The sequence below is a fragment of the Halalkalibacter alkaliphilus genome, assembly GCF_023555415.1.
Lineage (GTDB): Bacteria > Bacillota > Bacilli > Bacillales > Bacillaceae_D > Halalkalibacter > Halalkalibacter alkaliphilus.
The window spans coordinates 1-115,343 of record NZ_JAKRYL010000012.1; the positions used below are offsets into that span (position 1 = coordinate 1).

107 protein-coding genes and 1 pseudogene (1 of these 108 running past the window's edge) are annotated in these 115,343 nt (G+C 40.6%); 86 read left to right on the plus strand and 22 right to left on the minus strand.

What is annotated here, in order from left to right; genetic code table 11:
• Window positions 1-94: 94 nt before the first annotated feature.
• Entirely contained in the window at window positions 95-1,408 is a 1,314-nt protein-coding gene (locus MF646_RS12315) for an FAD-dependent oxidoreductase (protein ID WP_250096804.1), read from the minus strand.
• A 346-nt stretch (window positions 1,409-1,754) separates the two neighbouring features.
• Between MF646_RS12315 and prfA the strand changes: the two genes are divergently transcribed.
• From prfA to MF646_RS12525, 42 genes are all read left to right on the plus strand, one after another.
• A complete protein-coding gene (prfA, locus tag MF646_RS12320; protein ID WP_250096805.1) occupies window positions 1,755-2,825 on the plus strand; it encodes a peptide chain release factor 1 in 1,071 nt (356 codons plus the stop codon).
• A 10-nt stretch (window positions 2,826-2,835) separates the two neighbouring features.
• Window positions 2,836-3,699 (plus strand): peptide chain release factor N(5)-glutamine methyltransferase, encoded by an 864-nt coding sequence (gene prmC, locus MF646_RS12325; RefSeq protein ID WP_250096943.1) that lies wholly within the window; start codon window positions 2,836-2,838, stop codon window positions 3,697-3,699.
• Window positions 3,700-3,827: 128 nt separating this feature from the next.
• The gene (locus tag MF646_RS12330) at window positions 3,828-4,103 is read left to right on the plus strand and encodes a hypothetical protein (protein ID WP_250096806.1); all 276 of its coding nucleotides are present in this window, start codon (window positions 3,828-3,830) and stop codon (window positions 4,101-4,103) included.
• A gap of 428 nt (window positions 4,104-4,531) precedes the next feature.
• Window positions 4,532-4,831, plus strand: coding sequence for a TIGR04104 family putative zinc finger protein (locus MF646_RS12335; RefSeq protein WP_250096807.1), 300 nt, complete (start codon window positions 4,532-4,534; stop codon window positions 4,829-4,831).
• 95 nt (window positions 4,832-4,926) lie between these two features.
• On the plus strand, window positions 4,927-5,559 hold the full coding sequence (gene spoIIR, locus MF646_RS12340) for a stage II sporulation protein R (RefSeq protein WP_250096808.1): 633 nt from the start codon (window positions 4,927-4,929) through the stop codon (window positions 5,557-5,559).
• 147 nt (window positions 5,560-5,706) lie between these two features.
• Window positions 5,707-6,156: a GNAT family N-acetyltransferase gene (locus MF646_RS12345; RefSeq protein WP_250096809.1), complete on the plus strand. Its 450-nt coding sequence runs from the start codon at window positions 5,707-5,709 to the stop codon at window positions 6,154-6,156.
• A gap of 223 nt (window positions 6,157-6,379) precedes the next feature.
• Window positions 6,380-7,426: an L-threonylcarbamoyladenylate synthase gene (locus MF646_RS12350; protein WP_250096810.1), complete on the plus strand. Its 1,047-nt coding sequence runs from the start codon at window positions 6,380-6,382 to the stop codon at window positions 7,424-7,426.
• A gap of 190 nt (window positions 7,427-7,616) precedes the next feature.
• Window positions 7,617-8,156 carry a manganese efflux pump MntP gene (locus MF646_RS12355; protein WP_250096811.1) on the plus strand — a complete coding sequence of 180 codons (540 nt, stop codon included), beginning with the start codon at window positions 7,617-7,619 and terminating at the stop codon, window positions 8,154-8,156.
• Window positions 8,157-8,326: 170 nt separating this feature from the next.
• Window positions 8,327-8,770 (plus strand): low molecular weight protein arginine phosphatase, encoded by a 444-nt coding sequence (locus MF646_RS12360; protein ID WP_250096812.1) that lies wholly within the window; start codon window positions 8,327-8,329, stop codon window positions 8,768-8,770.
• A 21-nt stretch (window positions 8,771-8,791) separates the two neighbouring features.
• Complete coding sequence (locus MF646_RS12365; RefSeq protein WP_250096813.1) at window positions 8,792-10,090, plus strand: methyl-accepting chemotaxis protein; 1,299 nt, start codon at window positions 8,792-8,794, stop codon at window positions 10,088-10,090.
• A gap of 22 nt (window positions 10,091-10,112) precedes the next feature.
• The gene (gene rpiB, locus MF646_RS12370; protein WP_250096814.1) at window positions 10,113-10,550 is read left to right on the plus strand and encodes a ribose 5-phosphate isomerase B; all 438 of its coding nucleotides are present in this window, start codon (window positions 10,113-10,115) and stop codon (window positions 10,548-10,550) included.
• A 13-nt stretch (window positions 10,551-10,563) separates the two neighbouring features.
• Window positions 10,564-11,127, plus strand: coding sequence for a TIGR01440 family protein (locus tag MF646_RS12375; RefSeq protein WP_250096815.1), 564 nt, complete (start codon window positions 10,564-10,566; stop codon window positions 11,125-11,127).
• A gap of 118 nt (window positions 11,128-11,245) precedes the next feature.
• Window positions 11,246-12,496: a serine hydroxymethyltransferase gene (gene glyA / locus MF646_RS12380; protein ID WP_250096816.1), complete on the plus strand. Its 1,251-nt coding sequence runs from the start codon at window positions 11,246-11,248 to the stop codon at window positions 12,494-12,496.
• A 491-nt stretch (window positions 12,497-12,987) separates the two neighbouring features.
• On the plus strand, window positions 12,988-13,617 hold the full coding sequence (gene upp, locus MF646_RS12385; RefSeq protein WP_250096817.1) for a uracil phosphoribosyltransferase: 630 nt from the start codon (window positions 12,988-12,990) through the stop codon (window positions 13,615-13,617).
• A gap of 195 nt (window positions 13,618-13,812) precedes the next feature.
• Complete coding sequence (locus MF646_RS12390; RefSeq protein ID WP_250096818.1) at window positions 13,813-16,080, plus strand: S8 family serine peptidase; 2,268 nt, start codon at window positions 13,813-13,815, stop codon at window positions 16,078-16,080.
• Between the two features lie 246 nt (window positions 16,081-16,326).
• Window positions 16,327-16,554 (plus strand): AtpZ/AtpI family protein, encoded by a 228-nt coding sequence (locus MF646_RS12395; RefSeq protein WP_250096819.1) that lies wholly within the window; start codon window positions 16,327-16,329, stop codon window positions 16,552-16,554.
• A complete protein-coding gene (locus tag MF646_RS12400; protein WP_250096820.1) occupies window positions 16,554-16,946 on the plus strand; it encodes an ATP synthase subunit I in 393 nt (130 codons plus the stop codon). Before MF646_RS12395 ends, MF646_RS12400 begins: the two co-directional genes overlap by 1 nt.
• 7 nt (window positions 16,947-16,953) lie before the next feature.
• Window positions 16,954-17,667, plus strand: coding sequence for a F0F1 ATP synthase subunit A (gene atpB, locus MF646_RS12405; RefSeq protein WP_250096821.1), 714 nt, complete (start codon window positions 16,954-16,956; stop codon window positions 17,665-17,667).
• A gap of 68 nt (window positions 17,668-17,735) precedes the next feature.
• Window positions 17,736-17,948 carry a F0F1 ATP synthase subunit C gene (gene atpE / locus MF646_RS12410; protein ID WP_034632875.1) on the plus strand — a complete coding sequence of 71 codons (213 nt, stop codon included), beginning with the start codon at window positions 17,736-17,738 and terminating at the stop codon, window positions 17,946-17,948.
• A gap of 187 nt (window positions 17,949-18,135) precedes the next feature.
• The gene (gene atpF / locus MF646_RS12415) at window positions 18,136-18,627 is read left to right on the plus strand and encodes a F0F1 ATP synthase subunit B (RefSeq protein WP_250096822.1); all 492 of its coding nucleotides are present in this window, start codon (window positions 18,136-18,138) and stop codon (window positions 18,625-18,627) included.
• Window positions 18,624-19,169 carry a F0F1 ATP synthase subunit delta gene (locus tag MF646_RS12420; protein ID WP_250096823.1) on the plus strand — a complete coding sequence of 182 codons (546 nt, stop codon included), beginning with the start codon at window positions 18,624-18,626 and terminating at the stop codon, window positions 19,167-19,169. Before atpF ends, MF646_RS12420 begins: the two co-directional genes overlap by 4 nt.
• An 18-nt stretch (window positions 19,170-19,187) precedes the next feature.
• Window positions 19,188-20,696, plus strand: a complete 1,509-nt coding sequence (atpA, locus tag MF646_RS12425) for a F0F1 ATP synthase subunit alpha (RefSeq protein WP_250096824.1) — start codon at window positions 19,188-19,190, stop codon at window positions 20,694-20,696.
• Window positions 20,697-20,771: 75 nt separating this feature from the next.
• Window positions 20,772-21,629 carry a F0F1 ATP synthase subunit gamma gene (locus MF646_RS12430; protein WP_250096825.1) on the plus strand — a complete coding sequence of 286 codons (858 nt, stop codon included), beginning with the start codon at window positions 20,772-20,774 and terminating at the stop codon, window positions 21,627-21,629.
• 125 nt (window positions 21,630-21,754) lie between these two features.
• On the plus strand, window positions 21,755-23,164 hold the full coding sequence (gene atpD, locus MF646_RS12435) for a F0F1 ATP synthase subunit beta (protein ID WP_250096826.1): 1,410 nt from the start codon (window positions 21,755-21,757) through the stop codon (window positions 23,162-23,164).
• Between the two features lie 55 nt (window positions 23,165-23,219).
• A complete protein-coding gene (locus MF646_RS12440) occupies window positions 23,220-23,621 on the plus strand; it encodes a F0F1 ATP synthase subunit epsilon (RefSeq protein WP_250096827.1) in 402 nt (133 codons plus the stop codon).
• Between the two features lie 705 nt (window positions 23,622-24,326).
• On the plus strand, window positions 24,327-24,563 hold the full coding sequence (locus tag MF646_RS12445) for a DUF1146 family protein (protein WP_250096828.1): 237 nt from the start codon (window positions 24,327-24,329) through the stop codon (window positions 24,561-24,563).
• 106 nt (window positions 24,564-24,669) lie between these two features.
• A complete protein-coding gene (locus MF646_RS12450) occupies window positions 24,670-24,897 on the plus strand; it encodes a hypothetical protein (RefSeq protein WP_250096829.1) in 228 nt (75 codons plus the stop codon).
• 503 nt (window positions 24,898-25,400) lie between these two features.
• Window positions 25,401-26,720 carry a UDP-N-acetylglucosamine 1-carboxyvinyltransferase gene (gene murA / locus MF646_RS12455; protein WP_250096830.1) on the plus strand — a complete coding sequence of 440 codons (1,320 nt, stop codon included), beginning with the start codon at window positions 25,401-25,403 and terminating at the stop codon, window positions 26,718-26,720.
• 217 nt (window positions 26,721-26,937) lie between these two features.
• Window positions 26,938-27,963 carry a stage II sporulation protein D gene (spoIID, locus tag MF646_RS12460; protein ID WP_250096831.1) on the plus strand — a complete coding sequence of 342 codons (1,026 nt, stop codon included), beginning with the start codon at window positions 26,938-26,940 and terminating at the stop codon, window positions 27,961-27,963.
• Window positions 27,964-28,438: 475 nt separating this feature from the next.
• Window positions 28,439-29,296 (plus strand): stage II sporulation protein SpoIIQ, encoded by an 858-nt coding sequence (locus MF646_RS12465; protein ID WP_250096832.1) that lies wholly within the window; start codon window positions 28,439-28,441, stop codon window positions 29,294-29,296.
• A gap of 199 nt (window positions 29,297-29,495) precedes the next feature.
• The gene (locus MF646_RS12470) at window positions 29,496-29,672 is read left to right on the plus strand and encodes a hypothetical protein (RefSeq protein ID WP_250096833.1); all 177 of its coding nucleotides are present in this window, start codon (window positions 29,496-29,498) and stop codon (window positions 29,670-29,672) included.
• Between the two features lie 380 nt (window positions 29,673-30,052).
• Window positions 30,053-30,355 (plus strand): DUF4212 domain-containing protein, encoded by a 303-nt coding sequence (locus tag MF646_RS12475; RefSeq protein ID WP_250096834.1) that lies wholly within the window; start codon window positions 30,053-30,055, stop codon window positions 30,353-30,355.
• Between the two features lie 42 nt (window positions 30,356-30,397).
• Window positions 30,398-32,059, plus strand: a complete 1,662-nt coding sequence (locus tag MF646_RS12480; RefSeq protein WP_250096835.1) for a sodium:solute symporter family protein — start codon at window positions 30,398-30,400, stop codon at window positions 32,057-32,059.
• 220 nt (window positions 32,060-32,279) lie between these two features.
• Entirely contained in the window at window positions 32,280-33,944 is a 1,665-nt protein-coding gene (locus MF646_RS12485; protein WP_250096836.1) for a DUF294 nucleotidyltransferase-like domain-containing protein, read from the plus strand.
• A 39-nt stretch (window positions 33,945-33,983) separates the two neighbouring features.
• The gene (locus MF646_RS12490) at window positions 33,984-34,667 is read left to right on the plus strand and encodes a 3'-5' exonuclease (RefSeq protein WP_420842501.1); all 684 of its coding nucleotides are present in this window, start codon (window positions 33,984-33,986) and stop codon (window positions 34,665-34,667) included.
• A gap of 95 nt (window positions 34,668-34,762) precedes the next feature.
• Window positions 34,763-35,047, plus strand: a complete 285-nt coding sequence (spoIIID, locus tag MF646_RS12495) for a sporulation transcriptional regulator SpoIIID (RefSeq protein WP_250096837.1) — start codon at window positions 34,763-34,765, stop codon at window positions 35,045-35,047.
• A gap of 119 nt (window positions 35,048-35,166) precedes the next feature.
• Window positions 35,167-36,171, plus strand: a complete 1,005-nt coding sequence (mreB, locus tag MF646_RS12500) for a rod shape-determining protein (protein ID WP_250096838.1) — start codon at window positions 35,167-35,169, stop codon at window positions 36,169-36,171.
• A gap of 39 nt (window positions 36,172-36,210) precedes the next feature.
• Complete coding sequence (locus MF646_RS12505; RefSeq protein WP_250096839.1) at window positions 36,211-37,029, plus strand: flagellar hook-basal body protein; 819 nt, start codon at window positions 36,211-36,213, stop codon at window positions 37,027-37,029.
• Window positions 37,030-37,120: 91 nt separating this feature from the next.
• Window positions 37,121-37,963, plus strand: coding sequence for a flagellar hook-basal body protein (locus tag MF646_RS12510; protein ID WP_250096840.1), 843 nt, complete (start codon window positions 37,121-37,123; stop codon window positions 37,961-37,963).
• A gap of 57 nt (window positions 37,964-38,020) precedes the next feature.
• Window positions 38,021-38,662 (plus strand): DNA-directed RNA polymerase subunit beta, encoded by a 642-nt coding sequence (locus MF646_RS12515; protein WP_250096841.1) that lies wholly within the window; start codon window positions 38,021-38,023, stop codon window positions 38,660-38,662.
• A gap of 116 nt (window positions 38,663-38,778) precedes the next feature.
• On the plus strand, window positions 38,779-39,201 hold the full coding sequence (gene fabZ, locus MF646_RS12520) for a 3-hydroxyacyl-ACP dehydratase FabZ (protein WP_250096842.1): 423 nt from the start codon (window positions 38,779-38,781) through the stop codon (window positions 39,199-39,201).
• Window positions 39,202-39,548: 347 nt separating this feature from the next.
• Window positions 39,549-39,821: a hypothetical protein gene (locus tag MF646_RS12525; protein ID WP_250096843.1), complete on the plus strand. Its 273-nt coding sequence runs from the start codon at window positions 39,549-39,551 to the stop codon at window positions 39,819-39,821.
• 116 nt (window positions 39,822-39,937) lie between these two features.
• On the opposite strand, the gene MF646_RS12530 is transcribed toward MF646_RS12525, so the two are convergent.
• Window positions 39,938-40,501 carry a transposase gene (locus tag MF646_RS12530; RefSeq protein ID WP_250096844.1) on the minus strand — a complete coding sequence of 188 codons (564 nt, stop codon included), beginning with the start codon at window positions 40,499-40,501 and terminating at the stop codon, window positions 39,938-39,940.
• Between the two features lie 353 nt (window positions 40,502-40,854).
• Here MF646_RS12530 and MF646_RS12535 point away from each other — a divergent pair, with 353 nt between their 5' ends.
• Window positions 40,855-43,905 (plus strand): efflux RND transporter permease subunit, encoded by a 3,051-nt coding sequence (locus MF646_RS12535; protein WP_250096845.1) that lies wholly within the window; start codon window positions 40,855-40,857, stop codon window positions 43,903-43,905.
• A gap of 100 nt (window positions 43,906-44,005) precedes the next feature.
• On the opposite strand, the gene MF646_RS12540 is transcribed toward MF646_RS12535, so the two are convergent.
• Window positions 44,006-44,602 carry a hypothetical protein gene (locus MF646_RS12540; protein ID WP_250096846.1) on the minus strand — a complete coding sequence of 199 codons (597 nt, stop codon included), beginning with the start codon at window positions 44,600-44,602 and terminating at the stop codon, window positions 44,006-44,008.
• Window positions 44,603-44,857: 255 nt separating this feature from the next.
• Between MF646_RS12540 and MF646_RS12545 the strand changes: the two genes are divergently transcribed.
• Window positions 44,858-45,991, plus strand: coding sequence for a CapA family protein (locus MF646_RS12545; RefSeq protein ID WP_250096847.1), 1,134 nt, complete (start codon window positions 44,858-44,860; stop codon window positions 45,989-45,991).
• Between the two features lie 27 nt (window positions 45,992-46,018).
• Here the strand turns inward: MF646_RS12545 and MF646_RS12550 are convergent, their stop codons facing one another.
• A complete protein-coding gene (locus MF646_RS12550; RefSeq protein WP_250096848.1) occupies window positions 46,019-46,477 on the minus strand; it encodes an NUDIX hydrolase in 459 nt (152 codons plus the stop codon).
• A 98-nt stretch (window positions 46,478-46,575) separates the two neighbouring features.
• Here MF646_RS12550 and MF646_RS12555 point away from each other — a divergent pair, with 98 nt between their 5' ends.
• Window positions 46,576-46,773, plus strand: coding sequence for a PLDc N-terminal domain-containing protein (locus MF646_RS12555; RefSeq protein ID WP_250096849.1), 198 nt, complete (start codon window positions 46,576-46,578; stop codon window positions 46,771-46,773).
• 595 nt (window positions 46,774-47,368) lie between these two features.
• On the opposite strand, the gene MF646_RS12560 is transcribed toward MF646_RS12555, so the two are convergent.
• The gene (locus tag MF646_RS12560) at window positions 47,369-47,779 is read right to left on the minus strand and encodes a VanZ family protein (protein WP_250096850.1); all 411 of its coding nucleotides are present in this window, start codon (window positions 47,777-47,779) and stop codon (window positions 47,369-47,371) included.
• Window positions 47,780-47,900: 121 nt separating this feature from the next.
• Between MF646_RS12560 and MF646_RS12565 the strand changes: the two genes are divergently transcribed.
• Entirely contained in the window at window positions 47,901-48,143 is a 243-nt protein-coding gene (locus MF646_RS12565) for a hypothetical protein (protein WP_250096851.1), read from the plus strand.
• A 48-nt stretch (window positions 48,144-48,191) separates the two neighbouring features.
• Entirely contained in the window at window positions 48,192-48,353 is a 162-nt protein-coding gene (locus MF646_RS12570; protein WP_250096852.1) for a hypothetical protein, read from the plus strand.
• 174 nt (window positions 48,354-48,527) lie between these two features.
• Here the strand turns inward: MF646_RS12570 and MF646_RS12575 are convergent, their stop codons facing one another.
• The gene (locus tag MF646_RS12575) at window positions 48,528-49,265 is read right to left on the minus strand and encodes a hypothetical protein (RefSeq protein ID WP_250096853.1); all 738 of its coding nucleotides are present in this window, start codon (window positions 49,263-49,265) and stop codon (window positions 48,528-48,530) included.
• Between the two features lie 261 nt (window positions 49,266-49,526).
• Here MF646_RS12575 and MF646_RS12580 point away from each other — a divergent pair, with 261 nt between their 5' ends.
• The gene (locus tag MF646_RS12580) at window positions 49,527-50,423 is read left to right on the plus strand and encodes an LCP family glycopolymer transferase (RefSeq protein ID WP_250096854.1); all 897 of its coding nucleotides are present in this window, start codon (window positions 49,527-49,529) and stop codon (window positions 50,421-50,423) included.
• A gap of 732 nt (window positions 50,424-51,155) precedes the next feature.
• Here MF646_RS12580 and MF646_RS12585 read toward each other — a convergent pair.
• Window positions 51,156-52,700: a gluconokinase gene (locus MF646_RS12585; protein WP_250096855.1), complete on the minus strand. Its 1,545-nt coding sequence runs from the start codon at window positions 52,698-52,700 to the stop codon at window positions 51,156-51,158.
• Between the two features lie 144 nt (window positions 52,701-52,844).
• Between MF646_RS12585 and MF646_RS12590 the strand changes: the two genes are divergently transcribed.
• From MF646_RS12590 to MF646_RS12615, 6 genes are all read left to right on the plus strand, one after another.
• The gene (locus tag MF646_RS12590; RefSeq protein ID WP_250096856.1) at window positions 52,845-54,104 is read left to right on the plus strand and encodes an ATP-binding protein; all 1,260 of its coding nucleotides are present in this window, start codon (window positions 52,845-52,847) and stop codon (window positions 54,102-54,104) included.
• Window positions 54,105-54,207: 103 nt separating this feature from the next.
• The gene (locus tag MF646_RS12595) at window positions 54,208-54,906 is read left to right on the plus strand and encodes a peptidylprolyl isomerase (protein WP_250096857.1); all 699 of its coding nucleotides are present in this window, start codon (window positions 54,208-54,210) and stop codon (window positions 54,904-54,906) included.
• A gap of 41 nt (window positions 54,907-54,947) precedes the next feature.
• Window positions 54,948-56,099, plus strand: coding sequence for a sugar diacid recognition domain-containing protein (locus MF646_RS12600; protein WP_250096858.1), 1,152 nt, complete (start codon window positions 54,948-54,950; stop codon window positions 56,097-56,099).
• A 124-nt stretch (window positions 56,100-56,223) separates the two neighbouring features.
• The gene (locus MF646_RS12605) at window positions 56,224-57,492 is read left to right on the plus strand and encodes a GntP family permease (protein ID WP_250096859.1); all 1,269 of its coding nucleotides are present in this window, start codon (window positions 56,224-56,226) and stop codon (window positions 57,490-57,492) included.
• Window positions 57,493-57,509: 17 nt separating this feature from the next.
• Window positions 57,510-58,667, plus strand: a complete 1,158-nt coding sequence (locus MF646_RS12610) for a glycerate kinase (RefSeq protein ID WP_250096860.1) — start codon at window positions 57,510-57,512, stop codon at window positions 58,665-58,667.
• A gap of 289 nt (window positions 58,668-58,956) precedes the next feature.
• A complete protein-coding gene (locus tag MF646_RS12615) occupies window positions 58,957-60,576 on the plus strand; it encodes a gamma-glutamyltransferase family protein (protein ID WP_250096861.1) in 1,620 nt (539 codons plus the stop codon).
• A gap of 35 nt (window positions 60,577-60,611) precedes the next feature.
• On the opposite strand, the gene MF646_RS12620 is transcribed toward MF646_RS12615, so the two are convergent.
• The 4 genes from MF646_RS12620 to MF646_RS12635 all read right to left on the minus strand — a co-directional run bounded on the left by MF646_RS12620 (window position 60,612) and on the right by MF646_RS12635 (window position 65,180).
• A complete protein-coding gene (locus MF646_RS12620) occupies window positions 60,612-61,892 on the minus strand; it encodes a SulP family inorganic anion transporter (RefSeq protein WP_250096862.1) in 1,281 nt (426 codons plus the stop codon).
• Window positions 61,893-62,097: 205 nt separating this feature from the next.
• Complete coding sequence (locus MF646_RS12625; RefSeq protein WP_250096863.1) at window positions 62,098-63,618, minus strand: tripartite tricarboxylate transporter permease; 1,521 nt, start codon at window positions 63,616-63,618, stop codon at window positions 62,098-62,100.
• Between the two features lie 24 nt (window positions 63,619-63,642).
• Window positions 63,643-64,125, minus strand: coding sequence for a tripartite tricarboxylate transporter TctB family protein (locus MF646_RS12630; protein WP_250096864.1), 483 nt, complete (start codon window positions 64,123-64,125; stop codon window positions 63,643-63,645).
• An 80-nt stretch (window positions 64,126-64,205) separates the two neighbouring features.
• On the minus strand, window positions 64,206-65,180 hold the full coding sequence (locus tag MF646_RS12635) for a tripartite tricarboxylate transporter substrate binding protein (RefSeq protein ID WP_250096865.1): 975 nt from the start codon (window positions 65,178-65,180) through the stop codon (window positions 64,206-64,208).
• 641 nt (window positions 65,181-65,821) lie between these two features.
• On the opposite strand from MF646_RS12635, the gene MF646_RS12640 reads away from it, so the two are divergent.
• Complete coding sequence (locus MF646_RS12640) at window positions 65,822-67,657, plus strand: bifunctional diguanylate cyclase/phosphohydrolase (protein ID WP_250096866.1); 1,836 nt, start codon at window positions 65,822-65,824, stop codon at window positions 67,655-67,657.
• Window positions 67,658-68,208: 551 nt separating this feature from the next.
• Here MF646_RS12640 and MF646_RS12645 read toward each other — a convergent pair.
• Window positions 68,209-69,207: a LacI family DNA-binding transcriptional regulator gene (locus MF646_RS12645; protein WP_250096867.1), complete on the minus strand. Its 999-nt coding sequence runs from the start codon at window positions 69,205-69,207 to the stop codon at window positions 68,209-68,211.
• A gap of 496 nt (window positions 69,208-69,703) precedes the next feature.
• Between MF646_RS12645 and MF646_RS12650 the strand changes: the two genes are divergently transcribed.
• The 9 genes from MF646_RS12650 (at window position 69,704) to MF646_RS12690 (ending at window position 79,928) form a co-directional block, all read left to right on the plus strand.
• A complete protein-coding gene (locus MF646_RS12650; RefSeq protein ID WP_250096868.1) occupies window positions 69,704-71,011 on the plus strand; it encodes a sugar ABC transporter substrate-binding protein in 1,308 nt (435 codons plus the stop codon).
• Between the two features lie 84 nt (window positions 71,012-71,095).
• Window positions 71,096-72,031, plus strand: coding sequence for a carbohydrate ABC transporter permease (locus MF646_RS12655; RefSeq protein ID WP_250096869.1), 936 nt, complete (start codon window positions 71,096-71,098; stop codon window positions 72,029-72,031).
• 5 nt (window positions 72,032-72,036) lie between these two features.
• Window positions 72,037-72,885, plus strand: coding sequence for a carbohydrate ABC transporter permease (locus MF646_RS12660; RefSeq protein WP_250096870.1), 849 nt, complete (start codon window positions 72,037-72,039; stop codon window positions 72,883-72,885).
• Window positions 72,886-72,915: 30 nt separating this feature from the next.
• Window positions 72,916-73,881, plus strand: a complete 966-nt coding sequence (locus MF646_RS12665; protein WP_250096871.1) for a PfkB family carbohydrate kinase — start codon at window positions 72,916-72,918, stop codon at window positions 73,879-73,881.
• Between the two features lie 15 nt (window positions 73,882-73,896).
• A complete protein-coding gene (locus MF646_RS12670; RefSeq protein WP_250096872.1) occupies window positions 73,897-74,553 on the plus strand; it encodes a YesL family protein in 657 nt (218 codons plus the stop codon).
• Window positions 74,554-74,574: 21 nt separating this feature from the next.
• The gene (locus tag MF646_RS12675) at window positions 74,575-76,092 is read left to right on the plus strand and encodes a glycoside hydrolase family 32 protein (RefSeq protein ID WP_250096873.1); all 1,518 of its coding nucleotides are present in this window, start codon (window positions 74,575-74,577) and stop codon (window positions 76,090-76,092) included.
• Window positions 76,093-76,719: 627 nt separating this feature from the next.
• Complete coding sequence (locus tag MF646_RS12680; protein WP_250096874.1) at window positions 76,720-77,904, plus strand: ParM/StbA family protein; 1,185 nt, start codon at window positions 76,720-76,722, stop codon at window positions 77,902-77,904.
• A gap of 12 nt (window positions 77,905-77,916) precedes the next feature.
• A complete protein-coding gene (locus MF646_RS12685; protein ID WP_250096875.1) occupies window positions 77,917-78,534 on the plus strand; it encodes a hypothetical protein in 618 nt (205 codons plus the stop codon).
• A 386-nt stretch (window positions 78,535-78,920) separates the two neighbouring features.
• Window positions 78,921-79,928, plus strand: coding sequence for a DUF3231 family protein (locus MF646_RS12690; protein WP_250096876.1), 1,008 nt, complete (start codon window positions 78,921-78,923; stop codon window positions 79,926-79,928).
• Between the two features lie 166 nt (window positions 79,929-80,094).
• Here the strand turns inward: MF646_RS12690 and MF646_RS12695 are convergent, their stop codons facing one another.
• Window positions 80,095-80,718: a cell wall hydrolase gene (locus MF646_RS12695; RefSeq protein ID WP_250096877.1), complete on the minus strand. Its 624-nt coding sequence runs from the start codon at window positions 80,716-80,718 to the stop codon at window positions 80,095-80,097.
• A gap of 148 nt (window positions 80,719-80,866) precedes the next feature.
• Here MF646_RS12695 and MF646_RS12700 point away from each other — a divergent pair, with 148 nt between their 5' ends.
• Window positions 80,867-81,718 carry an oxidoreductase gene (locus MF646_RS12700; RefSeq protein ID WP_250096878.1) on the plus strand — a complete coding sequence of 284 codons (852 nt, stop codon included), beginning with the start codon at window positions 80,867-80,869 and terminating at the stop codon, window positions 81,716-81,718.
• A gap of 204 nt (window positions 81,719-81,922) precedes the next feature.
• Here MF646_RS12700 and MF646_RS12705 read toward each other — a convergent pair whose 3' ends face one another.
• Together MF646_RS12705 and MF646_RS12710 are read right to left on the minus strand one after the other, a co-directional pair.
• On the minus strand, window positions 81,923-82,645 hold the full coding sequence (locus MF646_RS12705; RefSeq protein WP_250096879.1) for an N-acetylmuramoyl-L-alanine amidase family protein: 723 nt from the start codon (window positions 82,643-82,645) through the stop codon (window positions 81,923-81,925).
• A gap of 898 nt (window positions 82,646-83,543) precedes the next feature.
• Window positions 83,544-85,100, minus strand: coding sequence for a hypothetical protein (locus MF646_RS12710; protein ID WP_250096880.1), 1,557 nt, complete (start codon window positions 85,098-85,100; stop codon window positions 83,544-83,546).
• A gap of 415 nt (window positions 85,101-85,515) precedes the next feature.
• Here MF646_RS12710 and MF646_RS12715 point away from each other — a divergent pair, with 415 nt between their 5' ends.
• The 3 genes from MF646_RS12715 to MF646_RS12725 all read left to right on the plus strand — a co-directional run bounded on the left by MF646_RS12715 (window position 85,516) and on the right by MF646_RS12725 (window position 89,269).
• Window positions 85,516-86,526, plus strand: coding sequence for a LacI family DNA-binding transcriptional regulator (locus tag MF646_RS12715; RefSeq protein ID WP_250096881.1), 1,011 nt, complete (start codon window positions 85,516-85,518; stop codon window positions 86,524-86,526).
• A 283-nt stretch (window positions 86,527-86,809) separates the two neighbouring features.
• Window positions 86,810-88,804, plus strand: coding sequence for a beta-galactosidase (locus tag MF646_RS12720; RefSeq protein WP_250096882.1), 1,995 nt, complete (start codon window positions 86,810-86,812; stop codon window positions 88,802-88,804).
• A 222-nt stretch (window positions 88,805-89,026) separates the two neighbouring features.
• The gene (locus MF646_RS12725) at window positions 89,027-89,269 is read left to right on the plus strand and encodes a hypothetical protein (RefSeq protein WP_250096883.1); all 243 of its coding nucleotides are present in this window, start codon (window positions 89,027-89,029) and stop codon (window positions 89,267-89,269) included.
• A gap of 118 nt (window positions 89,270-89,387) precedes the next feature.
• Here the strand turns inward: MF646_RS12725 and MF646_RS12730 are convergent, their stop codons facing one another.
• Both MF646_RS12730 and MF646_RS23440 read right to left on the minus strand, forming a co-directional pair.
• Window positions 89,388-89,771, minus strand: a complete 384-nt coding sequence (locus MF646_RS12730) for a hypothetical protein (RefSeq protein ID WP_250096884.1) — start codon at window positions 89,769-89,771, stop codon at window positions 89,388-89,390.
• A 221-nt stretch (window positions 89,772-89,992) separates the two neighbouring features.
• Window positions 89,993-92,320: an EAL domain-containing protein gene (locus MF646_RS23440; RefSeq protein WP_250096885.1), complete on the minus strand. Its 2,328-nt coding sequence runs from the start codon at window positions 92,318-92,320 to the stop codon at window positions 89,993-89,995.
• A 259-nt stretch (window positions 92,321-92,579) separates the two neighbouring features.
• On the opposite strand from MF646_RS23440, the gene MF646_RS12740 reads away from it, so the two are divergent.
• From MF646_RS12740 to MF646_RS12770, 7 genes are all read left to right on the plus strand, one after another.
• On the plus strand, window positions 92,580-93,059 hold the full coding sequence (locus tag MF646_RS12740) for a hypothetical protein (RefSeq protein ID WP_250096886.1): 480 nt from the start codon (window positions 92,580-92,582) through the stop codon (window positions 93,057-93,059).
• Window positions 93,052-94,302, plus strand: coding sequence for a glutathionylspermidine synthase family protein (locus MF646_RS12745; RefSeq protein WP_250096887.1), 1,251 nt, complete (start codon window positions 93,052-93,054; stop codon window positions 94,300-94,302). The genes MF646_RS12740 and MF646_RS12745 overlap by 8 nt, the downstream gene beginning before the upstream one ends.
• Window positions 94,293-94,709 (plus strand): DUF350 domain-containing protein, encoded by a 417-nt coding sequence (locus MF646_RS12750; RefSeq protein ID WP_250096888.1) that lies wholly within the window; start codon window positions 94,293-94,295, stop codon window positions 94,707-94,709. Before MF646_RS12745 ends, MF646_RS12750 begins: the two co-directional genes overlap by 10 nt.
• A 688-nt stretch (window positions 94,710-95,397) precedes the next feature.
• On the plus strand, window positions 95,398-96,639 hold the full coding sequence (locus MF646_RS12755; protein ID WP_250096889.1) for a glutathionylspermidine synthase family protein: 1,242 nt from the start codon (window positions 95,398-95,400) through the stop codon (window positions 96,637-96,639).
• Window positions 96,640-96,755: 116 nt separating this feature from the next.
• Window positions 96,756-97,784, plus strand: coding sequence for a potassium channel family protein (locus tag MF646_RS12760; RefSeq protein ID WP_250096890.1), 1,029 nt, complete (start codon window positions 96,756-96,758; stop codon window positions 97,782-97,784).
• Between the two features lie 205 nt (window positions 97,785-97,989).
• Entirely contained in the window at window positions 97,990-99,705 is a 1,716-nt protein-coding gene (locus MF646_RS12765; protein ID WP_250096891.1) for an S-layer homology domain-containing protein, read from the plus strand.
• 14 nt (window positions 99,706-99,719) lie between these two features.
• Window positions 99,720-99,965 carry a DUF3006 domain-containing protein gene (locus MF646_RS12770; protein WP_250096892.1) on the plus strand — a complete coding sequence of 82 codons (246 nt, stop codon included), beginning with the start codon at window positions 99,720-99,722 and terminating at the stop codon, window positions 99,963-99,965.
• Between the two features lie 39 nt (window positions 99,966-100,004).
• Here the strand turns inward: MF646_RS12770 and MF646_RS12775 are convergent, their stop codons facing one another.
• On the minus strand, window positions 100,005-100,730 hold the full coding sequence (locus MF646_RS12775; RefSeq protein ID WP_250096893.1) for a DUF421 domain-containing protein: 726 nt from the start codon (window positions 100,728-100,730) through the stop codon (window positions 100,005-100,007).
• Window positions 100,731-100,994: 264 nt separating this feature from the next.
• On the opposite strand from MF646_RS12775, the pseudogene MF646_RS12780 reads away from it, so the two are divergent.
• Window positions 100,995-101,797, plus strand: a pseudogene (locus MF646_RS12780) (SDR family oxidoreductase).
• A gap of 234 nt (window positions 101,798-102,031) precedes the next feature.
• Here MF646_RS12780 and MF646_RS12785 read toward each other — a convergent pair.
• From MF646_RS12785 to MF646_RS12800, 4 genes are all read right to left on the minus strand, one after another.
• Entirely contained in the window at window positions 102,032-102,694 is a 663-nt protein-coding gene (locus MF646_RS12785) for a DUF5667 domain-containing protein (protein WP_250096894.1), read from the minus strand.
• Window positions 102,695-102,716: 22 nt separating this feature from the next.
• Complete coding sequence (locus tag MF646_RS12790; RefSeq protein ID WP_250096895.1) at window positions 102,717-103,256, minus strand: hypothetical protein; 540 nt, start codon at window positions 103,254-103,256, stop codon at window positions 102,717-102,719.
• Between the two features lie 355 nt (window positions 103,257-103,611).
• Window positions 103,612-104,244 carry a class D sortase gene (locus MF646_RS12795; RefSeq protein WP_250096896.1) on the minus strand — a complete coding sequence of 211 codons (633 nt, stop codon included), beginning with the start codon at window positions 104,242-104,244 and terminating at the stop codon, window positions 103,612-103,614.
• Between the two features lie 5 nt (window positions 104,245-104,249).
• Window positions 104,250-105,446, minus strand: a complete 1,197-nt coding sequence (locus MF646_RS12800; RefSeq protein ID WP_250096897.1) for a processed acidic surface protein — start codon at window positions 105,444-105,446, stop codon at window positions 104,250-104,252.
• A 395-nt stretch (window positions 105,447-105,841) separates the two neighbouring features.
• Between MF646_RS12800 and MF646_RS12805 the strand changes: the two genes are divergently transcribed.
• The 10 genes from MF646_RS12805 to MF646_RS12850 all read left to right on the plus strand — a co-directional run.
• Entirely contained in the window at window positions 105,842-106,216 is a 375-nt protein-coding gene (locus MF646_RS12805; protein WP_250096898.1) for an LptM family lipoprotein, read from the plus strand.
• Between the two features lie 147 nt (window positions 106,217-106,363).
• Window positions 106,364-107,263, plus strand: a complete 900-nt coding sequence (locus MF646_RS12810) for a hypothetical protein (RefSeq protein ID WP_250096899.1) — start codon at window positions 106,364-106,366, stop codon at window positions 107,261-107,263.
• 159 nt (window positions 107,264-107,422) lie between these two features.
• Window positions 107,423-109,876: a tetratricopeptide repeat protein gene (locus tag MF646_RS12815; protein WP_250096900.1), complete on the plus strand. Its 2,454-nt coding sequence runs from the start codon at window positions 107,423-107,425 to the stop codon at window positions 109,874-109,876.
• 378 nt (window positions 109,877-110,254) lie between these two features.
• On the plus strand, window positions 110,255-111,373 hold the full coding sequence (locus MF646_RS12820) for an AAA family ATPase (RefSeq protein ID WP_250096901.1): 1,119 nt from the start codon (window positions 110,255-110,257) through the stop codon (window positions 111,371-111,373).
• The gene (locus MF646_RS12825; protein WP_250096902.1) at window positions 111,366-112,589 is read left to right on the plus strand and encodes a TadA family conjugal transfer-associated ATPase; all 1,224 of its coding nucleotides are present in this window, start codon (window positions 111,366-111,368) and stop codon (window positions 112,587-112,589) included. The genes MF646_RS12820 and MF646_RS12825 overlap by 8 nt, the downstream gene beginning before the upstream one ends.
• An 18-nt stretch (window positions 112,590-112,607) precedes the next feature.
• A complete protein-coding gene (locus tag MF646_RS12830; RefSeq protein ID WP_250096903.1) occupies window positions 112,608-113,510 on the plus strand; it encodes a type II secretion system F family protein in 903 nt (300 codons plus the stop codon).
• 5 nt (window positions 113,511-113,515) lie between these two features.
• Complete coding sequence (locus MF646_RS12835) at window positions 113,516-114,385, plus strand: type II secretion system F family protein (protein ID WP_250096904.1); 870 nt, start codon at window positions 113,516-113,518, stop codon at window positions 114,383-114,385.
• Window positions 114,386-114,412: 27 nt separating this feature from the next.
• Complete coding sequence (locus MF646_RS12840; protein WP_250096905.1) at window positions 114,413-114,607, plus strand: Flp1 family type IVb pilin; 195 nt, start codon at window positions 114,413-114,415, stop codon at window positions 114,605-114,607.
• A 24-nt stretch (window positions 114,608-114,631) separates the two neighbouring features.
• Entirely contained in the window at window positions 114,632-115,252 is a 621-nt protein-coding gene (locus MF646_RS12845) for a TadE/TadG family type IV pilus assembly protein (protein WP_250096906.1), read from the plus strand.
• 54 nt (window positions 115,253-115,306) lie between these two features.
• Window positions 115,307-115,343 carry the start of a hypothetical protein gene (locus MF646_RS12850; RefSeq protein ID WP_250096907.1) on the plus strand. The gene runs 2,408 nt beyond the window's last position, so 37 of the gene's 2,445 nt are visible here — the first part of the coding sequence; it begins with the start codon at window positions 115,307-115,309; the stop codon falls past the right edge of the window.

Below are 115,343 nucleotides of genomic sequence, written 5' to 3' on the forward strand. Positions count from 1 at the left end.
GTGGTATATGCAAAAGGGGGTCCAAAAGGGGGTCAGACCCCTCTTTGCCACTTCACCGCAACAGCGAGGGGTCTGACCCCGGTTATCAAAAAACTCACAGTCTCCTGGCCGTTCTTTGTATTGGATCCCATACGCCGTTATATGGTGGGGCATATGCCAGGTCCAGATCTTCGAGCTCAGATACGCGCATGTTATGAAAGAGTGCGGTTGCTAGTACATCGATTCGCTTATCGACACCTGCTTCGCCGATTACTTGAGCACCGAGCAATCGTTCTGTTTCTGTGTGGTAGCTCAACCGAATATCAAGTTTTTTCGGTTCTGGATAATAGCCAGCAATATGTGGAAGTTGAGCGCTGATTGTCTCATATGGGTAACCTTGTGCTTTGATCTCCTTTTCAGACAAGCCAGTCCGTCCTAGAGTCAAATTGAAAAACTTAATAATAGATGTACCGACTATTCCTTGGAATGGTCGCGGAGCACCGACCATGGCACGCCCGGCGAGTCGTCCTTGTTTATTTGCGTGTGTGCCAAGTGGAATGTAATCATCTCGTTCCTTCACTCGATGGTATTGAGTCGCGCAATCACCGGCGGCATAGACATCCTCAATATTTGTCTCCATAAACGAATTCACTTTAATTGCACCATTAGCAAATAAATGAATTCCTGTTCCATCAAGAAAGCTTGTATTTGGTTTGACACCGATTGCAATCACAACAAGATCTGCATCTACACGACCTTTATCTGTCACAACTTGAGTAACTCGACCATCATCACCTCCTTCAAATGCTTCGACCGATTCATTAAACCTTAGCTTAATGCCATGCTTCACGGCTTCCTCGCCAATTTTTTCGCTAAACTCTTCATCAAAAATCCCTGCTAACCGTGGATTGCGTTCAATCATTGTTACGTCTTTTCCTATCACTACAAAGTTCTCGGCCATTTCTAAACCAATATACCCTCCGCCAATAACAACAATCTTTGAAACCCCATCTAAGTCCTTCATTAGTGCTTCAGTATCAGGAATGGTCTTAACTGAGTGTATGCCTTTTAAATTGACTCCGTCCCAAGGGGGAACAACAGGGCTTGCACCGGTTGCAACTAACAACTTGTCATAAGGAATCTCGAATCCATCTCCAGAGACAACCTTTTTCTCGACATCAACAGCCTTTACTTCATGATTCACACGCGCGTCAATTCCGTATTTCTCACGAAAAGTCTCTACGGAGCGTGCAATTAACGAATCAAATGAATCAATGACTCCGCCGACAACATAGGGGAGACCGCATTGAGCATAAGAGTAAACCTCTCCCATTTCAAGTGTTGTTACATCAGCTTTTTCGTCATGACGAACAATTTGCATCGCCGCACTCATTCCGGCGGCATCGCCACCGATAATAACATATTTCATCGAAACATCACTCCTTTTATATAATTTACTTTCCCCAAATTACTTCTAGTTAAGCAAGAATTGGGAAGGCTATATGAATGTGGTAGAGTCTGAAACCAAAAGGGAAGGGCGGCCTTTTGTTGTAAAGAGAGCAAACCCTGTTTGCAGTGGCTGCGCTCGGCGTGCGCCTTTTTGAGAAGAGCGCTCAAAAAGGCTTAAAAGATAACGCCGGCTCCGCTCACTGCATCGAGACATATCCCAAAAGGCAAGAGCAGCCTTTTGGGATATGTCTCTCATTGACCCGCTTGTTTCTGTATACTATAATTATAATGTTATACACTGGAAAATCTTAATGAGGTGAAGAGCCGTGTTAGATCGTTTACAATCAGTTGAGGATCGTTATGATCGTCTCAACGAGTTACTTAGTGATCCTGATGTCATAAATGATTCAAAAAAATTGCGTGAATATTCAAAGGAACAATCGGATTTAGAAGAAACTGTTCAAGTGTACCGTGAATATAAAGAAGTGAATGAGCAGCATAAAGATGCGAAAGCGATGCTCGAAGAAAACCTAGATGATGAAATGTATGCAATGGTGAAGGAAGAAATCAGTGAGCTTGCTGACCGCAAAGAAGAGCTCGAAGCTCGTCTGAAAATTCTTCTTCTGCCAAAAGACCCGAATGATGATAAGAACGTAATCATGGAAATTCGTGGGGCGGCTGGTGGAGATGAGGCGCAGTTGTTTGCGGGTGATCTTTACAAAATGTACAGTCGTTTTGCAGAAGCGCAAGGTTGGAAGACGGATGTAATTGAGTCAACAACAACGGAGCTTGGCGGGTATAAGGAAATTATTTTCACAATTAACGGCCAAGGTGCGTACTCGAAATTAAAATACGAAAATGGAGCACACCGTGTACAGCGTGTTCCAACAACAGAATCAGGCGGACGAATTCATACATCAACAGCAACGGTAGCTGTTTTACCTGAAGCGGAAGAAGTTGAAGTTGATATCCATGAAAAAGATATTCGTGTCGATACATTTGCTTCAAGTGGACCGGGTGGGCAAAGTGTAAATACGACGATGTCTGCTGTTCGTCTAACGCACTTACCGACTAATACAGTGGTATCTTGTCAGGACGAAAAGTCACAAATTAAGAACAAAGAAAAAGCGATGAAAGTTCTTCGTGCGCGGGTCTACGATAAAATTAATCGTGAAATTCAAGCGGAGTACGACCAAAACCGTAAGCTTGCTGTTGGTACAGGGGACCGTTCTGAACGTATTCGTACGTATAACTTCCCGCAAAGCCGTGTAACAGATCACCGTATTGGGCTGACAATTCAAAAACTTGAGCAAATCCTTCAAGGGAAGCTTGATGAAATCATTGATGCGTTGATCTTGGAAGAGCAAGCTGAAGCGATGCAAAATGCAGAGCAGTAAGATGAAAGAAATGACGATTCGTGAGGCCCTTCGTTGGGCTTCTTCTTTTTTAGAGGAAAGAGGGTTAGAGCCACCTGTAGGGGAATGGTTGTTACGTCACTATTATCAAGTGAACAGAGCGAAACTGCTCATGATACTAGATGATAAAATTGAACCGGAACTCTTTATGCGCCTCCAACAAGACATCAAACGCCACGCCGAAGGTTCACCCGTACAACATATTATCGGCTATGAGGAGTTTTACGGAAGACGTTTTATTGTAAACGAACATGTGCTGATCCCGCGTCCGGAAACAGAGGAATTGATCGTTGCTGTGACAGAGCTCAAGCAGAAGCTTTTTCAACAAGAAAAAATAAGCTTGATCGATGTTGGGGCAGGGAGCGGTGCTATTTCTGTTACCCTTGCGCTAGAAGAGGATGAGACGCTTGATGTTTTAGCGATTGACATTTCTGAAGAAGCACTTAAAGTAGCGAAAAAAAATGCGGAAGAGCTCGGTGCGAAGGTTCGCTTCAAAAATGGGGACTTGCTGAAGCCGATCATTGAAGAAGGACTTCAAGTAGAGGTGATCGTTTCCAATCCGCCATATATTCCTCTCTCGGATGCACCGAGTTTGGCTGTTCACGTCAGGGAGCACGAACCGCATTTGGCGTTATTTGGCGGCGAGGACGGGCTTGATTTATACCGTCGTTTTATGGAAGAGCTTCCAGAAGTGCTGAAAGAGAAAGGGATCGTTGGATTTGAAGTCGGTGTTGGTCAAGCTCAGATCGTGAAAGAAATGCTTCAAACGACATTCCCTTATGCAACGACGGAAATCAAAGTTGATATAAATGGCAAGGAGCGCATGGTCTTTGCTTATGGGAATATGACAAACTAAAATTACTTGCCTGCTAGGATCCTTTCTTAGTGGGTTTTTTATATTCCGTAGCATTCATCTGTAGATTGCTAGTTTGTATGGGAGGTGTTAACATAAATTACCATAATGGTTTGGTGGAGGGGAACGTTTTGTTGGATTGGATCATGATTGTGATCACAATTGTTGTTATTAGTTTTTCAACATTGATGTTTATGAAAAGAAGAAGAAATACGAAAAACATCCATGGTGCAAAAGGGTGGGTCACACCTGTGTGCATGTTACTGATGCCTGTTTTTGCTCTCGTTGTTCATTTGCTTGATTTGGTCGGGATCATTAGCTGGGCAGGTTTGTTAGGATTGCTATTTGTCGCTGCCTACTATACAAAATATCTGCCTGTTACTAAGGATCGTGCGGGATCGAGATAAAAGGGATGTAAGCTCATCATAGAGCTGATGAAGGATAAAAATAGACAGAACTGTATGGGAAAAGTCCTTAATAAAGCGAATGAGAGACAAAAGAGAACAGAAAAGCTAGAGAAAAATACATCATAAAGCGGATGAGGGACAAAAGAGAATAGAAAAGCTAGGGAAAAGTCCCTCATATAGCGGATGAAGGACAAAACAAGATAGAAACTCAGAGGAAAAGTCTTTCATATAGTCAATATAAATGATATTGGTGGGTATAGGCGCATATTCAACTATCCTATTAAACTATTTTATCAAATTGATAGGAATACTAACGTCGTTGCAGTGGCCGTTGATTGTTTGGGGGGATGCAATTCAGGTTGCTGGGAACCTTTTCAACTGCCACTCGTACTAATAGAAGGAATGATTTTTACAGTTAGGGGGATTTCATGGAGCTGCCTGTCTGCTGGTCATGCGGTGAGACATTTCGCTGGCGAGAGCTTTTATTTGTGGTAGAAGGAAAAAAGACGTGCCAAAAGTGCGGAGCGAAACAATATACGACGACACATTCGAAGTGGAGGACAGGGGTTGTTGTTTTGCCAGCTATTTATATTCCTGCTATCTGTCGTTTGCTTTTTGACCTGTCCTTATCGTCTGACCTTTTCCTCACAGTGCTAGTTTTCGTTATTTGTTTTGCGATTGCCCCATATTATTGTCAATTTACGGAGAAGCGGCAACCTTTGTTTTAAATAGTAGAAAAATCAATCACATTTTTTCTAGATTCTAAGTTTAAAAAAGTACCGTCCTGGCCACAATGTTTTTATGAAGGGACGGTGCTTTTGAAATGAAACCAAATGTTGTTATTTATCTATTATTCTCTTTATTTGTTCTAATTATGAATTGGGAATCTCAAAACGCAGTAGCAGTTGCGTCTTTACATAATGAAGTAAGCCAAGAAGAAGCAGTTAGACTTAGAATTCTAGCAAATAGTGATTCAGTTCGAGATCAAGCGTTAAAGCGTGAGATCCGTGATGAAGTGAATGCAGCGATTACAGAAATGGTTCTTGGTGTAGGTGACTTAGAAGAAGGAAAAGCAATGATTGAAGACAATCTAGCAAAAATCGAAGACATCGTAGAGCGAGAGTTAGCGAAAATGGGAATGGATCAATCGTTTGAAGTCAGTTTTTCAAAAGTTGAGTTTCCGACAAAGTTATACGGCGACATTGTCTATCCAGCTGGTTTGTACGATGCGGTGTTAATCACACTAGGAGAAGGAAAAGGTGAAAACTGGTGGTGTGTGTTGTTCCCGCCGTTATGCTTTCTTGATATGGCAAATGGTGATGCGGTAGCAGCTGATGCTGAGGGAGAAGTAGAGCAAACAGATGAGAACGACATGGAAGAGGTTGAGGTGAAGTTTTTCGTAGTAGAAATCTTCTCTAAAATTAAAGATCGTATTTTTTCTTCAGAAAATGTGTAAGTTGCATTAGTAGAGGCTACTGAAAAGGGAAACTTTTCTCGGTAGCCTCTTCTTCTAGTAACTTTTTTATGCGAAAATAAGAAAGCTAGCATAAAATATACAGGCTCCTCATACAATCTAGTAATAGAGTAAGAGAGGGTGGAGCTTATGGGTATTGTCGTGCGTAAGGCGAAGAATAAGGACATGCTTCCGATTCAAAGGTTGGTCGCAAAAGCGGGATTGCGTGATGAAGGAATTGAACAATATATTGAAAGTTTTCTTGTTGTGGAGGATGAGGAAGAAAGTTTAATCGGCACAGTTGGTGTGGAAAAGTATGAAGAGAATGGATTGCTTCGTTCGCTCGTTTTGGACTCGCCGATTTGGAATGCGAAGCTTAGCTTAGAATTTCTGCAGTTAACGTTGAAGTATGCAGAGGAGCAACACATTGAAACTGTGTATTTGTGTGCAAAAGGGACCAATGCTCTGTTTCACCAGTTAGGGTTCCGGGAAGTAGATAAGAAAGATGTTCCGGAATCTCTGAAGCATTCGGAGCATTTTAAACGGAATGCGACAGAGAAAGCAGAAGCGAAAGTGTGGGCATGTGAATTAACAGAGTAAGTTGTGGAAAAGTGAATAAATATTGGGAGTTATCTACAGGTTATCCACGGTTGTGGATAACCTGTTTTTGTATGTGGATGAAAACATTGTCGAAATAGGGAGAGTAATCATGCGATTCTGCTTGTGAGATCATTGGTTTTCTAGGGTTTATGTCGAATTTTATCCGTTTTATTGACATCGATAGACAACACTTGCAAAATGGAAGGGATAGGAGAGATGAACAGTGAGTTATGAACAGACAAAATATTGGAGTGTGGATAACTTTTCCGGAAGTGAAGAAAATCTCCAATTAATTAAGGAAGCTGCCTTGTGGATAACGAAAGGGGAGGTTGTGGCCTTTCCTACGGAGACCGTGTACGGACTTGGAGCGAATGCGTTAGATGAGAGAGCGGTGAAACGAATTTTCGAAGCAAAAGGTCGACCAAGTGATAATCCACTTATTGTCCACATTGCTGACATAGATCAATTAAGTGAGCTAGTATCGGAAATTCCAGAAATCGCTCAGCTATTAATGAAGCAGTTTTGGCCTGGGCCGTTAACATTAATTTTTAAGAAAAAAGAAGCGGTTGCTCCAAGTGTAACTGCAGGACTTGATACGGTAGCTGTAAGAATGCCGGATCATCCAGTTGCTAGAGAGTTGTTGCGAGCAGCAGGCGTTCCTGTTGCTGCGCCAAGTGCGAATTTGTCCGGGAAGCCAAGCCCGACAACAGCGGGACATGTGTTTCACGATTTAAAAGGGAGAATTAAAGGGATTGTAGATGGAGGTAAAACGGGAGTGGGCCTTGAGTCAACGGTACTTGATTGCTCGAAGGACGTTCCTGTTTTGTATCGACCTGGTGGCGTAACCAAGGAGGAGCTTGAGGCAGTAGTTGGTAAGGTTAACGTTGACCCGTCCCTATTGTCGGACGATCAAACGCCGTTATCCCCAGGAATGAAGTATACACATTATTCGCCAGCAGGTACGTTGTATTTGGTACAGGAGAAAGAGAGGATATTGGAGCTAGTGGCACAGGCGAAAGTGGACGGAAAGCGTGTAGGAGTGTTAACAACGGAAGAAGGAGCATGTCGGTATAAAGAAGCAGATGTTGTTGTTCCGTGTGGATCAAGAACGGATTTAGCGTCTGTTGCAACCGCGCTCTATGAAAGCTTGCGCAAGTTCGATGAGTACGGGGCAGAAGTGATATTTTCAGAAGTATTTCCATACGAAGGACTAGGCATCGCCATTATGAATCGTCTTGAAAAAGCAGCAGGGGGTCAGACCCCTCTGTAAGATGGTACTGCGGTGAAGAGATGCAATGGAGCTGCAATGGGGTCAGACCCCTCGGTATATCATTAACGCGGTGAAGGACAGCCGAGGGGTCAGACCCCTCACTCAAATAGACAGCCAACTTTAAAGTTGGCTGTCTATTTTCTTTTGGACGTGCATACATTGGAATAGCATGTACAAGGAGTGGTTGTTGATGGGCGAGTTTGTGACACTTTTTATCATGGCAAGTGCACTTGGGATGGATGCGTTTTCGATAGCACTTGGAATGGGTATGCTTGGTTTGCGACTAAAGCAAATTTTTAATATTGGCGTTACGATCGGATTGTTTCATATTATTATGCCGCTTTTAGGAATTGCTGCAGGCAAGTTGTTATCAAACTATTTTGGAATGATTGCGACATTAATTGGTGGGGGACTTTTATTAATCATTGGCCTACAAATGGTGCTTTCTTCATTTAAATCTGATGATGACGACAAGTTGATGCAACCAGTAGGTCTAGGGCTTGTTCTGTTTGCTCTAAGTGTAAGCCTAGATAGTTTTTCGGCTGGATTGAGCTTTGGGATGTTAGGAGCGAAGACGGCGGTAACGGTACTGATGATTGGAATTGTCAGCATGGTCCTTTCATGGATTGGTCTATTAATGGGCTCGAGGTTTCAACATTACGTAGGTTCTTATGGAGAGTTGCTTGGAGGCTTCATCTTAATAGGATTTGGAATTAAGCTCATTTTTTAACGTAAAAAAGTTCCCGCATAACATAGAATGATAGGAAAGAAATGCCTCGGTTGCATATACCGTTTTCAAATTCGTTATGATAATATGGAACGTAATAGTAAGGGGAACGCTTCGTAAAGAGAGACTAAAAGCCCCAATCGTATTGAAACAGAAAGGACGTTGGACATTACATGAAAAAAGTGTTGTTTGTTTGCACAGGAAATACGTGCAGAAGTCCGATGGCAGAGGCACTTCTTCGTTCGCGAATGGACGAGAGGATTGAAGTGAAATCTGCTGGAGTGCAAGCTTTTCCAAACAGCCCGGCATCAGAAGGGACAAAAGCCGTTTTAGCTGAAAAAGGAATATCAGCCGAACATGCTTCGCAACTAGTGACTGAAGAATTATTAGACTGGGCTGATGTGATTTTGACGATGACAACTTCTCATAAAGAGATGATCAAAGTCTTCTATCCACATGTGAATGAGAAACTTTTTACATTGAAGGAATTCGTCGACCCGCATTCGTATGATCTAGATATTGCTGATCCAATCGGTGGGCCAATTGACTCTTACCGACAAACAGCTGAACAAATTGAACAATGCTTAGATATAGTCACAAAGAAATTAACAGAATAATCTTAATGAGGTGGAGTCAGCGTGGAGGGGGAACGAAAGTCTTACAAGGCTAGTATTCGAAAAAAGTTAGTTATTGGTATTAGTGGACTAGCTGTTGTTACATTCGGTTTTAGTGCTATTTTTATTTTCTTTTTAGCAGATATTCTAGAAGGACTCCTAGGATTAAGTGGCAATGCTCTTATTGCTTTTACTCTAGTGAAGGGAGTCTTTTGGAGTGGAGTTCTCGGGTTTATTGCAGCACCACTTATTACGAAGCCGTTAAAAGAAGTAGAAGAAGCGGCCAGGCGTGCAGCTGCTGGGGATATCCAACATGATATTGTCGTATCAAAATCTGATGATGAAATCCGTGCGCTTGGACTTGCTTACAATGGAATGCTTCAAAGCTTGCGTAATATGGTACATGATATTGAGGATAACTTTAATGGAACGAATACAAAGGTGAGTGAGATTTCTTCTGCGTCTGAGCTTGCTGCGGCAAAAGCAACGCAGATTGATTCAACGATGGATGAAATTGCAAAGGGTGCAGAAAATACTGCCAATGCCATTCAAAATACAGCTGAGTCAATGGAAGAAGTGACACAAATTGCTGAAAAAGTACAAATGCGTGCGCGTGATTCGAAAAGATCATCTGATAGTATGGTCGAGCGCTTAACAGAAAGTAGAACAGTTGTTGACTCGCTCGTTAAAGGCATTCAACAGCTTGCTACCGATAATGAAAAATCATTAATAGCTGTAAGACGTTTGGAGGAGCAGGCAAAGGAAGTCGGTGACATTATTTCATTAGTAGGCGATATTGCGGGACAGACAAACTTGCTTGCCCTAAATGCATCCATTGAAGCAGCTCGTGCCGGGGAGCAAGGAAGAGGGTTTGCTGTTGTTGCGGATGAAGTGCGAAATTTGGCGGATGAGAGCGCTAAAGCCGTTCAAGGTATTACAAACTTGATTCACAACATGCAGTCAGAAGTGAAAAATGTTGCTGGCCAAATTGGAAATCAAGTCACTGTAGCTTTGAATCAGTCCGAACAAGGGACTGCTACGAATCAATCGATTTGTGAGATGGAAAAATCAGTGAAGGAAGTCGACGCGTGTATTGCTGACATTTCGCATATGATTGATCGACAAATGGAATCAATAAAGAAAACGACACTGGAATCTCAAGAAGTGGCAGCAATTGGAGAAGAAACGTCAGCTGGATCCCTTGAGATATCAGCGATGACTGAGCAGCAAGGGGCCGTTATTAACGAAATGGAAAGTATTGCACACGAGCTTTCTGATCAAGCAAAAAAGTTAAAAATAACGATTGAGCGTTTTACAATATAAACAAGGAATGGGGTACATTAAGATGAAAGTAGCTATTGCTTCTGACCATGGTGGGTTACATATTCGTGAAGAGATTAAAATGTTAATGGATGAGCTTGGGATTTCTTATGAGGATTTTGGGTGTGAATGCAGTACGTCCGTTGATTACCCGGATTATGCATTACCGGTTGCTGAAAAAGTAGCGAATGGCGAGTTTGACCGCGGGATTCTTATTTGTGGTACAGGTATTGGGATGTCAATTGCGGCCAACAAAGTAAAAGGGATTCGTTGTGCACTTGTTCATGATATGTTTACAGCCAAAGTGACGAGGGAACATAATGACAGCAATATTTTGGCGATGGGTGAGAGAGTTATTGGTGCAGGACTTGCAAGAGAAATTGCTCGCATTTGGCTTGGGGCCGATTTTGAGGGCGGAAGACATGCAGATAGAGTAAAGAAGATTACTGATTACGAAGCATAATAGGAGGCGTGTTATGACTCCAATTGAACAATTGAAAGAACAGTTGACCTTAGCGCTGCAAGATTTACATGCGGCGTTTCCTTTATCCGAAGAAGTCCTCCTTGTTGTTGGGACAAGCACAAGTGAAGTGATTGGCTCACATATTGGTTCAAATGGATCACATGAAGTCGCTGAAGTCATTTACAGTGTCCTAAAAAAACAGCAACAAGAAACAGGGGTTAAACTTGCCTTTCAATGCTGTGAGCATTTAAATCGGGCTCTTGTCATTGAAGAGGAAACAGCGAAGCAACGTGGCTATGAGCTCGTATCGGCCGTTCCTGTTCGAAAAGCGGGCGGTGCGATGGCGACTTACGCGTTTAAAAAGATGAAAAATCCTGCGTTAGTTGAGGAAGTTCAAGCAGAAGCGGGTATTGATATTGGCGATACCCTTATAGGAATGCACTTGCGCAAAGTGGCTGTTCCGGTTAGAAGCCGGGTCAAAACGATAGGGGAAGCGCATTTGACAATGGCCAAAACCCGACCGAAACTAATCGGCGGCATTCGCGCTGTCTATGAAAAAACAGATGAACATGAATAAAAAATAAATTTTTATTAATTTCATACGGAAATAGATGATTGTTTGTGGTAAGATAAAAGCGAATCAGATGTCGAGTGGTTATAAAACCGAAATATAAGCAATTGGAAGGGGAATAGAGATGTTGAATCAAAAGTCATTACAAGAGCAAGATCCAAAGGTGTTTGCAGCTGTTGGGCAAGAGTTAGGACGTCAGCGCGACAAAATTGAATTAATTGCGTCAGAAAATTTCGTAAGTGCTGCTGTTATGGAAGCTCAAGGTTCTGTATTAACAAACAAATACGCTGAGGGTTATCCTGGCCGCCGTTACTATGGCGGTTGTGAATATGTTGATGTTGTCGAAGATTTAGCTCGTGATCGTGCGAAAGAAATCTTCGGTGCTGAGTATGTGAACGTGCAGCCTCACTCTGGTGCACAAGCGAACATGGCTGTATACTTCACTATTTTGGAGCAAGGCGATACAGTACTTGGGATGAACCTTTCTCACGGTGGACACTTAACACACGGAAGCCCAGTTAACTTCAGTGGTGTTCAATATAACTTCGTTGAGTATGGCGTTGATAAAGAAACGCAATACATTGATTATGATGTTGTTCGTGAATTAGCAAAAGAACATAAGCCTAAGCTAATCGTTGCTGGAGCAAGTGCGTACCCACGTGAAATCGATTTTGCGAAATTCCGCGAAATTGCTGATGAGGTAGGAGCATACCTAATGGTTGATATGGCACACATTGCAGGTCTTGTAGCAGCTGGCTTACATCCAAACCCTGTTCCGCATTCTCATTTCGTAACAACGACGACTCACAAGACTCTTCGTGGCCCTCGTGGCGGAATGATCCTATGTAAAGAAGAGTTCGGTAAGAAGATTGATAAATCGATCTTCCCTGGAATTCAAGGTGGTCCGTTAATGCACGTAATCGCTGCGAAAGCTGTTTCATTTGGTGAAGTATTAACACCAGAATTCAAAACTTACGGACAAGCAATTATTGAGAATGCAAAACGCCTTTCTGAGAAATTAATGAGTGAAGGGATCAACATCGTTTCAGGTGGAACCGATAATCACCTTCTTCTTTTAGATTTACGCTCACTTGACCTAACAGGTAAAGTAGCAGAGCATGCTCTTGATGAAGTTGGGATTACAACGAACAAAAACACGATTCCATTCGATCCGCAAAGCCCATTTGTGACAAGTGGTATCCGTATTGGTACAGCTGCTGTTACATCTCGCGGTCTTGATCTTGAAGCGATGGATGAGATCGGTTCAATCATCGCTCTTACTCTTAAAAATGTTGATAATGAAGAAAAACTTGAAGAAGCACGCACTCGTGTAGCTGCATTAACAGCGAAATTCCCGATGTATACGCATCTTTAATATGAAAAAGCTAGACCTTAAGGGGTCTGGCTTTTTTTGTGGTGTACGGAGGGGGCAAGACAGTACGCTCTTGAACCTGCGTGTCAAATGCTTGTTGAAATTTAGTTGATTTCGTAAAGATTGTTGCTGTGAAAAAACGTTTTTTCTCAAGTGAAATGGAGCGGTCTCACTCGACACCTCCTTGCGGGTGCGAGTGGCTGGAGTGAAATGGAACGAACATGTGGAGAACACATCCCTCATAAAACCAACAAAGCATGCGAAACAGCCTAATATTTAGAAGTAGCAGGGTATTTGTGAAAAATAGCAGCAATATACAAAAGCCGTTTGTGGCCAGAAGATCAGCCAAGCTGAAAATTCGTAATATTACTTTAACTTTTGTTTCGGAGAATTTCTCACAGTAAACCTTGAAGGGGAGTAGCTTTTTATGTAGAATCTTGTAGAAGCGAAGTCATCTTGAATGGATGAAGAAAGAATAAAGGAGCTAATAACGTATGAGCAAAGTTTTCGTGTTTGATCACCCTTTAATTCAGCATAAACTAACGTATATCCGTGATAAGGAAACTGGGACAAAGGAATTTCGTGAACTTGTTGACGAAGTTGCCGGTTTAATGGCATTTGAAATTACGCGTAATCTACCATTACAAGATGTAACGGTCGAAACACCTGTTGGAACGGCAAAATCAAAAACAATTGCAGGGAAAAAGCTTGGTCTTGTGCCTATCCTTCGTGCGGGTCTTGGTATGACAGATGGGATTCTGCGCATGATTCCAGCAGCAAAAGTGGGACATGTTGGCTTGTATCGTGATCCAGAAACGTTGCAGCCGGTTGAATATTATGTAAAGCTTCCGACAGATGTAGAAGAACGTGAATTTATCGTCATTGATCCAATGCTTGCAACAGGCGGTTCGGCAATTGAGGCAATTAACAGCTTGAAAAAGCGAGGCGCAAAAACGATTAAGTTAATGTGTCTTGTTGCAGCACCTGAAGGCGTAAAGCTAACACAAGAAGCGCACCCGGATGTGGATATCTACTTAGCTGCATTAGATGAAAAGCTTAATGAAAAAGGCTACATAGTTCCAGGACTAGGTGATGCTGGAGATCGTCTATTCGGAACAAAATAACAACGTCAAAAAAGAGGCAGGGCCAATAATGGACCCGCCTCTTTTTTGCTGTGCAGGGGTAAAGAGGGGTCAGACCCCTCTTTACCCCACTAAAGCAAAAAGGCCGCTCTTAACTGCAATAAAGCACACCTCCTGCATGTTTTTTCGTTTGCTGTTCATACTATCTACATATGCAAAATGGTGGGGGAGATGGATATGAAAAGAGTCATTGCGTGGTTATTAATATTGACGATAGCATGTAGCATCAGTCTTAGTTCTGCTCAGGCTGCGATATACCCTGAAATCCCAACCGTTGGAAAGGTGGATCAATCAGATGAGAAGGTCGTTGTCATTGTTACAGCGGCAGGCGAGGTTGATGATGTATTAAAGCAGGTTGCCACTACTTTTCCTTCGAGCAAAATAAGGAAAACGTTCAAACGAGCTCTAAACGGCTTTTCAATCGAACTTCTAGAAAGTGAAGTAAAGATGCTGCAAGAGCTTAATGAGGTGGAACGAGTAGATAAGGTTGTTGAATATAAAGCGAATTTAGACGGAAGTGTGCCATTTATCGGTACGGATAATATTAGGGGACATCTTGACCCGAACGGAGAACACTTAACTGGAAAGGGCATCAAAGTTGCTGTTATTGATACAGGAATCGATTACACACACCCTGATTTAAAAAACAATTACAAAGGCGGGTACGACGTCGTTGATTACGACCGAGATCCAATGGAAACTGTTGCATCACAAGGGCCGCCGACTCTTCATGGGACGCATGTAGCTGGAATTATTGCTGCGAATGGCCAAGTAAAAGGTGTAGCGCCAGAAGCTGATATCTACGCATATCGTGCGCTAGGTCCGGGTGGGCAAGGGACGACAGAGCAAGTCATTGAAGCGATTGAAAAGGCAATTGAAGATGGCGTGGATGTTCTGAATCTATCCCTGGGAAATACGGTGAACGGACCTGATTGGCCTACGAGTGTGGCACTTGATAAAGCGGTGGAAGAAGGCATTGTTGCTGTCACCTCAAATGGCAATAGCGGTCCTAATATGTGGACAGTTGGCTCGCCGGGAACGTCAACGAAAGCAATATCAGTTGGGGCCTCTGCACCACCAATCAAAACCCCCTTTGTTACAATTCCTGGATTAGATAAAGAAGTCACGCTCTATCCAATCGGTGGTACGTTGCCATGGAATTTAAAAAGAGACTTTGAACTAGTTGAAGTAGGACATGGATTAAAGGAAGAATGGGAAGACGTTGATGTAAGCGGCAAAATGGTTTTAATCAAGAGAGGGATGATCCCTTTTTCTGAAAAAGCAAGGTATGCACAGGAGAAAGGAGCAAAAGCAGTACTCATTTATAACAACTTGCCTGGATCTTTTGTTGGTGCTGTTGAGCAAGGGGTGAAGCTGCCTGTTGTCAGCATCTCTAAGGAAGATGGGGAGTGGCTGTTAGAACAGCTTGAAGATAGCAAAGATCGTCAGTTTGCACGAACGATTTACCGTAATGAGGAGGATTTTATCGCTCCATTTAGCTCAAGAGGACCAGTTACGCAAACGTGGGAAGTAAAACCTGACTTGGTTGCACCAGGCGTGTCTATTGATAGCACCGTGCCAAAAGGATATTTGGGACTAAATGGAACAAGTATGTCAGCACCTCATGTGGCAGGGGCGGCAGCATTAGTGAAACAAGCACATCCTGATTGGAATCCAGATCAAGTGAAAGCAGCATTAATGAATACGGCAAAAAAGCTTATGAACGAGGATGGAGAACCGTATTATCCATATGAACAAGGAGCAGGAAGACTTCAAGTCGATAAAGCGATTGATGCGACGACTTTAGCGTATCCAGGAGCCATTACGTTTGGTAAATGGACAAAAGATGATCCTCGAGAAAAACGAGAAGTGACGTTTACGATTGAAAACCACGATAAGAAGACGCGTACGTTTCATGTGAAGCCGCCATTTGAACTGCCTGATGGGTTGCAATGGGATGTTCCGTTTGCAACGACAATTAAACCAGGAGAGAAGAAAGAGGTTAAGGTTAAGCTAGATCTCTTTCCGGCGGTACTTGCAGAAGGTATCCATCACGGGGACATTGTCATTGACGGTGGCAAAGATCCAATCTCGATTCCATATGTCTTTTTCATCGAAGAACCGGATTACCCAAGGGCAATGGCCTTTAACTTTGGACACGGTGATCGTCCTGGCGAATACCGTTATGAATTGTACTTACCAGGTGGAGCGGAAGAAATGGGTATTGCCTTGTATGACCCGGACACCTTCCAGTTTGTCAAGTTTTTAGACTTCAAGGAAGATGTCGGACGCGGCATGGTCGGAAAAGAATGGGATAATCTCGATTTGCCAGATGGGAATTACAAAGCATTAATTTTTGCAAAAAAAGATGGAAAAGAAGACACGATTGAATCGACGATTACCATCGGAGCCTCGCTGCCAGAAGAGAAACAGAGTGAAAATTAAGGGTCAGACCCCTCTTTATCACTACGAAGCGTGAAAGAGGGGTCTGACCCCCATTTGTGAGCTTTTTTGACAATCGTGTGAACGCGGGAAATATCCTATTTATTTAGTGCGAAATCGCATTGACACAGGGTTTTCACTATTGTACGATTAAAAAGGTTGTGGTGAGAAGGTTTACATATGTGAAATTGTGTGAAGGTTTAGAATGATAAATTTCGACCAAAACATAATGCGAAGAGGAGGCTGTTCATGACGAATGGCAGACGAAGTCCGTTACGTGCTATCGTACTCGTTTCGATCATTTCTTCTTACGTTGTAGGAGGAACTGTTGGTGGGGTCTTTCTCGGGTTATGGCTCGGCAATCAGTTCGGAGCAAAACCATTCTTTCTTATCACGTGCTTATTTTTAGGACTTTCAACAGGGTTATACGGTGTATACAACGCTGTCAAACCTTTTCTAGGAGACGGTAAAGAGTAATGTTAACAGTTGATGGAAAGATGAAACGTTATACCATTGTAGTAAGTGTGATTCTGTTGCTCTTTACAGTAGGTTTTTTTCTTACAGTACATAAACCTCAATTCCTCGGTCTCATAGTTGGACTAGCTTTTAGCTATCTTAGTCTTTGGACAACCTTCAGAAAAACGAAAGTAATTGGAGATGTTGCTTCTGGACTTAAGAAGTATTCGATGTTTTCCTATGTAATTGCTAGTTTTGGCGTCTTAATTCGGATAGGGTTGGCTATATTATGTGTGTGGCTAGCTTTGATGTACCCCGAGACGCTCCATTTAATTTCGGTCATTACAGGGTTTTCCCTGATCTATATTATCATTATGGCAGATATGCTTATTGAATTTGGTAGAAAGAGGTGAAAACATTATGGATCATATAACACCTATGAGGGAGATTGGCGGCTTATGGTTTAATATGTCAACGGTTTTAATGACGACTGTGGCATGTCTAATCGTATTCTTAATCTGTTTTATTGGTACTCGTAAGTTGGCAATGCGCCCAAGTGGTTTACAGAACTTCCTGGAGTGGCTAATTGATTTCGTACGCGGAATCATTAAAGCGAACATGGGATGGAAAGTGGGTGGACAATTTATTGCCCTCGCCTTCACATTAATATTCTATGTCTTCGTAGCAAATATGCTGGGACTTCCTTTTGAAATCTACAATAAGGAATCTCACGAAGTATGGTGGAAATCACCTACATCAGACCCTGCCTTAACATTAACAATGGCAGCACTCGTTATTATCTTAACTCACTATTATGGAATTAAGATTAGAGGGTTTGGAGAGTACTTGAAGGATTATGTTCGTCCGGTACCATTCCTATTACCTTTTAAGATCATTGAGGAGTTCGCGAATACGTTAACGCTTGGTATGCGTCTATTCGGTAACGTATATGCAAAAGAAATTCTCATGGTATTACTCGTCGGCCTAGGTACATCAGGCTTGGTGGGGATGTTCGGAGGATTCCTTCCGACAATGATATGGCAAGCCTTTGGTATGTTCATTGGAACCCTGCAAGCATACATTTTCGCGATGCTAGCAATGGTTTACATGGCACACAAAGTAGAACATCATTAAACACAGCTCAATCCTGAGCGTTTAAAAATAATAAAAAATTATATTATCCTTAAGGAGGACTTATTCTCATGGAAGCATTAGCAGTAGCAATTGTAGCAGGTTTAGCAGCAATCGGTGGTTCGATTGCAGTAGCAATTATCGTAAGAGCAACACTTGAAGGTGTAACGCGTCAACCAGAACTTAAAGGTACGTTACAAACACTTATGTTCATCGGTGTACCTCTTGCAGAGGCTGTTCCGATCATCGCGATCGTTATCTCTTTCCTATTACTATTTGGATAATTGCGCTCATCGCTTATTTGGCGAGGAGTTCACACATAACAATGGCGACAGGGTCGGGCTATGGGACCTTTCGCCATTCCTTATGTATCGTTAGGAACATTTGAATGAAACTTTAATTACTGTCCGAGCAGTCTGTGAATAAATAGATTTACGAAAATCTTCACATCCAAGAAAGGAGTGAATCGAAATGGGTTTTGTAATTCCATGGGGATCAATACTTTATCAACTAGCAGCATTTTTAGTATTACTTTTCTTCCTCAATAAATTTGCTCTTAAGCCGTTACTAGGCGTAATGGAAAAGCGTGAGCAAATGGTTAATGAAAATATGGACTCAGCTGAAAAAAGCCGTAAAGATGCAGAGGGATATATTGAACAACAACGCAAAGAGTTAGAAAAAGCAAAGCTTGAAGCTCAAGAAATCATTCAACAAGCGAAAAAGCTAAGCGAGCAACAAGGTCAAGATATTTTAGATCAAGCACGTGAAAATGCTGAACGCCTGAAAGATTCGGCTTTAGCTGAAATTCAACGTGAGAAAGAACAAGCTGTATCTGCTCTTCGTGAACAAGTTGCTGGTCTTTCCGTTTTAATTGCCAAGAAGGTAATTGAAAAAGAGTTAGATGAAAAGGCACAAGAGAAACTTGTTGAAGAGTATCTTAAAGAGGTAGGCGATAAGCTATGAGCAATCAAGCAGTAGCGAATCGTTATGCATCAGCCCTATTTCAGCTTGCGAAAGAAAAGCATGACCTAAAGAAAGTAAATGAAGAGTTACAAGTTGTCAAAAATGTTGTTGAATCAACACCTGAACTTGTACAATTCTTAACTCATCCGAAAGTGACCGTTGCACAGAAGCAAGCTTTTATCAAAGAAAGCTTTAAAGGCTTAAGCGACGTGAGCTTAAATGCACTTCTTATGTTAATTGACCGTAAACGAACAGATATCCTTGTTCCAATGGTAAATAAATATAAAGAATTAGCTTACGAGGCTCAAGATATGGCTGAAGCGATCGTGTATTCGACTAAGCCATTAACTGAGAAAGAGCAAGATCATATCGCAAAGGTATTTGCGAAAAAGGCAAAGAAGTCAAAGCTTGAATTAAAAAACATCGTTGATTCAGAGTTAATCGGCGGAATTAAGATCCGTATTGGGGATCGCATATATGACGGCACTGTAAAAGCGCAGCTTGATAAGCTCGAGCGTAATATCGTAGCCGGAACACGCTAGAAGATAGGGGTGAAAGCAATGAGCATTAAAGCAGAGGAAATTAGTTCTCTTATTAAACAGCAGATTGATCAGTTTCAGTCTGATGTTCAAGTACAGGATGTAGGTACAGTTATCCGTGTTGGTGACGGTATCGCGCTTGCTCATGGCCTTGAAAACGTTATGGCTGGTGAGCTTCTTGAGTTCTCAAACGGGGTAATGGGAATGGCTCAGAACCTTGAGGAGAATAACATCGGTATTATTATCTTGGGTCCTTACTCAGATATCCGCGAAGGTGACGAAGTAAAACGTACTGGTCGTATCATGGAAGTACCAGTAGGTGATGAGTTACTAGGTCGTGTTGTAAATGCTCTTGGACAACCTATCGATGGATTAGGTCCAATTGCTTCTTCAAAATCTCGTCCAGTTGAAAACAAAGCACCGGGCGTTATGGCTCGTAAATCAGTTCATGAGCCGCTTCAAACTGGTATTAAATCGATTGATACAATGGTTCCAATTGGCCGTGGCCAACGTGAGTTAATCATCGGAGACCGTCAAACAGGGAAAACAGCAATTGCGATTGATACAATCTTAAACCAAAAAGACCAAGATATGATTTGTATCTATGTTGCAATTGGTCAAAAGAAAACAACAGTTGCAGGTGTAGTAGAAACACTACGTTCACGTGGTGCTCTAGACTATACAATCGTTGTTTCTGCAAGTGCGTCTGACCCAGCACCGATGCAATTCTTAGCTCCATATGCAGGGGTATCAATGGGTGAGGAGTTCATGTATAACGGCAAGCATGTTTTAATCATCTATGATGATTTATCAAAACAAGCAGCTGCTTACCGTGAGCTTTCATTATTGTTACGTCGTCCTCCAGGTCGTGAGGCATTCCCAGGGGATGTATTCTACTTACACTCTCGTTTATTAGAACGTGCAGCGAAATTAAGCGATGAACTAGGCGGAGGTTCAATTACAGCTCTTCCATTCATCGAAACGCAAGCTGGTGACGTATCTGCGTACATTCCAACAAACGTAATTTCGATCACAGATGGACAAATCTTCTTACAATCAGATTTATTCTATTCTGGTGTTCGTCCAGCCGTTAACGCAGGTCTTTCTGTATCACGTGTTGGTGGTTCTGCACAAATTAAGGCAATGAAAAAAGTAGCTGGTACACTTCGTCTTGACCTAGCTGCTTACCGTGAGTTAGAAGCATTCGCTCAGTTCGGATCTGATTTAGATAAAGCAACTCAAGCGAAATTAAATCGTGGACAACGTACGGTTGAGGTTCTGAAACAAGACCTTCACAAACCACAACCAGTTGAGTACCAAGTAACGATTATTTATGCTCTAACAAAAGGTTTCTTAGATGATATCCCAGTTGAAGACGTTCTTCGTTTTGAATCAGAGCTATTCACTTACTTTGATCATAACAAGAAAGAAATTCTTGATCACATTCGCACAACTGGTGGTCTTCCAAACGAAGATGAGTTCAAAGCTGCGATCAGTGAGTTCAAAAAAGGATTCGTTCCTAGTAACTAATTAGTATTTGTTCAACTGACATTTGAACATCTTAGGTAGATCGGATTAGTTTTTGCGAAAAGGTGGTGAAAAGAAATGGCTTCAATGCGAGATATAAAAGGACGAATTACTTCGACAAAGAAGACAAAGCAAATTACAAAGGCGATGCAAATGGTATCAGCTGCTAAGTTGAACCGGGCTCAAGCGAATGCACAGTCATTCCAACCATACACGGAAAAAATTCGTGAGGTGGTTGCAAGTATTGCATCTTCTTCAACAGAAGTTTCTCACCCGATGCTAGAAGAGCGTCCGGTAAAGAAAACAGGCTATGTTGTGATCACTTCTGACCGTGGGTTAGCTGGAGGTTACAATGCAAGTTTAATTCGTTCCCTTCTCAAAACGATTAGTGAGCGTCATAAATCACCTGATGAGTACGGAATTATTGTCATCGGTCGAATCGGACGTGACTTATTCAAAAAACGTAATCTTCCAATCATTCAAGAAATCACTGGGCTAGCGGATCAACCAGATTTTAACGATATTAAAAATTTGGCGAAGACAACAGTTGAGATGTTTTCTGATGGGGTGTTTGATGAGCTATACGTGTGGTACAACCACTTCGTAAGTGCACTTACACAGGAAGTAACGGAGTCAAAGCTCTTGCCGCTTACAAACATTGCGGAAGGTGTGACGACGACAGCGTATGAGTATGAGCCGTCTGAGCAAGCCATTTTAGAACGTTTATTGCCACAATATGCAGAGAGCCTTATTTTCGGTGCATTGCTTGATGCAAAAGCAAGTGAATTTGGTGCACGTATGACGGCAATGAGCGCTGCAACAGACAATGCAACTGCTCTCATTGATGATTTAACATTAGTATACAACCGAGCACGTCAAGCAGCGATTACGCAAGAAATTACGGAAATCGTTGGCGGGGCAGCAGCTCTCGAATAGAACCATTTAGAGGAGGTCTCCCTGCGAAAGGGAGGCTCTCATTAGATAAGTGAAATGAAGAGGAAGAAGGAAGCTAAGAAGAATCCTTCACCCGGTGAGTAGTAGTGAATAGGAGGGACTAAAAAATGAATAAAGGTCGCATTACTCAGGTAATGGGTCCAGTTGTTGACGTAAAATTCGACAGTGGAAACCTTCCTGAAATCAACAATGCATTAACTGTTTCGCAAAAGAGCGATAACAATGCTGTTGATGTAAACGTTACTCTTGAAGTTGCCTTGCACCTTGGCGATAACTCAGTTCGTACAGTTGCAATGGATTCAACGGATGGTCTAGTACGTGGAACAGAAGCAGTAGATACAGGTGCGCCAATTTCTGTACCTGTTGGTGAAGCTACACTTGGACGTGTATTCAACGTGCTTGGAGAAGCAATCGATCTAAAAGATCAAGTTCCAGCAGATGTGAAGCGTGATCCAATTCACCGTGAAGCTCCGAAATTTGAAGAGCTTTCAACTACGACGGAAATCCTTGAAACAGGGATCAAAGTCGTTGACCTTCTTGCACCATACGTTAAAGGTGGTAAGATCGGTCTATTTGGAGGTGCCGGTGTAGGTAAGACGGTACTTATCCAAGAATTAATTAACAACATCGCTCAAGAGCACGGCGGTATCTCGGTATTTGCTGGTGTAGGTGAGCGTACTCGTGAAGGAAATGACCTTTTCCACGAGATGACAGACTCTGGCGTTATTAAGAAAACGGCAATGGTATTCGGTCAAATGAACGAGCCGCCTGGAGCACGTATGCGTGTTGCACTTTCTGGCTTAACAATGGCAGAGCATTTCCGTGATCGCGATGGACAAGACGTACTTCTTTTCATCGATAACATCTTCCGTTTCACGCAAGCAGGTTCAGAGGTTTCGGCCCTATTAGGTCGTATGCCATCTGCCGTTGGTTACCAACCAACACTTGCTACAGAAATGGGTCAATTACAAGAGCGTATCACATCAACAAAAGTTGGTTCAGTAACATCGATCCAAGCGATCTATGTACCAGCCGATGACTATACGGATCCAGCTCCAGCAACGACGTTTGCTCACTTAGATGCAACGACAAACCTTGAGCGTAAACTTTCTGAGATGGGTATTTACCCAGCGGTTGATCCACTTGCGTCAACATCACGCGCCCTTTCTCCTGAAATCGTTGGAGAAGAGCATTATGGTATTGCACGTGAAGTACAATCGACACTTCAAAAGTATAAAGAATTACAAGATATCATTGCGATCCTTGGTATGGACGAGCTTTCTGAGGAAGATAAGTTGATCGTTGCGCGTGCGCGTCGTATCCAATTCTTCTTATCTCAAAACTTCCACGTTGCTGAGCAGTTCACTGGCCAGCCGGGATCTTATGTACCAGTTAAAGAAACGATCAAAGGTTTCAAAGAAATTCTTTCAGGTAAGTACGACGATCTTCCTGAAGATGCATTCCGTCTAGTTGGTCGTATTGAAGAAGTAGTTGAAAAAGCAAAAGAAATGGCGTAAATAGCGTCTTATCAAATATTAAAACCCGGTTTTGCTACTTTAGGAGGGTTTTCAAATGCCGACAATTCAAGTAAGTGTTGTTACTCCTGATGGCAAGGTGTATGACGGTGCTGTTGATATGGTCGTTGTTCGCACAGTAGAAGGCGAGCTCGGTATTTTACCAAATCACATCCCGTTAGTTGCTCCATTAACTGTTGGAGCTGTACGCTTAAATAAAGGCACCACTGTGGAAAAAGTAGCTGTGACTGGTGGATTTGTTGAAGTCCGTCCAGACCAGGTAACGATTTTAGCAGAGGCAGCTGAGTTGCCTTCAGATATTGATGTAGACCGTGCAAAAGAAGCTGAAAAACGTGCGAGACAACGCATTGATTCAGCTAGATCAGACGAAATTGACTTCAAACGTGCTGAATTAGCACTTAGAAGAGCTGTAAACCGTCTTGATGTTGCAGGTAAATAATCTTTACAAAAATAAGACGCCTTTTGGTGTCTTATTTTTTTGTTTTGCTAATACTATAGATGTGGAACTGCCACTTCCTATTTATTCCATTTTAATTGTGCTTTTTTGTTCTACTTTTATTGAAATATTTAGATTGTGTCGGATTTGTTAACGGGAATTGTGTGTTTTTTGTGGGAAATGGTGCAAAATGAGCGGTTTAGCTAGTACTTTTTTCAGTGTTGGTTTATTGTATTTTTAGTGCATTACGAAGTGCTATAAAGAGGGTGAAACGTCCTTTAGAAGGTGTGCTACAAAGAGTGGCAATGGCTCCGCGCGCCGTACGCTTATTTTAGACCCACTCAAAAGGCTTAAGAGACAACGGCGGTTGGTACATTGCTTAGTCCCAATGAAAAAAGGGAAGATCGTCCTTTTAGGAGTGTATGCTACGGCGAGTGGCAATTGCTCCGCACGCTGCGCGCCTTAAGGAGAAACCCGCTCCTTAAGGCTTAAAAGACAGCAGCGGCTGCGCTCATTGCTTAGTCCCAATAAAAAAGGGTAAAACGTCCTTTTTTATTGGGACTAAAATAGGTCCGAACAACTAGAAAAATCATGTGGATTTTTTACAATGAATCAGTTATGATGGAAAATGGGCTGAAATTTGTAGAGATGCTGATACAAAGGTAGGTTCGCCGTTTTTTGATCATGAGTAAGGGAGTAATGATGACGATGTTTGATGGATTGGGACAGCAAGCGGTCATACATATTGTGGTCAATGTGTTTTTCATTGGCGTTACATGGTGGGCATTACAATCTTTTCGATTTGATCTTTTTGTAAGAGAACCAAAGGGTCCGAAGGCAAAAGTCCTTATGATAATCGTGACGATTGCCATTGCTCAATTGGTTAGTCAGTTCTTTCTTGATTATCTATATTCTTCACAAATGCTTAAGTATTTGTGGGAGTAAGCACTTTCAAGTTTGACTACAACTTCCATGTATGCAGAGTCCACTTCAGGAAAAAATGATAGTAATAAACGTTTTCTTGGGGAGGAGAACACAACGTGGGTAAGGTTTGATTGTTCTTGTAATTGGTTTGAATCTTTCTGTTAAAGGGTATGAAGATGTTCAGCGGGCAAAAATAGACGTTTTTTCATATCAGCAACCATTCACTGGGTTTCAAAAAAATGAAACTTTAGGGCACATTCGATCGTTTAAAGAATTGAGCATTCCGCACGCAGCTGCGTTGAAAACATTCGATGGATTGATGAGCTCTAGATCGAACAGCATGATGGATTGGTGATATAGATGGGACTGAATAGACATGCTCACTTTACATAAAAATCCAAGCGATTAGGTTCCGGATCAATTTCATTTAACGCTTTATCCAACACCAATGAACAACGTACCTAGGCATCTGTACGGTACATGGAACGAATGGATCTGTTCTTGAATCTAATATAGTATGCAATATTAATGTAAGAATTGGGTTGCGGCTATATGTCCTATAGAGGTTTCAAGCAGATTCTCCCAACAAAGATACGAGAGAGAGAGTGGGATCTTAGAATTTTAAGCTGAAACGGTTAGCTCACTGACTTACTCAGTTTGTTCTCCTTTTCCGCGTATAATTCAAAATGGACACCATAATTAGAAAAAAAGTAAAAAAATATGAATGTCCAAGTTGCAATTTGAGACTTCAATGAAGGATTGGGCGCAGGGACAACGTTGACAATAGGAACGCCTATTATTACGACTGAATATTGATGATAGAGAAGAGACTATAATTTAGACGCGGAGGGGAATACGTTGGAAAAAATTATTGTCCGGGGTGGCAATCAGCTACGCGGCACTGTTAAGGTAGAAGGCGCGAAAAACGCAGTCTTACCTGTAATTGCTGCATCAATCCTAGCAGGCCGCGGCACAAGCCACATATATGATGTGCCACAATTGGCAGATGTATACACGATGAAAGAAGTATTAAGCAATTTAAATATCGATGTGAAATATGTAGATGGGAAATTTACTGTAAATGCAGAAAAACCATTAAAGACAGAAGCACCATTTGAATATGTACGTAAGATGAGAGCTTCTTTCCTTGTAATGGGACCTCTTCTTGCGCGTGTAGGAAAAGCAAGAATTGCTCTTCCTGGCGGTTGTGCAATTGGTTCACGACCAATTGATCAACACTTAAAAGGGTTCGAAGCAATGGGTGCAACTGTAGAGATCGGAAATGGATTTATTGAAGCACGCATTGACGGACGCTTGCAAGGTGCAAAAATTTATCTAGACTTCCCAAGTGTAGGTGCAACTGAAAACATCATGATGGCAGCTGCAATGGCAGAGGGAACGACGATTATTGAAAATGCTGCAGAAGAGCCTGAAATTGTTTGTGTTGCTAATTACTTGAACGCGATGGGCGCGAAAGTCCGCGGTGCTGGTACTGGTGAAATCCGTATCGAGGGTGTTGACGAATTAGTAGGTGCAGAGCACACGGTTATCCCTGATCGTATCGAAGCTGGAACATTCATGGTAGCAGCTGCGATCACAAAAGGTGATGTATTAGTCGAAGGTGCTGTTTCTGAACACTTACGTCCACTTATTGCAAAAATGGGCGAAATGGGCGTCAAGATCATTGAAGAAGAGAACGGGTTACGCGTTGTGGGACCTGAGAAGTTAAAACCAGTTGACTTTAAGACAATGCCTCATCCAGGGTTCCCAACTGATATGCAAGCACAAATGATGGCATTACTGCTAGCTGCACACGGAACAGGTGTCATTACAGAAACAGTATTCGAAAATCGTTTCATGCATGTAGAAGAATTTCGTCGTATGAACTCGAACATTAAGATCGAAGGCCGTTCAGCTATTATCACAGGACCAAACAATCTTCAAGGCGCAGAAGTTTCTGCAACTGACTTACGTGCAGGGGCTGCCTTAATCATTGCAGGTCTGATCGCGGATGGCGTTACTCGAGTAATGGAGTTAAAACATATCGACCGCGGATACGTTAACTTAGCTGGAAAGCTTCAAGCACTAGGTGCAGATGTAGAACGAATTGAGGAAGAACTAGAAGAAGAAATTGAAAATCTAGAAGCTCCAGCTCCGCTACAAATCAAATCAATCTAATTATGGATAGCAAGAAGGTACAAATCGTATAGTGGTTTGTATCTTCTTTTTTGTTTGGCAGTTTTTGTATAATTCGCTTAACAGTCCGCTCCATAACTCCTCTTTACACCCACACTTCCCTGCAAAATCTCTTATTTTTACATATCGCAAGTGAGTTCTATTTCCTGCCAAGCTTTCATATACTTTTTTAGACAGATTAGTAAATGGAGGATCAGACATGAAACGACTTCTCGTTGTAGCCACTATTTTATGCACAGTTGTGCTCATTATTCCAGCAGTATTAGTAGTATTTCTTTCAGATCCTGCAGAGAGTACGACGACCGTCACTCGGACAATCACGTTAGAAGAGGCAGAAGAGCAATTTTCATATGTCCCTGAGGACGATGTCGCCGTGACCGTTTTTCGAACGGCAACCGAACAATTGGAGGAAACTCCTTTAGAAAGGTATGTTATGGGGGTGGTGGCGTCTGAAATGCACGCCAATTTTGAAATGGAAGCTTTAAAGGCACAAGCGTTAACGGCACGTACTTATATGGTGAAGCATATTTTACAACCGCGTTCTGAACAGCTGCCAGAAGGGGCGATGGTGACGGATACGACAAATCATCAAGTCTATAAAAATGAAGAAGAGTTAAGAGAGCTTTGGGGTGATGATTACGAGCGTAACATGGCGCGAATTCAGGAGGCTGTGTTGTCGACTCAAGGCCAAGTGTTAACGTATGAAGGGGAGCCGATTGATGCGTTGTTCTTCTCAACGAGCAACGGCTATACTGAGAACTCAGAAGACTATTGGGGAGATGAAATCCCTTATTTACGTAGTGTAGAAAGCCCATGGGATCAAGTGTCCCCTCGATTTAACTCAGAAACAAGTGTGACAGTTAGTGAGTTTCAAGAAAAGCTTGGAGTCACACTGCCTGAAGACGGCTCAGTAGGGGCCATTTTAGAGCGTACAGAGGGTGGACGCGTGGCCAAGGTAGTTATCAATGGAAAAGAGTTTTCTGGACGTGATGTGAGAGATAAATTAGCGCTAGACTCATCTGACTTTCAGTGGCAGCGTCAAGGAGAGCAGATTACGATTCAAACAAGAGGATGGGGTCATGGTGTTGGAATGAGCCAATTTGGAGCTGATGGCATGGCGAAGGAAGGCAGCAACTATACCGACATCATCCACCACTATTATAAAGGGGTAGAAATCCAGCCAGTCGATCCATTTGTATCTGAAATGTTAGCAAAAGCGGAATAATGAATGAGAGAAAGATCCTTGTTCAAGGGTCTTTTTTTATTTAATTAGACCTACGATAATATTAAGAGTATTGTTTTTTCCTAAAAGGCTGTTTTCGTAAAGATGGTTGCTAGTAAATTTTTTTCCTCGTAGTGAAATGGAGCGGAAGTCACTCGACTCCTGCGGGATGCAGAGGTAAGGGCGAGACCCCGCAGGCGCAGCCGAGGAGGCTCGGCACCTCCCCGTGGAAAGCGAGTGGCTGGAGCGCAATGGAACGAACATGTGAAGGACGCGTAACCCATAAAAACAACAAAGTATGCGAAACCAGTTTTCTAAAAAAACCTCTCACCAACCCGCAACACTAAGCCAATTCATAACTTTTTTTAATAAAATGCATAAAAGAAACCCATTTGTCGAAAACTAATTTAAAAAAAGTTTTTGCAAGATGTATACATTTCTAGCAATCTGATCAGAATGATTGCTGAGGTGATGGAAAATGAGAGAAGAAGAAAACAATCGCTCTTCTAAATCTGAAGAAAAATTAAATGTAAAAAGTTTATTACGTAAGCGCTGGGTATTACCTGCAGTATACTTAGTAGCAGCAGCTGGTGTGTTAAGTGCCGTTTTCGTTATGCAAGGTGGAGACGAGTCAGCAGCACCAGAAGATAGTGTTGAAGTAACAGATCCAAACTATACTGGAGATATGAATCCATATGGTGAAGATGCTGTAGCTGTTACGGCTTCATCTGAAGTTGTAAAAATGCCTGTCGTTGATGAAGAAGAAGTTACTGTTGTTGGTTATTTCTATGATGTGAATGGTTCACCTGAAGAACAGCAAGAAGCTCTTGTATACTACAATAATACGTATTTCCCAAATAAAGGAATGGACTTCGCTCATGTAGATGGTGAAAGCTTTGAAGTAGCTGCTGCCCTAAGTGGAACAGTAGTAAGAGCAGAGAAAGATTCATTGCTAGGGTATGTCGTTGAAATTTCCCATGAAGACGGTGTCGTTACACACTACCACAGTTTAGAAAATGTGGAAGTGGAAGAAGGTGCAACACTTGAGCAAGGTGAGATTCTTGGCCGCGCAGGACGCAACAGCTACAATGCTGATGCTGGAATCCACGTACACTTTGAAATTCGTTATGATGGCGTTGCTGTCAATCCAAATGATGTGTTCCAACAACCAATTGACTCTGTAAGAGACGTTGCGGATGAACAAGAAAAAGAAGAAGAAAAGCCAGCTGAAGAAGAAGATGGCAAAGAAGATGGCACGACAGATGAAGAAGAAGTCACACCTGAAGAAAACAATGACGAAGGTGAAGACGAAGAAGAACAAAGTGAAATCGGCTAAACGAAGCCAAACACAAACTGACTTACAATTGAAAGTCAGTTTGTGTTTTTTTGTCGTACAGAAATGTTTGACAACAATCTGAAATTTTGAAATAATGTGATATAGAACAGATGGTTGGTCCGAGATTTCCACTGTAACAGTCACCTTTTTTTTGGATAATAATGATAACGCTTACAAAGTAACGTTGGAGGGATCTAAAATGATGTATGTCTTTCTAGTAATTTTGCTGTTATCGATTATTTTTACATTTCGCTTGAAAAAACCATTATTGTTGTCCGTCCCCTTTATCTCCATTTTCATCTATATGATTGTCCAAATTGCAATGGTACCACTCGGCTTCTTTGAAACAGTAAGATTTATTATGGGGTTGAGATAAAATGGCAAAGAAAAATAGGAGTCACCTACGTCTAATTCAGACCGACCATTCAGTATGCTCGCAGTGTAAACGTGGAGAACTCGAAGATATGCCGAATTCGAGGTATGTCATTTTTCTCAGTGTGCTGCCATGGGTATTAGCAATGCTGTTAGTTTTCACCGTTCACCCGATTTTCTTTATTTTTGTACCGATTGTGACGATCATCAACATGTACATTTCAAAAAAGCAAAAACCTCTCAAACGCTGCAAGTCCTGTCACAAAATCCAACGACACCTAAGAGCCATTTAAAAGATAAGTTTACTCTGTAAAGGAGGCGATGAAGTAGCTTAGCCAGCTGCACATAAAAACGAGATTGATAAAAAACGAGGAGGAATGAGTTGTGAAGAAAATTGATAAAAAAGTGGCGGATGCATACTTTCGTGCTCGTACTTGGCTAGTCGTCATTTGCTTATTCATCGGTGGTCTTGTTTCGTTTGGTGTTGTAGCCTTTGCTGAACGCTTTGCAGAATTTACGATTATGGGAATGCCGGCCCATTATTATATGGGGGCACAAGGAGCTGTTGTTACATTCGTTATCCTGTTATTCGGAAACGCTATCATAAGTGATCAGATCGATAAAAAGTTTGGAATTGATGAGGAACATAATACGAGAGTTAGTTCTGGCAAGGTGTTAGATCACTAGGTTTGAAACGGAAAATAGAGACCTGCAGGGGGGAATAAATCAATGGATCAGCAAACAATTGTGTCGTTACTTCTCATTTTGGCTACATTTGGACTTTATATTGGTATTTCTGTCTACAACAGGGCAAAAGCAACCTCTGACTTTTACGTAGCAAGCCGCGGTGTACCGCCTTTCTGGAACGGAATGGCAATTGGTGGAGACTGGATGAGTGCAGCCTCATTCATTGGGATGGCTGGAACAGTTATGATTCTTGGGTATGATGGTTTAGCCTACATAATGGGTTGGACTGGTGGGTACTTATTCCTTACTTTCTTACTAGCACCACAGCTTAGAAAATATGGACGTTACACGGTTCCTGAATTTATCGGTGACCGTTTTGATAGTAACGCCGCGCGACTAATCGCTGCGATTGCGACGATTATCATCAGTTTTACCTACATTATCGGTCAGCTTGCAGGTTCCGGGGTTGTTATCGGGCGTATCCTCAGCATCCCTGCAATGTACGGGACGATGATCGGGGTTGTTGTTATCGCGATCTACGCGACACTAGGCGGGATGAAAGGAATCACGTGGACACAAGTAGCACAATACATGATCTTAATTATTGCCTACATTATTCCAATTGTCTTCATGTCTTTGCAAGTGACAAACAATCCGCTGCCATGGTTAACATATGGAAACATCGTCACACAGCTTGGAGAGCTTGACCGAGAACTCGGGATATCGGAGTATTTTGCTCCATTTGCTGAAAGCGACAAATCACAATTTATTGCTCTTATGTTTACATTAATGGTTGGTACAGCTGCGCTTCCGCACGTTATCGTTCGTTTCTACACAGTAACAACGATGAAAGCAGCACGTTGGAGCGGCGCTTGGGCACTTGTTTTTATCGCCCTTCTATACTTATCAGCTCCTGCTTATGCAGCATTCTCTCGTTTCATCTTAATGACGCGTGTAGCAGGTCAGCCGCTTGATCAATTACCAGCATGGACAGAAACATGGGTGAACACAGGGTTGTTACAGCTTGCTGATACGAATGGGGACGGAATTCTTCAATGGTCTGAGATTGTCATTTCAAATGATATCGTCGTCATGGCGACACCGGAAATTGCGAACCTTGGTGTGTTTGTTATCGGTTTAGTTGCAGCCGGTGCGATGGCAGCCGCCCTTTCAACAGCCGGTGGTCTATTGATTACGATCTCGTCTTCGTTTGCACATGATATTTACTACCGTTTATTAAAACCAGATGCAAGTGATAAAAAGCGCTTAGCGGCAGGACGTTGGGCAATTGTGTTAGCAACGGTTGTCGCAGGAGTTGTGGCGCTTAATCCACCAGGGGTTATTACTCAAATTGTTGCTTGGGCGTTTGGTCTTGCAGGTGGAACATTCTTCCCAGTCTTGCTTCTAGGTGTATGGTGGAAACGTTGTAACAAACAAGGTGCGATTGCAGGGATGTTAACAGGATTAACGGTTACACTCACATATATTTTCTTAGCACGTTCAGGCATAACACTATTTGGTATTCAAGATACAGGTGCTGGTTTAATTGGGGTTCCAATTAACCTGCTTGTTACGATCCTTGTTTCAAAAATGACAGCAGCACCATCGCAAAAACTTCAAGATGAAGTCGTTGACCTCCGTTATCCAGAACAAATGACGTATCGCGACGGCGAGGTATGGATGGATGAGGGAGCAGGAAAATAAGTTCGACACGCAAATCCGTGAGCACCCAATCTTCAAAGGGCTCAGTGACTCTGAGTTTACCGAATGCTTGGGTGCCTGCGCTCTCAAATCCTATCAAAAAGGCGACAAGGTGCTTTACAAGAAGGCACCAAGAGAAGGACTTCTGCTTATCCTAAAGGGGGTAGCAGAAGTTTTTGTTGCAACAGAGCTTGGGCAGTACCAACAGAAGGAGGTCCTGGAGGTGCTTGAGCAAAACGATATGATTGGTTTTTCAAGCTTAGCCGATTTTTTAGGAGGAAAAACAGAGGACCCCAAGCGCTACGAGGTAGAAGTCGGTGCTGTGGAGGAGTCGGTATGTCTTCATATTCCATACACTGTTGTCAAAATGCGCTGGGAAGACCCGGCTGTACGAGATTTTGCGTTGCAGCAAGCGACGATTCGCCTGCGTGACATATATGGTTCATTTGCTGAGCAAGTACAGCTAGCAAGCAAATGGGGAGAGAGCGAACCTTTTATTCGTAGAGTTCAAGATATTATGAATGAACCTGTTGTTGTTGCGGATATGGACGATGATGTGCAGGACATTGCAGGAAAGATGGTGGAACATTCCACAAGTTCAGTTGTCGTATTAAATGATAGCGACCAATTGATTGGGATTGTAACGGAAAAGGATCTCGTGCAACGTGTGGTCGCGCGCGGATTAGGTGCTGGGACTGTCGCTCGTGAAATCATGACTCCACACCCTTTCATTATTGCCCGGGACGCGTACTACTACGAAGCAATGTCGAGTTTTCTGATGAATGGCATTAAGCATTTGCCGGTGATGGATCGCGGCCGTGTCATTGGGATGGTGACATTATCTGATTTACTGCGGAAGAAAAATCGAGGGACGATGGAGCTTTTGCAAAACGTTGAGGAGTCAACAGTTGAGACGATTCATGAGCTGAAGCCTGCTTTTTATGATGTGTTAGGAAATTTGATTCAAGACGGGATCCCAACAGTCCATACGCTTGATGTGATGACAAAACTGTATGATCGATTCGTTCGGCATGCGATTGAGCTTGCTGTTAGTGAGGTCGGTGAGCCGCCTGTTGCATTTGCTTGGTATATGATGGGGAGCGGCGGTCGGAAGGAACAATTTATGTTAACCGATCAGGATCATTTTCTCGTTTATGAGGATGGTGGCGATCAGGTGGTGGTTGATGATTATTTTGAAAAGTTAGGTGGTGAGATCGTTCGTTGTTTAGAGGCAGCTGGCTATAAGCGGTGTAAAGGTTTGATGATGGCGAGTGAGGAGCAGTGGCGCGGGACACTTACCGTTTGGAAGGAGCGATTGCGCAGCTGGGGTGTGCGGGCAACGAATGACAACATTTTGCTTGCGCATAACTTCTTGGCGTTCCGTTACGTTTATGGCGATGAAGCGTTGCACGATCAATTTGTCGCAGGTGTGAAAGAACAACTTGAGCGGTCACGTATCTTCTTATATAGAATGGCTGAACTTGAGAAAGAAAAGCCTGTGCCGACGTTTGATCATCCAATTCGTGCGCTGTTTCGGATGAAGCGGGAATCGGTGGACTTAAAAAAACAGGCACTATTTCCGTTTCATCATTGCTTGCAACTGCTTTGTGCGAGAAAAGGGCTCGTTGGAGGGGGGAGCCCGTTAGAACAAATAGAATGGCTCGTGAATGAAAATGTGCTCTCAGAGGAAACTGCTGATGAACTGTGCTTTGCCTATGAGGTGGTGCTCCGAATTCGTGTGGAGCGTGGATGGGAAGCTTATCAGACGGGTAGAGAGAATGATAGTTTAATAGATTTCAACTACTTACGAACAAAGGACAAAGAAGAACTGCTGTTAGCACTAAAAACCATTCGAGCACTGCAGAACCAAGTTGTCGGAATGTATTGAGGGGTCTGACCCCTCTTCACTCTGCTAAAGCGAAAGGAGGTGCTCCACTCCGTGTTTTGGAAGAAACCCATTTTACCAGCGAGCCAGTCGATCACCAACACTGAAACGCCACTTAACACCCCGATTTCTGATATCACCTTTACAGTATTCGACACGGAGACGACAGGGTTTGCGGTAGGGAGGCACGATCGGCTCATTGAAATTGGAGCGGTTCATGTGAAGGGAAACCGCGTCCTAGAAGAGGAAACGTTTCATATGCATGTAAATCCAGAGAGACATATTCCAGAAGAGATTACCGAGCTCACCGGTATTTCCTTGGAAACAATTCGACATTCGCCTAGCTCTCTTGAAGCGATCGAAGCATATCTACAATTTAATGAGCGAGCAAACAGCACGATTTGGATCGGTCACTACGTGAGCTTCGACTTGCTAGTCATAAAAAAAGAGTTACAGCGTCATCAGTATCGCATTGATATGCCTACAACCATCGATACGCTTGATCTGATTGGCTATATAAGCCCTTCTAAGCACATGCTTGATTTAGAAGTTTACGCTAGTCAATTTGGCACAAGAATCTATAATCGCCACGAAGCTTTAGGAGATGCATTAACAACGGCGCACCTTTTTTGTGAGCTGTTATATCACCTTGAAACACGCAACAAACGTACATTTGCCGACCTTTTGGCTATAAGTGATATGTCTAAAAGGAACATACAATTCTGAAAAGTCAAGCATGTCCTTGCAAGAATGTGGTATATCTGTGAACTCCCCCTAATAAACTGTACCAATCACCAACACAGAATTAGGAGGCGAGTCGTGTGCACGATTACATCAAAGAGCGAACTATCAAGATAGGTAGGTATGTTGTTGAGACAAAGAAAACGGTGAGAACGATAGCCAAAGAGTTCGGCGTCTCAAAAAGTACCGTACACAAAGACCTCACAGAAAGATTGCCAGAAATTAACCCCGAGCTAGCAAATGAAGTGAAGGAAATTCTGGAATATCACAAGTCCATCCGTCACCTGCGCGGAGGAGAAGCTACAAAGGTGAAATATAGGAAATCTGAAGACTCAACAGAAACAATCGTTAAAGCACCAAATTAATGTCAAACATTTTTTCAAAAAAGTGGACCCTGTCAGAACATTATGTGATAAAATAAAAAATTAGGTAAATCGTAATACTAAATGCGATTATGTTCGGATAACAGGGAGGAAAAAGAATCATGTTTGGTCGCGATATTGGAATTGATCTAGGTACTGCAAATGTCCTCATTTATGTAAAAGGTAGTGGAATTGTCCTAAATGAACCGTCTGTGGTTGCGGTTGAAACAACAACCAATCGAGTACTTGCAGTAGGGGAGGAAGCGTTCCGTATGGTCGGACGTACACCAGGAAATATTGTTGCCCTACGCCCAATGAAAGACGGTGTCATTGCAAACTTCGAAATGACTGAATCAATGCTCAAACATTTCTTAAGCAAGATCAACGTCAAAAGTCTTTTCTCAAAGCCTAGAATTCTCATCTGCTGCCCAACTAATATTACATCAGTTGAGCAAAAAGCAATTCGAGAAGCAGCAGAGAAAAGCGGTGGGAAAAATGTTTATTTGGAAGAAGAACCAAAAGTTGCTGCAATTGGAGCAGGGATGGATATATTCCAGCCAAGCGGAAACATGGTTGTAGATATAGGCGGTGGAACAACAGATGTTGCTGTTCTTTCGATGGGTGATATCGTCACCGCCTCTTCCATAAAAGTAGCTGGTGATCGCTTTGACTCAGACATCTTGGCATACATAAAGAAGAAGTATAAGCTCTTAATTGGTGAGAGAACGGCTGAGAATATCAAAGTCCAAGTTGCAACAGTATTTCCGGGTGGGCGACAAGAAGAAATTGACATTCGCGGACGTGATATGGTAAGTGGACTTCCAAGAACAATTACGGTACACTCAAAAGAGATTGAAGAAGCATTATTGGAATCTGTTTCATACATAGTCCAAGCTTCACGACAAGTGTTAGAACAAACCCCTCCAGAGCTTTCAGCGGACATTATTGATCGCGGCGTTATACTAACAGGCGGAGGAGCCTTATTGCACGGTATCGACCAACTGCTAGCTGAGGAGCTTAAAGTTCCTGTACTAGTTGCAGAAGAGCCGATGCATTGTGTTGCAAAAGGAACGGGGATTATTTTAGAAAATCTAGATCGTATGTCTAGTAAAAAAGTGCGTATTTAAGCGGACAAGCTTTATATAAAAGTTGCAGGAGGAACGAGCATGCTTCGTGGAATGTACGGGGCTGCGGCAGGGATGATTGCCCAACAGCAGCGCCAAGAAATGTTGACAAATAACTTAGCCAATGCCAATACACCAGGATTCAAAGCCGATCAAGCATCACTTAGGGCGTTCCCAAACATGCTGATCAAAGCAATGAACACACAAGGAACACCAGGACCAGCTCAGACAATTGGTGAGTTAACAACAGGTGTGTACTTACAAGAACGCATGCCAAACTTCCGCCAAGGTGACTTGATGGAAACAGGAAACAACACCGATATTGCTTTATTACAAGGAATTATGCCTGTGACAGAGTCAGGACGACCAGGCGCTCTTTTTTATACGATTCAAAATGAAAATGGAGACGTTCGCTATTCACGAAATGGCAATCTTACCGTTGATGGAGCAGGTTTCCTAACGACTCCAGCTGGACATTACGTATTAGGTGCGAATGGTCAGCCGATTCAAGTTGGGAACGAGGAATTCCGTGTGAATGAGCAAGGACTTGTTTTTAATCAAGCTGGAGTACAGGTTGCACAGCTAAATGTTGTCTATGCGGAAGATCCAATGCAGCTTGTAAAAGAGGGAAATGGCCTCCTGCGCTTTGAAGGCGAGGGCGACCTGCCAACAGCTATTGGTAACGGAGCGATTAGTTTTCAGCTGCAGCAAGGCTTCATTGAGCGTTCGAATGTCGATGCTCAGCAGACGATGACAGAAATGATGAGTGCATACCGGTCGTTTGAAGCAAACCAACGAGTGCTTCAAGCGTATGATCAAAGCATGGAAAAAGCAGTGAATGAAATAGGACGAATAGGGTAAATCTAGCAAATTGGCGCATGTTTGTTTGCAGAGCATGCGTCTTGCTTGAGCTCTTGTTTGAGCACGTATTTTAATAAGAAGAGGGATGAAGATGAACACATCGATGATCGCTGCGTCGAATACAATGGGGCAGATTCAACGAAAGCTTGATACGATATCACACAACATTGCAAACACAAACACAACAGGATATAAGCGCCGTGAATCAACATTTACTGATTTGCTTCATCAGCAAGTAAACAATCAATCGAGAGCAGCTCTAGAAGTGGGCCGTCTTACCCCGAATGGCATACGTGTTGGAACAGGAGCTAAAATTGCTCAAACGGCTGTTCGAACAGAAATTGGATCTCTTATGCAAACCGACCGTGAACTTGATTTTGCTTTAACGGAAAAAAATCATTTCTTTCGTATTCAAACAGTTGAAAATGGTGTACCAGTTGAGCGGTTAACAAGAGATGGGGCGTTTTATTTAACGGAAAACCCGGATAACGCCCAAACTTTAGCACTAGTAACTGGAAATGGTGATTTTGTTTTAAATCAAGCAGGTAACCGTATTAATTTACCAAGAAACTTTCAATCTATTAACTTTTCTGGAGAAGGGCAATTGCTTGTTACATTAAATGACGGAACGGTGCAAAACGTCGGACAGCTTGGTTTAACGAATGTATTAAAACCACAGCTGCTTGATGCTGTTGGAGACAATATGTATCGTTTTCCTGATCTGCAAGCATTAGGATTGGCACTTTTAGATGTACAGGAAAATTTTGCGTCCAATGGACAAACAGTAAGCCAAGGGTTTCTTGAAGGATCCAATGTAGACTTGAGCAAAGAGATGACTGAGTTAATTGAAGCGCAGCGTCATTATCAATTCAACGCGCGTTCTATTTCTATGGCGGATGAAATGTCTGGATTAGTAAATGGTCTCCGCAGATAATAAAAATAGACGCAAGAAATTCAGCATGAACGGCTGAACAGATTTGAGGAGAAAACGATGACTGATAATCGATCAAACGAGAAAAGCCGAAAAATAGAATCAGAGCTAGCAGAAGAGAAGGATTTGAATACCGAAGAAACGGAGCTTGAGGAATCTTCAAAAAAAGATGATGCAGCTAACGCTGAAGAAACTTTGGATGACGCGCATAATGAGAGTGTTTCCAACGATCCTAAGCCTTCAAATGACGACGAACAGCTGCTTGATCAAGAACTGACAAGCTCTGAGCATATGACCGAGACAGAGCTCTTAGATGAAGTGGAAGAACTTAACAAGCTTGATGACAAAAACTCGCTCACATTAGGGGAAGAGGATCTTTCCGCAGAGGATATTTTAGATGAGGAAGCTCTTGATGACAAAGACGAGCAACTTGTTGATTCAGAAGCACTGGCTCTTCAAACGCAGGAAAAAAAACAAGATGAAGAAGACACAAGAGAGGCACGTAGAAAAAAACGTCCAAAAAAGGAGCGTCTGCGTCTTATCCCAATTTGGCTTCGTCTTGTCATTTCGATTCTCTTGGTTGGAGGAAGCTTAATTTTAGGCGTGATCGTTGGCTATAGTGTCATCGGCGGTGGTGAAGCTGGTGAAGCAACAAGGCCGGAAACGTGGTACCATATTATAGATATGATTCGAGGACGCTAGCAGTCCTCGTTTTTTTTTGCTTTCGGCATTGGAAGCATGTACCTGGGCTGTTATTCATTAGCAAGAAAGTTATGCTATAATTGAAGAAATATACATATTGAAGGGATGAATGTTTCATGCTTACTATTGAAGAAATCAAGGAAATTATACCGCATCGTTATCCGTTTTTATTAGTTGATCGCATTTTGGAAATTGAAGAAGGAAAAAAAGCAGTTGGAATTAAAAATGTTAGTGCGAATGAAGAATTTTTTAACGGACATTTTCCTGACTATCCGGTTATGCCAGGTGTTTTGATTGTGGAAGCGCTAGCTCAAGTAGGAGCGGTTGCGATTTTAAAGCCTGAGGCAAACCGCGGCAAGCTTGCTTTCTTCGCTGGAATTGATAATTGTCGTTTTAAAAAACAAGTGAAGCCTGGTGACCAATTACGTCTAGAGGTGGAAATTGTCCGCTTGAAAGGACCGATCGGAAAAGGACATGCCATTGCAACGGTCGATGGCGAGATTGCATGTGAAACAGATATTACATTTGCGGTTAAATAATCAAAGCAACAATGATGAATGAAATCATACAAATGTGAGAAACTATGCAGAGCCTATCCCACTACAACGGATAGGCTCTGCTTTTGTCTATGTCTAGCCCGCTTTAGTGCTTCGAGGGCACTGAAAAGGTACGAACAAACCTTTTTCAGTGCCCTCGTAAAGAAGCGTTGAGGGGTCTGACCCCTTTATGGGAAAATATGTGACAAGGTGAGAAACTTGTTAGACATTTCCAAAAAAGTGCGCAATTTGTAGACGAGCATGAATAATCTTGCTAAGATACACAAAGACTAACAGCAAGCCAAAGATATATCTGCTTAGTCATATAAAAAATTTTGGGGGTAATTATTATGAAGAAAATTTTAATGACCACAGCGGCAGCTGCATTAACAGTAGGTTTACTTGGAGCTTGTGGAGCACCTGCAGAAGAAGAGCCAATGTTAGATGATCCAGCTGTTGAAGAACCTGCAGTAGAAGATCCAGCAATGGATGAGCCTGTAGAAGAAGATCCTGCGTTAGACGATGAAGAGTTTGACACTGAAGAAGAAATCGACATCGAGTTAGATGAAGAAGAAGGCGACGAATTCGCTGACGAGGAAGAAGACGAAGAAGAAGCTAACTAATTACTGATATAGGAACCTATCGCTTACGGGCGGTAGGTTTTTTCTTTGGGGTCAGACCCCAGGGCGGTGCTGTAACGCGGTGAAGAAGTTCCGAGGGGTCTGACCCCGACTCATGATTAACTATCCTTTGCTTGCAGCCAGCGGATGTGTTCGAGCATAACATAGTTACGGTAATTTTCTCTTGGGGACTCTTGGAAGTATTGAAGAATTGTTTTGGTCGTGACATTTTTTCTCGGTTTGTTTGATACAAATGAAAGGTAGGAACTCCAAGGATATTCTTCGGGGAGAGAAACCATATATGCTCTTACAGGGTTTAAGTGGATATAGCGGCTCATATTTAGAAGCGGGATGGCACCAAGGACAGGTACTGCATTATAGCGACCTTCAAAAAGATGGCCAGTTAGATTGTATTTTCGATTGAAGTACATGGCGTAGCGAGAATTAATATGTTTCATGAAAACTTTGGGAGGCGTTTCAATCGTTTCTAATAACAGATGGACATGATTGGTCATAAGACAGTAAGAGTGGAGAAAAAAGGGGTGTTTCTGTTGTGTTTCCTCTAGCATGGCAAGGTACATTTGATAATCGCCAATGTCTAAGAAGATATTAGACTTTCGGTTCCCTCGGGAAGTGATATGGAAACAATCACCGGGGTTCCAAGAACGAGTTTTCCGAGGCACGTAAATCACCTCCTTTGCAAAAAGATTGAGTATATATTCGACGTTTGTTGACAAATTCCTGCTTGTTGGGGTCAGACCCCTCTGTATAAATGTAAGAGGGCACTGAAAAAGTCCTTTTTAGCGGATTCGAGGAAGCAGCAATGGTTCTACACGTTGCGCGCCTGCTATGAGAAAACCACTCATAGCAGGCTTTAAGACAAAGCAACGGTTCCGCTCATTGCTTAAAGGCCATTGAAAAAGGTCAAAACCGTACCTTTTTCAGTGGCCTCTCTGACCCCTCACATAAGTTACACAAATGAGTTTAACTGTTGTATAATGTTTGTATAATGTATTTGAGCAGACTGGGGGAACAGATGATGATTTCGTGGCTCATTCGTAAGAGGAAAATTACGATTCTCTTTTTTGTCATGTTTATGTTAGTGGGGGTGCTAAGCTTTTTACAGCTGCCGCAGCGCGAAATACCGGAAATTAGTCCGGCGGTCGCACAAATAACGACAGTATACCCTGGTGCGTCAGCTGAACTAGTTGAGCAGAATGTCACCAACCTGATCGAGGAAGCCCTTGAGCCAATACAGGAGATTTCCTCGCTCACTTCCACCTCTCACCCAAACATCTCACTTATCACTATTGAGCTTGACGGTGGGGCCGATGCGGATCGCATGTGGAATGAAGTGAGACAGCAAGTAACGAATGCAGCAAGCGAATTCCCGGATGACGTTCATACACCGAATCTGAACAGTAATCTTAGTATTCAAGGTCTTGCCACATATCAGCTGACGTTTAACGAAGAAACAAATCTGACTGCAGTGAACGAGCTAATTAATCGGTGGAGCAAACGCTTGGTTCAGCTTGAGGACATCGTTTCCATTAGTGCTCAAGGGGCACTCGAGAAGGAAGTTTTAGTAGAAATTGATTATGAAGCGATGCAGGACACAGGCATAACTACGAACCAACTCATTGGTGCTATTAACGGTGAACTAAGTACACTGCCTCCTGGTGAATGGAGAACGGATGAGTACAACTACCGAGTCGAGCTCGCTACATATGACTCCTTGACTGACCTTGAAACACTGGCGATTGGATATTCTCAAGAAGACGGAGTCATTAGACTTGGTGACGTTGCTTCCATTAATGAAGGATTTCAAGCACCAACAGAAAAAGTTTATTTTAATGGCGAAGAAGCTATTTCGCTTACGTTTTACTTAAAAGAAGGTGCAAGTGTAACGAAAGCCCAGTCCGAGCTCAATCAATTTGTAAAAGAAATGGAGCAGGACCTGCCAAGCGGAGTCGAGATGAATCTTCTCTATTCTCAAGCTGACTTAGTGGAAGAATTATTTAAGGACTTGGCAATCTCCTTTGCGATTGCTGTTGTTTCGGTTCTCCTTGTTTGTTCTCTCGGGTTAAATGTATCAACAGCGCTCAGTGTGGCCCTGGCAATCCCTGTTTCGCTCAGCCTTGGAGCGATTGTTTACCCGTTTGTGGGAATAGATTTGAACCTCATTTCACTAATTGCGATTATTATTGCTCTTGGGATATTGGTAGATGACGGGATTGTCGTAAACGAAAATATCGAACGCCGCTTGCAGGTAGGAGATAAGCCGATCGATGCAGCAATTAACGGGACAAAAGAGGTCGCTGTATCTGTTATTACATCAACATTGACAGTTGTTTTTACCTTTTTGCCCTTGCTTTTACTCCCAGGCGAAGCAGGAGCCTTTATTAGGCCGCTTCCTGTTGTTCTCATTGCAACGATGATCGCTTCAACATTTGTCGCTCTCTTTTTAATTCCGACGTTTCGGTCTATAAAAGAAAGCAAAAAAGAGCACCAGCAAGAGCGGAAATCAGCTGGATTTCTCGGTAAGACATTTGATCGTTCTTCACAATTTTATAGTGAAAAAATTGTCAGCCGAATTACAAGACGTCCGCTTTTAACGGTGATCACAGGCTTCTTAATCGGAACAGCTGCGTATGGATTAATTCCTTTTATTCCATTGGAGTTTTTCCCAGACACAGATCGTGAAGAAGTTTTCGTTGAGATGAAGCTGCCAGAGGGTACGTCACTCCAAGAAACAGATCGGCAAGCTGCTGACGTCGAAGAGTGGCTTGAAAATATAGACTATGTTGAGTCAGTAACATCCTATATTGGAACGAATGTCCCGCGTTTATTCGGTCCTGGCGGGGGAGGAGTCGCAGGTGATCACACCGCAAATTTCTTTGTTTTTATAAACAAGGAGAAAATAACAACACGTGATACTGTAGACATTTGGAATGAAAAGCTACCTGAGATGTTTCCTAATAAAACATTTACTGCCTCCATGATTGAATCAGGACCGCCGGTTGGTGCACCTATTGCCATTCAAATAAGAGGGGAATCGATGGAGCGCTTAGGCGAAATGGCGACAGAGGTAAAAGAAATCTTAGCGTCAACAGAAGGAGTAACAACTGTTAACGATGACGTAGGCATTCCTCTTACAGCCATTCAATTTGTCCCAGAGCGTGACGAATTGGAGTCTCACGGATTATCAAGCAACGATCTTGCTCAAACACTGCGTTTAGTAGGCGAAGGAATCCCGATCGGGCAGCTGCAAACGCCTGACGAGCTGCTTGATATGCGGATGATCTTTGATACAGGTGTTCTTGGCTCAGAAGAGGTGCTTGAGGAGCTTGCACTTCCTTCGGTACGTGGAGGTACGGTAGCTGTTGCTGAGTTAGTATCCGCTCGTGAGACAACAACAGCACCAAGCATTCCTCATCAAAACACGGTTCGAACAATTACAGTACGTGCTTACCCAGGAGGAGAGCGCAGCACCGATGAGATTATAGCTGATACGCGTACGTCATTGGAAGAAGTGGTAGCAGAGGAGGCTGGGTACTCGCTCGTCATTGGCGGTGAAACCTCAGCAAGAACAGACGTCTTTATCGATATCGGCAAAATCTTCATCGTTGTCGTATTCTTGATCTTAATCGTCATTGCGATTCAGTTTTATTCATTGACGATTCCTGTTCTAATCATGAGTACTGTATACTTGGCCGTTGCGGGTGCGTTGCTAGGGCTATTTATCACCCAAACCGGACTCGGCTTCATGTCAATGATGGGAGCAGTTAGTCTTGCCGGCATTGTCGTCCGAAACGGCATTGTCCTCATCGAATTTATCGAGCAAAGAAGGCGAGAGGGGTCAGACCCCAAAGAGGCAGTTATCCTAGCTGCTCGGCAACGTTTCCGTCCAATCGTCCTAACAACGATGACATCGATCGCTGGTCTCATGCCTATTGCACTTGGCAATAGCACGCTATTTAAGCCGCTCGGTATCGCCATCGTCTCAGGACTCATCTTCTCAACACTGCTCACACTAGTCATTGTACCAGCGTTGTACCTGCTAGGGGTCAGACCCCGAAGCAGGTAGTCACAGCCACTGAAAAAGGTACCGTTTTGACCTTTTTCAGTGGCCTCTTAAAGGGGTAAAGAGGGGTCAGACCCCTCTTTACCCCTTTCCTGCTTTAAAGTTATGCAGAAGGACCTAGCCCGTCCATTTCTCTACTAGCCTCACGGAAATAAGCTTCAGCACTTTCAATAAAAGGAATCGCCTCTTCGATTGCAATGCGTGCACGGCTCTGGTCGCCTGCTTCCATGAAATCCAACGCCTCAGCTACCATCGCATGAAACTGCTCGACATCTCGAGCACCTCGTACATACACCGCATGAACACGTTCGTATTGTCTTGGTACATTTTCCATTTCTCCAAATTGACCTATCATTTGGAAGACTTCATCATTCGCTTCACGAATACTAGCAATTTGGCCCGCGTTACTCTTAAGTGTCGTTAACCGTTCACGTATACTAGGTAAAGTCATATTCGTAAAGTGAATATTTCTCGTAAATTCAAACACATACTGCTCTGACAACTCATTTTGTCCTTGTACTTCAAGCTTATGAACAGGTGAATCGTTTGCAACTTGAGCAGTAGGTTGATTAAGATCCATCGCTTCTTGAGTAAAAGGATCCATCACAAACAAGATAACCACGATCAAAAGAATCCCGTATACTAATGTTGCAAGTCGTTTCTTCCAACCTGTTCCACTTCTATAACCAGGTAACTTCATCATAACCTCCTAAGAAAATTAATAACTGCAAAGGTGAACTTTACAAAAATTAGACGGTAATAGTATCCACATGAACAGTCATCAATATACTTTAGGGTCAGACCCCTCTTTACCACAGTAGTGCATTAAACTGCACATCCTATTAACATTTATTAGAATTCTCAACCAATTACAAATCCGCCTATGTTACACTAGAAAAAATGCCTACATTCAGGCCGGTAATCTATGAAACTATTATTCTACTGGAGTGTAACGATGAAACTAAAAACAATCTACGCAGCACTAATTTTCCTAATCATCACAGCCTGCTCACAGCCAGAAGAACTTACTGTCGAGCAAACCGAAACAGAAATCGATGCAGAAATCATTCGTCAAGAAGCTCCACCTGAGCCAAAAGAAGAGGAAACGACGATCACGATCGGTGCAGTAGGGGATGTCCTCCTGCATGAGCGAGTGTACGTCCCGGCAGAAACCGAAGATGGCTATGACTTTATGCCAATGCTTGAAAAAGTGGGGCCGCTTCTACAGGAACCAGACTTCTTAATGGCAAACTTTGAATCTATCCCTGGTGGCGTTGAGATTGGCTTATCAACCTATCCATCGTTCAATAGCCCACATGAAATTGTCACAGATCTGCAGTCATTGGGTGTTGATATGGCAATAGGGGCCAATAACCACACGATTGACCGCGGTGTAAGGGCGGTTGAAAGTGCCTTAGACTTCTTTGATGAAGTAGGCATGGATTATGTGGGGGTCTACCGTGATACAGCAGATCGTGAAACCGAACGTATCGTCACAATTGAAGACATCACCCTTGGGGTACTAGCCTACACATACGGCACAAATGGCATTCCGATTCCAGAAGGACACGAAGACATCGTCGCCCTCATTGACCCAGACCGTATCGAAAAAGATGTAAAAGCTCTGCGCGAAAAAGTGGATATCCTCATCGTACATATGCACTGGGGAGACGAGTACATTCACGAGCCGAACCAAAAGCAAAGAGAGCTAGCTCAGCTCTTATCAGAGGCAGGAGTCGATATCGTTTTCGGCCATCACCCGCATGTTCTGCAGCCAATTGATCTGCTCGAACAAGAAGACGGACATGAAACGTATGTATTCTATTCCTTAGGAAATTTCTTTTCCGGACAAAATTTCGAGTACACAGACATAGGCGGCCTAGCTACGATCGAAGTCACAAAAACAACAAAAGGGGAGGACTCAACGATTAACATCCATACCCCTGACATCGAACCAACACTCGTTGTACTAGAAGATGACGTCTACAGCGTCATGCCAATGGCTGATTCAGAAGGCTCCCTCATCAACGGCGTAACGACGGAAGAAACACGCGAACACATCTGGAAATACCTGAATGAATCTGAATGATATACAAAAAGACCCATCCTTACGCACTTAACGTGGTAAAGATGGGTCTTTCCTCAACTGCTCTAACATCCGCCGACTTGTCGGAATCATCTCCTCAGGCAGGGCATCCAAAGGAAAATAGCGCAGGTCCTTTCCTTCATGATCCGCCTGCAGCTTACCAGACACATCCTTAGACATAAACGTAACTATGACATTGTACACTTCATCCCCGTTAGGGTACTTAAAATAAAATTCTTCACCTGAAAACACCGTATATAGACTCATCTTACCAACGGTTAACCCAGTTTCCTCAAGAATTTCCCGACGAGCAGCCTCCTCAACCGATTCACCCATCTCCATAAACCCACCAGGGACACCCCAATTATCCGTATCCGTACGATGTTGTAACAATACACGCCCTTGTTCATCAAGAATAAAAACCGCGCACGCTGTTAAAATTAATGGTCTACTCCCAGCAATAGACCGTATCATATCAATATAGTTCATCATTTCCTCCTTCAGGGGTCAGACCCTGCGTTACTTATGCACCACGTCACAGAACTAAAGAGGGGTCTGACCCCTCATAGCAGAAAGGAGCACGCAAAATGGAAATTTCCATCGTCCTTTTGGTCTTATTCTTACTCGTATCTGGTGGTCTTATCTTAAACATTATCACAAGTATTTGGTGTTATCGAGACTCATTAAGGCAAGGTAACAGCAAGGAATATAGCCTGCTTTGGCTAGTTGCGACCCTCTTCTTTCCTGTTGTCGGCGTGATCATCTACTTAATCATCCGAAAGTAGGAAAGCAGGTATTTTTACTTTATCATAGTAAAGAGGGGCCTGACCCCAACTACTTGACCCCAACTACTTGCAACTACTTAAATCAAAAAAGACGCTGTATATTTAAACAGCGTCTCAAACGAGATGAAGTTATCTAACTTCCAATTTTCTTTAGTTCACCATTAAATATCTTTATATACTTATTATTCTCATCATCTTTTAAAAATTTTATCCCCAATAAGGCTAAGGGTGTCCAAATTGTCTTCAATCTGATTAAAGGCATATGATCATCCACTCCTTAATTCTGAAAATTCAGTAAAAAGAAAATAAACTTTCAACTAAATTAATTTTCTCTTTCTAATTATGAAAAAAACAAATAAAACCATTTAACCCAGCCGATGAACGACAACCATAAAGGTATACTTAAAGATGTTCCCCAAACTAATCCAGTAATAAAGGTATTCTGTTTTTCCATAAACATAACCTCTTTTTATATGATTAGCAGTCTCTCGCTTACCTATATTATAAAGGAAAATGCATTTCAGATGGTGGAAATCGTTCAGCAAAATCTATCTCTATAAAATCATCAAAAAGTGACTCTATCATTACGATAGAATCACTTATTTTTTTGCATATGAATTTTCCTTTGAGAAAAGAAATAAACAACCAACAACACCAAAAACGCCCCTACCGAATCAATCACGACATCTGAAACCAATCCTGATCTTTCCGGGATAAAAGACTGATGCCACTCATCAATTGCACCGTACAACGTGGCAAGTGCCCAAGCCCATACATAACGATAACGCACACCACGTAAAGCTAACCAAAAAAACAATGCCAACAACCCAAATGCAGCTAAATGGACTCCTTTTCTAGCAATATAATTGACAATAGCTGAATCAAAAAATGGATTCTTTAGCATTTCCTCCGTTGAATCCCCAGTAAACACGGGCATGCGTGTGGCAATTGCAATTCCAATACACCACAAGATCGCAACCGTCCACCATAACTTTTTACTATTCATAATATCACCCGAATCAATTATACACGAAATCCCCATAACCAAAATCCTAATTAATAAAATGGGACACCTACGAATACGATGAACTAATACACCATCACCCGAAAAAAAGGAGGGATCGCCGTTGTATAAAAGAGGACCAAATAAAATGATCCTCATCATCCCGGCAGCATTACTCATAGCACTGATCTTCTTCTTCCTCATACCATCAGAGCCACAAAAAGCAAAGAAAGTCGTCGACGCATTTTATACATATGAGCAAGAAGCCCAATTTTCGGCAGCATACGATCTGTTCCATTCAAAGATGCTAGAAAGAAATTCAAGAGGTCGCTACATTGAAAATAGATGGAAGTTTGTCGGAGTATAGGGCTTTCCGTATTCTCTTAGCAAACCAAAAAAAGTAAAAGACTGGAGCATGTCTGAAAGCTCAGAACCGTTCGAAACAGCCTACAAAGTTACCGTAACAAAAGAAATCAGAGACCAAGACAATGGAAACTACCGCCTCGAACAAGATGTCTATGTTACCCAAGACCTAGAAACGAATGAGTGGAAAATCCTCTGGGACTTTAATGAATAAGTTTTCAAAAAAAGAAATCCTGTTAGCTAGTACAACATCCGCTAACAGGTTTTTACATTTTGATGGCGATAGCCTTTTTATTTACAAAAAGTTCCATTTGTTAATCGACCCAAAAAGCAGTTAGCTAGCGCAACACCCACTAACAGTATTTTACAGTTTAATGTCTATAGACCTCTAATTCACAAAAAAATCCATTAAATAATCAGTCCAAATACTATGCCATTTTTCCTTTGGCAATTCATTTGCTTTTGCAGGCCATGCTTCCCAGTGATCTGCATATAAATACTTTTGTTCGATAGCGAAGGCTTTCATTTTATCTGTGAATCTCAAGTATTTATCGTCTTCAAGTGGGTGTGGGGGAGATAAGACTATTAATGTGTCAGATAGCTCCTCCGTCAATTCACTCATTACCGTTTCTAGATTTTCAAGGGAATCCTCAATTGACAATTGATCGTAATCATTTAATAGGAATGGTTCTATGACTAAAAGGTCAGGGTTATTTTTTATTACTTTCTCTATGTAATTATTAGCTAGCACTTCACTTGAAGTAGCCTCTTGTACATCTATAACAGTTAGAGCTACATTCTGAGTAGGCAAGAGCGTCTTGAATTGTGGGAGTAATAATTGTGGCATGGAAGAATCTTCTTCTGTACTAGAAACAGCGGAAGAGCCGATAACCATCAGAAGAAATTCCTCTTCCTCTTCATTTTGCTTTGCCACTTCTTCAAGCAGACCACCTAGCTCATACTGTGATTCCACCTCTTCTTCTTGAAAAGGCTCAGAAGGAAGCTCAAGTTCAATATCCTCGGCATCAGCAGCAATGGTTGCTAGCTTATCTTCATAATGAAAATAACCAAGAAAGATAATAATGATGCTTGTTAGGATGATAGCGTAGTACATAATTTTTCTCATAGTAAATTGACTCCACCTTTCTACTAGTCAAAAAGCGCTAGTTTTTATCTATAGTAAGACTATAGCAATCATCATTTGGGAAGTAAGACGAACGATGTCACAGGGAGGGCAGTTTTTACCGACAGATTCAGCAAGAGAAAGTCGAATGAATGGGGATAAGGAAGAAAATAGTTATTGCTAGCTTAGGTCGGATTCACTATAATATCTAAGAATCTATATTAATTTCAACAGGTTCAAGAATTTATAGAGATGAGGCAAGAAATGAAAAAGAAAAAGGTTTTCATATCACTTGGGTTAATTGTTGGTGTTGTATTTTTGTCGGTTGTTGCTTATTTCTTTTATTTATACAAATCTGTAACGGACACTGTTCAGGAAATGCACGAACCATTTTCGCCCTCTCGAGTTGTTGATCTAGAGAGCCGAGAACCACTTTCATTTCTAATAGCTGGTGTCGACTCAAGAGGCGATACCCATGCTGGACGTTCCGATACGATTATCGTGATGACGGTCAATCCGAATGATCAATCAATTAAAATGTTAAGCATTCCGCGTGATACACGTACGGAAATTATCGGACGCGGACAACTCGATAAAATTAATCATGCATATGCATTTGGCGGTGTCCAAATGACAGCTGATACAGTAGCGAATTTTTTAGATATTCCAATCGATCATTATATAAGTATTAATATGGAAGGCTTCAAGGGTGTTGTTGATGCTCTAGGCGGGGTGGAAGTCGATAACCCATTTGCGTTTAATTATGGGGGGCACACATTCGCAGAGGGTCAATTATTCTTAAACGGTGAAGAAGCACTTGCGTATTCGCGTATGAGAAAAGAGGATCCACGTGGTGATTTCGGTCGAAACGATCGCCAACGTGAAATTGTTGATGCTGTAATCCAAGAAGCTGCTAACATTGGCACAGTTACAAAAGCTGGCGGTATTTTAGGAGCAGTCGGTGAGTCGGTACGTACTGATATGACACTAGACGAAATGTGGAAACTTCAAGCCAATTACCGCGATGCTCGTCACAACATCGAGCAAATGGAGATCAAAGGGAATAACGCAACGATTAATGGAATTTATTATTTGCAAGTACCAGATGATGAGCTGGCTCGTGTAAGAAGTGAGATAAGAGGGCATTTGGGGTTAGAATAGTTTTTTAGAGAGAGCTCTGCTTAGGCGCAGAGTTCTTTTTTTGTGAGGCCACTGAAAAAGGTACGGTTTTGACCTTTTTCAATGGCCTTTATGCAATGAGCGGAACCGTTGCAACGTGTGGAGCCATTGCTGCTTCCTCAATCTGCTAAAAAGGACTTTTTTACTCTTTTTTGTGGGGAGGAGTTTGTTATAAGAGAGGGGAATTAGATATAAATAAGCGGAGGAATTTCTCTTAATTAGGAAATAGCACTGAAAATTGTTTGAATAGACGGAAAGATTCCGACTATTTACTCGAAAAACGTAAAAATGGATAATTTTTCTTTGCTTAATCGGAAAACCTCCGCTTATATACCCACGAACGTCTCTAGTCTGCAGTTTAACAGAAAAATTTCCGCTTATTGGCTCTCTCCATACCTCATATTAAAGTTGATATACCCCTATTTTAAAATTGAACAATCCTCCATCGTTAGTTGGAGAATTGAACTTTCACACATAAACATATAAATCCTTAATTTTTACTCGAAACAGATTAAATCACATATCAAAAAACTAGTAAAATAGCCCCCTCTTTTACACGATGATAATAGCCATTGTCAAGATGTCAATCGAGGTGCTATTTTCTATGTTATTATGATTCAAATTTCTATAAAACGTTGATATATCAACAATATAAGGTGTGCAAATTCGGATGCTATTTGCAGTGTTTCTCCACGAAAACGGAACTACTTAAACTCACCTACCCAACCCTCTCTGCAACGCAGAAAGCGAATGGAAATGCGGCTTTAGCGAAAAATATAACTCACTATATGTTTTGTACAACTGTAAATAGAGCTCATGATTTACGTTGTTTGGAATGTAGCTCTCCTTCATCGGAATATCTTCCTTAATTGCAGCGAGTGAAGGAACGTCCCCGAGTGCATAGAGGCCAAACCAAGCAGCGCCCCAAGCCGAACTTTGGTGGCTGACGGGAACGTGGACCTCGCGTCCGAATATATCTGCAACAATTTGCAGCCATAATGAAGACCTAGCGAACCCGCCGCTTGCAAATAGATTAGAAGGCTTTCCAGCTAGGCGCTCCAGTGCTTCGCCAATGCTATACATACTAAAAATAACCCCCTCTAATCCGGCACGAATCATGTGTTGTTTTCGGTGGGCAAGGGTTAATCCGATAAAACTTCCACGAGCATCGGCATCCCAGTAAGGAGCACGTTCACCGTTTAGAAATGGCAAAAACAATAAACCGTCTGCTCCAGGCTGAACGTCTGCTGCTAAATTAGTCAACAGGTCATACGCACTCCCGCTTCCAGAGGCCAGTGAACGCTCAACCTCTGTTTCGCCTAACACGTCTTTCATCCACTGAAAGACGATACCCCCATTATTCGTTGGGCCTCCCATAATCCATAAATCTTCTGTGACTCCATAACAAAAAATTTCTTGTAATTCATCGGTCTCAGGCTTTGCAGACATTTGTCTGATTGCTCCGCTTGTTCCAATTGTAATCGCGACATCGCCAGGGTTAATCGCGCCGATCCCAAGGTTGGCGAGGGGACCATCACTTGATCCGATCACAAATGGGATGTCTTGTGGGAGAGAAAGCCGTTCGGCCAACTGTGAGGAGAGTCCTTGGCATACTGTTGTAGACGGGACAGGTTCTGACAACTGGTCACGTGTAATGCCCGCTGCTGATAAAGCAGAAGTCTCCCAGTCAAACGTATGAATGTTAAAAAGTCCGCTTGCTGAGGCAACCGCATAATCAACTTTGTATGTACCAAACCATCTCACTAATAAATATTCCTTAATTGATACGAATTTTGCAGCTTGTAAGTAAGGTTGATAGCCAGTCTCCTTCATCCAGATTAATTTAGGTAAAGGAGACATAGGGTGAATCGGTGTACCGGTTTTTAAATAAATGTCTTTGCCTGCAAACTCTTTCAAGTGGTTTGCTTGGTCGACACTGCGCCCGTCTGCCCATGTAATCGATGGGGAAATGGCTTCGTGTTGCTCATTCATACATATTAAAGAATGCATGGCGCTAGAGATGCCGACACAGCTTATGTCATGTTGATCAATCCCACTTTTCAAAATAGCAGTAGAAATGGCTGCAATCGCCGCTTGTTCAATTTCATGAGGATCTTGTTCTACCCAAGCTGGGTGTGGATGTTGCACTGGGTATGCGTTTTCATGTTCAGCTACAACAATTCCGCTTTTTTGAAATAAAACAGCTTTTGCGCTCGTTGTTCCTATGTCTAAGGCTAATACGTAGTTTTTTGTAGGCATAAATACGATCACCACCATAACTGATTCTATTGTTCTCTTTCTTATCTTCATCTAATTTTACATAAATGTAAAGATTGGAAAGGGTTTCGTAACATTTAGGAGAATATGAAAGTAGCAAGAATTTGTTAAAAGGGTGGCGATCACTTGTATGGTCTAGAACAGTTGTTATTAAACGTTCTTTTTTTGTTAGTGTTTTTGCTGTTTGTACCAATTTTATTGGAGATTAATACATATAAGTTTTTTAATGAACACAAGAGGAAAATTCATATCGTTTCAACTACGTTTGCAATTATAGCCTGTATGTCTTTTCCAATTCCTGTGATAGAGGGGTATATTTTTGATTTGAGATTAGTTGCCCTAACCATTGGTGGCTTATATGGAGGGATCTCAGCGTCCATTCTGTTAGCTGCGGTTACGGTTTTCTTCCGCTTTTTAATCGGTGGAGTCGGTGCTATCGGGACGGCTATGGTCGTGTCGATTCTCCTTATCACTTTAATTTATATCAATCCTTCTTTCCAAAAGGCTTCACGGAAAAGAAAGGTTGTGCTCGCGAGTTCTCTGTCTACATTTGCAACGTTAGTAGCTATGTTAAATGCTACGTTACTATTTGGTGCTACGTTATCTATTGTATTCTTATTCCTCCATGGACTTGTTACGATATGTGCGACAGCTTCTATCGTGTATTTATACGAAGTGTTTCATGATCATATTTTGGTGCACAAACGAGTCATGAAAGCGGAAAAAATGGAGGTCGTCAGCCATCTAGCGTCATCGATTTCACATGAGGTGCGCAACCCGTTAACAACGGTTAGAGGATTTATGCAAATGATGCTTCAAAGTGAGATTCCTGAAGAAAAGCGCAAGGAATTTCTAAAAATATCAATTGGTGAAATTGATCGGGCCAATGATATTATTCGTGACTATTTGACGTTTGCCAAGCCCTCCCCCGAAAATGTGAAGACGCTTAATATTAAAGAGGAGCTGAATCGAACATTTCAAATTGTAACTCCTTTTGCGAACATGAATGGGGTAGAAATTAGAAAAAAGATTGATGATTACTTATTCAAAGGTGAGGAGCAGCTTTTTCAACAATGCTTAATTAACCTTACAAAAAACTGCATTGAGGCTATGCCGAACAAAGGACTGCTTACGATCGAGACGCAGGAGGAGAATGGGAATCTTCTCCTTATCATATCTGATAATGGGCAAGGGATGACTAAGGAACAGCTCGCTCGAATTGGGGAGCCGTATTTTACGACGAAGGGGAGAGAAGGTACCGGCCTTGGGATGCTTGTTTCGATTCGCATTATTGAATCGATGAGTGGGAAATTGAGCGTAGAAAGTCAAGTGAATGAAGGAACAAGCTTTTATATTCGGTTGCCGCGTGTTGAAGAAGGAGCATAGTTTAGAGCCTCGTTTCGTATCAGTTATAAAGTTTTCACAATCAATGCATGCTATAATAAATACGCATTTTGCACATACATACATACAGGAGGTAGGTTCATACATGAAAATTAACGCAATACTACTTGCTAGCTTTGTGGCGTTCACCCTGCTACTAACAGGCTGTGGAACGGGACAGGAAGAAGAACAAGCAGGTGAGGTTCAAAGTGATAATGAAATCAAGCAAGAAGAGGAAGCAAACGAAGCAAACGAAGGGCCATATCCATATACGCTTGACGTTGAGGAAAATCCAATTGTGACAATTACAATGGAAAATGGAGAAGAGATCGTAGTTGAATTGTACCCGGATATTGCACCAAATACGGTTGTAAACTTTGTTTCTTTGGTGGAAGAGGGATTTTATGATGGATTGACGTTTCATCGAGTGATTCCCGGCTTTATGATTCAAGGCGGTGATCCTGCTGGAGATGGATCAGGCGGTCCTGATTACACCATTCCGGGCGAATTTTTGGACAATGGATTTGAGAATCCGCTGCAGCATGAGCGTGGAGTGATTTCAATGGCAAGAACGAGTGATCCTAATTCAGCTGGTTCTCAATTTTTTATTATGGTTGATGACTCAGCACAATTAGACGGACAGTATGCTTCTTTTGGAAAGGTGCTTGAAGGAATGGATACAGTCGATGCAATCGTTCTCACAGAACGTGACTTTAGAGATAATCCATTTGAGGAGCAACGTATGGAAACTGTAACGATTGATACAAAAGGGTATGAGTATCCTGAACCTGCTGTGTTGAATTAAGAGCGTACAAAAAAATAACTAGAAGAGGAGGGGTGCCAACGATGACAATCTATTTAACAGAACAACTTGCCCAGGAAATTGTTGATCGAACGATGGCTATCCTTCCATACAATATTAATGTGATGGACCAAGATGGAAGAATTATCGGTTCAGGCGATAAGCAGCGCATTTCGACGAAACATGAAGTGGCTAGTGAAGTTTTAAGAAAGAAAGAGACCGTGGAAATTGGAAAAGGAGACACGGAATATTGGAAAGGAGTCAAAGAGGGGATTAATTTGCCGATCCTGTTTCAAGGTGAGGTGCTAGGTGTTGTTGGAATAACGGGCGACCTTGAGATAATTAGAGGGTACGGCGAATTAGTTAAAATGACAACTGAAATGATTATTGAACAGGCTTTTCTTCAGAAGCAGTTGCAACTCGATGAACGAATTAAAGAAGAGCTTGTTCACCAATGGCTTAACGGTAATCATCTTGATGAGAGTTTATTTTATGAAAAGGCTAAGTCTTTGCAGGTAGATTTACTGATTTCAAGAGTGGTCATCGTTGTGAAAAGTGATGATCAGAAATTGGAGCGGAAACGAAAAGTTGAACTTATGTTTAATGAACTTATTGAACAGGATGATCTCATTGTTACTACGTATACAGGAGAGATCGTGATTGTAAAAAAGGTGGATGTGAAAGATGACAGGTGGGAAAAGGAACGGACACTAAATACCATTCGAATATGGATGACACAGCTAACGAAAATTGATTCGACGATAAAAGTAGCAATTGGCAGTTATCATCCAACCTTTAAAAAGCTGTATCAATCGTTTATAGAAGCAAAAGAGACAATGGTCGTTGGCGAAAAATTAGCTCCTGAAAAAAAGGTGTTATTGTATGATGATCTTTCTATTTATGTGTTTATGAGTAATTTAGCAAATGAAATCGAAAACAACCCTTTTTTCGATTTGATCAATAGATTAAAAGAAGAAGATGAGTTGGGGGAACTCCAAAAGACGCTCCAAGTGTATATCAATCAAAGTGGAAAAGCGATCAACACGTCAAATGAGTTATTTATCCATCGAAACTCTCTTCAATATCGATTAGAAAAAATAAAAGAAGTTACAGGCAAAGATCCTAGAAACTACAAGGATTTATTTGAATTATATCTCTCGCTTATCATCGATACATTTGCTGATCACAAAAAATGAATTGTTCAAATGAACAGAAAAAGAGTAAATGAATCCGATTTATTCTGTTCATCTGAACAATGAATTGAAAATATAAAACGCTTACAATGAATACTAGATTGTGATTCAACTAGGAGGGACAACAATGGATATTCAAGTAAGCGCTTTAGGCGCAATAGTCGGTTTAGTATTAGCAATTGTTCTTATATTTAGAAAAGTACCGCCAGTCTACGCATTAGTAGGAGGAGCGATGGTCGGTGGTTTAGTCGGTGGAGCATCAGTAACGGAAACGGTTGACTTAATGATGGGTGGAGCGCAAGGAATCATCCCTGCTGTTTTACGAATTTTAGCAGCTGGTGTGCTCGCAGGTGTGTTAATTGAGTCGGGTGCAGCTGCTTCCATCGCAGAAAGCATTGTTAAGAAAATTGGGGAAAGAAAAGCGTTATTTGCCCTAGCCATTGCGACAATGATTTTAACAGCTGTCGGTGTGTTTGTAGACGTAGCTGTCATTACTGTGGCACCAATTGCTTTAGCGATTGCTAGTCGAGCAAATCTATCGAAAACGGCGATATTACTAGCGATGATTGGTGGAGGTAAGGCAGGGAATATCATGTCACCAAACCCAAATACGATCGCGGTTGCAGAGGCGTTTGAAGTGCCGCTTACATCTGTAATGGCTGCAGGTATTATACCTGGGTTATGTGGATTATTTGTTACGTATGTCATTGCGAAAAGGTTAGTGAACAAAGGGACAATGGTTTCGCTTGATGAAATCACGCAAACAAATGACCAAAAGCTTCCAACATTTGGTCTTGCTATTATAGCGCCACTAGTAACGATTGTATTACTAGCCCTGCGTCCATTATTTGACATTGTAATCGACCCAATGCTGGCGCTTCCAGCTGGTGGACTTGTTGGTGCATTAGTAATGGGGAAGATTACGTCGGTTAATAAGTATATTGTTTCTGGATTAAATAAGATGTCAGGTGTGGCTGTTTTGCTTCTTGGAACAGGTACGTTAGCTGGAATTATTTCAAACTCTGGTCTTCGAACGGTTTTAATTGACGGTATTGATGTGCTTGGACTGCCGTCTTACGTTTTAGCACCTGTATCAGGTATTTTCATGTCAGCAGCAACAGCGTCAACGACTGCCGGTGCGGCTGTTGCAAGTAGTGTGTTTAGTACAACATTAATTGAGTTAGGTGTAGCGGGCCTTGCCGGTGCGGCAATGATTCATGCTGGTTCCACTGTTTTAGACCACCTCCCGCACGGAAGCTTCTTCCACGCAACAGCAGGAAGTGTGCTGATGAACTTCCAAGAACGATTAAAGCTGATTCCGTATGAGTCACTCGTTGGTTTGACGATTGCGATCATTTCAACATTAATCTTTGGCGTATTTAAACTATTTTTATAAATTAGGAGGAACCGATCATGAAGAAAATTGTCATTGCACCAGATTCGTTTAAAGAGAGTTTAACGGCATTAGAAGCAGCGAATGCCATTGAAGAGGGCTTAAAAGAAGTTTTGCCAGACTGTGAATTTGTCAAAGTTCCGATGGCCGATGGCGGAGAAGGCACGGTTCAATCGTTAGTAGATGCAACAGGAGGACAGATTGAGCATGCAACCGTTACAGGTCCATTAGGAGACAAAGTAAAAGGATTTTATGGTTTGCTTGGTGATGGAAAGACAGCTGTTATTGAAATGGCTGCAGCATCAGGACTTGAGTTAATACCAAGAAAGAAACGTGATCCAATGATTGCCACAACGTTTGGGACGGGTGAATTAATTTCCATTGCTCTAGATAAAGGGGTAGAGCGAATTATTATTGGAATTGGTGGAAGCGCAACAAATGATGGAGGCGCTGGAATGGTTCAAGCATTGGGAGGAAAATTAGTAGATCAAGACGGTGTAGACATTCCATTTGGTGGAGCTGGTCTAGCAAAACTTGAACGAATTGACCTTTCGACGCTCGATATACGCCTTGCTAATGTGAAAGTAGATGTGGCGTGTGATGTTGATAATCCGTTAATAGGTCCTAAAGGGGCGTCTGCCATATACGGTCCTCAAAAAGGAGCAACTCCAGAACAAATTGAGCTATTGGACGCGAATCTAGCTCATTATGCAAGTGTGATTAAGCGCGACGTTGGCAAGGACATTCAAGATGTCCCAGGAGCTGGGGCTGCTGGTGGCTTAGGTGCTGGACTGCTTGCGTTTCTACCTGCAAAACTGAAACGAGGCGGAGATCTAGTTATTGAAGCAACGAAGCTAGAAGAAGCGGTACGAGATGCCGATTTAGTGATTACGGGGGAAGGCGGGATCAACCACCAAACGATTCATGGAAAAACACCCATTTGCGTGGCGAATACAGCCAAAAAGTATGATGTCCCTGTCATTGCTCTTGCTGGCAGTTTAACAAATGATTACACAAATGTATATGATCACGGCATTGATGCTATCTTTAGTATTGTTCCAGGAGCGGTAACGCTAGAGGAAGCTCTAGAAGCGGGTTATGAAAATATGAAAAATACGTCTCGGAATCTCGCAACAGTGATCCATATAATGAAAAAACGAAGCGATGTTGTTTCATAAGCCAAGTAAATTTTATTTGTTTTTCTTAAAAAGCTAAAAATAATAAATTCAAAGCCTAAGATAGAACCCCAGTCCACGTTGTCTGGGGTTCTTCTTTAGGATTGAACCTTGTTGCTAGAAGAGCGATTGGTAAATAATTATTATTCAGAAATATCAATACTTTATAGACTATCATATGAGAATGATCTATAATTAAAAATATACAAACTGATCAAAAAATTCTCTCTTGTCATACATAAAGGGAAGCGAAAGGGAATTTTTGTTTACAAAAGTAAGGGAGAGAGTAGAGATGACAAATACATATGATTCGTTATATTACCCGTATACCTCTCAACGTAATGTGGTGTATGGAAACAGAGGAATGGTTGCAACATCACAACCGCTAGCTGCCCAAGCAGGACTGCAAATTTTAAGAGAGGGTGGAAATGCGATTGATGCAGCTATTGCGACTGCAGCTTGTTTAACAGTCGTTGAGCCAACGTCTAATGGAATTGGTTCAGACGCATTTGCACTTGTGTGGGTAAAAGGGGAACTTCATGGATTGAATGCAAGCGGACAAGCTCCTATGGCATTGACTCCTGAAGCAATGAGGGAAGCTGGTCATGAAAAAGAACTACCGAAGTTCGGTTTAACACCAGTAACGGTACCAGGAGCACCAGGAGCTTGGGCAGAGTTATCAAAAAAGTTTGGTAAATTGCCGTTAACGCAAGTGTTAGCACCTGCCATTGACTATGCTGAAAATGGCTTCCCTCTTTCACCAACACTCGCTAAGTACTGGAAAAAAGGGTATGAAACATTTGCTAAAGTAGGAAAAGGAGAAGAGTTTACATCTTGGTTTGAAACATTTGCCCCAAATGGGAAAGTTCCTGAAGCAGGCGAAATTTGGTCGTCAAAAGGACATGCTGAAACATTGCGTAAAATTGCTGAAACGAATGGAGAATCTTTCTATAAAGGAGAATTAGCTGATCAAATTGATGCTTTCTCGCAAAAGTATGGAGGATATATTCGCAAAAGTGATTTAGAAGCCTACGCACCTGAGTGGGTGAAGCCTATTAGTGTAAACTACCGAGGCTATGATGTGTGGGAAATTCCTCCGAATGGCCAAGGGCTAATTGCCTTACATGCATTAAACATTCTAAAAGGCTTTGAGTTCAAAGCAAAAGACGAAGTAGAAACGTATCATAAACAAATTGAAGCGATGAAATTAGCTTTCACTGATGGATTAAAATACATCACTGAAGAAAAATCAATGTCCGTGTCAGTTGATGAAATTTTATCCGAGGAATATGCGGCTAGTCGTCGTGCCTTAATCGGCGATGAGGCGTTAACTCCTGAGCCAGGCGAACCGCAAAAGGGTGGTACGGTTTACCTTGCCACAGCTGATGGTGATGGAAATATGGTTTCCTTTATTCAAAGTAACTATATGGGATTCGGTTCAGGAATGGTTGTTCCAAACACGGGAATTTCACTACAAAACCGCGGGAATAACTTCTCACTTGATCCAAAGCATGATAATTACCTTGTCCCAGGAAAGAAAACGTATCATACGATCATTCCAGGTTTCCTGACAAAAGATGGAGAAGCCGTAGGTCCATTTGGAGTGATGGGAGGCTTTATGCAGCCACAAGGGCATGCACAAGTCGTTATGAACACAGTCGATTTCCATTTGAATCCGCAAGCTGCGCTAGATGCGCCACGTTGGTTATGGACAAAAGATAAGACGGTGGAAGTGGAGCCAAGCTTCCCTGATCATATTGCGCGTGCATTGCAGCGTAAAGGCCATAACATCGTGAGAGCTCTTGATGAAGGAGGCTTTGGACGCGGTCAGATTATTTGGAGAAACAATGAGACTGGTGTCTTAAGCGGAGGAACAGAGCCGCGTACGGACGGAGAAGTGGCATCTTGGTAATCAATTAGAACCCCTTATAGATAGCGTTACGCTATCTATAAGGGGTTTCTTTTTTTATAAGGAAACAGAAGTTTCTTTACAAGAGCAACGAACATGGAAAGACCGATTCCAATAAGCAAACCTAAAAAGATATCGATCATCAGGGTTGCTAGAAACGTAGAAAGCAGGATGAGAGCATCTAAAGGAGACGATCTCATAAGTTTTGGTACATGTGATAAGTGAACAAGTTTCGATACGGCTAAAATAATAACGGCAGCAAGTGTCGCTTTAGGTAAGTAATAAAATAGAGGAGTTAAAAATAAGAGTGTTATGATGATGAAAAGAGCCGTAATAAGCAAAGCAAGATTCGTTCTTGCCCCAGACTGATAATTGACAGCCGTACGGGAGAGCGCCCCTGCAACAGGAATAGAACCGATGAAAGAACTTGATAGATTTGCTAGCCCTAGTCCAATTAACTCTTGGTTTGTCTGGATGACTTCTTTTTCCTTTTTGGCTACTGTTTTTGCGACAGCATATGATTCAAGAAAGGAAATGAAAGCAATGGTTGTCGCTATAGGCAAGAGCATTAGAACCGTCTCCATGGTTGGGAACGTAATTATTAACTTAGGTAATCCACTTGGAATTGCCCCGACAACATCAACCCCTCTTTGATCCAAGGCAAGTTGACTGACAAGAAGAATGGAAGAACTAATAACAAGCAAAGGGCCAATTGCAGGAGCGACTTTTTTCAAGAGGAGTAAAAAACATAGGCTGCTAAGACCGATTACCAACGTATCCAGATTTGCTTGAGAAAGATGAGAAGCTAGTAAGACTAAGTAGCTTACGGCATCTTCATAAGGAGGAAGAGAGATTCCTACTAATGATTTCACTTGATTTAAAGCAATGATTATAGCCGCTGCGGAGGTAAACCCAGTAATAACAGCTTGTGAGATAAAGTCAAAAAGAAACCCTGTCCTCAGAATGCCTAGTAACAGATGGATTGCTCCGACCAGTAATCCTAGTAGCAAAATGAGTTCAATAAAGGACGGCGAATGGGGGGAGGCGATACTAGATACCCCAGAATACGCAAGTAACGACACAATCGAAACAGGTCCAACAGATAAATACTTACAGCTTCCGAATAACGCATAGATAATGAGAGGCACTGTGGCTGCATACAAACCAACTACTAGCGGCACCCCTGCAATGGTGGCATAAGCCATACTTTGAGGGATGAATAAAATAGCAACTATTAACCCTGCTACAATATCCTTATGTAAATAAGAACGGTCATAATGAGATAGGCGATACAAGCCAGGCATGAGTTTAAAAAGCATAAGTCGTTCCTCCAAGGACATCTATCAACATTCATTAGAAAAAACTGAGTTTCTCAATATGCTTGTCTAGTATATGTCTGTACGAAGGAAAAATGACTATGATGTAAGAGTATAATTTGGGGCCTTTAGAGATTGTAAATATGTTCCAAAAACAAAGAAAAACGCCCAACTGAGCGTTTTTCTCCGATTATATGAAAACAATCTGCTATGCATTCGCATTATTACGTGCATTTGTCTTTTTCGTCTGCCAAACCGTAAAGGCAATAGACAATACAGTAAGGATTAAGAATGTTAAAGAAATCGGCCGTGTGAAAAACAATGTCCAATCTGGGTCAGACATGAACGCTCTTCGCAAGTTTACTTCAGCGATTGGTCCAAGGATGACTCCAATGATGGCAGGTGCTAGAGCAAATTTATATTTTGTGAATAGGTAACCGATGATTCCCATCACTAAAAGAATATATAAATCTGTTAAACGGTTATTCAGGACGAATGTACCAATTACACATAGTACCAAAATGACAGGGACCAATAGGTGAGTAGGGACTTGCGTCACCTTCATAAAGTATTTAATCCCCAAAAATTGAGTAATAAGCATCCAAAATGAGGCGACAAAGAAGGCAAAGAAGATTCCGCCGACAACATTTGGTTCATTTACGATTAATAACGGTCCTGGAGAAATTCCGTGTACCATTAATGCTGAAAGCAAAACGGCTGTTACTGCAGAACCGGGAATACCTAAGGCGACGGTTGGAATTAGGTCTCCACCTACAGTTGAGTTATTTCCCGCCTCAGAAGCAATAACCCCTTCTTCACAACCTTTACCAAATTTCTCAGGTTTCTTTGACCATTTTTTGGCTTGGTCGTAAGCCACGATGTTTGCAATACTTCCACCTGCTCCAGGGATCGCTCCGATTATGGAACCAATAGTAGAAGACCCAATTAACGTACCAGGCTTAGATAAGACAGTCTTTAATGTTTTAATTGGTTGAAGGACAAAGCTAACATTTTGAAGCTTTTCTTTTTGACGGTCTTCTTGATCTTTCATCATTTCCTTGCGTTCTAAAGAGATAAGAAGACGAGAAATGGCAAACATACCAATTAAGACGACTAGAAAAGGGATACCTGCACGTAAAGCCCGTAGGTCAAAAGAGAAACGAGCAATTCCTGCAATGGGATCGGCACCTACCGTGGCAATGAGAATTCCAAATAATCCAGCAATCAATCCTTTAATTACAGATGCACCTGTCACACTAGCAATAATCGTTAAAGAAACAACAATTAAGGAAAACATTTCCCACGGACCAAATAACAATGCGAATCTAGCTATTTGTGGTGCAATTGAAACTAATAATAATAAACTAATGATCGAACTTAAAAATGATGCCCAAATCCCGATAGAAAGAGCTTTCCCGGGGTTTCCGTTTTTGGCCATTGGATACGCATCAAATGTTGTTGCAATCGATGATGGCGTACCAGGTATGCCTAAGAGCGCAGCACTTATGAGTCCACCTGACATCCCGCCGACGAATACACCAATCATCGCTGCCACCCCAGCAACAGGGTCCATCCCGAAAGTAAGGGGTAAGGTAAGGACAATGGCCATAGCTACTGTAAATCCAGGAATTAACCCTGCTAGAATACCAACAACAACACCAGCCAAAATAATAAGCAATATTCTAATCTGAAAGATCTCAGCAATCCCTAATAGTAATAGATCAAACAATGTGATAACCTCCTTTCACTAATTCTAGAAGAATAACCCTGATGGAAATCGTACATGTAATACATTTTCAAAGAAGACATAAGTCGTTACGGTAATAACAACAGACACAATCGTTGCTACGATAATATCTTTCTTCTTTTTCGGTCCAATAATTAAAGAAGTTACAATGATAAAGATAATAGTAGTGACAATAAAACCGATAAATTGCATTAAAAAGATATAAAGAAATAGACTTATAAGAGTAATAAAGACTAGTTTATATTCTACAAGGACCTCTTTTAAATATTCTCTGACGTTCATCTTACTCAACTCGGCTTTTTGACTTATAAGATCTTTTATTTTTGAGATGACTAAGATAAGAGAAAGAAGACCTAATAAAATAGCAATTAATTGTGGGAAAGACCCAGGATTTAACGTCGTTTCATTAAATTGAGGAAAGTCCCCAGATTGAGAATAAATGATTATACATAACACGATAAGTGCAATTCCGATAAGAAGTTCACCCATTGTTCTCCTCCTTTCAGTAGTTAATGATGAACGTAAAAAAGGGGCCGGCCCGACCCCTTTTTCATTGAATACGTGCGAAATTATTCTGAAGCTTCTATATCTTCAATAATCGCTTTGATAATAGCGTCCTGACTTTCTAAATGCGCTTTATATTCTTCAGGTCCCATAAAGTTTACGCCTGCCCCTGCGTTTGTTACGGCTTCAATATAAGCCGGGTCATTCGCGGTTTCTTCAAAAATTTGACCTAAATAATCAATGATTTCTTGAGGTGTTCCAATTGGTGCGACATAACCACGGTTAATGCTTAAAACAATATCGTAGCCACTCTCAATGAAAGTAGGGACGTCTGAAGCATGGTCTAAACGTTCTTGTGTACCAACAGCTAAAAAGTTCATGTGTCCTGCTTCTACAAAGTCTTTAGCGGAAGGATAGTCAACGATAGCAGCATCGATGTGTCCACCTGCAAGTGCTTGAATCGCTTCACCTAAACCTTCATAACCAACTAGATTGTACTGAATGTCTAACTCTTGTCCCATTTGTTCAAGCCAAACACGTGGAATTCCGCTTACTGTACCACCGAAGCGGATTTCTTCGCTTTGTCCCAATTCAACAAATTCTTCTAATGTTGTCACGTCTAAGTGGCTAGCTACAGCTAGAATTTGATCTGCAGTAGACATTGCCGCAATCGGGATGAAGTTATCAAAGTTAATAGGAGTAATCCCTGAATGATGAGCGACAAGCAGTCCCTCGTGAATTTGTCCCAAATGATAGCCGTTAGCTTCTTTTTCCTCTAGTTCTTCTAAACCAACCGTACCACCAACTCCAGGAAGGTTTACGTTTACAAATGTTGTATCAATTTGGTTTTGAGCATGTTCTGTTACGAGTCTTCCTTCGATATCACTTCCGCCACCTGGCGCCCAAGGGATAATCATTTCAATTTCTCTTTCTGGGTAACTGTCAACGGATGCTTCTTTTCCTCCACAACCAACTAATAGAATAGCTGATAGAGAAACGATAAATATCGTAATGGCTAATTTAAACGTTTTCTTTTTCATTGTGTGTGTTCTCTCCTTTACCTCACAGTTGTATATAGGAAATTACCGACTAGTAATTAATCCATATGGTCTTTTCTCTAGCTTTGAAATGGTTATTGCAATTTTCAGATATTAACCTCTTTAAGATACAATAAAGTTTTCGAAAAAAAGTAATTGTCTGAATCGTCTTTAAAATTATAAAACAATACTAATTTACAGTCAATAATATAAATGAATAAAAATATTCCTTAAAGTTTGATTTATTGAGGGTATACCTCCTTTTTGGATGTAATTATTAACAATTTATGATCAAAAGTTAATATGTGGTTTTGATTTTTATTATTTCACTGTCTGTTTTTATTGTTTTTGTAATATATGGTAATGGGTTGTATTGTTAATAGAATCTTAATTATTTATTTCTAGTTTATTTATCCATCAGTATGTTGATAGAATAAGAGTCTAAATTAGATTATTGATTAAAGCATTGGATTGCAGTCTAGTAAGAATGTTGCTAAACTAATATAGATCAATTGTTTAAGTTTTGAAGAAGCTTGGACTTATTTCATCTCAGTTGTTGCATCAGGCTTCCAATTAGTCATAATTTTTTAGGGAGAGGCGTACGAGCCTTCTCCTTTTACTATGTATTAGAGAGTTGAAGACGAATGAATAATAAAGGTTTATTTAAGCAAAAAGCGAATATGTACGTTATCTTTCTCTCTATTCTTGGGATTGCACTCTTTGCTTTGTTTGGGGATATGACGTTTGATGAATATTCGCCTATATTATGGGCCTTGATGGCTTGTTTAGTAGCCGTATTAGTTCTATGCAGACATTTTACGATTCTACTCCCTCCAAAGGGAAATGCACTTTCAATGGATTCAGCTATTTATTTAGCATGTATTTTTGCCTTTGGTCTTGAATTTACGTTACTGATTCTTTTTGTAAGCAGTATCATCGGCGCGCTTTATCAGGTGAAAATTCTTTGGTGGAAGCATATTTTTAACTTTGCGACTTTTTCAATAATGATCGTTTCTGCCTATTCGGTTTTTGTCTTAACGGGTGGCCAAGCTGGGGTCATTAGTCCTGAATTAATCCATAGTTATATTTTCGCTTTAGTTGTTTACATGTTATTAAATGTTTTTTGTATTGGGATGTATTTCTATTTGCTCGATGCCGATAGTTTATTAGCAATCGTTCTTGGAGCAATCAAAGAATCACTTTCAAGCTATATTAGTATTCTCATTTTGTCTCTGTTACTTGGAATTTTGCTTTTACACCAGCCATTTTATGGACTGTTTCTTTTTTCTTGTTTGCTATTAGTCCTATCATATGCATTTAAAATGCACTTCAAATTATATGAAGAAGCATCACTGAGGGCTAACGTGGACCAGCTTACTGGCCTTTATAATCATGGTTATTTTAAAGAGCTGTTAGAAGGGCTTGTGAAAGAGCAAAAGGATGAGAAAATGAGTTTGGCAATGATCGATATTGACGACTTTAACAAATACAATGGTTATTTCGGCCATCTACAAGGCGATGAATTGCTTAAGTGCGTTGGCCTTGTATTAAAAGAGGGCTGTGGTGGCTCTAATTACACCCTTGCACGGTATGGTGGAGAAGAGTTTACGATTTTAATGCCTAATACAACAGAAAATGATGCTTTTAAATTTGTAGATGGACTGCGTAAGAAGATGAATGATACGTATTTCAAAGGAGTCGAAATCTTGCCGCATGGGTGCTTGTCGTTTTCTGCGGGAATTATTTATCAGGAAGGAATGATCGATAGTTCTTCTGAGTTATTAGGTCAAGCAGATCGGGCGCTGTACTATGCTAAAGCGCAAGGAAAGAATAAAATCCATTTATATGATGAAAAAGATGTCGTTCAAAAAAATCTCGATGAAGAAAAAGAGATCGAGTTGCTTGAGCAGCAAGTTCGGATTTTTCTCTCAAAGGATATTAATACGTACAAGCATAGTAAACGTGTATTTACCTATGCGATTCATTTTGCTAATAAATTACAGTTGAGTGATTATGAGAAGAAAACATTGATCATGGGTGCCTTAATTCATGATATTGGGAAGCTGGAAATTCCAAGGGATATTATGAATAAAGAAGGAAAATTAGATCCGCATGAATGGGAAATGATCAAGAAGCACGTTACTTGGGGCAAGGAGATTATTTCTATAAATAAAGATTTATTACATTTGGTGCCGTTGGTAGAACTTCACCATGAACGTTATGATGGAAAAGGGTATCCACATGGGTTAAAAGGGGATAGCATCCCGAAATTAGCGAGAATTCTCTGTATCATTGATGCGTTTGATGCGATGACAACCGAGCGTCCGTACCAGAAAACCAAAACATTCGAAGAGGCAATTGTTGAGCTAGAGCAATGTTCCGGCAAACAATTTGACCCGAAATATGTACCGTTGTTTATTGAGATGATACGAGAGGGCGAGATGAGGGTTGATGGGGAGATAGAGGCTGTGAACGCGTAATAATTAAAGGCTGTTTTCTTCCCATGTTCGTTACATTACGCTCCAGCCACTCGCACCCGCAAGGAGGTGGCGAGCCTCCTCGGCTGCGAGGCCACTGAAAAAAGTGCTCGTTTATTTCGGACTTGAAAAGGAGCTTCGACCTCGCTCCCGGGATGGGGGGCACGCTTTCCGCAGGCGGGCGTTGAACTAACCGGCTGCGCCGGTGGATTTCAACCTGCCCTTCCCTCCTGTAGGAGTCGGCCCTCCCATCCCGTCCGCTTTGTTGAGCGGAAAGATAGAAATTCCCTACTCTTCAACGATCAAAAGAAATAGGAGAAATAGTGTAAAAAGGCCTTTGAGAAATGAAACTCAAAGGCCTTTTGTCTACAGTCTGAAGTTTAATTTTCATCAAACATTTCACTGTCATTTTATTTTATAATTTAGGTATTACATAGATGTAGGTGAATCTAATGATATCAAATCCCCAAAAAACAACAATGTATGCGAATTAAAAGATAAGAAGCCTAACAGTTGAATTCAATATTGTTAGGCTTCTTTTCGTAACGCTTGTTCTAAGTCGTTTCTCCTCTTATTAGCTCAATATCAACAATGGTGTTGTTTCGTTTTTCTCCATCTTTGTCTTCAATCATGTTTATTAACGTAGAGCATAACTCACGACCGATACGGTCAACGGGTTGCTTAACTGTTGTGAGCTTTGGTTTTTGCAGCATTCGGGTAAAAGAGTTAAAGTCATATCCGACAATCTTTAGTTGTTCTGGTACGTTAATGCCTCTTTTTTGTGCATGGATATATAAAGCGTAAGCCAATATATCATTACTGCAAAAAACACCATCATAGGTGAGAAGTTCTTTGGATACTTTCTCTTCGATAAATTTTTCATGATGTTCGAAAAATGAAAATGTGTCTCTGCTATATTCTTCTTCAATAATTTTATATGGTATGTCATGCTCCATGCATACAAGTTTAAAAGCATCGGAACGCCTATTTGGTAACATATCTAAATCGAGAGGGCCTGACAAGTGCAATAGCTTTTGGCAACCACTATCTACTAAGTGTTTCGTTGCGACACGGCCTCCATTAAAGTTATCTGATCCCACATATGGAATATCGTTAGACATGATTCGGTCAAATGAAACAATTGGCAGATCTACCTTTTTATATTCTTCTACATCTAATGTTTGGCTGCACATGATAATGCCATCTACTCGATTTTCACGGAGCATTCCGATATAATTTGTTTCTTTTTCCGCCTCGTCTAGTGAGTTGCATAATAAGAGTTTGTAATTATTCTTATATGCGTATAATTCAATGTTCTTAATAAGTTCAGCGAAAAAAGGGTGTTCGGAGTCAGGGACAATCACACCTAAGAGATAGGATTGACTTTTCTGAAGTGCTCTAGCGATTTGATTAGGAGAATAATTAATGTCAGCCATCGCTTTTTCGACTTTTTTACGGGTTTCTTTGCCGATATATCCTCTGTTATTAATTACCCTTGAAACCGTTGTCACGGAAACTCCAGCTTTTTTTGCAACATCTTTAATATTAACCATTGATTTCTCCTTGTTTAGAATTCATAAGAAATATGAAAACGTTCTACTTAAAACATACCAGAAACGAACAGAATGAGAAAGTGAGTTCATCTGGGAAAATTTGAAATTTGAGTGTACAAAGAGTGTACCATAAATGTGGTAACGTATGTCATAAATTTTTTTTCAGCAATTTTAGTAGATTTAGTATGAATAAATCATAGTTTTCTATTTGTTCATCTCATAAAATAGAGATATCAGTCACAAAAACATGTTATCGTTACCTTAAAATTAGGTTTTCCTAAGAGGTGTTTAGTCATTTTTGTATATTTATTGTTAAAAACTTTAGAGGAAATCGTGATTTTTTAAAGGTTTTTATGAAAATATCTAATAAATAAATGTGGTTTATTTTATGAAAACGTTTGACATATTTTTAAACCTTGGCTATGATGTGTGTAAGCTCTTACAAAAGAGTGCTAGTTTACTAAATTTCAAAAAATAAGAGTTTGGGGGAATGATGATGAGTCGAGCTAAGTTGCTATTTGTTTTCATGCTCATGGTATTGTTGTTAGCGGCATGCGGCAATAACAATCAAGAAACATCTACTGATGAAGGATCGAGTGTTGATGAGAGTCAAGAGGGTGCGGGAGTCACTGAACTAAGCATGTGGATTCACCAATCAGGCGAAGAAGAGACTGAATTTTACAAAAAGAGAATTGAAGAGTTCAATGAAGCTCATGATGGCGAAATTAAAATCAATGTCGAGGTAGTTATGGATGATGGCGGCAGCTCCTATAATGACAGCTTAAATGCTGCATTAGTTGCTGGCAATCTACCAGATGTGTTAGCGCTTGATGGACCTTTCGTTGCTAGTTATGCAGATGCAGAAATTATTGCTCCTATTGATGAGTATATCTCGGATGAAGACAAAGAGGATTTTGTAGACTCCATTCTTCAACAAGGTACGTATAATGATCAATTGTATTCTTTAGGTGCAATGGAGTCTTCAGTCGTTCTTTACTACAATAAAGAAATTTTTGAAGAAGAAGGGATAGAAGCACCAACAACAATTGAAGATGCATGGACTTGGGATGAGTTTATGGCTGTTGCTAAACAACTAACAACGGATGATCGTTATGGACTCAACTTATTTATGGATTATGGTGTTGGTGAGTGGTATACCTACATGGGCGCACCGTTTATTTGGTCAAACGGAGGAGAGTTAATTTCTGAAGATGGCACAACGGTTGATGGGTATTTAAACGGCCCAGAAAGTGTTGAAGCGTTTGAGTACGTGAAGAGTTTATTTGAAGAAGGTGTCGTTAGTTTAACTCCTTCTGAAACGCAATTTGAGTCAGGGAATGCGGCAATGGCTCTTGGAGGACCTTGGATTGCCGTATCTGCAGAGAATGCTGGAATGGACTATGGAATGATGCCTTATCCATATAGCGAAGTTCCAAAATCACCGTCTGGAAGTATGGCTTACGCAATTTCTACACAGGCTGAGCATCCAGAAGCTGCTTACAAAGTGATGCAATGGATGACAAATGAAGAATCAGTAATTGGCTTATCTGAAGTTACTGGCATGCCTCCTGCTCGTAAGTCAGCGTTTGAAAGTATGGAAGAGTATAATGAGTTACCGAAAAAGATCATGCGTGATCAAGTTGTGCAAACAGCACATGCACGTCCTACTACGCCGGCATATCCGGTATTAACAGATGCGTTTGCTCAAGCGTTTCATGCAATGGCACTAGGCGAAGACGCGCAGTCAACGTTAGATCAACAAGTTACACGAGTAGAACGAGAACTACGTCGCTTTAATCAGTAAGAAGGATGATACCTTTTTCATGACAGTCAAGGGGCTTTCTGTAAGCCTCTTGTTCTGTTAAATGTCAGATGTGGAGTGATGGTTATGGAAACCAATAAAAAAATTGATATGAAGCCTATCAGAGCACAGAAACGCTTTAATATAAAATCGCAAAAAACACAAGAATTTATTAATGGTTATTTATTTTTACTTCCAGCTTTGCTTTTGCTAGGTGTGTTTTTGTTATATCCAATGGGGATGGCTTTTTACTATAGTTTCACTGATTTTTATATATTAAGACCAGACCAAAAGCAATTCATAGGATTAGAAAATTTCACTTATATTTTTCAAGATGCTGAATTTAAACAAGCTTTTAAAAATACAGCATACTTTGCGTTACTAGTTGTCCCAATTCAAATGGCTGTTGCCTTGGGGTTAGCATTATTAATCAATCAAAAGCTAAAATGTAAGGTCTTTTTCCGAACTGCCTATTTCAGTCCAGTTGTTATGTCGTTAGTTGTTGTATCGATTCTTTGGACGTTTTTATATAACCCGAATGAGGGCTTAATTAACGAGATGTTAGGTATTTTTGGTATTTCTCCACAACCCTTTTTGACAAGTCCTAATCAAGCGATGAATTCGATTATTGTCATGTCCGTTTGGCAAGGGGCAGGGTTTCAAATGTTGATTTTCCTTGCAGGCTTACAAAACATTCCTAAGCATCTGTATGAGGCGGCTTCCATAGATGGTGCCAACCCGTTACAGCAGTTCTGGAATGTGACTCTTCCGGGGCTAAGAAATGTATCCATCTTTATTTTTGTAACGATTACGATTGCTGCTGTGAAATTATTAGTACAACCAATGATTATGACTCAAGGCGGACCATTAGGGTCGACAAAAACTCTTGTTTATCACATTTATGAGGTTGGCTTTAACTATCGAGATGTTGGTTATGCTTCGGCAATGGCGGTAGTGTTTACGATATTAGTGCTTATCATTACGATCATACAGCGTAAGTTTACGGGCGAGGAAAGGGGTTGAACGTGATGAAGGAAAGGCTGTTAGTTAAAAATATTATATTGTATATTTTTATGACGTTATTAGCGTTCATCTTCCTATTCCCTCTAATATGGATGCTAGTTTCTTCGTTAAAAAATGAATTTCAAATTTTTGAAGATATTAGTTCGTTTAAGGCATTTTTGCCGCCTGCACCGTCTGAAGGTGGGTACTTTGCAAATTATGTTGCTGCGTTTGAGCGTGTTGATTTGTTCCGTTACATGTTAAATAGTTTGGTTTATACGGTTGGAATTTTAATATGCGGACTCGTCGTAAATTCAATGGCTGGTTATGCATTGGCACGCTTTAATTTTCCGTTAAGACACTTTTGGTTAGCGGTTATAATTGCAACATTAATTATTCCGCCAGAAAGTATTTTCCTGCCGCTTTATGTTCTTGTTTATAATTTTGGCTGGGTAAACACATACACGGGGCTAATTGTTCCATTTATTGCAAATGCCTTTAGTATCTTTCTTTTTAGACAGTTCTTTTTAGACTTTCCAAAAGAGATTGAAGAAGCTGCGAAGATTGATGGTTGCTCGCAAATCGGAATCTTTTTTAGAATCATTGTTCCACTTTCAAAGCCAATTTTTGCAACGGTTGCTATCTTTACTTTTATCAATCATTGGAATGATTTCTTATGGCCATTAGTAGTAGCAACGGAAGACCGGATGAGAACGATTCAAATTGGGTTACAGTACTTTATGAATCAACCTCCTGTTCAATGGGGCCAAGTGATGGCAGCACTGACTGTCACAACGATTCCTATGCTATTAATCTTTATTTTCTTACAAAGATATTACGTGCAAGGGTTAGCGCATACAGGTTCGAAAAACTAAATTGGATAATGGATGAGAAAGGAAGGGAACATGGGAAAGGTCATAAGCTTAGGTGAATTGCTAATAGATTTTGTACCAAAAGAAAAAGGGAAATCATTAAAGGACATACTGGAATTTGAAAAAGCGGCTGGTGGTGCTCCTGCTAATGTAGCGGCAGCAATCGCAAAACTTGGTGGAAAAGCTGCTTTTATTGGAAAGGTTGGAAATGATGGGTTCGGCCACTTTCTTGAAGAAACCCTGCAAAGAACGGGTGTACTTACAAACTTTGTCGTTAAGAGCGATGAGTATAAAACGGCACTTGCTTTTGTAACGAATCAAGATAATGGCGAAAGAGAGTTTATGTTTTACCGTGATCCATCTGCAGATATGATGTTAACTGCTGAAGAAGTCGATGAACAGTGGTTTGAAGAAGGAGATATCTACCATTTTGGGTCCGTTTCCTTGATTGGACATCCGGTAAGGGAAGCGACGGTAGAAGCACTGCGAATCGCTCAAGAAAAGGGGCTCATTATAAGTTTTGACCCTAATGTCCGCTTAGCCCTTTGGGATGATGCAGAAGCGGCAAAAGAATGCATTCTCCGCTATTTCAAGCAGGCTCATATTGTGAAAATTAGCGATGAGGAACTCTACTTCTTAACAGGGATCGAAAATGAAAGGGAAGCTGTTCATCAGTTGTTTGGAGGAATAAATGAGCTTGTTGTCGTCACGAAAGGGGCTTTAGGTTCCGTTATATATACAAGAGATTATTGTCAATCTGTTGGTGCGATGAAGGTCGAGGCGATTGATACAACAGGGGCTGGTGACGCCTTTGTCGGTGGATTGTTATTCTTTTTGCAAAAAGAGATGAAGAGTAGCAGCCTCATAGATTTTCTTAAGAGTGAAGGAAAGGCTCGTGAAATGGTTTCATTTGCAGGAAAGTGTGGAGCCATCGCTACAACTCGTCGAGGGGCAATTCCCGCTTTACCAGCTTTAGAGGATGTAGTGAAATCATACTAATAAGGAGTGTCGGTTATGCAAGTAGGTGGAGTTGCTGGTGGAATATATAAAGTTTGTGACTGGTTAATGAAACTAGCAATTGTCAATTTGCTATGGATTGCTTTTACAGTCCTTGGTCTTGGAATCTTTGGGATGTTCCCGGCAACGGTTGCTTTGTTAACCGTCCTTACTCGCTGGATAAAAAAAGAGGAATGTAAAGTAGTTCAGAGCTTCTTCCGTGCTTACAAAAATAGTTTTGTAAAAGCGAACATGTTGATGGTTTTAACGCTTGCATTAGGATCTGTTTTAGCAATGAATGTAATTGTTGTTCAGTCTATGAGTGGAATTCTTCATGTATTTTTGAAGTACGGATTGCTTTGTTTGTTCGTTATGTATACGATAATCGCTCTTTATGTGATACCAATGGTTACTTACCGATCACATGGAGTGTGGATGACGATGAAAATGGCATTTATAACAGGAACGTTACACCCAGTTCGAACAGGGATGTTAGTAGGTGGATTTGTTCTGTTATATTTCGTTTTACGATCAATTCCAGGGATGATTCCTTTCTATGGTGTAAGTCTAATGGGGATGTGGACGGTTGTCGTACTAGCTCCTATTTTATCGGGAGAGCAAAATGAGTCAAACAAAGAAAAAATAATAAAGAATGGAACAGTAGCAAGAGCATAGAAGGAAATCAGGAGGTACGAAATGACACAACATAAACAGGCAGTTGAAAAGGCAATTAAATCTATTAATCAAGCTAAAGAAGAAGTGAGCAAAAATCACTGGAGATTAAACTACCATGTAGCCTCTCCAGCCTATTGGATTAATGATCCAAATGGTTTTAGCTATTATAAAGGGGAATATCATTTATTTTACCAACACCATCCATTTACCCCGCAGTGGGGACCGATGCATTGGGGGCATGTGAAAAGCAAAGATTTAACCCATTGGGAACACCTCCCAGTTGCCATTGCTCCAAGTGAAGACTATGACAGAGATGGTTGCTTTTCCGGTAGCGCAATTGAAAAGGATGGGAAGCTCTATCTGATGTATACGGGGCATAAATGGACAGGGGATAACCACGATACAGATTTAGAACAAGTTCAGTGCCTTGCTATTAGTGAGGATGGTATAAATTTTGAAAAACTAACGAACAATCCAGTCATTGGAGCGGCGCCTGAAGGGGATATCCACCCGAACCATATTAGAGATCCGAAAGTGTGGAAGCATGGGGATGAGTATTACTGTGTCATTGGTAATAAAACAAAGAATGAAGTAGGGCAGGTTCTGCTTTATCGCTCAGCCGATTTACTAGAGTGGGAATTTTTAAATGTTGCAGCTAAAGGAGAAGGGAACTTTGGCTATATGTGGGAATGCCCAGACATTTTTCATTTAGACGGTCAAGATGTACTGATGATGTCACCTCAAGGAATGAAGCCAGAAGGTCATCTGTATCATAATTTACACCAATCAGGCTATGTAGTAGGGGAGTTAGATTATGAAAGTGGGAAGCTCGGCCATGGCGCTTTTCAGCTGCTTGATTATGGGTTTGATTTTTACGCACCTCAAACAACGGTAGATGAAAAAGGAAGAAGAGTAATGGTTGCATGGATGGCGATGTGGGAAAGTGACATGCCTGAACAAGAGTTCGAATGGGCAGGTGCGATGACATTGCCTCGACAATTATTTATCAAAAATGGCCAAATCATTAGTAAGCCAATGCCAGAAGTTGAAACATTACGAGAAGGCCTTACGGAATATGAGCATGTATCCTTTGAAGGGGACCACGTGTTCAAAGATGTTTCAGGAGATTCGCTTGAGATAGATGTCATTATTGAAGCAAAAGAAGCAACTAGATTTGGTTTGAAAATGCGTATGAATGAGGAGCTAGGGGAGGAAACCGTCCTTAGCTATGATTGCAATGAAGAATTCTTAACGTTAGATCGTAACAAATCTGGAAAAGGATTAGATGGTACTCGCAGGACACCGGTCAAATTGCACGATAATGAGCTTCATTTGCGTATTTTCATAGATACATCGTCTATTGAAGTCTTTGTTAATGATGGAGAAAAAGTAATGACAACAAGAATTTACCCGGATCCAACTTCAACTGGGATTGAGTTCTTTGCAGATGGACTCATTTCGGTTAAAAAGTTAAAAAAGTGGGCGTTAGGGAAGAGTGTAGGAGTTAGTCCTATTGCTGCTAGTGGTTTAACTGAATAATTGGTGTGAGGAGTCAGTATTGAAAGAGGGTACTGGCTCCTTTTTTATTTGTGAAAAAAACGTGTGTCTGCCGATTGTATGAGAGATAAGGAAGGGGAGGGGAGTGGTTCTGTTTTTGGAATGAAGATAGGTAGTAGAGTTCTGGGTAGCTATGGGAGTTTCATGGTGAGATTTTAGAGGGGAGATAGGTGGAATCTTGATAGTAATAAGCTTTAAATTAAGATGTGATTATTGTAGATAGATGTCTATATTTCTATTTTTTAGTCGTGAACAGTCGAATAGTAAAAATCAAGGGTGATGGTAAAAGAGGGGAGAGGAGAGGATTCGGTCATCCATATAGTGGTAATATAGTCGTTGTATACAATTATGTGTACAAGTATACAAAAACGTATACATGTGTACAAAATGTATACTTGGGTGTTTACAATAACGTTTACATGTGTACAAATCTGTATACATTGCGTACTTTAGGGATGTGTACGGATTTGTATGCATGTAAACGAAAATGTATACATGTATACAAAAACGAATACAACTTAAGTATCATTGACGAATCTAGCACTCTACTATACTCTTATATATGTTGGAAAAAGTTATAAAATCCTGAAACGAAAGGAAATGATTTGAATGAGAAAAACAAGAATTGCTGCAGTTGATGTAGGTAACGATTCCCTTAAAGCGTTATTTGGAAAAGCAGATTTCGAATTAAATGTCCCGAATGTCATCGCAAGAGATACAGAAGATAGACCAGTTATTGGAATAGAAGATTTAAATGAAAAGGATCCTCTAGATGGAATACATATTCGAGTTCACTCCCCTGCCCTTCTAGAGAACAATGCGATTTACCGTGTTGGTAACTTAGCGACAAAGAGCAACAATCCAAATGAGCTCGATCCTGGCAGTAGCAAATCGGAAGAAGATCAAACGTTAGTTATGCTTTTTGCTTCATTAGCGTTAGATGCTGTAAGAGAAGAAAATTCGAACCTATTTAAAAAGACAAACAATGTTATAGATGCAAACTATACAATAGGAACGGGTTTGCCGCTACGTGAAGTAAAAGAAGGAAAAGACGTTGGTTATCGTTCGCAGCTATTAAGCTCGGTTCACCAAGTAGAATTCCTTGTTACACCAAAATATCAAGGAATCAAAGTGAATATTAAATTTGACGAAGTAAAAGTATATCCGGAAGGGTTTGCTGCTTACATCAACTTAGTTATGGATAATAATTTAAACATTATTAATAGAGACTTAGTAGATAAGAGCATTCTGATTCAAGATATTGGTGGATTATCTACGGATATTGCTGTGATTAAAAACCGCAATGTTGATGATGATAAGGCACAGGGCTTTAACCTTGGTGTAGCTGAATCACTTGAGCAAATTCGTGAAGAAATTCGCTCAAAGCACGGCGTAGAGCTAGATAGCCGTCGTGATGTTGTTGACATTATTACGAAGAAACACGATCGCAATCACATTATGGTACGCGGAAGTCGGACAAGCGTTCACGATATTACAGATCGTATTTTAATGGAGCTTGCGAAGAAACAATATCGTCACTTACGCAATGTATGGTCAAAGAACTCTCAAACAGAGATCTGCTACTTTGTCGGCGGCGGTGCAATGGTATTAAAAGACTACTTAAAAACATTAAATAACAGCTTAGATGGCTTTAATATCGGTTTCTTTGAAGATGAAAAAGAGAGCATCTGGATGATGGCAAATGCGTACTATAAGTTGATTTCAGCTTTTGAAAAGGCAAACAACCCAGATCCAAAAGACAAAGAAAAAGATAAAAAAGCTGTGAAAAACTAATAAGGTGATTCTATGAGTACAAAGGGGACGACTGGAATCCAGAGGGGTCAGGCAATTACATTCCGTCTCCCCTCTGATACACCAGATCACTTACTTAAACAGCTACAAAGATTAAAAGAGACAGAGAGACGAAACTTTTCAAGTAAAATTGCCGAATATGCCTTAGATGGTGTTAGCAACTCGATGGCAAAAGAACGCGAAACGGTCATGATTCCACTACCGAAGGCATTAAGCAAAGAACAGCGAAACTGGCTGCGCCACTCGCATTCAGAAGCTCTTCTTGGAGCAATTGTGTTTCAGCTTTTAGCTGATCCAGTACGAGCAACGTCTGTTTTAGCTTCTCTTAATAGCAATGCCTTTGATATTGATGAGGCGCTTTATTTGCAGGAGAGTGAAGCATTTACCGAGGTAGAAGAAGAAGAGTCTAGTCATCCGTCTGAACCTTTAGTTGAGCCGGAAGATGATCTACTGCATGACGATGCAGGCGCTGACTTAGAAGATGACTTAGGTGACTTTGATTGGAGTAAGGCACTGCAAGAGCATGCAGCGGCCAAAGAGGCAGAGGAGCCTGAGAAAGAAGAAACGGCAGAAGATTTGCTAGGCGGGTTTCTTGCGAAGATGAATAAGTAAAATCGGGCTTTTTGAAGAGTAACGGTTCGGTTGAAAAAAACGCAATGGGTTTTATTAAAAACCATTGCGTTTTTTCTGGTTAAACTTCGTCTTCTTGCGATAAGATACTCCGTTCGTTGAATAATCAGCTTCTCTTTTACAGAATTCGAAGGTAACAGTAAATCCTTTTTTTAAAGTAATTTTATGGATAAATTCCCTCGCCGGTTAGATACTAACTTTATTGTTGTTATTTGACTTTAAACTTAATGTGGAACGATATACTTTGAATACTCTTTTTAGTTAATACACCATTCCTATTTATAATGGTCGTTCTCAAGGATTCAAACTATATGTTTTTAAAGAAATATATATATTTCAATCCACAATATATGTAATGAGGTGATTTTATGGATAAAGAAGATTTAAAGCTCACATCTGCTGAGATAGGGACTTTGTGGGAGGAATATGTTAATGGTACAGCTATTCATACGGTAAACAAGTATATGTTATCCATTATTGAAGATGAAAAGATAAAAGCAATTTTTGAAGATGCGGTAAATACATTTGAAAAACAAAAGAAACAGATAGCTATGTTTATTGAAGACGAAGGATTTCCTGTTCCTATTGGATTTACTGATTCGGACCTTACTAAAGGGACGAAAAGGTTATTTTCCGATATATTCTGTCTACACTATTTACATATTATGACGCTTCATGGGTTACTCGGACATATGACATCACTGAGTGCTTCCGTTCGAAAGGATTTAAGATATTTTTATGATTCCTGTGATAATGATGGAAAAAGGATGTACCATCAAACCATTGAATTACTACTAGAAAAAGGACATTTTCAAAGAGACCCTTACTTCTATCCAGAAGCAACTCCTGAGTTTGTTTCAGGTCAACAATTTTTAGATGGGTTTTTTGGAGATAAACGACCGTTAGCTGCAACTGAAATTATCAGTCTTTCATTTAATTTGAAAAAGAAGATACTGGAGAAAACTCTTTCGATTGCATTTAGCCAAGTTGCTCAATCAAGAGAAGTCAGAAAATTTCTAGAATCATCACAAAATACTTCAAATAACCAAATTCAATCACTAAGTAATATATTAAAAAAAGATAATTTGCCTGTACCAATGTCTTGGGAATCAGAAGTCACAACATCAAAGGATTCACCTTTTTCAGATAAGTTAATGTTGTATCATATTGGATTCCTACTACAAACCGCACAAGCCTATCATGGAACAGGGCTTGCTTCCGCCATGCGAACAGACCTTGCTGTAACTTATGAAAAGATTATCTTAAAAAACTTGATGGTGACAAAAGAGTGGTTCAATATTATGACAAAATATAAATGGTTAGAGGAGCCCCCTCTTGCCCCGAATAGAAAGCAACTTGCAAAAGAAAATAAGTAACTAATTGACACCTCTTGTTACTAGGAGGTGTTTTATATTTGACGATAAGTTCTTACATAAAGAGATGAAAATCAGTATGATTTTCATCTCTATGCATTGATCCTTTTCATTTTCTCTCTGTTTCCAAAGCTGTTATTTGCAGAGCGCGCTTTTTTTTGTAAAAAACTTATTCAGCAAAAAGGTGTTTTCCAATCGTAAACTTCGGTGTTGTCCATTTAAAAATCCACTCGGACGTTGCGATTGCAGGGTTGTAATAATATGTAGCTCCTTCAGATGGATCCCAGCCATTCCAAGCATCTCTTACCGCTTTGTATGAGGTAGATGTTGGTGTTAGGTTGTATTGACCATCCATAACGGCTGTAAATGCGTTCCTTTGGTAGATAACTCCTTCAACAGAAGATGGAAAGTCAGGAGATTTTAGACGGTTTTTCACGACTGCTGCCACCGCAACTTGACCTTTATAAGGTTCCCCGCGAGCTTCTCCATGGACGATTCTAGCGATTTTTTCAACCTCTTTTAGTTGATTAAGCGTTTGCGGTCCTGCAACTCCATCAGAAAGTAAGTTGAAATCATATTGAAATTGACGGACGGCAGCTTCTGTTAATTCTCCGTAATACCCAGTTGCATTGCTATGTAAATATTCCAATGCGATTAACTTCTGTTGTAACTCGACGACAGCTTCTCCACGATCTTCTTTTTTCAAAAGGAACTCATTTGCTTTTAATTCTTTAGGTATGAGAGCGATGAAAACGAAGAATAGTGGAAGAAGTAGTATGATTTTTTTGCTCATATAAATCCCTCCCTATAATAATTTAAACAAAAGTTTAAATTTTTCCTCCTTTTTTTAAGATTTGAGAAAATAGTATGAGAGGAATGAGGTACAAAGGGTAGAGACTTTTTCTGATAGAATAAAAGAAAAAGATAGTAGGTGGAGTGAGTTGAGGCGAACAGCAATCATTACAGGCGCATCTAGCGGCTTTGGATTACTAACTACATTAGAGCTTGCTAAGCGTGGGTTTAGGGTACTTGCGACGATGCGGAATGTAGAAAAAGCAGTCGCGTTTAATTCGTTAACAGATGATGGGGACATACTTGAGCGAATTGAGCCGTTTCCACTTGATGTGACAGAGGGAGATTCTGTTGCTCGTTTCTCAAAAAAAGTTCAGTCGATGGAGAAGGTAGATGTCCTGATTAACAATGCAGGATTTGCCGTTGGTGGATTTGCTGAGGAGATCGAGATAGAAGATTATCGCAGACAATTTGAAACGAACGTATTCGGAGTGATGGCGGTTACTCAGGCCGTTCTACCGGCCATGCGAGAGCAAAAATCTGGAACGATTATTAATGTGAGCAGTGTAAGTGGACGAATTGGATTTCCAGGACTCTCTCCTTATGTATCGTCAAAGCATGCGTTAGAGGGGTACTCAGAAAGTCTTCGATTGGAAGTTGCCCCTTTTGGAATCCAAGTTGCATTAGTAGAGCCTGGGTCATATAGCACAAACATTTGGTCATCTGGAATGGAAGTATCGGAGCGGTCGCTGGATAGTGGGTCGCCATACTATGATTATATGAAAGGCATTACTAGCAGATTGGAAGCTGGTAAGAAGAATCATGGTGACCCTGATGAGGTGGTTCATTTACTATGTGAGTTGGCAATGGAAGAGAGAGTAAAGAAGCTTAGGTATCCAATTGGCAAAGGGTTGAAGTGGACGTTAGCGTTGAAGCAGCTGATGCCTTGGTCATGGTGGGAGAAGATTGTGTTGCGGCAGGTATTGAAGAAGAGGAAGTAAGGAAGATGTTGTTTGGACGGTAAAACAGCTTGTTTGGACAGTAAATTGGGCAGTTTGGAAAGTAAATGCGTCAAACCCGACAGAACCGTCACCAATTATTGAAAAAACAAGCAGGTGCAAAGCCAAAAGAGCAGGTCATAGAAACGGAGACGAACCAACAACAGTTCATCTCCGGAAAAATCTCGATTTTTATTTGCGTCATTACTAGTCTTTGATTCTCTGAATCAAAATCTCATTAGCAGAATCGAGATTTCTATCAACTGCATTTAAGATATTTTGTCTAACTCGATATGCTCCTTCTTGAGTGCCATCTACAATGACACGATAGATCGGATCATTCTCATTATCGTCGTCTCCGTTATTATCTCCATTTTCAGAGCGCTCGAGGTTAAATGCACGTTCCAAGCCGTTTACATGTCCTCTTGCAACGGTTTGCAGCCAATTGGGATCAGATAGTTTGGCGGCGTCTTCATCATTGTCGATAAACCCATTCTCAGTTAAGAGCGCAGACATCGTTGTTTCACGTAAGACGTGAAAATTAGCTTTCTTTTTTCCTCGGTTGACGAGTTCATTAACCTTTGTGATCTCTTCATGCATAATATCGCGATATTGTGCAGTTTGAGAAGTGTCGGATAAGCCATCATAAATAAAATCCTCATATCCTTGTGCGGTGCCATCTAGTCCGTTGACGTGAATAGATAAGAAATAGTCAGCCCCCCACGAATTGGCATCACTTGAGCGCTGAGCTAACGTAACATCGGTATCGGTAGTTCGGCTCATTCTTACATCGACATTAGCGTATTCACTATTAAGAATATTGCGAATACGTAAGGCGATATCTAATACAATATCTTTTTCCTGCATACCATTTCCAGTTGCACCTGTATCAGAACCTCCATGACCAGGATCTAAATATAATTTGAACATGGAATATCACCCCCTACTTTAGTATGATATTCAAATGTCCTTTGCTGGTAACGGCTTGTTGCACAAGTAACGATAGGCGAATCAACGATTTTTGCTTTAGTTAAGTAAAGCGGGGTCTGACCCCTATGTACCTCTGCACCGCGTTAATGTTATGCCGAGGGGTCTGACCCCGGAAACGTGCGGAAACGCAAAAAAGTCCCTCGAGTCGAAGAGCCAGTAGAGGAACTTTGTGTTCTATTCAGGGTCTTTGGTTGTTATCTACACTAAATAAATGGCTGCTGTTAAGCAGTGGCACGAGTTTGAAAAAGAAGAGTTACCCTGAAGGAAAGCGATCCATTTCAGACTCTTGTCGAAAAGATAGCCTTTTTTATCAATACAGCTGAGAAATGCATATGTCTTATTGAACAAAATGTCCATGGCTGTCACTCCCTTTTTTCGGTAGTGTGCTACAGAAAATGGGAATTATGCATAAATAAACTAATTTATTTTGTGGGAATAAGATTGCATGCATATAACCTCTAAAATAAAAAAACAGTGGAAAAACAGTAAGCTGATGAAAGCCAAACTAGACCAGAAAAACATGGGAAAAGGTCTTCATCGAGCTGATGAAGACCTAATCAGTCTAGAAAAGTAGGAGTAGAGTCTTCATAAAGCTGATGAAGACCTAAACAGTCTAGAAAAGCAAGGAGAGAGTCTTCATAAAGCCGATGAAGATCGAAACAGACTAAAAAGCATGGGAAAAAGTCCTTCATACAAACCAATATGAATTAGGCACTAAAAAATGGCAACGGCTCCGCACAATACAAAGAGGGCACGAAAAAAGTAAAATTAAAGGCCATTGAAAAAGGTCATAACCATACCTTTTCAATAGCCTCACAAATCAGCGGAGTACATATCATTATTGTTTAACAAACGTATGGTTCAAATCAATAGCCATCCCGCTCCAGCCCCAGCAGTCGGGTCCTTCAATCGTCGTAACGTGGTTTCCGTCTTTTACAAGAGTCATTTGACAGCCAATTTCGTCTTCCACTTGCAACGCAGTATTTCCATCTTTCAGTGCGTAACCTTCCATTTCGCCGACATGAGTAGTAGACACATGAATATCAAACTGAAAGCCAGCTTCATCCTCATTGTAGATGTTCAGTACGCCTCCGACACCTTTGTCTTCCGGAATGGTGTATGTACCACTCCAGTCCGTTGAAATTTCAGGCGTCTCTGTTTTGCTCACTAAAATCATTTCAATCTCATTTTTGCTTTTTTCGATATAGAGAGCATGGGCACCAGTGTTATAAATCATTACTTCTGTATGATTGTCTTGTTCACCGACAACTTTCTCGTCCGGTTCTCCAAGTTTATCGTAAATTTGCTTAATATCTCCGTCTATTAAGGTCCCTGGAATGAGAAGGGTATTAACGGTGTTGTTACTAGTTGCTGTTACAGCATAACCGATGTTATTAAACATAAAGGTTTCTGCGCCACGTAACCAATCGGTAATCGTATCTGGTTCTCCTTTTTTATCAAATATTTCCTGCAAACTTGTGCCAACAGCAAATGAGACGGAAGGAAAACGTCCTTTCTCTACTTCGTCTAGCCAGTCAGACGTGATCGGAATGTACGGGTAAGCGAACGTGCTGGTCGGTTTATCTTTCCAACGTTCATACGTTTCTTGTCCGTACGTATTACCATCAGTAAACGACTCGTCATTGTAGACGGCCTGGCTCTTTAAGGAGAGGGTGAGGGTTTCCTCATGAAATTCCCATGTGGTAAAAAACCAACCGAACTCTTCTTCTGTTTCGTTAATTTTATACTCTACGCTTTGATAATAGTGATCACCGATGTTACGTAATTCCCCGTTAATTGAATTCAAAGGCTGTCCATCAACCTTCACTTCTTGGAGCGCTCCGTCTTCTAACGCAAAAACGTTCAAACTCTTTTGATTCAATGCTTCCTTTTGATAAATGACGAGGAGGTCTCGCCCTGTTTTATGAGAGCTAATATACGCCATCTTTTCTCCTTCAATAAAATGCGCGGGGGAACCACTTTCGTTCTCGAAAAGGTTCAGATGTTCTTGCTTGACGCCATACTCATCGTCATCTTCAGATAAATAAAGATGATATTGGCCTGAATAAAATTGTTCTCCTTCAACTCCAAGAAAAGAAGGCGAATCGATCTCGCCTTTTTCCTCGTCGGAGCTATAAATATGTACGTGGTACGTTTGATTTTTGTCATCCGTCATTTGTAAGTGGAAACGACTATCAGCTTGTAAAACCGTTAAAGGGATGTCAGACATACTATTTTCTGATGATGGTGCTTCCAGTACTTCATCCGTCTCTATTGAGTTTGTGGTATCCTCATGACTCGGTTCATTTGAAGCATTTGAAGGTTGCCCTTTCACACAACCTGCTATAAGGAATAAACAAATAATGAATAGTAATGAATAGAAGAATTGCTTCATTTTATCACCTTCGTGAGATCCTATTGTCAACTAACTTGCTATTGTCTTTCAAATCATACTATTTCGATAGTTATCAGTGTATTCCTCTTTTTATAGAAAATAAATGAACAAAGGGACTTTAGGAGGCCACTGAAAAAGGGACGGTTTTGACATTTTCAACGGCCTTTAAGCAATGAGCGGAACCGTTGCTTTGTTTTAAGTCTGCTATGAGTGGTACAAACTTGCTTTGCACCACTCATAACAGGCCGCAACGTGTGGAGACATTGTGGCTCCACGAATCTGCAATAAAGGAGTTTTTCAATAGCTGCATATTTCGAATTTGGAATATAAATTAAGCAAGAATCTTACTATTTTTTAAAGGTTATAATACAATAAAGTGAAAGCGTTTTATAAATTCAAAAGGAATTGATTATTCATGGCAACGAGACAAGATGTAGCAAAGTTAGCCGGGGTGTCGCCAACAACCGTTTCCCGCGTATTAAACAATAATGGATATGTTTCACAAGACGTTCGGAAAAGAGTGGAAGAAGCCATTCGTGAATTGCAGTTTGTCCCAAACCGCGTTGCAAGAAGCCTTCGTACACAAAAATGCGGACAGATTGCTTGTATTACACATGGATTGAAAAATACCTTTTATGCAGAAATCGTCCAAGGGATTGAAGAGGTAGCATTGGAAAATGGGTATACATATTCTATCTACAGCACGAGTGTGGAAAATGAGAAATATATTAACTTAATTTTAGAAGGCTTTTATGATGGGCTCATTGTTTTAACTTCTTCTGAATTCAATAATTTAGTAGACTCTAAGAAAATAAGAGAAGTGATTCCTACCTGTTTTTATTGGGACCTTGGTTATGAAACAAAGCTGCCAAATGTAGCAGTAAACTTAAAAAAAGCAATGAAAAATACGACTAATTATCTACTTGATTGCGGCCATAAAGAAATCGTTTATCTCGGTTATCCAAAAGAAGGAATTGAAGGGGTGAAAGAGAACCCGCGTTTCCTAGGATACGTTGATGCGTTGAAAGCAAAAGGAATAGAGGTATCGTCTGATCATTTTCTCTTTGTCTCTAATTGGAATGATACATTAACGGCTGGTTATGAAAAGGTGAGAGAACTTCTAGACAGAGGTGTTTCATTTACGGCCATAGCCGCTTGTAATGATTTAATGGCAATTGGGGCGATTCGTGCCTTATCAGAACGAGGAATACGTGTGCCGGAAGATGTTTCGGTTACTGGTTTTGATGACGTAGAGATTGCGAAAATGATTACCCCTGCATTAACAACCGTTTCATTACCTAAAAAGGAAATCGGGCATACGCTTATGAAATCCTTACTTCGTCAAATGAATGGAGAGAAATTAGAGGGGAAAATACAAGAGTATGAATCGGAGCTTATGGAGCGAGAGACCGTACAAAAAATTTGATAATAAAAGTGATTGACTTCCTTACATGAACGTACTAAACTAAACCCAATAAAGCGTTTACATGATGGTGAGTGATATATTTTTGATTAATGTGGTTTCGAGACCATAAATCAAAGCTTCAAAGTGTGGACTCGAAACCACATATCAACTCAAGTTTATTGATGTATGATTCCACTTACCTTTTGTGGTTTCGAGTCCACATTGTTAATAAATTATCGCTTTCTTTTAAGAGGGAAGCCGTGAAGTAACAAAAATAATCGATTTTTAGATAAGGGGGAGAATGATGTATCTAGGCGTAGATTATTATCCGGAGCATTGGCCAAAAGAAATGATGGAACAAGACATACAAGGAATCAAGGGGCTTGGTGCCAACATTGTTCGAATTGGTGAGTTTGCGTGGCACTTAATGGAGAAGGAAGAAGGAAAGTTTGACTTCTCCTTCTTCGATGAAGTGATTGAAAAAGTGAAAAAACAAGGCTTTAAAGTCATGTTCGGAACACCAACAGCGACGTTCCCTGCGTGGTTAGCGAAAAAACATCCGACCATTTTATCCGAAGATGAGAACGGTCAAACGCGAGTATTTGGCGGACGCCGTCAATATTGTTTTAACTCAAGCGTCTACCGTGAGTATAGTGCGCGGATTACTCGGAAGCTTGTCGAACATTACAAAAATGAAGAAGCGATTATCGCATGGCAGATTGACAATGAGTTTGGTCATGAAGGCAGTGACATGTGTTATTGCAAGCAATGCCATAGTGAGTTTCAAGATTTCTTAAAAAACAAGTACGACACGATTGATCAATTAAATGAGACGTACGGGACGATTTTCTGGGGGCAAACGTACAACGATTTCTCAGAGATTCCGATTCCAAAAAAGACGATCACAACACACAATCCGTCGTTGCAGTTAGATTGGGCGAGATTCCGTTCCTTCTCTGTAAACCGCTATGCACATGAGCAGACAATGATTGTCAAAGAATTGAAAGGGAGTCACCAATTAGTGACAACGAATGTATCAGGTGGATTTTTTGGGAAGTGGTTTGACCACGCGGAAAATGTAAAGTTAATGGACTTTGTCTCTTATGATAATTACCCAGTTTGGGGCGGATTGACGGAACCGATAACTCCTGCAGCGATTGCAATGAGTCATGACTTTAATCGTGGCTTGCTTGGTAAAAATTATTGGATCGTTGAAGAGTTAATGGGAGCCCAAGGCCATGATGTAATAGGATATTTGCCACGCCCAAACCAAGCGAAAATGTGGTCCTATCAAGCGTTTGCACATGGCTGTACGGATCTATTATATTTCCGCTGGAGAGGGATGACAAAAGGGGCAGAGCAATTTTGCTATGGAGTTGTCGATCACGATAATAACTACGGTCGAAAGTACAAAGAGGTTCAATCGGTCTTTTCAGATATTCCTCAATATGACGACGTACTGCAATCGGACATCAAGTCAGAAGTGGCAGCGCTATATGACTACGACAATATTTGGTCATGGCGTTTTCAGACACAAAGTGCAGGCTTTGATTTTTCCAATGAACTGCTAAGACTTTATACACCTTTTTATAAGAAGAACACAAATATTGATGTTATCCCGGTTGATCGAGACTTCTCGCAATACAAAGTGTTACTTGTTCCGGCCCTGCAAATCATTGATGAAGAATTAGCAGAACGCTTTAAAGCGTTTGCTGAAGCTGGCGGGACCATTGTATTCACATTTAGAGCAGGTATTAAAGATAAAAACAACAACATCCATTTTAAAGAGACATTGCCTGGTCATGTACGTGAGATGGCAGGGATTACAATTCATGAAATTGAGTCGCTTTCAGCAACAGAGGGAGCTTCAATTATTGGTGTAGGAGAGAATAAAGAGAAGCGTTCTAGTTGCTCAGTATGGCGTGATATCATCACACCAGTAACAGCAGAGGTCCTTTATCGCTATGATGATCCATTTTACCCAGAGGCTGCTATTACACGCAACCGCTATGGAAACGGAATTGTCTATTATATCGGTTGTGGAGCAGAGGAGCATATTATCACAGATATTGCTAGTGAGATTATTGAGAATCAAGGAGTTTGGTATATCGAAAGTGAAGAAGGAGTCGAAGTGTATAAACGTCAAATGGGAGAAAAACGATTCTACTTTGTTATGAATCATACGGCGGAAGAGAAGACGTATCGTAATGTTAAGCTACAACCTTATGAAAGTAAAGTGATTGAAGCTGGAGAAGAACTGAAAGAAAAACAAAGTCAAGAAACGACATCTCTTGTTTAAAAATAGAAGGCTTGAGGGACGATCTATCCTCAAGCCTTCATTTTTCTATCTTTGAAAAAATACAAACATAATGTAATGTGTTACCGTCGAAAAAAGCTCTATAATGAGAAGTTTTGTCGAATGGCTCTTTTTTCGATAGATTATCTAACAAACCCCTTCCATTCTACTCTTTTTCAGACTATTATAATAAATGAGAAAACAACTTAAAGGAGCGAATGACTTATGATGAAAAATTTCAAAGTGAAAAACCATTACTTAGCAGAAATCGAGCATACTGGTGAAAAAAGCTACAAAAACCGCTGGAGTTGGGATATTTACATTGCTGCTGATGAAAATGAAGAATATAGAGGAAAAGCACTAGCACCAGGCAAAGGAATTGAGATCCCATGGACGAAGCTAACAGGACAAGACTTACTAGCTGAAATGATGGGGCTTTGTGAATCACAAATGCCAAAGTGTTCATAATGGATATAAGTGATAAACCAGGACAAGCCTATAAGAAAAAATACGAGAACCCCTAATGCTCTCCGTTAGTAGGAAGAGTGATAGGGGTTTTTGTGTGCAAGCGATAATAAAAAAGCGATCAACCAGTGGCTGTCGCTCTTTCAAAGTACGGTACAGGCGTTTTCGCATACTGTGTATTATGCATATGCTCAAACATTTTAAAGAACAGTAAATTACATGTTTTTACGTTCAGTTTATAATAAAATATACCATCTCTTTCTTCCTTATCACAAATCTCACCCGTAAACGTACATTGCCATATTTCAATTTTAAGGATAAACGAATTCTCTTTTAACATGGGAAAGTCTAAGCTCGTAGAAAACGATAATCCTAGAGAGCTTATGTCAGATACAAGAACCTTTGTTTTGCTAGAGTTGACGGTTTTGCCGTTAAGCTCAGCAATGCTAATATCGGCATTCAATGGTTTTTGAAAACTCATCGACGGAAATAATCGATTTTCCATGACTTCCCCTCCATGTATGTATTATTACTAAAAGCATAGTACAAACATTTTGCGAAGTGTGTTGTTTTGTGTAGATGATTTTAAATTTTCGGTTAATTGGAGTTGGGATAGAGAGAATAGTAGGTGAATTTTGATAGGTAGGTATGGGATAGCATTCTATTTTTCTTTAGGAAAGGAGCTGTCCCAAAAGGTTAAAATCATACCTTTTGGGACAGTCCCTTTTATTGACGTTCAGTTGATTGCAATAGTAATACTTGTATTTCCTCTGCACTTATCGGCGGGCTATATAAGTAGCCTTGTCCAACTGGGCACTTTAGTTCCTTCAGAGCTTTTGCTTGTTCGTTATGCTCAATTCCTTCTGCAATAAGGTCATAATGTAGGTTATGGCCCATCTCGACTATTGTCTTCACTAATATCGCTGTCTTTGGATTTATTAGCATGTCTTTAATGAACGTTCGGTCTATTTTCAGTCGGTCAATTGGTAACTGATTTATAACGGACAAGGAAGAATACCCTGTTCCAAAATCGTCAATGGAAATTGACACCCCCAATTGTTTTAATACATTTAAAAAATGTTGAGCTTCAGCCAAATTTTGCATGAAACTTTCAGTAATCTCGAGCTCAATCAAGCTAGGTTGAATCTGAAAATGATCAATGATTTCCCTTACGAAGTGAACTAATTCAGGGTCTTGTAATTGAAGGCTCGATATATTGACTGCTACTTTTTTAGGGTTATACCCATGGGCTTGCCACGTATGGATTTGTTGGCATGCGGTTTGAAGCACCCATCTGCCAATGGGAATGATTAGACGAGTTTCTTCAGCGATAGGGATAAATTCAATCGGGCTAATTTCTCCGAGTTCAGCATGATGCCACCTCAAAAGGGCTTCCATCCCGACTATTTCACTTGAATTCAAATCAAACTGGGGCTGATACTTTAAAGACAGTTCATTGTTCTTAATCGCATGGTTCAAAGCCGTCTCAATCAATTGCTTTCGCTGCAAAATGTTACAAGCAGAACTATAGAATTGGAAGTTATTTTTACCTAGTTCTTTTGCTAAATACATCGCTTGATCAGCAAGTTTCAATAGTTCATCTTTCTCCACTGCATCAACAGGGTACATGCTAATACCTATACTTGGAGAGGTGAAGAATTCTTTCTTTCTAAGCTGAAATGCCGGAATAAATCCATCGATCAATCGTTTGGCGATTTGAGTCACTTCTTCCTGTTCAATGTCCTCAAGGATAATGATAAATTCATCTCCGCCTTGTCGCCCAATAATATCTCTTTTTCGAACACTTTGTTTTAAACGGTTCGAGGCATCTATAAGAAGTTGATCACCTGCTTCGTGTCCCATCGTATCATTAGCAAGTTTGAACCGATCTAAGTCTAAAAACATTACGGCTAATTTAGAATTGTTTGATTTGCAACGGCAAATAGCTTCTTTTAAGTAATGATTGATCAAATAACGATTTGGTAAGTTTGTTAGTTGATCATATTTGGCCATTTTCTCCACTTTTTGAAGGGCCACTCGAAGATCTTTTGTTTTTTTATCCACTTCTTTCTCTAGCGTAATTGAGAAAGAGGAGAGGCGCTTTAAAAGGAAAACTTGCCTTGCTATGATAAGGAAACTCGTAATAAATAATGCGACTTCTACAGCAGATAAATGCTCAAAATGGTAAACAACCGTTGTGATTAGTAAGATGATTAACAGGAAATATGCAGTGTAGTTCGTCGGTCTAGCATGTGCCGAATCGGCCTGTTTCATAGGAAGAGAGGGATCCCCATTCTTAAATAAATAAATCCCAGCAGCTCCTTTTAACAGCATTGTATTTAACCAAAGTGGATCAATCCAACTTCCAAATTGATACGTCCCTTGAATGACTTGGTAAACATAAATTAAATCAGCAACAGTTTGTGCACCAAAACCTATTGATAAAAACGTGAAAACCGCTTTATCTTTTTGCCCCCTAGAAGAGAGATACAATGTCAGTGCGATCGATAATAGAGTAAGGTCCATTAACGGATAAAAAATAAGCAAGGCGTCCCTTAAAATAATGCCTGTAGGGTTAAAAAATACAGTAGAAAGAATAAACTCCCATGCTAATGCAAATGTCATAATCATGATCATCGCAATATCAAGCACAAAATGGATAAGTTTTTGTTTACTGAAATGCAAATTAACTTTATAAATAAGAGCAATAACAAACAAAATGTATGCAGAAACGAAAAACAGCTCAGCCATACTAGGAAATGGAGGATCTATACTTAATAAAATGTAATATCCCCATATGATCCATCCAGCACTGTACAGAACGACTGCGTTGTATAATAGCAGCCAAAATTGCTTCCTTTTTTTATTTTTAATGGCTTTACATGTCTGGTACAGCCAATAGACTGAAAGAAGCATTGCTAAGAGTTGAATGACAAATAACCCAGTAATTTTAATAAAATATTGCCCACTAAAGGCAACTAACCAAATATATGAGAAGATAAGGTGTGTGACAATTGCGATGATAACGAATTTATTTTTAGCGATGATTTTCACAACTCCCCTCATAATATGAAAAACGTCTTGTCTACTTAATATGGATGATCGCATGGTCAATAATACCAGTGCTCTCTAAGGTCAGGACAACTTTTCTCTGAGGTTATAAAAATTTTCACTATATTGGATGTAGCTTGTTCCTTATTGCAAATAATAAATGAGAAGACAACCATTTATTCATATCCAACTTATTGGTAAAATTTAATAGGATATGAAACCAATAGCGAGTGGATTCGTACTACATACAGGAGGTGTTAACATGAACAAACCAAAAACGGATAAATTGCTTAAAGGACTTGTTGGCTCGAGTGTGGCTCTCTTTGGATTAACAGGATGTGCGCCGGGCCTCCAAGATGAACTCATGTCCGTGCCTGCTGAACCAGAAGCCAATGTTCAACCAGATACTGGTCCTCCATCTCCAGAGGAAGCCGATTGTGATACGTGGCAGTGGGACGAGGAAGCAGAGGGCTACCAATGTGTGGAGCCAGGAAACGAAAACCACGGACACTATTATTATGGCGGAATGTGGTTCCCGACGATCGCAGCATTCATGGCAGGTAGAGCAACTGCTGGAGGTGCTCGTGGCGGAGGTGGTGGTCAGGTGAGACAACCTGCTACAGGAACCCAGCCAGATCAAAATGTAACCCAGCCGCGTCAGGACCAAAACCAAACAAGAACACCAAACCGAGCAACAAATCCACGCTCTGGCATGGGTGGCGGTGGTTCTTTTGGTGGATAAGTACAAGGAGAAGCGAGACCAATTTTACGCTGGTCTAACATCGTTTTGGGATCGATTGTATGGGATGGAGTACGCACTTTATGATTGCCTCGAAATAACGTCTGAGGAAAGGGATGAAATTCGAGCTGCAACAGAGGAGTCATACGCCATTTATAAAAAAATGAATCAGATGGTTCGGCAAGCTCCTGATGAGACGCTGCTTGATCTTGGGTTTCCTCAAAAAGCTCTGCCATTTTTGAGGATGATGATGATCCCATATGAAACAGTGATTGGCCGCTTTGATTTTGTTCAGACCGAGAGTGGGCTGAAGTTACTTGAGTTTAACTCAGATACGCCAACGTTTATTAGAGAACTCTTTGATGTAAATGGCCTTGTCTGCAGGGAATTTGGCTTGATGAACCCAAACGAACATGAAGCAGAGCATTTAGGGAAATCGATTCGAAATAGTATTTTTCATTGTGCGAGGCAAATCGGTGTGATAGAGCACCCGTATGTCGTTTTCACAGCGCATGCCGACGACATCGAAGACAGTGAAACAATGAAGTATTTGATGAAGGTCTCCCAAATCAAAGGGGCCAAGTTTGTACCGCTTAATCAGCTGCAAGTTGTTGATGGAAGCGGAGTGTACGATGTTAATGGTGAAAAAATTGATGTCATTTACCGGCATACATACCCATTAGAAGCATTGCTTGAGGATGTAACAGATGACCAGTTTCCTATTGGGATGGAATTTATGAAGCTAGTTGGTGAGCGAAAAGTTGGGATGCTAAATCCAGCCTCAGCATTTTTAATGCAGAGCAAGGCAGTGATGGCAGCCATTTGGGGCATGCATGAACAGCGTCATCCATTGTTTACAGAGCATGAACATGAAATGATTAGTCGTTATTTTTTACCGACGTATCTAGACGAAGAGCCGTTTCTTGAAACAGGCGATACATATGTGTCTAAACCGGCCTTTGGTCGGGAGGGGGATACGGTTGAAGTGCGAGAGAAAGGGACAACCCTTTTTGAGCAAAAAGCAAAATCGTACGATCAGTATGTGAAAGTGTTTCAAAAGTATGTGGACTTACCAACAGCGTCGATTAAAACGGAGCTGGGAGTAAAGGATGCTCATTTGCTAATCGGAAGTTTTGTTGTAAATGAGAAAGCAAGTGCATTTGGCGTACGTGCCGGAGCACAGATTACCGATAATTTATCGTACTATTTACCTTGTGGAATGAAAGGAGCAAATGAATGGACTTAACGTTTTATTTACAAACCTTTGATCATTTTATTATTTATTTAGCTGTATCCCTAGTGTTGTTTCTAATAGGGACATACATTTTCAAATTGCTCACGCCGTATTCAGAACGTGAGCAAATCAAAAACGGCAATACAGCCGTATCACTGAAATTATTAGGGAAAATGGCGGGGCTAGTTGTTGTCTTACAATCAGCGATCCGACACTCAATTAACCTAGTCGATTTGGCCATCTGGGCGCTTATTGCGATTATCGTCCAAATTGTCCTGCACCTAGTCATTGAATATATCCTCACTCGTAATACGAACTTAGCCAAAGAAGTAGAAAAAGGAAACATAGCCGTCGGCCTACTTCTTGGTGGGGTATCAGTTTTAGTTGGGATGATTGTAGCGGCGACGATTAGCTATTGAAGAGTAATAAGAAAAAGGAGGGTTTTCCCTTTTTCTTATTACTCGAAGCATTGAGCGTAGCCGCTGCCAGATCTTAAGCCTATAGGGTGGTTTTCCCTATAGGCGTGCAGCGAGTGGAGCCAATGCAAACATGCTCGCACTAGTAAGGTAGAAAGCGCGATACCTTTTTATAAAACTTAGGGCAAAGCACAAAAGCCGCCGTTATGTTTTAAGCCTATAGGGCGGTTTTCCCTATAGGCGTGCAGCGAGTGGAGCCAATGCAAACATGTTCGCACTAGTAAGGTAGAAAGCGCGATACCTTTTTATAAAACTTAGGGCAAAGCACAAAAGCCGCCGTTATGTTTTAAGCCTATAGGGCGGTTTTCCCTATAGGCGCACGGCGAGTGGAGCCAATGCCTTCCTGAGAAGTTTTCAACTATATTTATGAAATTGAGTTGAAATCAACAAAAATGGCCCCTTACTCGTAACACCGTAGGTTAATCTAGTTAGACTGTTAGGCTAACTAAAACAGAGCTACATTACGAAAGGAGCCATTACTATAGATAATAGCCTGTAGTATGTAGATTTATACCTATAAAAGGGAAAAATTTAATTGGGAAGTCACTTTATAAGCGGGTTTCTCATAAAAGAGCAAGCAAAACAAATACCTAGCACACTAAATAACGACTCAAGAAAGGAGACTCTTATCATGCTTCCATACCACTCATTAACAGACCCATTCGAACCAAACCAATATTTGAAGCGCTGGCAAGAGGTCGAACGAAAAGCCTCAGCTAAAGGCTTCACATGGGCAACTTTGTATGAAAACTACGAAGACAATCAATACATGAGTGATTCACTTCTTGTCGTTCCATCGTCTCTTGCTCGCGAAGTGGAGAATGCATCACGTGCGGCGAACGATGTTTTTCAAAAAACGTATGAGCAGATTATGAAGGACCGTTCGATTATACATAGACTTGGAATTTCTGTGTTCATGTGGGACTTGCTTCTAGCAGAAGGGAAGGGTGCTTTTTCTTATTTTACTAGATATGACTTTATCGCCTCAGCCAATGGCTTAAAGGTGATTGAAGCCAATACTGATACACCTGTAGGTATAGTGGAGTCGGCTGTTGCCCAGGAAATTCTTTGTCAGGAACACGGCCAACTCAACCCGAATGCACAGTTGGCTGCAAACGTTCGAAATGCGTGGAATCAGATCATTCGAGATTATCGAATCGGCAGCACAGATACGCTGTATTTTACGTGTGCGGACTGGCATGACGAAGATAAGCAGACGGTGAAATACTTAATGAGCTTGTACCCGCAGCAGGCAAAGTATGTTCCGCTTGAAGAGATCGTCGTTGGAAAAGAGGATGTCCAAACACCTGAAGGAGAAAAGATTGAGTTTTTGTATCGGCTGTACCCACTTGAGTACTTCTTGGAGGAGAAGAGTGGAACGGGCGAACGGATTGGTGAACAGTTTCTTGTTCATTTAATGAATGACAAATTGAAGATCATCAACCCTCCATCAGCACTACTCATGCAGTCAAAGGCTATTCTTTCGCTGATTTGGGAGAAAAAAGATGAATGGTACACGCGGATGGAACGAGATGCCATTGAGAAGTACTTCTTGCCGACCTACGATTCGCTTGGCGATATGAATTCCTATGTAAAAAAACCAGTCTTAGGACGCGAAGGTGGTGGAGTTCAGGTCGTATCAGGTGGCGCCGTGATCGATGAGGATGTTGATTACTATCAGGAGCAAGCAACTGTTTATCAAGAGTACTTCCCGATGCCAGATCAAACGATTGATACATGGGACGGTCCGTATACTGGGAAGTTATTGATCGGATCTCATGTAATCAATGGAGAGCCAAGTGGACTGTTCTTTCGCGTCGGCGGACCGATTACAGGGAATTTATCGATGTTTGTAGCGTATACGACACGTTAGTGCAAGTGGGAGGGCTGACCTCCCTACAATACTGCACAGGGTTAAAAAGGGGTCAGACCCCTCTGCATCTCTGCACAGTACTAAAGAGGGGTCTGACCCCTAGAAAGGAGGATGCGATGCATTTTTTTCTGAAGCTTAGCCTGGGCCTTATCCGAATGAGAAACGTCACATTATTTATTACAACAGCGGTCTTTATTTTTCTTAGTACGGTCATTATGTATGCTCTTGAGCCTGACAATTTTGAGAGTCTGTTAAACACGTTTTATTTTGTGATGACGACGTTCACGACAGTCGGATACGGCGATTATTCACCGATTACTCTCCCGGCTAAGATCTATTCTGTGTTTATGTTCCTTATTGGAATTGGGTTGCTTGGGGTTGTCATTGGAAAAATCGTTGATTCATTTACGATATTTAGAAGAATGAGAGAGGAAGGGAGGTTGACTTATATGAACGAGAACCATGTTGTCATCATCGGCTGGGGGAAAAAATCTGAATCAGCAGTAAAGGAAATCCTTGATTCGGACTCGGAAGTAGAAGTGATCGTCATTGATGCCCTGCAAAAGGCACCGGAGCTATTAATGAGTGATAATCGCCTTCATTACATACATGGAGATCCAGCATTAGAAGAGCCTTACGCAAAAGCCAACTTAACAAGTGCGAGTGCTGTGATCATTTTTGCCGATGATAACATTCAAGAGCCCTCGCTGAAAGATGCGAAATCACTACTTGTTTCCATTACAGTGAGCCGTTTGGCACCAGATGTCCATACAACCGTTGAAGTCATGACCGAAAAAAACATTTCAAATTTCTCTCATGTTCAAGTGGATGAATTCATCCTCTCACAAGAGACCATTTCTCGACTAGCTGTCCGCTCTGCCCTTTACAAAGGTGTCAGCCAAGTGTACTCTCAGCTCATTAGCAGAGCGCACGGGGAAGATCTTTACCAGATCCCTAAAAAGAAAGAGTGGGAGACGTATAACGATGCCTTTCAGGATTTACTAGCACAAGGAGCGACGTTAATTGCAGACCGAAACCACTTAGATATTAATCGGCGTTTGGATGAGCAGATCCCTGCTGATGCCGTGCTTTATATTATTTGTAATCGGGAGACGTATGAGAAGGTGAAGCAGCCAACCTCTTGAACAATTGAAAGCTTGTAGAAAGGGTGATCCTATAACAAATAGGGTCATCTTTTTTTATGTTCTCATAATTTGAGTCAATCGACTTTCAATCCTTGCGATAAAAAACATCCTTTCAAAATATTGGAACCTTGATCACGATATGATCAAGAATGAAAGCATCTCTATTCCGCAAACTATTTGTAAAGCGTAATAGGAGGTATGAATTTTGAAAAGGATTTTCTGTATTATAAGTATCTTTGTCTTCATCCTATCTTCTTGTGGCTTCTTTCAAGGAGCTGAAGACGGGACAACACCTCAAAACCGAATCACTCCTCAAAATATAGAAGCTCAAGCAACTCAATTCATGGATGTAGACACTGAATATTGGGCGCGAGACGAGATTCATTTTTTATTTAATCGAGAAATCATTCGTGGGTATGATGATGGGACCTTTAAACCAGGGAATACAGTAACTAGATCTCAAGCAGCTATTATGATTGCTGGAGCACTTGATCTAGAATTAGAAGGACGTCCTGCTCCTGAGTTTGTCGATATTCGTGAAGGGTTTCATGCTTACGATGTCGTAGCTGCTGTTGCTGATGAAGGAATTATTACAGGACGTGAAGGGCGCTTTATGCCGAATGCACCTCTGACACGTGGACAAATGGCAGCGATCTTGACACGTGCCTTCAATCTAAGCGGGACGTGGGATAGAGAATTCAATGATATCAGAACCACGCATCCATTTTATGACGATATCCAAGCATTAGCGGCAAATAATATTACAACAGGGTATACGAGCGATAATACGTTTCGTCCAAGTCGACCGACAACACGTGCACAATTCTCGGTATTTTTAGCTCGTACGCTTGATGATACGTTTAAACCGCCTGAACCAACTCAAGCAGGAGAGCTCGTCCTGCATCACTTAAACGTAGGACAAGGAGATTCAACACTGATTACCACACCAAATGGCAGTACAATCTTAGTCGATGCTGGAACACAAACGGCTGGGCAAGCAGTTGTTCAATATTTAAAACAGGCAGGAATCGATACAATTGACCGATTAGTCATGACACATCCACACGCAGATCATATTGGTGGGGCCGTAACAGTAATGCAAAACTTTACAGTGAGTCAAGTGATTGATAGTGGAGCGGAGCATGACACACAAACGTTTATCAATTATCTTGAATATGTTTTAAGTAACGATATTCCGTTTCACATTGCCGAACCCGGGGAAACATTGGATATAGACCCAGCAGTAAACATTGAAGTAGTGAATAGTGGACAAGCTGGCGATATCTTAAATAATGCGTCTGTTTCTCTCTATATCAATTATGGTGACTTTCGCTACTTAATCACTGGTGATGCGGAAGTAGAGGCAGAACGTCGAATCGTTGATAACTTTCAAGTTGCATCCGATGTCTTACGTGTAGGTCACCACGGATCTATTACAAGTTCGAATAATTTTTTCTTACAAGAAGTTAGGCCGAAAGAAGGGATTATCAGCTATGGAGTGGGCAACAGATATGGCCATCCTCATCAAGAAGCGATCAATCGATTAAGAAACAACGGTGTGACCGGGCTTTATGACACAACAGGAGATGCGATTGTGGTTAGGTCGGACGGAACGAACTATCAAATAGTTGGTGAACAGCAGCCAGAGATTCCTCCAGTCGAGCCAGATCCGGATCCAACTGAGCCTGAACCGATCCCAGAGCCAACACCTGACCCAGTCGGACCAACATATCCGATTAATGTGAATACAGCTGATAAAGAAACACTGCAACACATAACGGGCGTCGGTCCAGCAATCGCCGACAACATTATTGAATACCGTGAAACGCACGGTCCTTTTACAAGCATTGAGCAACTGGTAAATGTCCACCGTATTGGTCCAACAACACTGGATGGGATGCGAGATGAAATTACGATTTAGGAGGACGGATCATTTTGGCCATTTACACAGTCGATAGTGTGGAAGACGGAATCGCTCATCTTCTTTTACGGGAAAATGAGTCGATCTCCATCCATGTTGAAGCCGAACAACTTCCTGGTATAAAGGAAGGAGATATCATTGAAGCAAAAGTTACGGGACGTAAAGTAACCAGCTTTAAAAAGCTAGAAAAGCAAACAAACAATGCAAAGGCTTATGCACGAGAGCTCATGCAAAAATTAATGAAAAAAAATCAAAAATAACTAAAAGCCGCTCCGTAGGGCGGCTTTCATAAATATATTTCAATGCTTAATATGCGGAATAAACATCCCGCGTTCATCCTTTAATGAAACATGTAGCTCAAGGTCGCGGTTGACCGACGCAAAAAAGACATCCTTTATATCTTTAACTCCTTGTTTCAATAATTGCTCGTGCAACCACGTTTGGCTTAATTTGAAATCCCTTAAAATATCTGAATAAATGGCTCCTTCAACAATGACCGGTAAGGCAATAGCGGTTGTTGGCTTTACAATCTTGAGGTCTCCTGCTGTCACGGATTGCTTTTCAGGCTTTTTTAACACGCTTAACGCGCCATTGGGTTCAATCACTGCGGTTTCCACTTCACTGATATCAAAAACATCTTTTTCCCTAAGCATTTGAAGAATATTATCAATCGAATAGCGGATGTTTTTCAGGTTTCTATTGAGGAATTTTCCATTCTGAATGACAACCGTTGGCTCAAACGTAAGCAACCTCTCAATTTTACGATTGGTCACTTTCCAGTTAGTAACCACCCTTTGAAAAAGAGCAATCGCAATGATCGCGATCGCCGTAGGGAGGTGCTTAATACTAGGGTCAGCAATGTCAGCGCCAACGACAGCACCTAATGTAATAATAATTAAATAATCAAATATAGGTAGCTCCCCAATGGCACGTTTTCCCATATAAAGAGTAAGAAATAACAAAAGCGGTAAAATTGTAACGATTCTCCCTACCACCAAAAGGGAGTCTGACAGGAATTCAAACATTGCTTGCACCACTTTTCTTTATTTTAACGAGTCAGTTTTTTGAAAGTCTTCTGAATTACTTACTAGTATTTTCATCAAAGGAAATAATTATTTATTGCTTGGTTTACAAATCAACGCACAAAATCCCCTCAAAAAACATATCGTAAACAAACGCCTAGATAGAGAGGGGAGCCACAATTGGAACAACATTATGTAACGAGAACAGAACGGATCTCTGTTCAGTTTCCAGCCCAGCATCAACCGTTTCATCCCGGATTTGAATGGATGATGGTGCCAAGACCCGTTTCAGAAGACCGAACCTACCGACCAACTGGCAAGTTACAAGGGAAAGTAGCGATCATTTCTGGTGGGGACAGCGGGATAGGAAGGGCGGTTGCCTATGCCTTTGCAAAGGAGGGGGCTGATATAGTGATCGTCTATTTAAATGAACATGCTGACGCACTTGAAACAAAATCTCGAATTGAGCAAATAGGGAGAAGGTGTCTCGCCATTGCTGGGGACCTTGGACAGGAGCAGACAAGTCACGATGTTGTAGAGCAAACCTTACGTCAGTTCGGGCGCATCGATATTATTGTAAATAACTGTGCGGAGTCATATCCGCAAGAGAGAATCACAGACATAACTGCCGAACAGCTCTTAAGAGTGTTTCAATCCAACATCTTTTCTTATTTTTATTTAACGAAAGCAGCTCTACCTTACTTAAAGAAAGGGAGTACAATTATTAATACGGCATCAGGTGTGGCTTATAACGGGCAGCAAGGCAATCTTGACTACTCAACAACAAAAGGAACGGTTGTCACATTTACGAGGTCGCTTTCTCTTGATTTAGTTGATGAGGGAATTCGTGTAAACGGAGTCTCTCCAGGACCTGTTTGGACACCGATTATCCCATCAAGCTTTCCAGCTGAACAAATGTTGAGTTTGGGATACGGGACACCTATGAAACGAGCGGGCCAGCCTTAAGAATTAGCACCAGCTTATGTGTACTTAGCAAGTGATTATTCTAGCTATGTCACAGCACAGGACAGATGATTCATGTCAATGGCGGGATGATGACGAGGAGTTGAGGCTTGATAAGTGCTCCCGACAGTAAAAGGGGGAGTTCAGACAGTAAAAGTCCAAGTTTGGACAGTAAATTCCAAAGTTCCAACAGAATAACAGCTACTTCCGACAGAAAGCTAAAATCCCACACGTATTCAGCACGTCTATATACCTTTAAATTCACTCCCAACGACAAAAAAGAGAGCATGAGACACTCCTCACGCTCTCTTTTACCGAAACTCTCGCATTTCCCTAATTAATTACGGTCTCCCTGCATTTTCAGGCTTATTCCCGTTCCCTTTGCCTTGCTCCGCCCGATCACGCCCCTGCTGCCTTGCTTGCTCGGCTCGCTCTTGCCCCTTCTGTTTCGCTTGCTCAGCTTTGCCCTGAGCATTTCCACCATTATTGTTGTCTCTGCCAGCTCCAGCGCGGTTCCTAGCTTCCTCCGCGCGCTGCTTCGCTTTTTCCTTATTTGCTAACGCTTTTGTAATACCTGCTTTTGCTTGATCTGGAAGGTCTTCTTGTTCAAGTAACGCAACAAGGTTTTCGCTGCGTTTTTCCATATTTTCATAAACGATTGATTCTACTTCAGAAAGATCCTTACCGCTGTCCTTCGCTTTTGTTATGTTTCTTTCAATTTTTTCGATATGTTCGCTATAATCTTCTAAAGATTTTTCGCCCGCTTCTTCATTTCCAACTGCAAACATTTCTTCCGCTTCAAGCAATCGTTGCTCGGCATATTGATCTTCAAGAAGTGTTTTTTCACCAGTATCCTTGGTAAGTTCTATCGTTGTCTCTTCAATAATACGAACCGTCTCATAAAGCTCAGATTCTGGACTAACGATTTCTTTTTCTTCATTTGCGTAAACAACTCCTGCTACTAATAAGAAACTAACAGTTGTTGCAATGACTATTTTTTTCATCCCGGATTCTCCTTTTGAAATTTTAATAGAACTCAATATGTTGTTTGAACTCTTTGATGTATTCTATATTTTCTTCATAGTCATCTACTGGTGTCATGAAGGTAAGAATGTTTACCCTTTGATCTTGCTGTTCGAAGTAAACATCGCTCCGTATGCTTTCCTTTCGTTCAGACTGAAAAGCAAAATAATTGTCTGTTTCCTCAATAATGTTCGATTTACCAACACCGATCATAAGCTCTTGTTTAATTTCTTCTAAATCCTTTTTCGAGGATAGTACAGTGATAATGGCTTTCCCTTTCTCACTATAGAAGGTTACATTAATTTGATCACCTTCCGATTGTTCTCCAAACTCCCAGTTGGGTGTCTCATAAACTCTTATTCCTCTATCCGTATTTTCATACATGACTATTTTTTCATGTTCTATTACTTCTTCAATGACCTCTTCGGGACCTGCTGAAATTTCCTGATTATCAGAGCTGTTAGGAGAAGCGCAGCCAGTTATAAGGAGTATAGAACAGATCAAATAGAAAAGAAGCACTGTTACATTATTAATTCCATTCATATAAAACTCCTTAACGTGTAGTGATTCTACACAGAAATTCTTCTGCTTCAAAAATGTATATCCCTTCTAATTATCTATTAGATAACTAGAGGGGTCTATAAGAAATTTAAGACAAAAGTGAAGATATTGCAAATACACGGGGTAAGACCCCTCGGTAAGACCCCTCGGTAAGACCCCTCGGTAAGACCCCTCGGTAAGACCCCTCGGTAGGACTTCACAGCGTTAAAGTGAAACTCAGCTTGTTCGCTTCGGACAGTAAATTGCCCAGTTCCGACAAGAAGAGAAAAACCAACTATAAAAAGAGAGCATGAGATAGTCCTCATCCTCTCTTCCAAAAAACTCATTATGAACCCACTTACCTTACCTTCTCCTGCCCCCTAAGCTCCGCTACCAGCACATACCGCTCTGGTGCTGCACCCACAAAGTTGAACGGATAACACGTAGAAACAGTCAACGTCGCACGCGGCCTTGGTACAATTACCGTTCGGTCATCCTCATCGACAATCCGCACTCTCCGCACTTTGTATTCAAATTCTCCTGCAGCTGTCCGGACAATCAACAGATCATTCTCTCCCACTTCACCTAAGCGGCGAAAAATGGTATCGCGGTGCCCAGATAAGACGGAATTGTCATTTTCACCGGGAAGGACGCTCCCGGCAAAATGACCGACGCCTTTTTCAAGCTCATCTTCATTAGTGCCGTGATAAATCGGCAAAGTCGCATCAAGCTTCGGGATGTATAGCTCACCCATTAAGTCGCCGATTTGAGGGTTGGCAGGGAAGTTAAATGAATCAACCTCCAAGTCATCTTCCTCATCCATCACAGGTTCTAGTGGAGGTTCGGCCGACACAACCGTCTCACTCGCCACGCTATCTCCTGTCTTAAACAAAAAATATCCTTTTAAAAACGAATAAGCATTCGTACTCGAAAACCACAATCCTCCAACAATGAGAACACTGCATAAGGAAAGAAGAATGAATCGCTTCAATCTTCTTACACACCCTTCACGCGGAAACGGCGATAAATAGCGAATCCAGCAATAGCAACAGCTAGTCCACTAGCAGCATTCACTAAATAATTAGATGCTGTTTTCGGGAGTTTCGCGCCTTTTTCCGTTTTCGTTACAGGTTTCTTTTCAACAGGTGTAGGCTTTTTCTCTGCTTTCTTCTCTGTTTGTTTCACAATGACTTCTTCTGTTTTCTTTAAGTCTTTTCCAGTTTCAACAATAATGTCAGAACCTAGCATATCTGCAGTGAATAGAAGGTCAGCTAAGAACTTGCCTTGCTTGTTATATAGTTCAATAAGTAACCCATAACCATCCGTACTTGTCATTGTCATAAGGGTAGACAAGGAAACAGGCTTTTTCTCATTTTCTTTCACAAGGTAGAACTTCACATCTATTTCAAACAAATCTAGTAACTGAGTGAAAATATCTAGTAGTTCAGCAATTTGAGCTGGAGTCAGATCTGATGCCTCATCGAAATCTTCAAACGCCATCATGCGATCAGCTAGCTTTTCTAAGCGATCCAAAAATGCTGGATTCTCTAGGTCAAGCGTAAGGAAATGCTCAAATAATCGATCTAACTCTTCATATGTTAATCCAAGCTGATCAAATAGATCATCAATTTCTGAGAAATCAAAGTCCTCTTCGTCATAATAGAAAAGATAATACTCAACTGTCCACTCTAAGTCCTCAATGTATTCATAATGCTCTAAGGAATCACCATGCTCCTCTAACAATGAAATTAATTCTTTCATTGTCAGGTTATAAGAATCAAGCAATTCTTGTAAATTCTCATCCGTAATAGGAGTTAAATTGTAATAATATAAATCGATATGAAGATCATCTACAAAAGTGTAGACATCCCAAATAGCTTGTCCTTCTTCTAGCTCGCCGTTCAAAATTAACAGTGCGGTTGCTTCTTCTAATGTTAAGCCATGCTCAGCTAGTGCTTCTGCTAAGTTATCTTCTGTTAACACAGGCCCTAAAAATGAAGTTAAATCCTCTAAATCATAAAATTCATCCAATGTAACTCCGTAAAAGTCTAAATACTCTTCTAGCTCTACTTTTGTCCAACCAACTTCATTTAGATAGTCTTGCAATTCAGTTTTATCAACCGCTGCAAATGAGTAGAGTGGAGATACAACAAGACCTAACACAACCAATAACGACATGAACAAGCCTTTCACATAACATTCCTCCATATAAAAAAATGTAAATTTCTAGATAATTATAACTTCATACTTTAATAAATGGTAGATCTAAATTTTAGTAGTTTTAAGAAAAAGGAAAAGGACGAAATACAGTATTAGGCGTAGGGGGAAGAGTATATTTATTTATTGTAAATATAGCCTGAATCCTCTCTCGGCTATATAGAAATTATTGTTATAACTTCTTGAGGAGGAAATTAGTATGAAGTCAATAAAGCGATATTACCAGCAATAGGTCTTGGTAATGTATTATTTGGATTGGTCGGGACCTTTGGAGGGTGTATAAAATACCAAAAACACCTAGACAGAGAGGGGATAAAGTATTATAATAATTCCTGTTATTCAAAATAATGGAATTGTGGGAGAGGTAAGAAATGAAAAGAATCTTTTTGGTAGCGGTAATTATTTTATCTATTACTCTATTAGCTGCTTGTGGTGGAGCGAAAAATTCGACACCTCTAGAAGCATCTGAAACATTTATGAAGAGTTTGGTTGACGGAGATATGCAACTAAATGCTTCCATAAACCATTCTGATGATTGGAGTTTTCCTGCTGATCATATGATTAGTATAGCAAATGAGAGAAACATCGTTGGCATGGATTTAAGTGATTTTACATATGAGCAAGATGAAGACAACCCTCGACTTGTTACTGTGACGTGGAACGAAGAAGATGGAACTGAAAGATCGATGCTCTTGAATTTTAACCAAACGAGTGATGGGTACTTTTTTGTTAAGTTAGGAAGATAATCAGGGAAATATTTCAAATACATACTAATAGTTGAAGAGAGATCCCTCCTCGTACAAGGAAGGGATCTCTCTTATGCCATCTGCCGTATTTGATCCAAATTAGAAATAGTCAAAGCATAGTAGCGTTAAAAAATGGGGGTAAGGAAAATGAGAAAACAAACAAATAAATTATTAAGAGCGGTAAGCGTATCTGGCTTGTTGATTTTAGCCGCCTGTAGCACAGAAAAAGCAGAGAATAATGTGGTAGAAGAGGTTACTATCAATCAAAAAGGTGAAGTAGAAGAAATCAGTGAAGAAAAAAATAGTGCTGAAGTAACAGAAACAAATACTAATGAAGAAGAAGTAGAAGAAATAAAAGAGCCAGAAGTAACTGTATTATCTGATGAAGAAGCAATCCAATTGGTAATAGAGGCAGAGTCAAAAGCAGTTGAGGTTTTGGGTGAAAGTTTCACTGAAGGGGAGCACGGATTATCCTTTAGTGATTCATTTGATGTGCTTGCTAATTCCTTAACTGATTATTATTCTAGTAACTCTTTAGAAGAAAGCATAAGAGCAATTTATAATAATCCTGAGTCTTTTTACGAGTATGGATTTGTGTTTCCATTAGCCGCTCATTCAACAGCGCCTTATGTTGTTGCTATGTCAAATGAAGATGAAATTGAACTATACAGCTTACCGGAAATTTATGGTGATGAAAGTTTTACTTATGTATATTCACTTAAAATAGAAGACAATAGTTGGAAAGTGGATCAAGTGAAAAATTATTTATCACCAAGAGGAGCAGAAGATGCTGTACGTTTCGTCAATAATATTTATGATCCTAGTGTGTATGTGGTTCATGATGCAGACAATGAAACAATTGATCTTAATGAAATCATAAAAGTAATAGAAAATGAAGAGAATTATATGATTCAAGTTTATGTGTTAAATGATCATGCAACGGCGACATTGGGATGGTATACTGTAGACCCGATTTCCACTATGGTATATCAATGGGACCTTATTGATGACGAGTTTCTAGAAGTGGGTTCCTATTTTAATCATTAAATAATAAACCTATAGTTTAAGTAACTATTATAAAGACTATAATTTTCTAATTATGTAATTTTATGAAAATCAAGCCTTGAAAAAAATTGGTAATAGTAATATTATACTAGGGAAAACCTAACTATTTAACAATTAAATATCAGGAGAGGAGCCTTTAGAATGGGCAAAAAGTTTTATTTGCTATTTATTCTTCTTTTTGCAGTCGCTGGCTGTACAAATCAGTCACTTGCGGATGAAATAGAAGAAAAACTAGCATTGGCAGAAAAATACTTACTTGAAGAGAATTTTGAAGAAGCAATCCTTGTATATCAAGAGATTATTGAGATTGATCCTAAAGTGGAAAGAGCATATTTAGGGTTATCCGATGTATACGTACATATTGGTAACGGAGATTTAGCAGAAGAAACGTTAAAAAATGGTATTGAAGCAGTAGATAATAAGAATAATTTAAGAGTACATCTATCTACATATTATATTTCAAGCGAAAGATACGTAGAAGCTGAAGAATTATTATTAGCTGTATTGGAAGAAGATGACGAGTATGATTTAGCATACGAAAATCTAATTACTATTTACAGAGGACAAGATGATACGGAAAAGCTAATAAATATTCTTGAGGTCCTTGTTGAAAGGAATACTGAAAAACCGAACCACTACACATTATTAGCAGATGCTTATGTGAAGAACAATCAAGGTGAAAAGGTGTTACAACTTTTAGTTAAATCATTAGAAATTGATGCAAATCATTTTGATGCCTTTGTTCTATTAGAAGTGGTGTTCGAAGATGACTGGGAATCTTTATTAGCAGAAGGTCAAAAAATTCTTGATGAAGATCCAAATAATACAGTTGGATTCATGCTGAGTTTTTACGGGTTATACAACACAGGCCAATATGAAGAGGCGATAGCCCTCTACGAGCAAATGGCAGAGAATACAGATAGTGAAAAAGTAGTCGTATTAACGGCTTTAGCTTACTTTAACTTAGGTGATGAAGAAAAAGCTGCAGAATTAATTGGCTATATTAAGATCGATGAAGTAGACCATCCTAACCTATTAAAAGATTTAGTAGTTTACTTTCAAGAAACTGGCGATATTGATCAAGCTATCTTGTTAGCAGAAAGAGCTCTTGAAATTGATGAGTATGCCTATGACTTTTACGTGTTGCTATATGAGCTAACAGGTGATGAAAAGTACCTGGATATGCTTAGAGCATTGAATTTTGATGTATCGCATCTGTTTGTTACAGAAGAAGAGGTTGAAGAAGAGCATACAACTGTTGAACTTTACCCTGTTGCTCAAAGACAATCTCGAAATTCTGAAAGACAGACTGAAAACAATGAAACGACTGTAGAACAACCAGTACAAACCGAGCCAACACCAAGGCCAGCGGCTCCACAACCGGATCCGCAGCCACAACCAGAGCCAGAGCCGCAACCAGAGCCACAACCGCAACCAGAGCCACAACCGCAACCGGCTCCAGAGCCTGAGGAGAATGTAGTGGCAGTAAGCTTTGTGGATTCAAACTTAGAACGACAAGTTAGAGCGAGTCTTAATAAGCAACAAGGGCCTATTACCGAATCAGATTTAACGTCATTAAAGAAGTTAGATGTTAATGGGAAAGAAATAAAGGATTTAATAGGTTTACAGTATGCGAAACAACTAGAAAGTTTAATTGTGAGTTCAAACCAGATTACAGATGTCAATCCATTACTTAATATAAAGTCCCTTAAGAACGTGGACTTAAGGAATAATAGTACTAACCAAATTAAAGGTTTAGAAAAATTAACGAACCTAGCTACTCTTGATATAAGAAATGTTGAAATGGATGATTCTTTACAAGCTTCTATAGAAGTGTTGCAAGCATCTGGCGTCGCTGTTAAACATGAACCTTTTAAAGCTGATAAAACAGCGAAGATTGATTTGTCCAAAGCTGAAAGTATCACTATTTGGGAAATCACTAGTCAAACATACAAAAAAACTTACACAATTGATGAGTTAGTAAAAGGTGTAACATTTATTGTGCCTCCTCCAGGAGTGGGTGAAACGTATGAATTTAGTGTGGATTTAAATAACAATACGTTTACAACTAAAGCATTAAATAATAACAATAGTGTGCCTCTAAACAATATAGTTAAGGTAAGAGTTAATGGGTATCCAGGTTTTGAAGAAGGACTTTATGCAACCAATTTAGTAAAAGTTGTAGGTACGACACCTAATTTACCTGCTGAAAATATTCTAGGTAATAATGAATCGTTCCCAAGTTTCGGTTATGATCAACCATCTTACACTTCTATCACGGTAAACTTCGAACAAGAGAAAACACCTTATAAAGAAGAAGTAGTTATCGAAGAGGAGCCAACTCAAGAAGCGGTGACAGAAGAAGAAGTCATTGAAGAGGAGCCAACTCAAGAAGAGGTGACAGAAGAAGAAGTCATTGAAGAGGAGCCAACTCAAGAAGAGGTGACAGAAGAAGAAGTCATTGAAGAGGAGCCAACTCAAGAAGAAATAACTGAAAAAGAGATCATTGATGAGGTTGAAGAAGTAAATCCTCAAGAAGACTCAACTGAGGAAGCTATTATAGAAGAAGAAGAGGAAGAAGAGGAAGAAGAATAAATAAATAAATGACTATTAGGTTTGTAGGTCGTTCCTACTAGGAAAATTAGGTAGCTGAGGCCATCTTAAAGATGGTCTCAGTAACTTTTTTTGATAATTTGAACGGTATTATGTGATTTTTTGAATTTTTTTCAGAAAAATTACACTGTAAATGGTAAAAGTGGGATAAATGTGTAAAAATGTCGTGACATTTTGTGACAGAATTATTATTATAATAGTAGGAATACTAGTACATTTGGAGGAATATAGTGGATAACAAACATATGAGGATAGTCATTTTATTGACTGTTATTTCGGTAGTCTGCATATTAGGTGGAGTCCTAAAGTTAATGGAAATTATTTAATGAATCTCAGAAATGCTCTAAGGGGGGAGTGCACATGAAAAAAGTTAGCATTGTTATAGCGGACCAAGATACGAGTTATATTGAATCACTAGCAACGTACATACGCAATTCCGACTACTCCTCTAAGTTTGATTTGAAATTATTCTCGCAAAAAGAACGATTAGGACAATTTTTATCAAGTGATACTCACGCAAATATTCTGCTTGCACCAACTAGTATGCTTCCACAAGAGTTGAAAGGTCTTCGGGTTGATGTTGTTATTGGTTTGTCTGAACAAGCTCAAACAACTGAAGGTGATTCCGTCCAAACGATCTTCAAATATCAGCCGCTTAAGAACCTCTTATCTCAAGTATTAACAATCTATTATGAACGAAATAGTGAGGAACCTAAAAAAGTAGTTCATGATGGGGGTACAAAAGTTATCTCAGTCTTTTCTGCTACAGGAGGAACAGGGAAAACAACGGTTGCCTATAATCTTGCTAGACAAATTGCTCAGCTAGACAGTCACGTTTTTTATTTGAATATAGAATTGGTAAACTCAACTCCACTACTATTTGAAACGGAGGAAGAAAACAATTCTTCTCCATTGCTTTATTACTTGAAAGCAAATTCCGAACAATTGGCATCTAAAGTTGAAGAGATGGCCGTGCAAGATGATGAGACTGGAATCAGTTTCTTTAATTTGCTACCAAGTGCTGAAGAGATGAGAGATCTTTCTGAGGAAGAACTAGAATTACTTCTAACAAATTTGGTTGACTCAGGTAGTTACAACTATATCGTTATTGATTTAGACAGTACAGTGAATCCTAAGACCTTATTGGCATTAAAGAAGAGCGATCAAGTATTTTGGCTATTAAATAATGATATTCAAAGCTTTCATAAAACAAGTTATTTACTTGAAGAACTCCATTCATTTCTACAGGATGGCAGTTTCAATGAGAGGGTTAGTTTAGTACTGAACCGCTATACTGGTCAGATCCCTGAACTGCTTGATGAATTCAACCTGAAAATTACGTCTTATTTACCTTATGTTCCGCAGTGGAAAGAAGTAACGAATGGAAAGCAGCTATCTTCTATTCCCGTTTTTAATGAGTACGTGCTAAAACTGTATCGAACTCACTTTGAGACAGAAGAAGGTGCTCATAATGGTTGAGGAAAAACTTGCCAAAGACTTAATTGAGAGAGTTCGTAACACGTTGAATCAAGATCAAGATATGACTGATGAAGAGTTACGAGAGCATATTGAAGTGCTTGTGTTCAGCTATGCAAAACAGTATCAGCTGACCGCTGCGAAAATGAAATGGCTTGTAGAGCGTACATATAATGCTTTTCGTGGACTAGATGTACTTCAACCACTTATTGATGATAAATCAATTACTGAGATTATGATTAATAGCCATGAAGAAATTTACATCGAGCGAGACGGTGAAGTCTTCCAAGCAGATGCAAAGTTTGAAAGTGTTGAAAAGCTTGAGGATATTATTCAAATGATTGTCGGTAAAGTTAACCGCACTGTAAATGCTTCTTCTCCTATTGTTGATGCAAGATTAAAAGATGGATCACGTGTTAATATCGTCCTCCCTCCTATTGCATTAAAAGGACCAACGATGACGATTCGGAAATTCCCGGAAAAGCCATTAATGATGGAAGATTTAATTCGGTTTGGTGCGATACAACCTGATGTTGCGGAATTTTTAAGAAACTTAGTTGTTTCAAAATATAACATCTTTATCGGTGGAGGAACGGGATCTGGTAAGACTACATTTTTGAATGTCCTTTCTAATTTCATTCCGAAGCAAGAGCGAATTATTACGATTGAGGATTCTGCAGAACTTCAAATCAAGAGTGTTCCCAATCTGGTTAGCTTAGAAACACGTAATGCTAACACGGAAGGTAAAGGCGAGATTACAATCAGAGACCTTATCAAAGCCTCATTACGGATGCGTCCCAACCGAGTAGTCGTTGGGGAGGTTCGTGGTGCAGAGGCATTGGATATGCTGCAGGCGATGAATACAGGTCACGATGGTTCTCTTTCTACAGGACATGCAAATTCAACGATTGATATGATCAGCCGTCTAGAAACAATGGTATTAAGTGGTGCGGACCTTCCTGTTGAAGTAATTCGTAAGCAAATCAGCTCCGCAATTGACATTATGGTTCATCTATCTCGAATCCGCGATCACTCAAGAAAAGTAGTGGCAATTAGTGAAGTATTAGGAGTTGAAAATGGAGAGGTTGTCTTAAATCCTCTATATGAGTTTGTTGAAGAAGGAGAGGAGCCAAATGGGAAGGTGATTGGCTCACTAAGACCAACAGGCAATACACTCCAAAATCATATGAAATTAAAAATGGCAGGAGTTAAACTATAACTCTTTGCAAAGAGGTGAATGAAAATAGAGATTCTATTAATTGCTGGCGGTGCCGTTATCATTACAATTGTTGCGTTCTTATTGTATGACAAACGTAATAAGAACAAAGCAGAACAAGTAGAGGAGGTAGAGGAAGAACACGTTGAAGCCTCCGTAGCTCCAAGAAATAGTTCGATCATTGATTACAATGTATACGAAATGAAGAAGCAGGAGTTTATCCTATATGCATCTCTAGCTGGTTTAGTCTTCTTTGCTATTGGATTTATTTTTTATAATAACTTGATTGCCGCACTTGTATTTTCAGCTTTAGGCCTTCTATACCCAAGGTTTCAAAAGCAAATTCTAATAAAAAAACGGAAAACAGAACTCAGCCGTCAATTTCAACAAGCGCTATTTTCATTATCTTCCTCCCTTGTAGCAGGTCGTTCCATAGAGAATGCCTTCCTAGAAGTGACAAAAGATTTAGAGCTGCTTTATCCAGATCCGGATACATACATTATTAAAGAATTCGAGCGAATCAATCGACGAGTAGCTAACCGTGAGCCGATTGAACATGCAATAGCAGATTTTAGTGAGAGAGCTGGTATTGATGATATTACTAACTTTACAGATGTGTTTGTAACGTGTAAACGTACTGGTGGAGATTTGGTTGAGGTTATTAGAAGAACGTCGAATATGATTAGTGAAAAGATTGAAATACAACAAGAAATCTCCGTTATGGTTGCACAAAAGAAATTTGAATCTAGAGCGGTAAGTCTTGCACCTTTAGTAATGGTTGCCTTATTGTCATATACTTCAGGTGAATACATGGCTCCATTATATCGTTGGGCTGATTTTGGACCAATCATAATGACCTTTTGTTTGGGAATTATCGGTTTGGCCTTCTATGTGAGTCAGCGAATTATGAACATTAAGGTGTGATGGATATGATTGAAGCAATTATTTTTACAGCCATTATTGGATCTATTGTCCTGCTGCTATTTGTAATGGCAGGTAAAGAATACAGTGAATTTATTGAAGAAAACAAAGCAGATTTCCAAGTAATGTTTATGGCTCCGGCCTCTCTTAAATTGATAGATAAACTTAAAATAATGGAGAAGCTTTCTGGGCGAAGATTAGTATCTCTTCAGCAGAAAATAGCTGTATTATATGCTGGGAAACAAGTTCAGCATTATACAAAAATGTTTATTGCGCAAATCCTTTCCGTAGTTTTGCTGTGCCTTTTGGGTGGGGGAATATTTGCATTATTGGGCGGCGGTGATAAGAAGTTTCTTCTATTTGCCATTATCTTTGCCGCTATTATTCCTTATGCCCTTGTGAAGAAGTTAGAAGAAAAGACAACGAAAAGAAAACAAAATATCGTCTTTGAGCTTCCAGAGTTCGCGAGCAAAGTAGCATTATTAGTTAATGCTGGGGAGACAGTTCAAAATGCAATCATTCGTTGTACAACAATGAAAGCAGATGATCCAAATCCACTTTATATAGAATTAAATGAAGCAGTAACCAAGCTACGAAATGGGGAGTCGTTTGGTAAAGTGATGGAGGAACTTAGTAAACGCTGCGGTGTCCAAGAGGTTTCCGTCCTTACGACTACGATCCTTTTAAACTATAAGCGTGGTGGCGGAGAACTTTCCATAGCATTAAGAGAATTATCTAAAGAATTATGGGAAAAAAGAAAAGCCATTTCAAAAACGCGAGGTGAAGAAGCTTCTTCAAAGCTAGTTTTCCCAATGGTATTAGTTTTTGTTGCAGTGTTGCTAATTATAGCGTACCCTGCGTTAAGAATTTTAGGCTAAAAATTAAATGAAAAAGGAGAAATGAACATGAAGAAAGCAAAAACATTTTTAACAAAATTGTGGAAAGATGAAGAAGGGTTAGGGACTCTTGAAATACTATTAATCGTTGCTGTATTAGTAGGAGTAGCTTTGCTATTTGGTAATACTATTGCAGAGTGGGTACAAAATATTCTTGGTGGTATTAATCCAGACCCAGTAGACGTTCCAGGGTCGGTTGATTAATTGAATTATTAGGAGAGGACTATAATGTGCCTTCAAGTTAAACGATTATTAACGAAATTTAAACAAGACAATAAGGGAAGTTTCACACTTGAAGCTTCCCTTGTTTTTCCGATTATCTTTATTATTACCATTGCACTTATTTTATTTAGTCTATATTTCTATGATAAGGTTGTTCTCTACCAACGAGCACATGTTATTGCAGAGCGTTTGGCCTCAACATGGGATAATAGCCTCAAAGATTTTGAAACTGGGGACTTTGCCCCTTATGAGTATACATCCATGAGAGGTTATAACAATGATGGATTATATTGGCGTACGAATCGAATTGGCGCATCGCTTCTTGAGAGGATGGGAATGGAACTGGATTCTGTTGAAGGTGTGAAAATAGCAAATGCACAAACAAATGCTGAGCAATTGATACCAGGTGCAAGAGTGACTATAACCCCTCCTGCTAATATAGGTTTCAATAGAAAAGTGACAGTAAAGTTAGAAAGAGATCTAAATTTACCTCAATTTGTTGGGTTAATAGCCAAAAGTGAAGTAGAGGCTGTTGCTAGCGCCTCTGTTAAAGATCCAGTTGAACTAATTAGGACGACTGATTTTATCTACCATTATGCAGAAGAGGTTCAAAATTATATTAAGTGAAGATAAAGAAAAACATAAAAACTTGTAAGGGTAGACGTACGGAGGGGTCTTATTTTGAAAAAGTTCATACATAAATTTAGATCCGACGTCA

Bases quoted from the DNA above. Each gene is read 5' to 3' on its own strand.
- MF646_RS12430 (WP_250096825.1), top strand. From the start codon at position 20,772: ATGGCTTCAATGCGAGATATAAAAGGACGAATTACTTCGACAAAGAAG.
- MF646_RS12400 (WP_250096820.1), top strand. From the start codon at position 16,554: ATGTTAACAGTTGATGGAAAGATGAAACGTTATACCATTGTAGTAAGT.
- MF646_RS12360 (WP_250096812.1), top strand. From the start codon at position 8,327: ATGAAAAAAGTGTTGTTTGTTTGCACAGGAAATACGTGCAGAAGTCCG.
- MF646_RS12820 (WP_250096901.1), top strand. From the start codon at position 110,255: ATGAAAAAAGTTAGCATTGTTATAGCGGACCAAGATACGAGTTATATT.
- MF646_RS12805 (WP_250096898.1), top strand. From the start codon at position 105,842: ATGAAAAGAATCTTTTTGGTAGCGGTAATTATTTTATCTATTACTCTA.
- MF646_RS12845 (WP_250096906.1), top strand. From the start codon at position 114,632: ATGTGCCTTCAAGTTAAACGATTATTAACGAAATTTAAACAAGACAAT.
- MF646_RS12670 (WP_250096872.1), top strand. From the start codon at position 73,897: ATGCAAGTAGGTGGAGTTGCTGGTGGAATATATAAAGTTTGTGACTGG.
- MF646_RS12525 (WP_250096843.1), top strand. From the start codon at position 39,549: ATGAAGAAAATTTTAATGACCACAGCGGCAGCTGCATTAACAGTAGGT.
- MF646_RS12335 (WP_250096807.1), top strand. From the start codon at position 4,532: ATGGAGCTGCCTGTCTGCTGGTCATGCGGTGAGACATTTCGCTGGCGA.
- MF646_RS12315 (WP_250096804.1), bottom strand. From the start codon at position 1,408: ATGAAATATGTTATTATCGGTGGCGATGCCGCCGGAATGAGTGCGGCG.
- MF646_RS12390 (WP_250096818.1), top strand. From the start codon at position 13,813: ATGAAAAGAGTCATTGCGTGGTTATTAATATTGACGATAGCATGTAGC.
- atpA (WP_250096824.1), top strand. From the start codon at position 19,188: ATGAGCATTAAAGCAGAGGAAATTAGTTCTCTTATTAAACAGCAGATT.
- MF646_RS12555 (WP_250096849.1), top strand. From the start codon at position 46,576: ATGGAAATTTCCATCGTCCTTTTGGTCTTATTCTTACTCGTATCTGGT.
- rpiB (WP_250096814.1), top strand. From the start codon at position 10,113: ATGAAAGTAGCTATTGCTTCTGACCATGGTGGGTTACATATTCGTGAA.
- MF646_RS12600 (WP_250096858.1), top strand. From the start codon at position 54,948: ATGACAATCTATTTAACAGAACAACTTGCCCAGGAAATTGTTGATCGA.
- MF646_RS12535 (WP_250096845.1), top strand. From the start codon at position 40,855: ATGATGATTTCGTGGCTCATTCGTAAGAGGAAAATTACGATTCTCTTT.
- MF646_RS12690 (WP_250096876.1), top strand. From the start codon at position 78,921: ATGGATAAAGAAGATTTAAAGCTCACATCTGCTGAGATAGGGACTTTG.
- MF646_RS12615 (WP_250096861.1), top strand. From the start codon at position 58,957: ATGACAAATACATATGATTCGTTATATTACCCGTATACCTCTCAACGT.
- MF646_RS12810 (WP_250096899.1), top strand. From the start codon at position 106,364: ATGAGAAAACAAACAAATAAATTATTAAGAGCGGTAAGCGTATCTGGC.
- MF646_RS12660 (WP_250096870.1), top strand. From the start codon at position 72,037: ATGAAGGAAAGGCTGTTAGTTAAAAATATTATATTGTATATTTTTATG.
- MF646_RS12575 (WP_250096853.1), bottom strand. From the start codon at position 49,265: ATGAGAAAAATTATGTACTACGCTATCATCCTAACAAGCATCATTATT.
- MF646_RS12640 (WP_250096866.1), top strand. From the start codon at position 65,822: ATGAATAATAAAGGTTTATTTAAGCAAAAAGCGAATATGTACGTTATC.
- MF646_RS12550 (WP_250096848.1), bottom strand. From the start codon at position 46,477: ATGAACTATATTGATATGATACGGTCTATTGCTGGGAGTAGACCATTA.
- MF646_RS12825 (WP_250096902.1), top strand. From the start codon at position 111,366: ATGGTTGAGGAAAAACTTGCCAAAGACTTAATTGAGAGAGTTCGTAAC.
- MF646_RS12345 (WP_250096809.1), top strand. From the start codon at position 5,707: ATGGGTATTGTCGTGCGTAAGGCGAAGAATAAGGACATGCTTCCGATT.
- MF646_RS12755 (WP_250096889.1), top strand. From the start codon at position 95,398: ATGCTTCCATACCACTCATTAACAGACCCATTCGAACCAAACCAATAT.
- MF646_RS12750 (WP_250096888.1), top strand. From the start codon at position 94,293: ATGGACTTAACGTTTTATTTACAAACCTTTGATCATTTTATTATTTAT.
- atpB (WP_250096821.1), top strand. From the start codon at position 16,954: ATGGATCATATAACACCTATGAGGGAGATTGGCGGCTTATGGTTTAAT.
- MF646_RS12830 (WP_250096903.1), top strand. From the start codon at position 112,608: ATGAAAATAGAGATTCTATTAATTGCTGGCGGTGCCGTTATCATTACA.
- mreB (WP_250096838.1), top strand. From the start codon at position 35,167: ATGTTTGGTCGCGATATTGGAATTGATCTAGGTACTGCAAATGTCCTC.
- MF646_RS12510 (WP_250096840.1), top strand. From the start codon at position 37,121: ATGAACACATCGATGATCGCTGCGTCGAATACAATGGGGCAGATTCAA.
- MF646_RS12675 (WP_250096873.1), top strand. From the start codon at position 74,575: ATGACACAACATAAACAGGCAGTTGAAAAGGCAATTAAATCTATTAAT.
- MF646_RS12465 (WP_250096832.1), top strand. From the start codon at position 28,439: ATGAGAGAAGAAGAAAACAATCGCTCTTCTAAATCTGAAGAAAAATTA.
- MF646_RS12570 (WP_250096852.1), top strand. From the start codon at position 48,192: ATGTCTGAAAGCTCAGAACCGTTCGAAACAGCCTACAAAGTTACCGTA.
- MF646_RS12605 (WP_250096859.1), top strand. From the start codon at position 56,224: ATGGATATTCAAGTAAGCGCTTTAGGCGCAATAGTCGGTTTAGTATTA.
- MF646_RS12620 (WP_250096862.1), bottom strand. From the start codon at position 61,892: ATGCTTTTTAAACTCATGCCTGGCTTGTATCGCCTATCTCATTATGAC.
- MF646_RS12440 (WP_250096827.1), top strand. From the start codon at position 23,220: ATGCCGACAATTCAAGTAAGTGTTGTTACTCCTGATGGCAAGGTGTAT.
- MF646_RS12785 (WP_250096894.1), bottom strand. From the start codon at position 102,694: ATGAAAAAAATAGTCATTGCAACAACTGTTAGTTTCTTATTAGTAGCA.
- MF646_RS12595 (WP_250096857.1), top strand. From the start codon at position 54,208: ATGAAAATTAACGCAATACTACTTGCTAGCTTTGTGGCGTTCACCCTG.
- MF646_RS12790 (WP_250096895.1), bottom strand. From the start codon at position 103,256: ATGAATGGAATTAATAATGTAACAGTGCTTCTTTTCTATTTGATCTGT.
- MF646_RS12680 (WP_250096874.1), top strand. From the start codon at position 76,720: ATGAGAAAAACAAGAATTGCTGCAGTTGATGTAGGTAACGATTCCCTT.
- MF646_RS12355 (WP_250096811.1), top strand. From the start codon at position 7,617: ATGGGCGAGTTTGTGACACTTTTTATCATGGCAAGTGCACTTGGGATG.
- MF646_RS12545 (WP_250096847.1), top strand. From the start codon at position 44,858: ATGAAACTAAAAACAATCTACGCAGCACTAATTTTCCTAATCATCACA.
- MF646_RS12665 (WP_250096871.1), top strand. From the start codon at position 72,916: ATGGGAAAGGTCATAAGCTTAGGTGAATTGCTAATAGATTTTGTACCA.
- prmC (WP_250096943.1), top strand. From the start codon at position 2,836: ATGACGATTCGTGAGGCCCTTCGTTGGGCTTCTTCTTTTTTAGAGGAA.
- MF646_RS12585 (WP_250096855.1), bottom strand. From the start codon at position 52,700: ATGCCTACAAAAAACTACGTATTAGCCTTAGACATAGGAACAACGAGC.
- MF646_RS12655 (WP_250096869.1), top strand. From the start codon at position 71,096: ATGGAAACCAATAAAAAAATTGATATGAAGCCTATCAGAGCACAGAAA.
- MF646_RS12835 (WP_250096904.1), top strand. From the start codon at position 113,516: ATGATTGAAGCAATTATTTTTACAGCCATTATTGGATCTATTGTCCTG.
- atpD (WP_250096826.1), top strand. From the start codon at position 21,755: ATGAATAAAGGTCGCATTACTCAGGTAATGGGTCCAGTTGTTGACGTA.
- atpE (WP_034632875.1), top strand. From the start codon at position 17,736: ATGGAAGCATTAGCAGTAGCAATTGTAGCAGGTTTAGCAGCAATCGGT.
- MF646_RS12715 (WP_250096881.1), top strand. From the start codon at position 85,516: ATGGCAACGAGACAAGATGTAGCAAAGTTAGCCGGGGTGTCGCCAACA.
- atpF (WP_250096822.1), top strand. From the start codon at position 18,136: ATGGGTTTTGTAATTCCATGGGGATCAATACTTTATCAACTAGCAGCA.
- MF646_RS12635 (WP_250096865.1), bottom strand. From the start codon at position 65,180: ATGAAAAAGAAAACGTTTAAATTAGCCATTACGATATTTATCGTTTCT.
- MF646_RS12630 (WP_250096864.1), bottom strand. From the start codon at position 64,125: ATGGGTGAACTTCTTATCGGAATTGCACTTATCGTGTTATGTATAATC.
- MF646_RS12480 (WP_250096835.1), top strand. From the start codon at position 30,398: ATGGATCAGCAAACAATTGTGTCGTTACTTCTCATTTTGGCTACATTT.
- MF646_RS12650 (WP_250096868.1), top strand. From the start codon at position 69,704: ATGAGTCGAGCTAAGTTGCTATTTGTTTTCATGCTCATGGTATTGTTG.
- MF646_RS12705 (WP_250096879.1), bottom strand. From the start codon at position 82,645: ATGTTCAAATTATATTTAGATCCTGGTCATGGAGGTTCTGATACAGGT.
- MF646_RS12720 (WP_250096882.1), top strand. From the start codon at position 86,810: ATGTATCTAGGCGTAGATTATTATCCGGAGCATTGGCCAAAAGAAATG.
- MF646_RS12760 (WP_250096890.1), top strand. From the start codon at position 96,756: ATGCATTTTTTTCTGAAGCTTAGCCTGGGCCTTATCCGAATGAGAAAC.
- MF646_RS12445 (WP_250096828.1), top strand. From the start codon at position 24,327: ATGTTTGATGGATTGGGACAGCAAGCGGTCATACATATTGTGGTCAAT.
- MF646_RS12395 (WP_250096819.1), top strand. From the start codon at position 16,327: ATGACGAATGGCAGACGAAGTCCGTTACGTGCTATCGTACTCGTTTCG.
- MF646_RS12505 (WP_250096839.1), top strand. From the start codon at position 36,211: ATGCTTCGTGGAATGTACGGGGCTGCGGCAGGGATGATTGCCCAACAG.
- spoIIR (WP_250096808.1), top strand. From the start codon at position 4,927: ATGAAACCAAATGTTGTTATTTATCTATTATTCTCTTTATTTGTTCTA.
- MF646_RS12515 (WP_250096841.1), top strand. From the start codon at position 38,021: ATGACTGATAATCGATCAAACGAGAAAAGCCGAAAAATAGAATCAGAG.
- spoIID (WP_250096831.1), top strand. From the start codon at position 26,938: ATGAAACGACTTCTCGTTGTAGCCACTATTTTATGCACAGTTGTGCTC.
- MF646_RS12725 (WP_250096883.1), top strand. From the start codon at position 89,027: ATGATGAAAAATTTCAAAGTGAAAAACCATTACTTAGCAGAAATCGAG.
- MF646_RS12740 (WP_250096886.1), top strand. From the start codon at position 92,580: ATGAACAAACCAAAAACGGATAAATTGCTTAAAGGACTTGTTGGCTCG.
- MF646_RS12710 (WP_250096880.1), bottom strand. From the start codon at position 85,100: ATGAAGCAATTCTTCTATTCATTACTATTCATTATTTGTTTATTCCTT.
- MF646_RS12695 (WP_250096877.1), bottom strand. From the start codon at position 80,718: ATGAGCAAAAAAATCATACTACTTCTTCCACTATTCTTCGTTTTCATC.
- MF646_RS12610 (WP_250096860.1), top strand. From the start codon at position 57,510: ATGAAGAAAATTGTCATTGCACCAGATTCGTTTAAAGAGAGTTTAACG.
- MF646_RS12685 (WP_250096875.1), top strand. From the start codon at position 77,917: ATGAGTACAAAGGGGACGACTGGAATCCAGAGGGGTCAGGCAATTACA.
- MF646_RS12470 (WP_250096833.1), top strand. From the start codon at position 29,496: ATGATGTATGTCTTTCTAGTAATTTTGCTGTTATCGATTATTTTTACA.
- fabZ (WP_250096842.1), top strand. From the start codon at position 38,779: ATGCTTACTATTGAAGAAATCAAGGAAATTATACCGCATCGTTATCCG.
- MF646_RS12375 (WP_250096815.1), top strand. From the start codon at position 10,564: ATGACTCCAATTGAACAATTGAAAGAACAGTTGACCTTAGCGCTGCAA.
- MF646_RS12840 (WP_250096905.1), top strand. From the start codon at position 114,413: ATGAAGAAAGCAAAAACATTTTTAACAAAATTGTGGAAAGATGAAGAA.
- MF646_RS12645 (WP_250096867.1), bottom strand. From the start codon at position 69,207: ATGGTTAATATTAAAGATGTTGCAAAAAAAGCTGGAGTTTCCGTGACA.
- MF646_RS12420 (WP_250096823.1), top strand. From the start codon at position 18,624: ATGAGCAATCAAGCAGTAGCGAATCGTTATGCATCAGCCCTATTTCAG.
- MF646_RS12560 (WP_250096850.1), bottom strand. From the start codon at position 47,779: ATGAATAGTAAAAAGTTATGGTGGACGGTTGCGATCTTGTGGTGTATT.
- MF646_RS12580 (WP_250096854.1), top strand. From the start codon at position 49,527: ATGAAAAAGAAAAAGGTTTTCATATCACTTGGGTTAATTGTTGGTGTT.
- MF646_RS12730 (WP_250096884.1), bottom strand. From the start codon at position 89,771: ATGGAAAATCGATTATTTCCGTCGATGAGTTTTCAAAAACCATTGAAT.
- glyA (WP_250096816.1), top strand. From the start codon at position 11,246: ATGTTGAATCAAAAGTCATTACAAGAGCAAGATCCAAAGGTGTTTGCA.
- MF646_RS12815 (WP_250096900.1), top strand. From the start codon at position 107,423: ATGGGCAAAAAGTTTTATTTGCTATTTATTCTTCTTTTTGCAGTCGCT.
- MF646_RS12775 (WP_250096893.1), bottom strand. From the start codon at position 100,730: ATGTTTGAATTCCTGTCAGACTCCCTTTTGGTGGTAGGGAGAATCGTT.
- upp (WP_250096817.1), top strand. From the start codon at position 12,988: ATGAGCAAAGTTTTCGTGTTTGATCACCCTTTAATTCAGCATAAACTA.
- MF646_RS12540 (WP_250096846.1), bottom strand. From the start codon at position 44,602: ATGAAGTTACCTGGTTATAGAAGTGGAACAGGTTGGAAGAAACGACTT.